The sequence below is a fragment of the Aeromonas sp. 130281 genome (assembly GCF_056642115.1).
In genome coordinates this window covers 338925-423170 of sequence record NZ_JBWVQS010000003.1, presented here as the reverse complement: position 1 = coordinate 423170, position 84246 = coordinate 338925, and the positions used below count along the sequence as shown (strand labels likewise).

85 protein-coding genes and 1 rRNA gene (1 of these 86 cut by a window edge) are annotated in these 84246 nt (G+C 60.6%); 22 read left to right on the top strand and 64 right to left on the bottom strand.

The genetic code is table 11. The features are described 5' to 3' along the window. Positions 1-96: ribosomal RNA gene (locus tag AC1IN8_RS11880) — 16S ribosomal RNA — on the bottom strand; the annotation flags it as partial. A 596-nt stretch (positions 97-692) separates the two neighbouring features. Here AC1IN8_RS11880 and rapA point away from each other — a divergent pair. Next, positions 693-3560, top strand: coding sequence for an RNA polymerase-associated protein RapA (rapA, locus tag AC1IN8_RS11875; RefSeq protein WP_479758922.1), 2868 nt, complete (start codon positions 693-695; stop codon positions 3558-3560). 194 nt (positions 3561-3754) lie between these two features. Further along, a complete protein-coding gene (rluA, locus tag AC1IN8_RS11870) occupies positions 3755-4411 on the top strand; it encodes a bifunctional tRNA pseudouridine(32) synthase/23S rRNA pseudouridine(746) synthase RluA (protein WP_139436753.1) in 657 nt (218 codons plus the stop codon). An 86-nt stretch (positions 4412-4497) separates the two neighbouring features. On the opposite strand, the gene AC1IN8_RS11865 is transcribed toward rluA, so the two are convergent. The 5 genes from AC1IN8_RS11865 to AC1IN8_RS11845 all read right to left on the bottom strand — a co-directional run bounded on the left by AC1IN8_RS11865 (position 4498) and on the right by AC1IN8_RS11845 (position 9269). Beyond that, entirely contained in the window at positions 4498-4686 is a 189-nt protein-coding gene (locus AC1IN8_RS11865) for a hypothetical protein (RefSeq protein ID WP_043757779.1), read from the bottom strand. Between the two features lie 58 nt (positions 4687-4744). Then, positions 4745-6676, bottom strand: a complete 1932-nt coding sequence (locus tag AC1IN8_RS11860; protein ID WP_247627229.1) for a putative bifunctional diguanylate cyclase/phosphodiesterase — start codon at positions 6674-6676, stop codon at positions 4745-4747. 25 nt (positions 6677-6701) lie between these two features. Continuing rightward, entirely contained in the window at positions 6702-7199 is a 498-nt protein-coding gene (locus AC1IN8_RS11855; protein WP_139436757.1) for a putative pterin-binding protein, read from the bottom strand. A gap of 95 nt (positions 7200-7294) precedes the next feature. After that, a complete protein-coding gene (groL, locus tag AC1IN8_RS11850; RefSeq protein ID WP_025325745.1) occupies positions 7295-8929 on the bottom strand; it encodes a chaperonin GroEL in 1635 nt (544 codons plus the stop codon). A 46-nt stretch (positions 8930-8975) separates the two neighbouring features. Continuing rightward, complete coding sequence (locus AC1IN8_RS11845) at positions 8976-9269, bottom strand: co-chaperone GroES (RefSeq protein ID WP_005309514.1); 294 nt, start codon at positions 9267-9269, stop codon at positions 8976-8978. Between the two features lie 242 nt (positions 9270-9511). On the opposite strand from AC1IN8_RS11845, the gene AC1IN8_RS11840 reads away from it, so the two are divergent. Beyond that, positions 9512-10846: an MATE family efflux transporter gene (locus tag AC1IN8_RS11840; RefSeq protein ID WP_247627433.1), complete on the top strand. Its 1335-nt coding sequence runs from the start codon at positions 9512-9514 to the stop codon at positions 10844-10846. A gap of 37 nt (positions 10847-10883) precedes the next feature. Here the strand turns inward: AC1IN8_RS11840 and AC1IN8_RS11835 are convergent, their stop codons facing one another. Next, a complete protein-coding gene (locus tag AC1IN8_RS11835) occupies positions 10884-11360 on the bottom strand; it encodes an FxsA family protein (RefSeq protein ID WP_205641007.1) in 477 nt (158 codons plus the stop codon). A gap of 448 nt (positions 11361-11808) precedes the next feature. Between AC1IN8_RS11835 and aspA the strand changes: the two genes are divergently transcribed. Both aspA and AC1IN8_RS11825 read left to right on the top strand, forming a co-directional pair. Then, positions 11809-13251, top strand: a complete 1443-nt coding sequence (gene aspA, locus AC1IN8_RS11830; protein WP_139436763.1) for an aspartate ammonia-lyase — start codon at positions 11809-11811, stop codon at positions 13249-13251. Between the two features lie 128 nt (positions 13252-13379). Next, positions 13380-14699, top strand: a complete 1320-nt coding sequence (locus AC1IN8_RS11825; protein WP_202047385.1) for an anaerobic C4-dicarboxylate transporter — start codon at positions 13380-13382, stop codon at positions 14697-14699. A gap of 127 nt (positions 14700-14826) precedes the next feature. On the opposite strand, the gene gshA is transcribed toward AC1IN8_RS11825, so the two are convergent. The 4 genes from gshA to AC1IN8_RS11805 are packed head-to-tail and all read right to left on the bottom strand — an operon-like array spanning position 14827 to position 20735. Next, entirely contained in the window at positions 14827-16422 is a 1596-nt protein-coding gene (gene gshA, locus AC1IN8_RS11820; protein ID WP_139436767.1) for a glutamate--cysteine ligase, read from the bottom strand. Between the two features lie 60 nt (positions 16423-16482). Then, the gene (locus tag AC1IN8_RS11815) at positions 16483-19296 is read right to left on the bottom strand and encodes a M16 family metallopeptidase (protein ID WP_479758921.1); all 2814 of its coding nucleotides are present in this window, start codon (positions 19294-19296) and stop codon (positions 16483-16485) included. A gap of 27 nt (positions 19297-19323) precedes the next feature. Continuing rightward, positions 19324-19761: a YqaA family protein gene (locus AC1IN8_RS11810; RefSeq protein ID WP_139436772.1), complete on the bottom strand. Its 438-nt coding sequence runs from the start codon at positions 19759-19761 to the stop codon at positions 19324-19326. After that, the gene (locus AC1IN8_RS11805; RefSeq protein WP_479758920.1) at positions 19758-20735 is read right to left on the bottom strand and encodes an NADP-dependent oxidoreductase; all 978 of its coding nucleotides are present in this window, start codon (positions 20733-20735) and stop codon (positions 19758-19760) included. Before AC1IN8_RS11805 ends, AC1IN8_RS11810 begins: the two co-directional genes overlap by 4 nt. Positions 20736-20791: 56 nt before the next feature. On the opposite strand from AC1IN8_RS11805, the gene AC1IN8_RS11800 reads away from it, so the two are divergent. Then, positions 20792-20959, top strand: coding sequence for a hypothetical protein (locus tag AC1IN8_RS11800; protein WP_162472074.1), 168 nt, complete (start codon positions 20792-20794; stop codon positions 20957-20959). A 45-nt stretch (positions 20960-21004) separates the two neighbouring features. On the opposite strand, the gene AC1IN8_RS11795 is transcribed toward AC1IN8_RS11800, so the two are convergent. Beyond that, a complete protein-coding gene (locus AC1IN8_RS11795) occupies positions 21005-22003 on the bottom strand; it encodes a Preprotein translocase subunit SecY (protein WP_479758919.1) in 999 nt (332 codons plus the stop codon). Positions 22004-22250: 247 nt separating this feature from the next. Here AC1IN8_RS11795 and AC1IN8_RS11790 point away from each other — a divergent pair, with 247 nt between their 5' ends. The 3 genes from AC1IN8_RS11790 to AC1IN8_RS11780 all read left to right on the top strand — a co-directional run bounded on the left by AC1IN8_RS11790 (position 22251) and on the right by AC1IN8_RS11780 (position 23423). Continuing rightward, entirely contained in the window at positions 22251-22541 is a 291-nt protein-coding gene (locus AC1IN8_RS11790; RefSeq protein WP_193558737.1) for a hypothetical protein, read from the top strand. 25 nt (positions 22542-22566) lie between these two features. Beyond that, positions 22567-22947 (top strand): hypothetical protein, encoded by a 381-nt coding sequence (locus AC1IN8_RS11785; RefSeq protein ID WP_479758918.1) that lies wholly within the window; start codon positions 22567-22569, stop codon positions 22945-22947. Positions 22948-23225: 278 nt separating this feature from the next. Next, positions 23226-23423, top strand: coding sequence for a hypothetical protein (locus AC1IN8_RS11780; protein WP_247627235.1), 198 nt, complete (start codon positions 23226-23228; stop codon positions 23421-23423). 17 nt (positions 23424-23440) lie between these two features. Here AC1IN8_RS11780 and AC1IN8_RS11775 read toward each other — a convergent pair whose 3' ends face one another. The 4 genes from AC1IN8_RS11775 to rpsF form a co-directional block, all read right to left on the bottom strand. Then, positions 23441-24184 carry a ferredoxin--NADP reductase gene (locus AC1IN8_RS11775; RefSeq protein WP_247627236.1) on the bottom strand — a complete coding sequence of 248 codons (744 nt, stop codon included), beginning with the start codon at positions 24182-24184 and terminating at the stop codon, positions 23441-23443. A gap of 112 nt (positions 24185-24296) precedes the next feature. Continuing rightward, on the bottom strand, positions 24297-24743 hold the full coding sequence (rplI, locus tag AC1IN8_RS11770) for a 50S ribosomal protein L9 (protein WP_005331773.1): 447 nt from the start codon (positions 24741-24743) through the stop codon (positions 24297-24299). Positions 24744-24792: 49 nt separating this feature from the next. Next, positions 24793-25023, bottom strand: a complete 231-nt coding sequence (gene rpsR, locus AC1IN8_RS11765) for a 30S ribosomal protein S18 (RefSeq protein ID WP_005313392.1) — start codon at positions 25021-25023, stop codon at positions 24793-24795. 32 nt (positions 25024-25055) lie between these two features. Then, positions 25056-25442, bottom strand: coding sequence for a 30S ribosomal protein S6 (gene rpsF / locus AC1IN8_RS11760; protein ID WP_005331771.1), 387 nt, complete (start codon positions 25440-25442; stop codon positions 25056-25058). Positions 25443-25678: 236 nt separating this feature from the next. Here rpsF and AC1IN8_RS11755 point away from each other — a divergent pair, with 236 nt between their 5' ends. Together AC1IN8_RS11755 and AC1IN8_RS11750 are read left to right on the top strand one after the other, a co-directional pair. Continuing rightward, positions 25679-26902 carry an Nramp family divalent metal transporter gene (locus AC1IN8_RS11755; protein ID WP_479758917.1) on the top strand — a complete coding sequence of 408 codons (1224 nt, stop codon included), beginning with the start codon at positions 25679-25681 and terminating at the stop codon, positions 26900-26902. A 113-nt stretch (positions 26903-27015) separates the two neighbouring features. After that, on the top strand, positions 27016-27864 hold the full coding sequence (locus tag AC1IN8_RS11750; RefSeq protein WP_479758916.1) for an alanyl-tRNA editing protein: 849 nt from the start codon (positions 27016-27018) through the stop codon (positions 27862-27864). Positions 27865-27891: 27 nt separating this feature from the next. On the opposite strand, the gene AC1IN8_RS11745 is transcribed toward AC1IN8_RS11750, so the two are convergent. From AC1IN8_RS11745 to rnr, 5 genes are all read right to left on the bottom strand, one after another. After that, complete coding sequence (locus AC1IN8_RS11745; protein WP_247627239.1) at positions 27892-28728, bottom strand: EamA family transporter; 837 nt, start codon at positions 28726-28728, stop codon at positions 27892-27894. Between the two features lie 97 nt (positions 28729-28825). Beyond that, a complete protein-coding gene (locus AC1IN8_RS11740) occupies positions 28826-29278 on the bottom strand; it encodes a GNAT family N-acetyltransferase (protein ID WP_319912180.1) in 453 nt (150 codons plus the stop codon). Between the two features lie 56 nt (positions 29279-29334). After that, entirely contained in the window at positions 29335-29901 is a 567-nt protein-coding gene (locus AC1IN8_RS11735; protein ID WP_479758933.1) for a Crp/Fnr family transcriptional regulator, read from the bottom strand. A 10-nt stretch (positions 29902-29911) separates the two neighbouring features. Further along, entirely contained in the window at positions 29912-30661 is a 750-nt protein-coding gene (gene rlmB / locus AC1IN8_RS11730; protein WP_429110110.1) for a 23S rRNA (guanosine(2251)-2'-O)-methyltransferase RlmB, read from the bottom strand. After that, positions 30658-33051, bottom strand: coding sequence for a ribonuclease R (rnr, locus tag AC1IN8_RS11725; protein ID WP_139436795.1), 2394 nt, complete (start codon positions 33049-33051; stop codon positions 30658-30660). Before rnr ends, rlmB begins: the two co-directional genes overlap by 4 nt. A gap of 133 nt (positions 33052-33184) precedes the next feature. On the opposite strand from rnr, the gene AC1IN8_RS11720 reads away from it, so the two are divergent. After that, positions 33185-34207 (top strand): GGDEF domain-containing protein, encoded by a 1023-nt coding sequence (locus AC1IN8_RS11720; RefSeq protein WP_162519217.1) that lies wholly within the window; start codon positions 33185-33187, stop codon positions 34205-34207. Positions 34208-34269: 62 nt separating this feature from the next. On the opposite strand, the gene luxS is transcribed toward AC1IN8_RS11720, so the two are convergent. The 4 genes from luxS to AC1IN8_RS11700 all read right to left on the bottom strand — a co-directional run bounded on the left by luxS (position 34270) and on the right by AC1IN8_RS11700 (position 37422). After that, complete coding sequence (gene luxS, locus AC1IN8_RS11715) at positions 34270-34779, bottom strand: S-ribosylhomocysteine lyase (protein WP_017782209.1); 510 nt, start codon at positions 34777-34779, stop codon at positions 34270-34272. Positions 34780-34796: 17 nt separating this feature from the next. Continuing rightward, a complete protein-coding gene (locus AC1IN8_RS11710; RefSeq protein WP_275066077.1) occupies positions 34797-35390 on the bottom strand; it encodes a transglycosylase SLT domain-containing protein in 594 nt (197 codons plus the stop codon). A 61-nt stretch (positions 35391-35451) separates the two neighbouring features. Beyond that, positions 35452-35790, bottom strand: coding sequence for a nitrogen regulatory protein P-II (gene glnB, locus AC1IN8_RS11705; protein WP_025325723.1), 339 nt, complete (start codon positions 35788-35790; stop codon positions 35452-35454). 9 nt (positions 35791-35799) lie between these two features. After that, the gene (locus AC1IN8_RS11700; RefSeq protein WP_479758915.1) at positions 35800-37422 is read right to left on the bottom strand and encodes an NAD+ synthase; all 1623 of its coding nucleotides are present in this window, start codon (positions 37420-37422) and stop codon (positions 35800-35802) included. A gap of 138 nt (positions 37423-37560) precedes the next feature. On the opposite strand from AC1IN8_RS11700, the gene AC1IN8_RS11695 reads away from it, so the two are divergent. After that, complete coding sequence (locus AC1IN8_RS11695) at positions 37561-38070, top strand: GspH/FimT family pseudopilin (RefSeq protein ID WP_247627244.1); 510 nt, start codon at positions 37561-37563, stop codon at positions 38068-38070. A 13-nt stretch (positions 38071-38083) separates the two neighbouring features. Here AC1IN8_RS11695 and AC1IN8_RS11690 read toward each other — a convergent pair whose 3' ends face one another. The 12 genes from AC1IN8_RS11690 to murJ all read right to left on the bottom strand — a co-directional run bounded on the left by AC1IN8_RS11690 (position 38084) and on the right by murJ (position 51880). Next, on the bottom strand, positions 38084-38368 hold the full coding sequence (locus AC1IN8_RS11690; protein WP_265435301.1) for a TapY2 family type IVa secretion system protein: 285 nt from the start codon (positions 38366-38368) through the stop codon (positions 38084-38086). After that, the gene (locus AC1IN8_RS11685; RefSeq protein ID WP_479758914.1) at positions 38365-41943 is read right to left on the bottom strand and encodes a pilus assembly protein; all 3579 of its coding nucleotides are present in this window, start codon (positions 41941-41943) and stop codon (positions 38365-38367) included. Before AC1IN8_RS11685 ends, AC1IN8_RS11690 begins: the two co-directional genes overlap by 4 nt. A gap of 11 nt (positions 41944-41954) precedes the next feature. Next, positions 41955-42398, bottom strand: coding sequence for a type IVa pilus pseudopilin TppD (gene tppD, locus AC1IN8_RS11680; protein WP_139436807.1), 444 nt, complete (start codon positions 42396-42398; stop codon positions 41955-41957). Next, complete coding sequence (locus tag AC1IN8_RS11675) at positions 42395-43390, bottom strand: PilW family protein (RefSeq protein ID WP_479758913.1); 996 nt, start codon at positions 43388-43390, stop codon at positions 42395-42397. Before AC1IN8_RS11675 ends, tppD begins: the two co-directional genes overlap by 4 nt. Next, positions 43387-43950, bottom strand: coding sequence for a type IV pilus modification protein PilV (gene pilV, locus AC1IN8_RS11670; protein ID WP_319912186.1), 564 nt, complete (start codon positions 43948-43950; stop codon positions 43387-43389). The genes AC1IN8_RS11675 and pilV overlap by 4 nt, the downstream gene beginning before the upstream one ends. 3 nt (positions 43951-43953) lie before the next feature. Next, complete coding sequence (gene tppA / locus AC1IN8_RS11665) at positions 43954-44361, bottom strand: type IVa pilus pseudopilin TppA (RefSeq protein ID WP_139436811.1); 408 nt, start codon at positions 44359-44361, stop codon at positions 43954-43956. A 110-nt stretch (positions 44362-44471) separates the two neighbouring features. Further along, entirely contained in the window at positions 44472-45407 is a 936-nt protein-coding gene (ispH, locus tag AC1IN8_RS11660) for a 4-hydroxy-3-methylbut-2-enyl diphosphate reductase (RefSeq protein ID WP_479758912.1), read from the bottom strand. Beyond that, positions 45407-45859 (bottom strand): FKBP-type peptidyl-prolyl cis-trans isomerase, encoded by a 453-nt coding sequence (gene fkpB, locus AC1IN8_RS11655; RefSeq protein ID WP_479758911.1) that lies wholly within the window; start codon positions 45857-45859, stop codon positions 45407-45409. Before fkpB ends, ispH begins: the two co-directional genes overlap by 1 nt. Continuing rightward, positions 45856-46362, bottom strand: a complete 507-nt coding sequence (lspA, locus tag AC1IN8_RS11650; protein WP_479758910.1) for a signal peptidase II — start codon at positions 46360-46362, stop codon at positions 45856-45858. Before lspA ends, fkpB begins: the two co-directional genes overlap by 4 nt. Continuing rightward, positions 46362-49223, bottom strand: coding sequence for an isoleucine--tRNA ligase (gene ileS, locus AC1IN8_RS11645; RefSeq protein ID WP_479758909.1), 2862 nt, complete (start codon positions 49221-49223; stop codon positions 46362-46364). Before ileS ends, lspA begins: the two co-directional genes overlap by 1 nt. Next, entirely contained in the window at positions 49223-50197 is a 975-nt protein-coding gene (ribF, locus tag AC1IN8_RS11640) for a bifunctional riboflavin kinase/FAD synthetase (protein ID WP_025325710.1), read from the bottom strand. The genes ileS and ribF overlap by 1 nt, the downstream gene beginning before the upstream one ends. Before the next feature lie 120 nt (positions 50198-50317). Then, positions 50318-51880, bottom strand: coding sequence for a murein biosynthesis integral membrane protein MurJ (gene murJ / locus AC1IN8_RS11635; RefSeq protein ID WP_479758908.1), 1563 nt, complete (start codon positions 51878-51880; stop codon positions 50318-50320). A 191-nt stretch (positions 51881-52071) separates the two neighbouring features. Here murJ and rpsT point away from each other — a divergent pair, with 191 nt between their 5' ends. Further along, the gene (gene rpsT / locus AC1IN8_RS11630) at positions 52072-52335 is read left to right on the top strand and encodes a 30S ribosomal protein S20 (RefSeq protein ID WP_139436823.1); all 264 of its coding nucleotides are present in this window, start codon (positions 52072-52074) and stop codon (positions 52333-52335) included. A 49-nt stretch (positions 52336-52384) separates the two neighbouring features. Here rpsT and AC1IN8_RS11625 read toward each other — a convergent pair whose 3' ends face one another. The 8 genes from AC1IN8_RS11625 to rppH form a co-directional block, all read right to left on the bottom strand. Then, a complete protein-coding gene (locus AC1IN8_RS11625) occupies positions 52385-52687 on the bottom strand; it encodes an ArsR/SmtB family transcription factor (protein WP_202047411.1) in 303 nt (100 codons plus the stop codon). Between the two features lie 49 nt (positions 52688-52736). After that, positions 52737-53669, bottom strand: coding sequence for a transcriptional activator NhaR (gene nhaR / locus AC1IN8_RS11620; protein ID WP_005332358.1), 933 nt, complete (start codon positions 53667-53669; stop codon positions 52737-52739). Then, positions 53656-54060, bottom strand: a complete 405-nt coding sequence (locus tag AC1IN8_RS11615) for a hypothetical protein (protein ID WP_479758907.1) — start codon at positions 54058-54060, stop codon at positions 53656-53658. The genes nhaR and AC1IN8_RS11615 overlap by 14 nt, the downstream gene beginning before the upstream one ends. Further along, a complete protein-coding gene (gene nhaA, locus AC1IN8_RS11610; protein WP_319917972.1) occupies positions 54057-55247 on the bottom strand; it encodes a Na+/H+ antiporter NhaA in 1191 nt (396 codons plus the stop codon). Before nhaA ends, AC1IN8_RS11615 begins: the two co-directional genes overlap by 4 nt. A gap of 285 nt (positions 55248-55532) precedes the next feature. Next, positions 55533-56327, bottom strand: a complete 795-nt coding sequence (gene thyA, locus AC1IN8_RS11605) for a thymidylate synthase (RefSeq protein ID WP_247627256.1) — start codon at positions 56325-56327, stop codon at positions 55533-55535. Next, on the bottom strand, positions 56324-57151 hold the full coding sequence (gene lgt / locus AC1IN8_RS11600) for a prolipoprotein diacylglyceryl transferase (protein WP_404837711.1): 828 nt from the start codon (positions 57149-57151) through the stop codon (positions 56324-56326). Before lgt ends, thyA begins: the two co-directional genes overlap by 4 nt. A gap of 67 nt (positions 57152-57218) precedes the next feature. Further along, positions 57219-59498: a phosphoenolpyruvate--protein phosphotransferase gene (gene ptsP / locus AC1IN8_RS11595; RefSeq protein WP_265435311.1), complete on the bottom strand. Its 2280-nt coding sequence runs from the start codon at positions 59496-59498 to the stop codon at positions 57219-57221. 13 nt (positions 59499-59511) lie between these two features. Then, positions 59512-60039 (bottom strand): RNA pyrophosphohydrolase, encoded by a 528-nt coding sequence (gene rppH, locus AC1IN8_RS11590; RefSeq protein ID WP_139436835.1) that lies wholly within the window; start codon positions 60037-60039, stop codon positions 59512-59514. A gap of 733 nt (positions 60040-60772) precedes the next feature. Here rppH and mutH point away from each other — a divergent pair. Together mutH and AC1IN8_RS11580 are read left to right on the top strand one after the other, a co-directional pair. Further along, entirely contained in the window at positions 60773-61447 is a 675-nt protein-coding gene (gene mutH, locus AC1IN8_RS11585) for a DNA mismatch repair endonuclease MutH (RefSeq protein WP_043131454.1), read from the top strand. An 83-nt stretch (positions 61448-61530) separates the two neighbouring features. Next, the gene (locus AC1IN8_RS11580; RefSeq protein WP_025325698.1) at positions 61531-61860 is read left to right on the top strand and encodes an isoamylase early set domain-containing protein; all 330 of its coding nucleotides are present in this window, start codon (positions 61531-61533) and stop codon (positions 61858-61860) included. 104 nt (positions 61861-61964) lie between these two features. Here AC1IN8_RS11580 and rplS read toward each other — a convergent pair whose 3' ends face one another. The 5 genes from rplS to ffh all read right to left on the bottom strand — a co-directional run bounded on the left by rplS (position 61965) and on the right by ffh (position 65482). Further along, the gene (gene rplS, locus AC1IN8_RS11575) at positions 61965-62312 is read right to left on the bottom strand and encodes a 50S ribosomal protein L19 (RefSeq protein ID WP_005313505.1); all 348 of its coding nucleotides are present in this window, start codon (positions 62310-62312) and stop codon (positions 61965-61967) included. Positions 62313-62344: 32 nt separating this feature from the next. Further along, positions 62345-63094 carry a tRNA (guanosine(37)-N1)-methyltransferase TrmD gene (trmD, locus tag AC1IN8_RS11570; RefSeq protein ID WP_479758906.1) on the bottom strand — a complete coding sequence of 250 codons (750 nt, stop codon included), beginning with the start codon at positions 63092-63094 and terminating at the stop codon, positions 62345-62347. Positions 63095-63128: 34 nt separating this feature from the next. Beyond that, a complete protein-coding gene (gene rimM / locus AC1IN8_RS11565) occupies positions 63129-63650 on the bottom strand; it encodes a ribosome maturation factor RimM (protein WP_005332346.1) in 522 nt (173 codons plus the stop codon). 24 nt (positions 63651-63674) lie between these two features. Beyond that, a complete protein-coding gene (gene rpsP / locus AC1IN8_RS11560) occupies positions 63675-63923 on the bottom strand; it encodes a 30S ribosomal protein S16 (RefSeq protein ID WP_042649810.1) in 249 nt (82 codons plus the stop codon). A 179-nt stretch (positions 63924-64102) separates the two neighbouring features. Then, positions 64103-65482 (bottom strand): signal recognition particle protein, encoded by a 1380-nt coding sequence (ffh, locus tag AC1IN8_RS11555; RefSeq protein WP_139436841.1) that lies wholly within the window; start codon positions 65480-65482, stop codon positions 64103-64105. Positions 65483-65768: 286 nt separating this feature from the next. On the opposite strand from ffh, the gene AC1IN8_RS11550 reads away from it, so the two are divergent. Continuing rightward, on the top strand, positions 65769-66560 hold the full coding sequence (locus AC1IN8_RS11550) for a cytochrome C assembly family protein (protein ID WP_041204421.1): 792 nt from the start codon (positions 65769-65771) through the stop codon (positions 66558-66560). A gap of 40 nt (positions 66561-66600) precedes the next feature. Beyond that, positions 66601-67881, top strand: a complete 1281-nt coding sequence (locus AC1IN8_RS11545; RefSeq protein ID WP_139436845.1) for an HlyC/CorC family transporter — start codon at positions 66601-66603, stop codon at positions 67879-67881. A 31-nt stretch (positions 67882-67912) separates the two neighbouring features. Here the strand turns inward: AC1IN8_RS11545 and AC1IN8_RS11540 are convergent, their stop codons facing one another. Next, entirely contained in the window at positions 67913-68380 is a 468-nt protein-coding gene (locus tag AC1IN8_RS11540; protein WP_025325692.1) for an Rrf2 family transcriptional regulator, read from the bottom strand. Positions 68381-68491: 111 nt separating this feature from the next. Between AC1IN8_RS11540 and hmpA the strand changes: the two genes are divergently transcribed. Next, complete coding sequence (gene hmpA, locus AC1IN8_RS11535) at positions 68492-69685, top strand: NO-inducible flavohemoprotein (protein WP_479758905.1); 1194 nt, start codon at positions 68492-68494, stop codon at positions 69683-69685. A gap of 86 nt (positions 69686-69771) precedes the next feature. On the opposite strand, the gene AC1IN8_RS11530 is transcribed toward hmpA, so the two are convergent. The 6 genes from AC1IN8_RS11530 to AC1IN8_RS11505 all read right to left on the bottom strand — a co-directional run bounded on the left by AC1IN8_RS11530 (position 69772) and on the right by AC1IN8_RS11505 (position 74820). Continuing rightward, positions 69772-70362, bottom strand: a complete 591-nt coding sequence (locus AC1IN8_RS11530; RefSeq protein WP_043131536.1) for a tetratricopeptide repeat protein — start codon at positions 70360-70362, stop codon at positions 69772-69774. Positions 70363-70820: 458 nt separating this feature from the next. Beyond that, positions 70821-71756, bottom strand: coding sequence for a malate dehydrogenase (gene mdh, locus AC1IN8_RS11525; protein ID WP_479758904.1), 936 nt, complete (start codon positions 71754-71756; stop codon positions 70821-70823). A 242-nt stretch (positions 71757-71998) separates the two neighbouring features. Further along, positions 71999-72661, bottom strand: a complete 663-nt coding sequence (gene artM / locus AC1IN8_RS11520) for an arginine ABC transporter permease ArtM (protein ID WP_265435316.1) — start codon at positions 72659-72661, stop codon at positions 71999-72001. Positions 72662-72663: 2 nt separating this feature from the next. Next, a complete protein-coding gene (gene artQ, locus AC1IN8_RS11515; protein WP_139436856.1) occupies positions 72664-73314 on the bottom strand; it encodes an arginine ABC transporter permease ArtQ in 651 nt (216 codons plus the stop codon). A 3-nt stretch (positions 73315-73317) separates the two neighbouring features. After that, positions 73318-74055 carry a transporter substrate-binding domain-containing protein gene (locus AC1IN8_RS11510; protein WP_005332335.1) on the bottom strand — a complete coding sequence of 246 codons (738 nt, stop codon included), beginning with the start codon at positions 74053-74055 and terminating at the stop codon, positions 73318-73320. Between the two features lie 24 nt (positions 74056-74079). Beyond that, entirely contained in the window at positions 74080-74820 is a 741-nt protein-coding gene (locus AC1IN8_RS11505; RefSeq protein WP_139436858.1) for an ATP-binding cassette domain-containing protein, read from the bottom strand. A 200-nt stretch (positions 74821-75020) separates the two neighbouring features. Between AC1IN8_RS11505 and argR the strand changes: the two genes are divergently transcribed. Next, on the top strand, positions 75021-75491 hold the full coding sequence (argR, locus tag AC1IN8_RS11500; protein ID WP_005308670.1) for a transcriptional regulator ArgR: 471 nt from the start codon (positions 75021-75023) through the stop codon (positions 75489-75491). A 79-nt stretch (positions 75492-75570) separates the two neighbouring features. Here the strand turns inward: argR and AC1IN8_RS11495 are convergent, their stop codons facing one another. The 5 genes from AC1IN8_RS11495 to glnK form a co-directional block, all read right to left on the bottom strand. Next, positions 75571-76476: a Dyp-type peroxidase gene (locus tag AC1IN8_RS11495; protein WP_139436860.1), complete on the bottom strand. Its 906-nt coding sequence runs from the start codon at positions 76474-76476 to the stop codon at positions 75571-75573. Positions 76477-76557: 81 nt separating this feature from the next. Further along, positions 76558-77592, bottom strand: coding sequence for an ABC transporter ATP-binding protein (locus tag AC1IN8_RS11490; protein ID WP_479758903.1), 1035 nt, complete (start codon positions 77590-77592; stop codon positions 76558-76560). Between the two features lie 82 nt (positions 77593-77674). Next, the gene (locus AC1IN8_RS11485; RefSeq protein WP_479758902.1) at positions 77675-79300 is read right to left on the bottom strand and encodes an ABC transporter permease; all 1626 of its coding nucleotides are present in this window, start codon (positions 79298-79300) and stop codon (positions 77675-77677) included. 39 nt (positions 79301-79339) lie between these two features. After that, a complete protein-coding gene (locus AC1IN8_RS11480) occupies positions 79340-80347 on the bottom strand; it encodes a Fe(3+) ABC transporter substrate-binding protein (RefSeq protein WP_139436866.1) in 1008 nt (335 codons plus the stop codon). Between the two features lie 242 nt (positions 80348-80589). Beyond that, on the bottom strand, positions 80590-80928 hold the full coding sequence (glnK, locus tag AC1IN8_RS11475; RefSeq protein WP_005332325.1) for a P-II family nitrogen regulator: 339 nt from the start codon (positions 80926-80928) through the stop codon (positions 80590-80592). 201 nt (positions 80929-81129) lie between these two features. Here glnK and arfB point away from each other — a divergent pair, with 201 nt between their 5' ends. After that, entirely contained in the window at positions 81130-81546 is a 417-nt protein-coding gene (gene arfB / locus AC1IN8_RS11470; protein ID WP_005332323.1) for an alternative ribosome rescue aminoacyl-tRNA hydrolase ArfB, read from the top strand. A 27-nt stretch (positions 81547-81573) separates the two neighbouring features. After that, positions 81574-82068, top strand: coding sequence for a methylated-DNA--[protein]-cysteine S-methyltransferase (locus AC1IN8_RS11465; RefSeq protein ID WP_479758901.1), 495 nt, complete (start codon positions 81574-81576; stop codon positions 82066-82068). A 507-nt stretch (positions 82069-82575) separates the two neighbouring features. On the opposite strand, the gene AC1IN8_RS11460 is transcribed toward AC1IN8_RS11465, so the two are convergent. Further along, entirely contained in the window at positions 82576-83772 is a 1197-nt protein-coding gene (locus AC1IN8_RS11460) for a NupC/NupG family nucleoside CNT transporter (RefSeq protein ID WP_139436870.1), read from the bottom strand. A gap of 182 nt (positions 83773-83954) precedes the next feature. Further along, positions 83955-84246 carry the 3' portion of a LysR family transcriptional regulator gene (locus tag AC1IN8_RS11455; RefSeq protein ID WP_042649797.1) on the bottom strand. The gene runs 644 nt beyond the window's last position, so only the last 292 of its 936 coding nucleotides appear in the window; its start codon lies off the right edge, out of view; the stop codon is at positions 83955-83957.

The following is an 84246-nucleotide window of genomic DNA, read 5'->3' as shown; positions in this document are numbered from 1 at the left end:
CAAAAGTAGCAAGCTACTTTCCCGCTGCCGCTCGACTTGCATGTGTTAGGCCTGCCGCCAGCGTTCAATCTGAGCCATGATCAAACTCTTCAATTTAAGTTTGGTTTGCGTCGCGCCATTACCGAAGTAACGACATTCAGCGGCTCAATGAATTGCTGAAATAAACTGTGACAACCGAAGTTGTCTTGGTCACTTCACCAGACATTGAAAATCAAAAATTGTTTTTGATGTTCGATGCTGTGAGTGCCCACACAGATTGCTTGATTCAAATTGTTAAAGAGCGACGCAACAGTGTGTTGCTGCGGGAGTGGAATTCTACTCAACCGCCTTCTCGAGTCAAGCCTTATTTTCAAAGGCTTTTCGAGGTTATCGACCGGGTTGTTTGCGTTGCCGCTTGCCCTGTCGATGGAGGCGCATTATAGGGAGCTGGCTCGGATTGGCAAGGGCGATTTCGTATAAAATTCGCATTTCCAGCTCAACCGCTCACCAATCAATCAAGGTGGTGTTTAAATGCTCAAGAAGGGTTCCGTATGCAGGCACTTTCTGCCCCTTGCCGGGTCAAGGGTGTCTGTAGATCAAGGTTGTATCGAATTGCCTTTCCCGAACGCCATAACCATGGTGATCGGGATCCGGCCTTCGGGTAACATAGCGCCCCTTTGCGATTCTCACACTCTTGGGCTTTGGAGAGTTTAATGCCTTTTGCACTTGGCCAGCGTTGGATTAGTGATACAGAGACGGATCTGGGGTTGGGGACTGTCGTTGCTGTTGAAGGACGCATGGTTACCCTGTTGTTTCCGGCTACCGGTGAAAACCGCATGTATGCCAAAGAAGAGGCGCCGGTCACCCGGGTCAGCTTCAATGTGGGCGATCAGATTGCCAGTCACGAAGACTGGACCATGACGGTCGAAGAAGTGCAGGAGAAAGACGGCCTGCTTATATATGTAGGTGTGCGCACCGACAATGATGAGCCCGTTGCCCTCAAGGAAGTGTTTCTCAACAACTTTATCAAGTTCAACAAGCCGCAGGATCGCCTGTTCGCCGGCCAGATCGACCGGATGTCCCGCTTCACCCTGCGCTACGAAGCGCTGATCAACCAGCACCAGCGCCGCCGCAACCCGACTCGCGGTCTGGCCGGTGGCCGGGTCAGCCTGATCCCGCACCAGCTCTATATCGCCCATGAAGTGGGTCATCGCTACGCCCCGCGCGTACTGCTGGCGGACGAAGTGGGTCTGGGCAAGACCATAGAAGCGGGCATGATCATCCATCAGCAGCTGCTCTCCGGCCGTGCCCATCGGGTGCTGATCCTGCTGCCCGAAACCCTGCAGCACCAGTGGCTGGTCGAAATGCTGCGTCGCTTCAACCTGCATTTCTCCCTGTTTGACGAGGAGCGCTGCATCGAGGCGTTCGCCGATGCAGAGAACCCATTCGAGACCGAGCAGCTGGTGATCTGCAGCCTCGACTTCCTTCGCAAGAAGCGTCGTCGCTTCGAGCAGGTGCTGGAAGCCGAGTGGGATCTGCTGGTTGTCGACGAGGCGCATCACCTAGAGTGGAGCGAAGAGGCGCCGAGCCGTGCCTATGAAATGGTGGAAGCGCTTGCCGAACAGGTGCCGGGCGTGCTGCTGCTGACTGCGACCCCGGATCAGCTGGGCCACCAGAGCCACTTTGCCCGTCTGCGCCTGCTCGATCCCGAACGTTTCTACGACTACGACGCCTTCCTCGCCGAGGAGCAGGCCTATGGTCAGGTCGCGAGCGCCGCGCAAGAGCTGCTGGATGGCGAGACCCTGAGCGATGAAGCCAGACAGATCCTTGCCAGTCAGCTGGAAGGGCTGGACTTGAGCGATGCAGCGGCCCGCCAGCACGCGGTCGCCAAGCTGCTGGATCAGCACGGCACCGGCCGGGTGCTGTTCCGTAACAGCCGCGCCAATATTCAGGGCTTCCCCGAGCGTCACCTCAACGTCTACCCCATGCCGCTGCCGGAGCAGTACAAGACCGCCATCAAGGTGATGGGCATGATGGGTGGCAATGGTGGCGATCTGCAGACCCGCGCCCTGCGCTACCTCTATCCGGAGAAGATCTTCCAGCAGTTCGAAGGCGACAACGCCACCTGGACCCAGTTCGACCCGCGCGTCGAATGGTTGCTGGAGCTGCTGCTCTCAGCCCGCCAGCAGAAAGTGCTGGTGATCTGCTCCGAAGCGGCCACCGCCATCGCGCTGGAAGAGGCGCTGCGTACCCGTGAAGGGATCCGTGGTGCCGTGTTCCACGAAGGGATGTCGATCCTCGAGCGGGACAAGGCCTCCGCCTATTTCGCCCAGCAAGAGGGGGGCGCCCAGGTGCTGCTCTGCTCCGAGATCGGCTCAGAAGGCCGCAACTTCCAGTTTGCCAGCCATCTGGTGCTGTTCGATCTGCCCCTCAACCCGGATCTGCTGGAACAGCGTATCGGCCGACTGGATCGTATCGGTCAGCAGAATACCGTCGAGATCCACGTTCCCTATCTGGATGGGACTGCCCAGCGCGCCCTGCAGCTCTGGTATCACGATGGCCTGGATGCGTTCGAGCAGACCTGCCCGACTGCCCGCCCGGTATTCGAAGCTGTGCGTGACGAGCTGTTCGAGCTGCTGGCCGCCAACAGCGGCGAGCAAGGCCCGCTGGACGCCCTGCTGGTCAAGACCCGCGAGCTGCACGAACCGCTCAAGGCCCGGCTTGAACAGGGCCGCGATCGCCTGCTGGAGATCCACTCCAGCGGTGGCGCCGCCGCCCAGCAGCTGGTCGACAAGCTGGCCGCCGAAGATGACGACACCGGCATGATCTCCTTCGCCCTCAAAATGTTCGACGAGATCGGCGTCAATCAGGATGACAGAGGCGAGAACGCGCTGGTGCTGACCCCGGGGGATCACATGCTGGTCTCCAGCTTCCCGGGCTTGCCGCAAGACGGCATGACCATCACCTTCGATCGCAACACCGCCCTGTCGCGGGATGACATGGCGCTGCTCTCCTGGGATCACCCCATGATGCGCGGCGGCATCGACCTGATCCTGGGCTCCGAGATCGGTGCCACCTCGGTCGCACTGCTCAAGAACAAGGCGCTGCCCATCGGCTCCATCCTGCTTGAGCTGATCTTCGTTGCCGAGTCTGCGGCCCATCCCCAGCTCTACCGCTTCATGCCGCCGACGCCGATCCGTCTGCTGATGGACAAGAACGGCCAGAATCTGGGCGAAAAAGTGGCGTTCGATGCCTTCAACCGCCAGCTGACCCCGGTCAACCGCCACCTTGGCAGCAAGCTGGTCACCGCGTCCCAACCGGTGATCCACGGTCTGATTGGCAAGGGCCAGGCCATTGCCGAAGAGCTGAAAGCGGGGATTGTCGACAAGGCCCGTGCCCTGATGGCGCAAACCCTGCAGCAGGATCTGGATCGTCTGGAGGCGCTCAAGGCGGTCAACCCGAACGTGCGCGACAGCGAACTGGATTATCTGCGCAATCTGCAGGCAGAATTGCACCACCTGATCGATCAGACCCAACTCAAGCTGGATGCAATCCGCTTTATTGTGGTCACCCATAACTGACAAGGTACCGATCGACAGCGGCCAGACCCAGCTCAAGCTGGGTACCCAGTGCCGCTTTATCGTGGTCACCCATAACTGACAAGGCAGTGAAGTGGCATGAACGGATCCGGCTCACGCGGGACCTCATGCCCTTTATGATTGTGGTTACCCATAACTGATGGGGGCTTGCCCCCACCTTCTGATGCGAGACATTTATGTTTGAATACTCACCGCCTCTGGAACCCTGGCTCGATATCCTGTTCAAGGACAAGGACATCATGGTGGTCAACAAGCCCACTGGCCTGCTAAGCGTCCCAGGGCGCGGCCCCGAGAATGAAGACAGCGTCCTGCATCGGGTGAAACAGCAGCACCCCAAGGCGGCGGCAGCCCATCGCCTCGATATGTCTACCACTGGCGTCATTGTCATACCCCTCAATCCCAATTCTCATCGGGAGCTGAGTCGGCAATTTCGCGAGCGGGAGACCGAGAAGCACTACCTCGCCTGGGTGTGGGGCGAGCCGGAGGCGGACTCGGGTCAGGTCGACCTGCCGCTCTGCGTCGACTGGCCCAACCGCCCGAAACAGAAGGTGGACTTTGAGGAGGGACGCCACGCCCTGACCCTGTGGGAAAAACTGAAGGTGGAGAACGGCAACAGCCTGATCAAGCTGACCCCCATCACAGGTCGCTCTCACCAGCTGCGCGTCCACATGCTGGAGCTGGGGCACCCGATCCTGGGTGACAACCTCTATGCCCATCCGGATGCGCTGGCGGCGGCTCCCCATCTCTACCTGCATGCGGCCATGCTGACCATCAGCCACCCCCGCAGCGGCGAGCGGATGACCTTCGAGGCCCCGGCCCCCTTCCCGGTCTGAGCATTGCACCGAGCAGTGAAGCCGTCAGATAAAACCCGATAAAAAAAGAAAGCCCCCATCGAAAGATGGGGGCTTTTTCGTTCAGGTCAGACGCGAATATCGATCCTACTTCCGAGGGAAGCGCTGGCCGATGTCGGCGCCGCCGGAGCGGACTGAGCTGCCGTTTCCAGCAGTTTCAGTGCGGATTCGCCCTCCTGGGTCTGCTGCTTCTTGGCCAGGCTGGCCACCATCAGAGCAGAACCAAACGACGCATTTGCAGAGCTAGAAATATCCATTGTGTACCTCCTGCCAAGAGACTATCGGCCGGGCCCCGCGAGACATGAGCCATATCGTTCAGAGCAGGTATGCCTTGTCAGGTGCACGCCGTGCCAGCCAGCGCTCCTCCATCTCCAGCAGGGTCTGATAGGCCTTGGACGCCTGCTCCGGGCGGCTGAACAGATAGCCTTGTCCGTAGAGATGGATGTCGGTCAATGAGCGCAGCACGTCGAGCTGCCCCTGGGTCTCGATGCCTTCACACACCAGCTTCTTGCCCAGCATGGAGCCCATGCGGCAGATGTTGGCCACCAGCTCGGCCGCCTCTATGGAGGTGTCTATGCCCTGGATGAAGGATCTGTCTATCTTCACCTTGCTCACCGGCAGCTTCTGCAGATAGCTGAGAGAGGAGTAACCGGTTCCGAAGTCATCCAGCGCCAGGTGAACCCCCTGTTGACTGAGATCCTGCATCAGCTGCAGCGAGTTCTTCACCTCGCGCATTGTGGTGTCTTCCGTCACCTCCAGTACCAGGCAGGATGCGGGAATATGGTGTTCCATCAACGCCTTGGCCACCAGCTTCAACAGGTTGCGCTGATACATGCCAGGGGAAATGTTGACGCACATCTGCAGATCGACCAAGCCCAGGTGCTGCCACTGGTGGAGCTGCTCGCACGCCGTGTTCAGCACCCAGCTCCCCAGCTTCTCGGCAAGCTGGAACTCTTCCGCCACCTGGATCACCTCGTTGGGCGGGATGAAGCCAAGCTCGGGATGACGCCACCTCAGCAGCGCCTCCACCGCCTCGCAGCGACCGCTCTCCAGGTTGACTATGGGTTGGTAATAGAGCTCCAGGGCATTGTGTTCAAGGGCCATCACCATGTCGGAGGCGAGGTGCTTGCGCCTGGCGGTTTCGTTGAGCAGGGAGCTGTCATAGATGACATAGGGCACATGGGTCTTGCGGCTGTGGAACAGCGCCTGCTCCGCCCGGCTCAGCAGCTCCTGGGTCTGGTTGCTGTCCGTGGGGAAGAAGGCGATGCCTATACCCACCTCCAGCCGGAAGGGGTAGCTGTCGATGATGATGTCTTGCTTGATGGCGTGGAGCACCCTCGCCACCAGCTCCCTGACCTGGCGCAGGTCGCTGCTGTCCCGTTGCAGCATGGCGAGCTGATCGCCCCCGAGACGCGCCACCCATTCGCCGTTTTCACACAGGGCACGCAGCCGCTTCGCCAGCTCCTGCAACAGGATGTCCCCTGTGCTGTAGCCGAACTTGCTGTTGATGTCCCGAAAGTCGTTGATGTCGATCAGCACCAAGCCAAAGGGAGTATCACGGCTGACATAGGACTCCATCTTCTCCAGCAAGGCCAGCCTGTTGGCCAGGCCGGTCAGCGGATCGACCCGGGCCGTTCTGAAATGGCGCCGGGCTTCACGCACCAGCAGGCCGCTGAGCAGAATGACTGATATCACCAGCCCCAACACCATGAACAGCAGCGCATCGCGCAACTGGCCGAAGCGCTTGTCATTGCCCGAATAGACGTTGATGTTCTTCTGCATCATGGAGGCGAGGGAGTAGGATAGCGGCTCCTGCAAGGGCGCAAGGGTCATCATGACCTGCTGGTAGTCCGACATCCCCGGCTTCAGCCTGGTCAGCTCCGGCTCCAGCTTGCGGATATTGTTCTCGGTCAGCTGGACCAGCCGCAGCGTCTTCGGATTGTCCGACAGGCTCTTGCGCAGCTGGCCGCTCAGCAGGATCGGCGTCCGGCTCCAGAGAATGTCGTAGCGCAGCAGCAGGGTTTCATGGTCTATGCCGCCGTAGTGGTAAATCTCGACGGCATTGAGAAAGCGCCCCAGCTCGAGCTGCAGCTGCATCAAGGCCCAGGAGACGTCATAGGTGTACTTCTCCATCACCCGGGTCGCATTCTGTATCTGCACCAGGCAATAGAGCGTGCTACCCGTGAATAACAGAATGGATAGATAAAGAACGCCGAGTAAGGGCCAGGCCCTGGTCTTCGCTTTCACCCAATGCTCCCGCAAGTCACCGTCTTTACTGCTGAATATCGATTGCGCTCAGTTGCCAGATCATCATGTCGGTGAACTCGGATCGCTTGAGTTCGGGATGCTGATCCAGCGGCAGAATAAACCAGAGCGGCCCCTTGTCACGTACCCGCATGGTCACCCCATCATCCTGCCAGGCCAGGATGGGATCGTATTGCCTGACCTTATCCCAGTTGATCCGGATCTGGAAACTATTCAAGGCGGTGAGCGTGATGCTCTTGCCGTTGGCCTTCACCGCCGTCAGCACGTCCGCCAGCCTGGGCCCCACGTATTTGTGCGGTTTATCCACCCAGGGATTGCTCGTCACTATCTCATGCTGTGGCAGGGCCTGGATCATGGCCATGTCGAAATCAACCTCACCATCAGCCGGATTTGCGGGATCCAGATTCCCCGTCACCTTGAGGATCACCGGCCCCTCGGGAGCGGCCAATGCCATGGTGGGAACGACAAGGGAAAACAGTAACGGGATCAAACCTAATGTTCGCATGCTCACCTCAGATCATTTCACTATCAACAACTTCAGCTTAGTAGCACTAAAAAAAACGGCCCGCAAAAGCGAGCCGTTTGATGACTATGACGGAATTACATCATACCCATACCGCCCATGCCACCCATATCAGGCATGGCAGGGGTATCTTTCTTCGGCAGCTCGGAGATCATGCACTCTGTGGTGATCATCAGGCCGGCGATGGAAGAGGCGAACTGCAGGGCAGAACGGGTCACCTTGGTCGGATCCAGGATGCCCATGGCCAGCATGTCACCGTACTGTTCGGTGTAGGCGTTGTAGCCGAAGTTACCCTCACCGTTCTTCACGGCGTTGGCAATGACGGAGGCTTCTTCGCCGGCGTTGATGACGATCTGACGCAGCGGAGCTTCCATGGCGCGCAGGGCAACCTTGATACCCACGTTCTGGTCTTCGTTGTCACCACGCAGGGAGGCCAGCTTGGCGGCCACGCGCACCAGCGCCACACCACCACCGGCAACCACGCCTTCTTCTACGGCAGCGCGAGTGGCGTGCAGGGCATCGTCAACACGGGCTTTCTTCTCTTTCATCTCGACTTCGGTGGCAGCGCCAACCTTGATGACGGCAACACCGCCGGCCAGCTTGGCCACGCGCTCTTGCAGCTTCTCACGGTCGTAATCGGAAGAGGTATCTTCGATCTGCTGACGGATCTGAGCCACGCGGCTCTCGATCAGGGCGGCATCACCCACGCCATCGATGATGGTGGTGTTCTCTTTGGTGATGACGATGCGCTTGGCACGGCCCAGATCTTCCAGGGTCGCTTTTTCCAGCTCCATACCCACTTCTTCGGAGATCACGGTACCGCCGGTCAGGATGGCGATATCCTGCAGCATGGCCTTGCGACGGTCACCGAAGCCCGGCGCCTTGACGGCGGCGACTTTCACGATGCCGCGCATGGTGTTGACCACCAGGGTCGCCAGCGCTTCACCTTCCACGTCTTCGGCCACGATGATCAGCGGTTTGCCCGCCTTGGCCACGCCTTCCAGCACCGGCAGCATTTCGCGGATGTTGGAGATCTTCTTGTCCACCAGCAGGATGAAGGGGTCATCCAGCTCGACGGAACCGGTTTCCGGCTTGTTGATGAAGTAGGGGGAGAGGTAGCCACGGTCGAACTGCATGCCTTCTACCACAGCCAGCTCGTCTTCCAGACCCTGACCGTCTTCCACCGTGATCACGCCGTCACGACCGACCTTGTCCATCGCCTCGGCGATCAGTGCACCCACTTTCTCGTCGGAGTTGGCGGAGATGGTGCCGACCTGGGCGATGGCGTTGTTGTCGGCGCACGGCTGGGACAGGGCCTGCAGCTCGGCGACAGCGGCCACGACGGCCTTGTCGATACCGCGCTTCAGATCCATGGGGTTCATGCCGGCGGCGACGGCCTTCAGGCCTTCGTTGACGATGGCTTGCGCCAGTACGGTCGCAGTGGTGGTACCGTCACCGGCGGCGTCGTTGGCCTTGGAAGCGACTTCCTTGACCATCTGGGCGCCCATGTTCTGGAACTTGTCTTCCAGCTCGATCTCGCGGGCAACGGAGACGCCATCCTTGGTGATGGTCGGGGCACCGAAGGACTTGTCCAGTACCACGTTGCGGCCTTTCGGGCCCAGGGTCACCTTGACGGCGTCGGCCAGGATGTTGACGCCTTCCAGCATCTTGATGCGGGCTTCGTTGCCAAACTTAACTTCTTTAGCTGCCATGTTCTTCAGTCCTTAAATCAATTCGGGAAAAAGGGGGGGGAGGTGATTACTCTTCGACAATCGCCAGGATGTCGGTCTCGGACAGGATCAGCACGTCCTGGCCATCCAGCTTCTCGGTCTTCACGCCGTAGCCTTCGTTGAAGATCACCTTGTCACCCACCTTGACGGCGAGGGCTTTGACATCGCCATTGTCCAGAATTCGGCCAGTCCCCACGGCAAGAACTTCACCACGGGTGGACTTCTGGGCCGCAGTGCCAGTCAAGACGATGCCGCCAGCGGATTTGGCTTCAGCTTCGATGCGCTTGATGATGACGCGGTCGTGCAGTGGACGAATTTTCATCGATAACTCTCCCAAAATGAGTCTCTGTGTTGCTTGAGGAATGGCCGCAGTCGGCCAAATTTGTTATGCCCCTGATCTGGGGCAATATGGGTAGCCCTTCAAGGGCAAATACAAAAAAAATATTTTCACGTACTATGAGTATCTTCGATGGATCACCCACCCCCAATCAGGAAGGCGGATGGACGCGGCCAGCATTTCGGCCCAGAGCACATAGAGACCCTGCCTTGAGCCGACCCAACCCCATGCTGACCGCCCCCATGACGCCAGTGCTGCTGCGCATGACGGGGCCCATGATCCTCGGCATCGTTGCCATCCTCGCCTTCAACCTGGTCGATACCTTCTTTATCGGCATGCTGGGCACGGAGGCGCTCGCCGCCATCAGTTTCACCTTCCCGGTCACCTTCGTGGTCACCTCCCTCACCATGGGGCTGGGAGCGGGACTGTGCGCCCTGCTCGGCCATGCCCTGGGCCAGGGCCGTCACGACGAGGCCGCCCGCATCACCACCGACTGCCTGTTCCTCGCCGTCATCCTGGTGACCCTGCTCGCCGTGCTGGGGGCGCTGACCATAGAGCCTCTCTTTACCCTGCTGGGGGCCAGTGCCGAGCTCATTTCGCTGATCCACGACTACATGCTCATCTGGTATCTGACCGTGCCCATGCTGGTCATCCCCATGGTCGGCAATGCCGCCATCCGGACCACGGGGGATACCAAGACCCCCAGCCTGGTGATGGGGGTAGCCGGCCTGGTCAACGGGGTGCTGGATCCCCTGCTCATCTTCGGGCCCGGTCCTTTCCCCGAGTGGGGCATCCGCGGCGCCGCCATCGCCACTTCCCTCTCCTGGCTGATGGCCATGCTGGTCAGCCTGCACATACTGCGCCAGCGGGAGCAACTGCTGTCATGGCGCCTCTCCCCTCGCCCGCGGCTGCTGGCCCACTGGCGCGCCCTGCTGCAGGTGGCCGTGCCTGCATCGTTTACCAACATGCTCAACCCGCTGGCCAATGCCGTGCTGATGGTCATCTTCGCCGGCCTGGGTACCGAGGTGGTCGCCGCCTACGGCGCCGCCTCCAGGGTAGAGGCGCTGCTGCTGATCGTGATGATGGCACTCTCTTCCGTGCTGGCCCCCTTCGTCTCGCAGAACTGCGGGGCGGGCAATCCGGCGAGGGCCAGGGCCGCTCTGCTGCTCTGCATGCGGTTCGCCCTGCTGTTCCAGCTCGCCATCTACGGCCTCGTCTGGCTGCTGGCCCCCCTTATCGCCAACCTGTTCAGCGATCACCCGCAAGTCGTGCGCCTCATCGTGCTCTATCTGCATCTGGTGCCCATCGGCTACGGTTTTCAGGGCATGGTGATGTTGCTGGCCTCGGCCCTCAATGGCGTCAGAGCCTCGACGGTATCATTCGTCTTCAACGGCATGCGGCTGTTCGTCTTCTTGCTGCCAGGGGCCTGGCTGGGGGCAAAACTGGGGGGAGAGCAGGGGATCTATCTGGGAATATTGCTGGCAAACCTGGCAGCGGGACTGCTGGCCTGGGGCTATGCCCACCGCAGGTTTGAGGGGCTCTGCCATCAGGTCCACCCCTGACGGCGAGGCCCCCGATATGGCGGCCGATTCCGTTCACTCACTCTTTGCGTTCAAATTCCCCTTCAATCGTGGTTCCGCCACCCTTGGCCTGATCCGGCTGCCCCTCGCCTGGGCGCGCCCCGAACGGCGGTTGCTGTGCCTGAAAGCCCCCCATCTGCATCCTGAACTGGCTGCTGCCCACCAGCTTGTCGGCCAGCCTGTTGCGCAGCCAGGGCTGCAGCAGCAGGATGCCGAAGAAGTCGGTCACGAATCCCGGAATGATCAGCAGCAGACCGGCCAGCGCCAGCATCATGCCGCCCATCACCTCGCGGCCCGGCATCTCGCCCTGCTGCATCTTCTGCTGGGCGCTGAACAGGGTCTTGATCCCTTCGCTGCGCACCAGGGAAGAGCCCAGCACCGCGGTCAGTACCAGCAGGCCCACGGTCGGCAAGGCGCCTATCACCGAGCCCACCTCTATCATCACGGTGAGCTCCAGCAATACCAGGCCAACCAACAACAGTAACAACTTGCCCATAGCAACCTCAGTGCGGTGAATAAATGAACCTGCCATCACGCAGTGAGCGGAGTATGGCCCATGCCAACTCGCCATCGCGCAGGTCTCTTGTCACTAAAATGGGGAGCCATGCCGGTTTTTCAAGTCCGCGGCGTCAGACAACCCGGATTCGGGAGAAATATTTGGTCGCCCAACTGTGATTGAAGTGATTGTTCTGTCAAAGTTAATCGCTCAATTGCAATATCTGTTTAATGACCACAAGATATTTGGGGTTGCCTCAAATTTAGTGATCCAAGTCTAATATCAGATACCTCAATTGAGGTAAGATCTATCCCAGTCATTGCACAGGGCGCCATCGGCTCCCCACTGCCCCACCCGATGTGTGGTGCTTCAGGATGAAATGTGCGTAAGGAAGTCGCGACCACTCGGTGAGGATCGTTTCCATTTATCTGATTTCTGAGGCATTACAATGAGCGACATCAAGAACGTCCGCATTGAAGAAGACCTGCTGGGCACCAAAGAAGTTTCCAACGATCTCTATTACGGTGTGCACACCCTGCGCGCCGTCGAGAACTTCAAGATCAGCACTCAGAAGATTTCTGACGTTCCCGAATTTGTCCGTGGCATGGTGCTGACCAAGAAGGCCGCCGCACTGGCCAACGGTGAGCTGGGCACCATACGTCCCGAGATCGCTGACAAGATCATCGAAGCCTGTGACCTGATGCTGAACACCGGCAAGTGCTTCGACCAGTTCCCGGTCGACGTTTATCAAGGCGGCGCCGGTACCTCCGTCAACATGAACACCAACGAAGTGCTGGCCAACATCGCCCTCGAGTTGATGGGTCTGGAGAAGGGCCGTTACGACGTCATCAACCCCAACGATCACGTCAACAAGTGCCAGTCCACCAACGACGCCTACCCCACAGGCTTCCGCGTGGCCGTGGTCAACAGCACCGACACCACCCTGCATGCCCTGGAAGCGCTGATCGCTGCCTTCGATGCCAAGGCTGCCGAGTTCAAGAGCATTCTGAAGATGGGTCGTACCCAGCTGCAGGATGCCGTCCCCATGACCCTGGGTCAGGAGTTCCATGCCTTCGCTGTCACCCTGCGCGAAGAGATCAAGTCCATCAAGCGTTGCCAGGAGCTGCTGCTGGAAGTGAACCTGGGCGCCACCGCCATAGGTACCGGCCTGAACACCCCGCCCGAGTACTCCGCCCTGGCAATCAAGCGTCTGGCCGAGATCACCGGTCGTGCCTATGTGCCGGCAGAGGATCTCATCGAAGCGACCTCCGACTGCGGCGCCTATGTGATGCTGCACGGCGCCATCAAGCGTCTGGCCATGAAAATGTCCAAGATCTGCAACGACCTGCGTCTGCTCTCCTCGGGCCCCCGTACCGCGCTCAAAGAGATCAACCTGCCGGAAATGCAGGCGGGCTCTTCCATCATGCCGGCCAAGGTCAACCCGGTCATCCCGGAAGTGGTCAACCAGTCCTGCTTCAAGGTATTCGGCAACGACGTCACCATCACCTTCGCCGCCGAAGCCGGTCAGCTGCAGCTGAACGTCATGGAGCCGGTGATTGGTCAGGCCATGTTCGAATCCCTTAGCCTGATGGAAAAAGCCTGCATCTCCCTGCGCGAGAAGTGCGTGGAAGGCATCACCGCCAACCCGGACATCTGCATGAACCACGTGCTGAACTCCATCGGCATTGTGACCTACCTGAACCCCTTCATCGGTCACCACGAAGGTGACATCGTCGGCAAGATCTGTGCCCAGACCGGCAAGAACGTCCGCGAAGTCGTGCTTGAGCGCGGCCTGCTGACCGCCGAGCAGCTGGACGAGATCCTCTCCATCGAGAACCTGATGAATCCGCAATACAAGGCCAAGCGTTACACCCGCGAAGCCACCGTATAAACGGAATCCTGGGCCGGGTATATCCCGGCCCCATAGAGTCAGTTCCCGAGCGGCCTCCTGCTAGTCCCGTCGGGAATTGGCTTTCTGCCTAATAAAACCTAAAAAAACTGGAAAATGGAGTGTTCGCTATGATTGGAATCGAGTTACTTGTGGTGCTCGCCGCTATCTATCTGGGGGCCCGGATAGGCAGCATCGGCATCGGCTTTGCCGGTGGTCTGGGGGTGCTGGTGCTGACCTGGGGTCTGGGCATGCCCATCCCGAGCGATCAGCTGGTGACCTACCTGCCCTGGGACGTGATCATGATCATCGCGTCCGTCATCTGCGCCATCGCCTGCATGCAGCTCGCCGGCGGGATGGACTACCTGGTGCACCTGGCCGAGAAGGCACTGCGCAAGAATCCCAAGCACATCACCTTCGCCGCCCCTGTCGTCACCTACCTGATGACCATGCTGGCCGGGACAGGTCACACCGCCTTCTCCACCCTGCCGGTGATCGCCGAGGTGGCCAAGGAGCAGGGCATTCGCCCGTCCCGTCCGCTCTCCATCGCGGTCGTTGCCTCCCAGATCGCCATCACCGCCTCCCCCATCTCGGCGGCCGTGGTTGCCTTCTCCGGCATGCTGGAGCCCCTCGGTGTCGACTACCTGACCCTGCTGGCCATCTGCATCCCGTCCAGCTTCATCGCCTGTCTGCTGGGGGCCTTCGTGGCCAACATGCTGGGCAAGCCGCTGGAGCAGGATGAAGTCTATCTGGAGCGCAAAGCCAAGGGCCTGATCAAGCTGCGCGGCACCAGCAAGGTGGAACTCAAGCCTTACGCCAAGCTCTCCGTCGGCATCTTCATTGTCGCCATCGTCGCCGTCATGGCCTATGCCACCGCCATCTCCGGCAACGTGGGTCTGATCAGCAGCCCGCCCATCCCCCGCGATGGCGCCATCATGGGCATCATGCTCTCCGCCGCCACCCTGATGGTGCTGTTCTGCAAGCTGGACGCCGCCCAGATCACCAACATGCCCACCTTCAAGTCCGGTATGTCCGCCTGTATCTGCGTGCTGGGTGTGGCCTGGCTCGGCAACGTCTTCGTGAAGGGCAACATGGTCGAGATCCAGGCGTTCGCCGGCGATCTGCTGAGCCAGTACAGCTGGCTGCTGGCCGTGGTGCTGTTCTTCTCCTCCATGCTGCTCTACTCCCAGGGTGCCACCACCAAGGCACTGATGCCGGCCGCGCTGGCCCTGGGCGTCAGCCCGCTGGCGGCCATCGCCTCCTTCGCCGCCGTGAGCGCCCTGTTCGTGCTGCCGACCTACCCGACCCTGCTGGCGGCGGTCGAGATGGACGACACCGGCTCCACCCGGATTGGCAAGGCGGTATTCAACCACCCCTTCTTCATCCCGGGCGTGGCCACCATCGCCATGGCAGTGGCGCTGGGCTTCTTCTTCGGCGGTCTCATCCTCTGATGACGCGTCACTCCTTGCAGACGGCCCCTCGGGGCCGTTTTTTTATGCCCGCTGCGGGCCAGATCCCACCTCTACGCCCATAAAAAAGCCGCTCAAGGGAGCGGCTCTCGTCATCAGGGGCAGGTCTTCAGCTGGTCTGCCGGGTGCCGAAATAGTCGGCGAGGAAGTCATCGAAGGAGAGGCTGTCACTGCGCTCCCGCTCCCGCTGCTTGGCCAGGGAGTCCCGCGCCTCGCCGGCGAAGTAGGCCTCATCCCAGTACTGCAGCTCACCGCTCAGCATCTCTTCCCGGTAACGGCTCGCCAGGGCGTCGCCGAAGCAGCCGTTGTCCTGGCCGCTTTCCAGCAACTGCTTGAGCAGGCGGGCGGAGTAGGTCAGCTCGGGGTTGAGCAGCTTCTCGCGGTGCATGGCCAGGGTCTCGCGGTAGCGGTTGCGACCACAGCAGCGATCCAGCAGCTCGGCGACCTGGGCCAGCTCGTCGAACAGCTTGAGCCCGTACTCCTTGAGGCCGATGGCATTGCCCTGCTCGTCTTCAAGCTCGAGACCGGGGCGGCGCCCTTCCAGCACCACCTTGTTCTGGTTGCGACGGTTGCGGGCAATCTCCTCGTCACCCAGCACGGGAGACGGGCGCAGCAGGCACCAGACCAGGAACAGATCGAAGAAGCGGATCTGATCCACCTCGATGCCGAACGGCGTGAAGGGATTGACGTCCACGGTGCGCAGCTCGATGTACTCGATGCCGCGCTGCTCCAGCGCATCCGAGGGCTTCTCGCCGCTGCGGGGGGTGCGCTTGGGCCGGATAGGGGCATACAGCTCGTTCTCCAGCTGCAGCACGTTGTCGTTGAGCTGGCGGTACTCGCCGTTCACCTTGACCCCTATCTTGGCAAACTCGGGATCATGGGTGTTGATGGCGCGGCGCAGGCTGCTGACATAGGCCGGCAGGTTGTCGTGGCTGATCTTGAGCCCCGCCTGGGCGCTGTTGGTATAACCGAGATCGGACAGGCGCAGGGCGGTGGCATAGGGCAGATAGAGGGTCCCCTTGCCAATCTTCTGGAACGGCAGGCTGCTCTTGCGCCCCTTGAGGAAGGAGTCGCAGATGGCCGGGGAGGCGCCGAACAGGTAGGGCACCAGCCAGCCGAAGCGGTAGACGTTGCGAATAAGCCCCATGTACTTGTCGGAGATGAAGCGCTGGCTGCAGCACCCCTCGCCCACCAGGTCCTGCCACTCGCACCAGAAGCTGTCCGGCATGGAGAAGTTGAAGTGCACCCCGGCGATCACCTGCATCAGGCTGCCGTAGCGGTTCTTCAAGCCCTGGCGATAGAGGGTCTTCATCCGGCCTATGTTGGAGCTGCCGTACTGGGCCAGGCGGATGCTCTCCTCGTCACCGACGAAGCAGGGCATGGAAAGCGGCCAGATCCGCTCATCCCCCAGGTGATGAATGGCGTGGCGATGGATGTCGCCAAGCTGCTCGATCAGGCTCTCGATGGAGTCGGTCGCCGGGGTGATGAACTCCAGCAGGCTCTCGGAGTAGTCGGTGGTGATGTTGGCATGGGTCAGGGCCGACCCCAGGCCTCTGGGGTGATCGGTCTGGGCCAGGGTCCCTTCTGGGGTGATGCGCAGACATTCACGTTCGATCCCGCGCCGAATCCCCTTGAGGGCGGTCACCCGATCCGGGGTACCCAGCGCAGCCAGCAACTCGGTGAGCGACAAGCTAGTAGTAGTCATATTCACGGCTCATGTATGGCCGCCCCACCTGGGGCGGCGCTCATTTTTTTGCAACGCCCCTCAGGGCAGTTGCAGCGGATAGATGGGAAGATGAAGCTCGCTCAAGGGTTTTTCAAGCTTTTGCTTGTCCCCCACCACCACAATCACCATGTCGGCCGGGTCCAGCCAGCGTGCCGCACTGGCTTTTAGCGTCTCGGGCGACACCGTTTTGATCAGCTGGCTCTGGGCCTGCACATAGTCCGGCTTCAGGTCGTACATGATCATCTGCAGCAGGAAGCCCGCCTTCTGGCCAAGCGTCTCGTAGGAGAGGGCATCCTGCTGGGAGACGGCGCTGCGCATGTAGGCCAGCTCCACCGGGGTGGGTCCGCTCCCGCGGTAGCCATCCATCTCCTTGAGGAACTGACGGATGGCATCCGCGGTGGCATCGGTGCGCACGTTGGCGCCGGTGGCGAACACGCCGGCCTCGCGGTTCGCCTGGAAGCCCGAGCTGGCACCATAGGTGTAGCCCTTGTCTTCCCGCAGGTTGAGGTTGATGCGGCTGTTGAAGTTGCCCCCCAGGTTGAAGTTCATCAGGTTGGCGACGAAGTAATCCCCCGTGGTGTCAAACGGCATGGCACGCCGGCCGATGCGGATCACCGACTGGGGTGCCCCCGGCTTGTCCACCAGGTAGATGCCCGGCTTGGCCTGCTCCCCCTTGAGCTTGAGATCCCCCAGGGTCGGCGCCGCCCCCTGCCACTGGGTGAGGAAGCCGAGCTGCCGTTCGACCTGCTGCTGGGTCACATCCCCGGTCACCACCACCTTGGCGTTGGTCGGGTTGTAGTAGGCGTGATAGAAGCGCTTCACGTCTGCCAGGGTCAGCTTCTCGACGTCGGTCAGCACCCCGTCGGTCGGCTGGCCGAGGCGGTTCTGCTTGCCGTACACCAGCTCACGGAACGCCTGCCCCGCCAGCCACTCGGGCTGCTGCTCGCTCTGCTTCATGCCTTGCAGCATCTGCGCCTTGAGCCGCTCGAAGTCCGCCTCCCGCAGGCCGGGTTGCAGCAGCACCTCGCGCACCAGCGCCAGCGTCTGGGGCAGCTTGTCGGTCAGGCTGCTGATGGTGATGAGGTTGTTGTACTGGGCGGTCGAGACGCTGATGCTGGCGCCGAGCTTTTGCAGCTCGTCGCTGAGCTCGGCCTCGGAGAGGCGCGCCGTCCCCTGCCCCAGCATGGCGGCGGTGAGGCTGGCCAGCCCCAGCTCGCCCTTGCCCTCGGCCCGGATGCCGCCAGGCAGGGCGATCATGATGGAGACGGCCGGGATCTCGTCACTCCGGGTGCCGATGATCTCGATACCCTTGTCCAGCTTGCCGTGCCAGATGGCCGGCACCTTGACGCTGACCGCCTCCGCCGTCCTGGGCTGCACGCTGCGATCGAAGCTGTCCTTGATCGTTTGCTGGGCCAGCGGCTCCCCATGCTGGCTGTAATCCGGCAGCTCGCGCTTGGCCGGGGTGAAGTTGGGCGTGCCCGCCTGCCACTGGGTCTTGCCCTTGGGCACCACGCTCAGCACCACGGCCGGCTTGTTCGCGATGAACTTGTCGTAGGCCGCCTTGACCTGCTGGGCGTTCACCTGACCTATGGCATCCAGGTTCTTGAACACATAGTTGGGATCCTGGGCCAGCACCTGCCCCATGGCGAGCTGGCTCACCTTGCCGGACACGCTGTCCAGCCCCCAGATGGCCGAGGCGCGATAGCTGCTGATGGCCTTCTCCAGATCCTCGGGCTTGATGCCGCGACCGGCAAACTCGCCGATCACCTTGTCCACTTCCCCCTTGAGGGTCTTGAGGCTGCCATCCACCGCCGGGTTCGGATAGGCGTAGACCGCCAGGGTACAGGCCAGCTCTTCGCAGGAGTGGGAGGCCCCCACCTCGATGGCCTTGCCGGTCTTGACCAGGGACTGATAGAGCATGGAGCTGGCGGAGCCGCCGAGCACGTCGGCAAAGATGTCCAGCGCCGGCTCCTGCGGATCGCCAAGGGACACGGTCGGGTAGCTGATATAGAGCAGCGGCAGGTGCACCTTGTCTTCCAGCGTCACATAGCGGGTCTCGGGCAGGGTCGCAGGCTGGGGCGTCGGCTCGGCCACCTCGGGGCCACGGGGGATGGGGCCGAAGTACTGCTCAATCCAGGCCAGCGCCTGCTGGGTGTCGAAGTCGCCCCCCAGGGTGAGGGTGGCGTTGTTCGGGCCATACCAGCGCAGGAAGAACTGCTTGAGGTCGTTCACATCGACCCTGTCCAGATCCTCCACATAGCCGATGGGCTGCCAGGAGTAGGGATGGGTGCGCGGATAGAGCGCCTCCCCCACCCTCTCGCTCAGCAGGCCGTAGGGCTGGTTGTCGATGCGCTGGGCCCGCTCGTTCTTGACGGTGGCGCGCTGGATCTCGAACTTCTTCTGGCTCACCGCATCGAGCAGGAAGCCCATGCGATCCGCCTCCAGCCAGAGCACCTTCTCCAGCTGATTGGCCGGTACCGTCTCGAAATAGTTGGTCCTGTCCTTGTTGGTGGTGCCGTTCATCTCGCCACCGGCCTCGTTGATGATCCGCATGTGCTCCTGATCACCAACGTGCTTGGAGCCCTGGAACATCATGTGCTCGAAGAAGTGGGCAAACCCCGACTTGCCGACCGTCTCGCGCGACGACCCCACGTGATAGGTGACATCCAGGTGCACCAGGGGATCAGACTTGTCCGGCGCCAGGATCACGGTCAGGCCGTTGTCCAGCCTGTACATCTGATAGGGAATGCCGAGCTTGCCTTCCTGCTTGACCTGCTCGGACACCAGGGTGGGCGCTGCCAGCACGGGCAGGGAAAATCCCAGGAGAATGCTTAATGGAATGAGTTTGTTCACGGTTACCTCGTGAGTGACAAGAATGGGCTAGAAGATCTGGCTGGCCAGCAGAAACACCAGGGCATAACGAAACAATTTGCCGAGCCCGATCAGGATGAGAGAGCGCCAGAAGGAGAAGCGAAGCCAACCGGCCAGCAGGCAGAGGCCATCGCCGATCACCGGCGTCCAGGCGAGCAGCAGGCACCAGTGACCATGTTGTTTGAGCCAGGCGAGCGCCTTTTGTTCCCCACGGCCTTGAAAATCTTCCGGTTTTTTCTTCAATGTGGCGAGCCGGCCCAGCCACCAGGTGGTCATGGAGCCCAGGGTGTTGCCCAGCGTCGCCCACAGCAGCAGGCTGGCCATGCTCCACTCTCCCCGGGTGGTCATTGCCCCCAGCAGCACTTCCGAGCTGCCGGGCAGCAGGGTGGCCGAGGTGAAGGCGCTCAGAAACAGCCAGCCCAGCCCCATCTCGGCAATGTCGTTCATCCGGGCTGGCCGTCGGCGGCAGGCATGCGCAGCAGCAGCTTGCCCCGCACATGGCCGCCCTCGATGGCGCCATGGGCCAGCGCCCCTTCCGCCAACGCATATTCACCGGAGATGGTGATATGCACATCCCCCTGACGCAGCAGCATCAGCACCTGGGTCAGCTGTTTTTGATCGGGGTGAACCAGCATGCCGAGCACCTCTATGCCCGCCTCGGCCCCCGCCTCCTTGATCTGCTGGGCCGTGATGGTGGGCACAGTCACCATGCGGCCACCCGGTTTGACGCAGGCCAGTGCCGCCTTGCCGCTCTCGCCCCCCACCAGATCCAGCACCAGATCCACCGGGCCGCCGGCCGCCACCACCTGTGAAGGCCAGTCGGCGTCGTGGTAATCCACCATCTGGCTGGCCCCCAGCCCGTGCAGGAAGCTGTGGTTGTCAGGCCCGGCCGTGACCACGACCTGGGTCCCGTAGGCGGCGGCAAACTGCACCGCCAGATGGCCCACGCCACCGGCACCCGCCAGGATCAGCACCCGCTGTCCGCCCTTGAGGGCACCGTGTTCGAACAGTCCCTGCCAGGCGGTGAGACCCGCCAGGGGCAGCGCGGCCCCCTGTTTGAGGCTGACCCCGTCGAGCCTGACCAGCTCGTCTTCGCGTACCACCACAGATTCCGCATAGCCACCGGCCGTCAGGGGAAAGCCGACCATGCCGCACACCGCATCCCCTTCCACCAGGGTGGTGACATGGGGGCCGACCTTCTCCACCACGCCGGAGACGTCATAGCCCGGGGTCCAGGGCAGCTTGTCCTTGTTCTGGGCCGCCGCCCAGCCGAGGCCGGCCCGGGTCTTGGCATCGATGGGGTTGACCCCCGCAAAGCAGATGCGCACCCGGACTTCCCCCTCGGCGGGCACCTTGTCGAGGGAGGGGTTGAGCTTAAGTACCGAGGGGTCGCCGAATGCGGTAATCTGTAGCTGCGTCATTGCACAATCCATCCTGTTGATTGATCAAGGATCAACAGAATAACAGCGAGGACACCATGGCTCGAATGTTTCTTATTCCTCTGTTGCTGGCCCTGGGGTGGTGGGCATTTCTGCTCTACTTCCGCATTCCGCTCAAGCAGGGTGCCAAGGGGTTTTACTGGATCATCGGCATAGGTGGGGGACTGGCCGCCTTCTTCAGCCTGATGATGGTGCTCACCCACTGACGCCCCCTGCGGCAACAAAAAGGCCACCCTGAGGTGGCCCGGATCTCAACCCACCTGCGCACTGAGGTGGTAGTGGCGGTTGCTGCCCTGCCCCAGCACGCCCTCGGCCATCAGATGCTGGAACACCCTGTCCACCTCTTCCAGCGAGAGGGAGAGAGCCTCTGCCACCTTGCGCTTGCTGCACTTGAGCTCGCCGCTCTCCAGCGCGCTGCGCACCTGGGCCACCACGGCAGGTGCGGGCTCGGGTCTGCTCACCACCATGGGCGCGGCGACAGCTGACTCGCTCGCGCGAGCCTCGGCCCGCTCTCGCGCCCGCAACCACTGCCACTGGCGGCGGAAGCGGTTCTCCTCGCCGATCAGGCTGACGAAAAAGGCACCGAACGCATCCAGCAACACGGAGAGGAAGCAGACCAGCAGGAACTGCACCTGGCTGATGCTCATGCCCACCCCGTCCGCCAGGCTGCTCATCAGCCCCAGCATGGAGGACTGCTCATTGACAGGCTTGGCGTCACGCTCCTGGCGCAACTCATCCTGCTTCAGCCTGAGCCGGGTGTTGGCCTGCTGCAGCCCGCTCACGCCGCTGGAGATCCGCGCCATCTCTATGTACTTGCGCGCCGCCTCCTCGTTGAGCTGGATCTGCCGCTCTATGCTGGCGATCTGCTCGTCGAAACGGGCGATCTCCCGCTCGTGGCGCGCCTGCTGGCTCAGGATGGTATTGGTGGCGCTGTTGATGCCGCCTATGCTGCCACCTATGGAGATGGCGGCCAGCACGCTGTAAAACAGCAGCGACCAGAAGGCTCCGCCGAGATCCCGCCTCGCCTTGCACTCGCCGTATTCATACCAGACATAGAACTTGCCCAGCTCGAAGATGATGGCCAGGCCGCCAAACAGCCACTTCATCAGCGGGTTGTCGTCGATGGAGAGAAACAGCAGCAGGGAGAAGACGATGGAGGCCAGAATGGCCAACCCGGTAAAACTGTATACCGTGGTCAGTGCGAACCAGCCCTTGGGATAGCGCAATGCGGCAGGAGCCTGTGTGGTCATGATGAAGAGGGAGTGCCGTGCAGGAAAAGTTGGCTGCCGATTATAGTCACCGGGCGGTCGGAGAGAAGGGCAAATACCTGAATTCCTTCATATGGATAACCAGCTGTCCATAGTGCGACCAAAACGGACAAATCGGCAGCAGAAAACCGCTACAATCGACCTCAGACTTGCAGGGCATGTTTTCGTTGTGCCCGGGTTCAGCCCGGCGCGCTACACTGACTCCCTATTGCCATTATCCGAGGCCATCATGAACAGAACGACTACGCTGCTGCTCTCCCTACTTCTGGTTGCCGGCACCTCCACCTCATCGGCCCAGGCTCAGGAGCAGGGGGATCAAACTTTCTCCGTTGACGCGCTCACCTTCAAACTGGACTGGAATGACACGCAATTTGACTGGTCGCAGACCGGCTGTCTCGATCTGGGGGTCGGTGAGGAGACCTCGCCCGATTGCAAGGGCACGAAGCTCAACCTGGATGATGAGACGCCTCGCAACCAGCCCCCCAGCAGCAACCAGGTCCCGACCAGCCAGGAAGAGTGACCCGTCACCCAGGAGTATCTCTGATATGACCCGCTTCAAGCGCAGTGCCATCATGCACAGGTGCGCCCTGTTGTGCGCCCTGCTGATGGCTCAGGGTGTCGCCTTTGCGGCCCCTCCCTCCAAGAGCAACGACGACGTCAGGATCTCCACCGATCGGGGCCAGGTCAGCCTGGACTGGGACGACAAGGAGTACGGCTGGTGGCAGGACAACTGCCTGGATGTCAGTACCCGCAGCAGCCGCATCAAGCTCAACTGCGACGACATGGATGGCAAGTATCGCGACCACTACAACCGCAGCATCCACAGCGGCAACAACCCGGGCAAGGGCCACGACAAGAGCGGCTGGGACGGCAACGATAACGGGAAGCACAAAGAAAAAGGCAACGGGAAAGGCAACAAAAAGTGATGGTTCGGGGGCTCCGGCCCCTGAATGCGGTCGCAGCTGCAGGCAGTGGCCGCCATATTCTACGCTCGGCTCACGAGTACCGGCGACTGCCATCCTGCCAGCCAAGGCTCAATGGAACACCTTGATACCCTTGGCAAAAAAGCATGAACCAGGCCATTTCACAAACGTTAGCAGCTCATTTCTCACCAGATCCACGCAATGATGCCAAGGTGCCGTTCCGCCCCGGTTAAGGCTGGCGACGATAGACTGCCTCTCCTCCAGCCGTCATCGAGGCCATCATGCGCAACACCGTCTCCCATCTGCTTGCCCGGCTATTGAACAGCGGCGCAGCATTTGAAGCCCCTCTTGCCCGACGCGGCGCCGCCCAGGATCCCGGTGCCCATCAGGAAGCACAGGGCATCAGACGGTCGCCACCGGGCGACAGCGCCTTCGCCGAGGGCTCCGGCAAGCACGACGGTGACAAGATAGGTCGCTGACCGTCCCCTGCTGGCGTCTACCAGTAGTTTTCCATGCTGATGTTGCCGGGGGCCCGGCGCAGGTTCTTGGCAAGACCGAGATCCAGCAGGGTTAGCTGCGTCTCCTTCACCATGGCGGGATTGCCGCAGATCATGACCTGGCTGTGCTCGGCCGAGAAGGGGAGCCCGACCCTGGCCTGCAGCTCGCCGCTGGCGATGGCCGCCGGGATCCGGCCTGGCAGCGCACCGGGCCAGGGCTCGCGGCTGACGAAGGGCACGTAGTGAAAACGGGGCCCATACTGCTCGACCAGGCTGGTGATCAGGCCCTGATAGGTGAGCTCCTCCCCCTTGCGCACCCCGTGCACCAGCACCAGATTCTCGAAACGCTCGAAGGCCTCCCCCTCCGCCAGCATGGCGAGGAAGGGGCCTATGGCCGTGCCGGTGGAGAGCAGCCAGAGATCCCGTCCCGGCGGGAGTTCGTCCAGGGTCAGGAACCCCGTGGCCTGAGACTGAACCAGCAAGGTATCCCCCGGTTGCAAGGCACCAAGAGAGGGAGTCAGTTCGCCATCCGGGATCTCCACCAGATAGAATTCGTGATAGGGGGCAGAGGGGGGATTGACGAAGGAGTAGGCGCGCTGGATCCGCTGCTCGCCCCGTTGCAGGGCCAGCTTGGTAAATTGCCCCGCCTTGTAGGGGGCGAGCTCCGCCGCTATGCGCAGGGAAAACAGGGTGGGCGTCCACTCGATGCGCTCGAGTACCCGACCTTCGACCCAGGCTGCCATACAGGTTCTCCTACAGAGGAACAGAACCTCACTTTACCCCTGGATCCCCTTTGATTCAAAAAGAAAAAAACCCGCGCATGTGCGCGGGTTTTTTCTGCAAAGCGAATCGCTATTACAGAGCAACAACCTGGATCTGTACGGTTGCCTTGACGTCAGCGTGCAGCTGAACAACAACTTCGTACTCGCCGGTGTTACGCAGAACGTTGCCCATACGGACTTCGCTCTTGGCAACGGCGACGCCGGCAGCAGTGATGGCTTCAGCCACGTCACGGGTACCGATGGAACCGAACAGCTTGCCTTCGTCGCCAGACTTGGAAGCGATGACAACGGCAGCCAGTTCACCCAGCTTGGCAGCGCGCTCTTCAGCGGCAGCTTTACCGGCAGCCAGCTTGGCTTCCAGTTCAGCACGGCGAGCATCGAAGGTCTCGATGTTGGCCTTGGTAGCCATAACGGCTTTGCCTTGCGGGATCAGATAGTTACGGGCGTAGCCAGCTTTAACAGCGACTTGATCACCCAGACCGCCCAGTTTGGCGATTTTGTCGAGCAGGATAACTTGCATTACCTTTCCTCTATAAAAGTTGAGTTAGGCTTAAGTGCCGGACCGATTCTTACTTGTTGTGCAGATCGGTGTACGGCAGCAGAGCCAGGTAACGAGCACGCTTGATGGCGCGTGCCAGCTGACGCTGATACTTGGCGCGGGTACCGGTGATACGGCTCGGTACGATCTTGCCAGATTCAGTGACGTAGTTTTTCAGAGTAACGATATCTTTGTAGTCGATCTCGGTAACGTTCTCGGCGGTGAAGCGGCAGAACTTACGACGACGGAAATAACGTGCCATGGCCTTTATCCTCTAATGCGGTGATCTAAGAATTACTCTTCGGAAGACGCTTCAACAGCATCTTCGCGGCGCTCGTCGTCACGACGGGTGAAGCGCTCTTCCTTGGCCTTGGCCATCGGAGAAACTTCAGTCACGGCGTGCTTGGTGCGCATGATCATGTTGCGGATAACGGCATCGTTGAAGCGGAAGTTGGTTTCCAGTTCGTCGATAACGGCCTGCTCAGCTTCTACGTTCATCAGAACATAGTGAGCCTTGTGCAGCTTGTCGATCGGGTAAGCCAGCTGACGACGGCCCCAATCTTCCAGGCGATGAATGGTGCCACCAGCGGTGGTGATAGCGCCGGTGTAACGCTCGATCATGCCAGGTACTTGCTCGCTCTGGTCCGGATGAACCATGAAGACGATTTCGTAATGACGCATTTTAGCTCCTTACGGATTAATTCAGCCTCCGCCCAGGTGCAGCCAGACCTCGGAGGCAAGGAACATAGTGGTGTTTAGACGCTGCTTTCTAGGGCGGCGTATTGTACGAAATCGCCTCTCCCACTGCAACTGGCGTCGGCAGATGTTTTTGTCGATGAACCTGATGCAAAACTTCAATTGATAACAATTATCATTTAGATCTATTCTATCTCCATGCTCTTATGGAGGGTGACACCATGCAACCCGCATTGACCACGGCCATCCCGGCCCGCAAATTCAAGCTGAGCCTGCTTGGCCCCGCCTTCATCGCCGCCATCGGCTACATAGATCCGGGCAACTTCGCCACCAACATCCAGGCCGGTTCCACCTTTGGTTATCAACTGCTGTGGGTGGTGGTCTGGGCCAACCTGATGGCCATGGTGGTGCAGACCCTCTCCGCCAAGCTCGGCATAGTCACCGGCAAGAATCTGGCGGAGCACATTCGCGATCGCCTGCCGAAACCGGCAGTCTGGGCCTACTGGGTGCAGGCGGAGATCATCGCCATGGCTACGGATCTCGCCGAGTTCATCGGTGCGGCCGTGGGCTTCAAGCTGCTGTTCGGGGTGACCCTGCTGGAAGGGGCCTGCATCACGGCCGTGGTCACCTGGGGCATTCTCATGCTGCAATCCCGCGGCCAGAAGCCGCTGGAGTTCGTGGTGGGCGGTCTGCTGCTGTTCGTGGCCGCCGCCTACATAGTCGAGCTGGTATTCTCCCGTCCCCATCTGCCCAGCCTGCTGGAAGGCGCCCTCTTTCCCGGCCTGCCCAACGGCGATGCCGTCTATCTCGCCGCCGGCGTGCTGGGGGCGACAGTCATGCCCCACGTCATCTACCTCCACTCGGCGCTGACCCAGCACACCCAGGATCAGGGAACCCTTTCCCAGCGGCTGCACAGCACCCGGGTCGATGTGGCCATCGCCATGACCATAGCCGGCTTCGTCAACCTGGCCATGATGGCCATGGCCGCCGCGGCCTTCCACGACGCTGGTCACCAGCAGGTGGCGGAGCTTGAAACGGCCTACCAGACGCTCACCCCCTTGCTGGGTCAGGCTGCCGCCACCCTGTTCGGACTGTCTCTGGTCGCGTCCGGCATCTCCTCCACCGTGGTCGGAACCCTGGCAGGCCAGGTGGTGATGCAGGGCTTCGTGCGCTTCACCATACCGCTCTGGCTGCGCCGGGCCATCACCATGGCCCCCGCCTTCGTGGTGATCGCCATGGGACTCAACACCACGGAGATCCTGGTGCTGAGCCAGGTCATTCTGAGTTTTGGCATAGCCCTCGCACTCATTCCGCTGCTGATCCTGACCGGCGATCGCGCCCTGATGGGGGAGCATCGCAACCATCCGCTGACCCAGGCAGTCGGTCGCCTCATCGTCGCGCTGGTGATCGGCCTCAACGCCTATCTGCTGGTCACCATGATCTAGTGCTCACTCCGCCATCTTCGGGCCGGCTCGTTAACAGAGGTTAATGAGCCGGCCCCCGCTTTGGCGTATGCTGCCGCTTTCTCTTCTCCATTTCGCGTTGCGGAAGCCTTGCCATGGAACATACCCGAGTCAGCTTCGTGCTGGGCCATCATCAGGAACAGGCCAGCGTCGTCTATTGCGAGCAGGGGCAACCCAGCCTGCTGGTCACCGACCTCACCCCCTTCCACCCCCAGAGCCACCTCTGGCCCGATCAACCGGGGGATGTGGGCACTGTGCGCTGGGATGGCGGCGAGGCGGCCGTGGGCCCCTGCCGGATGGGGGCCATCAGCCCGGAAGGCAGGCTGTTCGTGGGTCAGGATATTCCGGTCAAGCGGGGCGCCGAGGGCTGGACCTTCGTGGTGGTGCATCCCCTCGCCGGCTCCCATCAGCATGCCATCGGCACCCAGGTGGAACTGATTGTGGACGCCGAGGCCCGCCACGCCCTGAGTCTGGGCCACAGCGGCTGCCATCTGGTGGCGCTGGCCCTCAACCGGGCACTCGTCCCTTACTGGCGCAAGGAGGTGAGCGAGCGCGATGCACTGGATCAGCCCGACTTCGACCGCCTCGCCATCCAGAGCTCGCGGGTCGAGCCCCTGGGCTCCCGGGAGCACTACCGCATCGGCAAGAGCCTGCGCAAGAAGGGGGTCAACGGCGAGGCGCTGCTGGCGGATCTGACGCTGATAGAAGAAACGGTCAACCGGCAACTCGCCGGCTGGCTGGCTGCGGGGGGCGAGATCCGCCGCTCGCGCGCAGGCGAGGCCATCATCGACTCCCGCTACTGGCACTGCACGCTTGAGGGAAAAGAGCTGACCATCCCCTGCGGCGGCACCCATGCCGGCACTCTGGCGGAGCTGGGTCAGGTCAGGGTGCGGCTCTCCCCTGCAGAGGAGGGGTTCAGCCTGCTCTCCGAAGTCACCCCCTGAGTCGACGACAGATCCGGCTTCTCCCCATCAGCCAAGCCGGATCAACAATATGCCGCAGAGGATCACCAGGGCCGCCATCAGCCTGACCCGCCCCAGCCGCTCCCCCAGCCAGAGCCAGGAGAGCAGCACGGCAAACAGCACGCTGCTCTCGCGCAGCGCCGCCACCAGCCCGATGGGAGCCAGGGTCATGGCCCAGATGACGATCCCATAGGCAAGCAGCGAGAGGGCGCCGCCCAGGGCGCCCGAATACCACTCGGCCCGGGTCAGGCTGCGCAAGGCGGTGCGGCTCTGCCATCTCATCAGCAGCGGCATCATCAGGGCCGTCAGGGTAAAGAGCCAGAGGGTATAGCGTATCGGCTCCCCCGCCGAGCGGGCCCCGACCCCGTCAGACAGGGTATAGGCGGCGGTAAACAGCGCCGTGATCAGCACGGCGCACAGGGCCGCAGGCGCCAGCCGGATGCCGCCGCGCCAGGCCATCAGCAAGACTCCGCCCACCAGCACCATGGCCCCCGCCACAGCCACGACACCGGGCACCTCCCCCAGCAGCAGGGCGCCGAGCAGCAGAGTCACCAGGGGCGCGCTGCCACGGGCCAGCGGATAGATCTGGCCAAACTCCCCCAAACGGTAGGCCCGGCCGAGAAAGAGGCAATATCCGCAGTGCAACAGGATGGAGAGTGCCAACCAGGGATACTCGACCGGGGCAGGCCACCCCACCAGCGGCAGGAAAGGCAGGGAGAAGAGGCCGGAGCAGAGGGAGACCAGCAACACGCTGACACGCCCCTCGGCCTGGCGCTTGGCCAGCGCATTCCACAGGGCGTGCAGCAAGGCGGCCAGCAAGATGGCCGCGAAGATGGGGAGGGTCACGACGGGGTTCCAATCAACAAGGGGACGAAATCATACCCGTTTGCGTCGCAGCAATGTGGGAGCCAGCTCATGAAGGCTCCCTGGACTTGCCATCGACTCAGGGGGCTTTGCGCATCCCCATGTGAGGGATGTCGTCTTCGATATAACCCTCCCCTTCCGGCGTGAAGCCGTGCTGGCCGTAGAAGCCCTGCAGGTGAGCCTGGGCACCGAGCCAGATGCTGTGCGCCGGCCAGCGGGCCGTGCAGGCGGTCACCGCCTCATCGAGCAAGCTGTGGCCCAGACCGCCCCCTCTCGACTGGGGAGAGGTGACCACCCGGCCTATGGCGGCGCCACTGTCGTCGCCGATGCCGGGGGCCATGATGCGGGCATAGGCGGCCAGATGATCGCCTTCATAACCGAGCAGGTGCAGCACACCGTCCCGGCGATCCACCCCATCCAGATCCTGGAAGGGGCAGCTCTGCTCCACCACGAACACCTCGGCCCGCAGTGCCAGCAACTCGTACAATTCGTCCGTGGTCAGTGCAGACCAGGGTTTCAGGATCCAGTTCATCGGCAACTCCTTATCAATTCGGCCTGCCAGCATAGGCGAGCGCAGCCAGGGCGGCATTAACCTTTGTTAAGACTTTTAAGCCGTTTGCGAATGCGGCTCAGGCTGATGGGGCTGATGCCGAGATAGGCGGCGATCTGGTGATCCGGCACCCTGGCATCCAGCGCGGGGAAGCACTCCAGGAAGTGCTGGTAGCGGGCCTGGGGGCTCTCGGTCAAGAGCAGCAGCTCTTTTTCTTCCTTGATGCGCAGTTGCACTTCCAGCAGGTGCTGATACCAGGCGGACCAGCAGGAGAGCTGGCGCAGGTCGGCCAGCTGGAACAGTTGCAACCGGCAGGGCTCCAGCGCCTCCACGCTGTAGCGGGCGGGTTCGCCACTGAGCAGATGATGGAAGTCGAGGAACTCGTCCCCCTCCCAGTAGAACTCCTTGATGTACTCCCGCCCATCCGCCAGCACCACCCTGGCACGCAGCAACCCCTGCTCCACCCTGATCAGCAGATCCGGACTGTCACCGGCGTGCCAGAGGCAAGATTTAGGGGCCAGGGTCAGCGGCCGGGCAAAAGAGAGGAGGCGCCTGGCCTCCTGCTCATCTGTGACCCTGTCCCGGAAAAAGGGAGGTCTGTCCATCATCACGGTGTCAGCTGCGGCGCTGACGCACGGCTTCGAACAGGCAGACGCCGCTCGCCACCGAGACGTTGAGGCTGGATACCGCCCCCGCCATCGGTATGCTCACCAGCTCGTCGCAATGTTCGCGGGTCAGGCGACGCATCCCCTTGCCCTCGGCGCCCATCACCAGCGCCATGGGGCCGGTCAGCTTGGCCTGATAGAGGTCGTGGTCCGCCTCGCCGGCGGTGCCGACTATCCAGACGCCGCGCTCCTGCAGCTCGCGCAGGGTGCGCGCCAGGTTGGTGACCTGAATGAGCGGCACCACTTCGGCGGCGCCACAGGCGACCTTGCGCACTATGGAGGTCAGGCCGGTGGCCTTGTCCCGCGGCACTATCACCGCATGGACCCCGGCCGCATCGGCGCTGCGCAGGCAGGCACCGAGGTTGTGCGGATCGGTTACCCCGTCCAGCACCAGCAGGAAGGGGGCAGTCTCTTGCACCGCCAGGCCGTCCAGCAGGCTGGCCAGGTCGTGCTCGGCCAGCCTGGGCGCCTCTATCACCTTGGCCATGATGCCCTGGTGATTGTTGCCCTCCGCCTTGTCATCGAGCGTCTTGCGGTTCACGCTCTGCACCTTGATGCCGAGGGATTCCAGTTCGGTCAGCAAGGGTTGCAGCCGGTCGTCATCGCGGCCCTTGAGGGCCCATACCTCGATGAAACGCTCCGGGGTGCGCTCAAGCAGCGCGGATACAGCGTGAATGCCGTAGATCAGTTCTGTACTCATTTAGTGCTCTTGGCCTTGTCGCGAGCGTTTTTGCTCGGTCGTCTGTTGCTGGGCTTGGCGCGGCCACCCTTGTCGGATTTGCCGTGATCCTTGCCCTCTTTGCGTTTTTCGTGGCGCTGGGCGCTCTTGGCCTTCTCTTTCTTGATCTCGGCCTGCTTGCGCGCCATCTCCTTGGCGTTCTTGCCGGTGGCCTGGAGCGGCTCTTCCACCATCACGAAGTCGATCTTGCGATCGTCCAGGTTCACCCCCATCACCTTGACCCGCACCTTGTCACCCAGACGGTAGCGACGGCGGAAGTTCTCGCCGATCAGCTGCATGTGCAGGGGATCAAACTGGTAGTAGTCGTTGGTGAGGGTGCTGACGTGCACCAGACCGTCGATGTGGATATCCGCCAGGCGCACGAAGAAGCCAAAACCGGTGACGCTGGCGATGACGCCGTCGAAGTCATCACCCACGTGATCCAGCATGTACTCGCACTTGAGCCAGTCGGCCACGTCGCGGGTCGCATCGTCGGCACGGCGCTCTGTCATGGAGCAGTGCTCGCCCATGGGATCCACTTCTTCCAGCTGGTAGTGGTAACCACCGCTCGGCGTCCACTTGTGGCGCAGGTTGCCCTGCTGCTCCTTGGCCGTCTGGTACTTGATGGCACGGTGCAGGATCAGGTCGGGATAGCGACGGATCGGCGAGGTGAAGTGGGCGTAGGACTTCAGCGCCAGACCGAAGTGACCTATGTTGTCGGCCTGATAGATGGCCTGACGCATGGAGCGCAGCAGCATGGTGGAGAGCAGCTCTGCATCCGGGCGCCCTTCAAACTTGGCGGCCAGCTCGGCGAAGTCCTTCGGCTCGGGCTCGAGGCCCCCCTTGAGCTCCAGGCCCAGTTCGGCCAGGAAGTCGCGGAACCCGGTCAGACGCTCTTCGCCCGGACGGTCGTGCACCCGGAACAGGGCTGAGGCTTCGTTCTTCTCGATGTAGCGGGCGGCCGCCACGTTCGCCTGGATCATGCACTCTTCGATGATCTTGTGGGCGTCGTTGCGCACCAGCGGCACTATCTGGTCGATCTTGCGCTGGGCGTTGAAGATGAAGCGGGTCTCCTCGCTCTCGAACTCCACCGCGCCACGCTGGTGACGGGCGTGCTTGAGCGCCTTGTAGAGGTTGTTGAGCTCCTCGATGTGACCCACCAGCGGCTCGTACTGCTGACGCAGCTTGGGCTCGCCATCCAGGATCGCCGCCACCTTGCTGTAGGTCATGCGGGCGTGGGAGTTCATCACCGCTTCGTAGAACTTGTAACCTGACATGCGGCCGGCGGCGGAGATGGTCATCTCGCACACCATGCAGAGGCGGTCAACCTGCGGGTTCAGGGAGCACAAACCGTTGGAGAGCACCTCCGGCAGCATGGGCACCACAAACTCGGGGAAGTAGACGGAGTTGCCGCGCTGATAGGCTTCGGCATCCAGCGCCGTCCCCGGCTTCACATAGGCGGAGACGTCCGCGATGGCCACCCACAGGCGCCAGCCGCCGCCGCGTTTGGCTTCGCAGAAGACGGCGTCATCGAAGTCGCGGGCATCTTCCCCGTCTATGGTGACCAGCGGCAGGGCGCGCAGATCGATGCGACCCTCTTTGGCCTTCTCCGGCACCTGCTCGCCCAGACCGGCGACCTCCTTGGTCACCTCTTCCGGCCAGGTATGGGGGATGCCGTGGGTACGCAGGGCAATTTCAATCTCCATGCCCGGCGCCATGTTCTCGCCCAGCACCTCCAGCACGGTACCGACCGCATTGATACGGGCGGTGGCGCGCTGGGTGATGCGAACGACCACCACCTGGCTCTGGCGGGCCCCCTTGTTCTCACCGTCCGGGATGATGATGTCCTGGCCGATGCGGCTGTCATCCGGCACCACGAAGCCAACGCCGTTCTCGACGAAGTAGCGGCCGACGATGTCCGCCTCGCGGGCCTTGAGCAGGCGCACCAGACGCGCTTCCTGACGACCCTTGCGGTCAATCTCGGTCGGCTGCACCAGCACGTAGTCACCGTGCATCAGCCGCTGCATCTCGCGGTTGTTCAGGAAGAGATCCGATCCACCACCCTCGGGGCGCAGAAAACCGAATCCATCTTTGTGGCCGAGCACATAGCCTTTCACCAGATTCAGGCGATCCGGCAGGGCGTAACATTGGTTCCTGGTGAACACGAGCTGTCCATCACGCTCCATGGCGCGCAGACGGCGGCGCAAGGCTTCCAGCGGCTCTTCGTCGGTCAGCTTGAGGACCTTGGCCAACTCTTCCCGGGACATGGGTTTTTCATGGCCCTTGATGAGTTCCAGCAGCATCTCGCGGCTGGCGATGGGGTTATCGTATTTTTCGGCCTCGCGTTGGAGGAAAGGATCTTTTTGAGACATAAGCAGGCCTTAGGGTAGGTAGTAACGCAGACATTATATCGAAGGGGGGAGCTAATGGCATCCATCGACTGCCTTTTGCCCAATCTCTCTGTCATACTGGGCACAGTTTGCAGGTATGTGAGACTCGGAACTCATGAGCAAGGACTCGTTCGCCCAATCGGCCGCCTATTTGAAGCAGGCGGTCCCCCTGATGATCAAGTATCAAATCCCCACCACCCCGAACAATTACCATCTTTGGTACAACTATGTCTCCGGCGCCATGCCCGAGCTGAACCATGCCGTCGATCACGCCATAAAACTGCAGGGCACCTTTTCCCTCACCACCTGCGAGCGTCTCTATCACCAGCATCTGGCCAGCCAGGACGAACAGCAGATGGAGACGATGAAGCTTAATCTGGTCGCCATGGCCAACGAGCTCGGCCACTCCATGCAGGATGCGCTGGTCGACACCGGCCAGTTCCAGGCGATGCTCGACAAGAGCTTCGACAAGTTGAGCCTCATCGATGACGAGGGGCTGAGCCTGGATGACACCATGGCTATCTTGCGGGAGCTGGTGCGCGAGTCCCGGGATGTACGCATGTCCACCCTGCACTTTCGCAACCAGCTCAGCAGCGCCGAGAAGGAGATCAAGGAGCTCAAGGCGGCGCTGAACGAGACGCGCAAGATGGCGACCGAGGACGCTCTCACCGCCCTGCTCAACCGTCGCGCCTTCGATCTGGAGCTGGACAGCCTGATCCGCAACAAGCAACCCTTCTCGTTGATCATGACCGACATCGATCGTTTCAAGAACTTCAACGACGAATATGGCCACCTGCTGGGGGATCAGGTGCTGCGCATCGTCGGCAAGCGGCTGCGGGAAGTCAGCAAGGAAGGGATCACCGCCTATCGGCTCGGGGGGGAGGAGTTTGCCCTGCTGGTGCCGGGCCGGGCTCTGGCGCTAACCCGCCAGATGGCGGAGAGCCTGCGCCGGGTCATAGAGCGGATGTCGCTGCTGGATCGCAAATCGGGCCGACGCATCGATCACATCACCGCCTCCTTCGGTGTGGGGGAATACAATGGCCAGGAGACGGCGGACGCCCTGATAGAGCGCACCGACAAGCTGCTCTACAAGGCCAAGGAGCTGGGTCGCAACCGGGTGATGCCGCTCCCCTCCTGAGCCCGTCAGACACAAAAAAAGGCCGGTCACTGACCGGCCTTCTTCATTTTTCCGCTGTTGGCTCAGAGGCTTTTCAACTTCTCTTCCGGCAGCGCCAGCTCATCGTTGTGGTTGACGCCGATGCCGCGCTCCAGCACGTGGCGAGCGATGGCATGGGCCTCTTCCAGGGAGTGCATGCTGTAGGTACCGCACTGGTATTCGTTCAGCTCGGGGATCTTGCCCTGTTCCTGCACGGTCAGCACATCGCTCATGGCCGCCTGCCAGGCCGCGCCCACGCGGGCCTCGTCCGGGGCGCCGATCAGGCTCATGTAGAAGCCGGTACGGCAGCCCATGGGGGAGATGTCGATGATTTCGACCCCATTGCCGTTCAGGTGATCACGCATGAAACCGGCAAAGAGGTGCTCCAGCGTGTGGATGCCGCGCTCGGAGAGGATCTCCTGGTTCGGCACGCAGAAGCGCAGATCGAACACGGTAATGGTGTCCTTGTTCGGGGTCTGCATGGTCTTCGCCACCCGGACTGCCGGGGCTGCCATGCGGGTATGGTCGACGGTAAAACTGTCCAATAACGGCATTTCTGACTCCTGATTGGTTACGAGAACCAGCCCCCGCTGGGGAGCCGATCCTTGCATTGTCGATACTGGGCGCCGTAGCGTTGGGCACGGGCCTCCACCTTGCGGGAGACCTTCATCAGCCACCCCTTGCTGCGGTAGCTGCCACGCCGGTAGCCACCCCAGCCTTCGTGATAGTTGAGATACTGACCATAGGCATCCCACTTGGAGGTGCCATTGAGCCGCTGCGCCTTGTTAGTGTACCAGCCCATGAAATCGATGGCGTCGGCGAAGTCGTCGCGATCGCTCCAGCCGTTGCCGGTTTCACGCTGGTAATCGTCCCAGGTCTCATCCTTGACCTGGGCGTAGCCATAGGCAGAGCTGGCGCGCCCGGTCGGGATGAAGAGGAAGTATTGCATCGGCGGCTGGGCATCGTGCACGAAGGAGGACTCCTGATACATCATGGCCATCACCACATGCACCGGGGTCCCCCACTTCTCGTTCATCTCGAGTGCCGCCTTGTGCCACTCCGGCTTTTCCCGAAAGATCTGGCACAGGTTTTCCGGCTGGGCCGGTGGCCGGCTACTGCAAGCAGTCAGCGCCATCAGCAGGCCTGCCGCCACCACGAGACGCATCCCTGACATCAAGGGGGCGGCATCTTCGTACGCTTGGTCGTGTCGAGGCACATCCATCACATCAAATCGCGTCTTCGTTCTCTTCGCCGGTACGGATGCGGATCACGCGCTCCACCTCGCAGACGAAGATCTTGCCGTCACCTATCTTGCCGGTGCGGGCGGTGTTCTGGATCGCTTCCAGACAGGCGTCCAGCTCTTCGTCCTGCACCACCAGCTCTACTTTCACCTTGGGCAGGAAGTCGACCATGTACTCGGCACCGCGGTAGAGCTCGGTGTGGCCCTTCTGGCGTCCGAAGCCTTTGACTTCGGATACAGTCATGCCGTTGATGCCGATCTCGGCCAGGGCTTCGCGCACATCGTCCAGCTTGAACGGTTTGATGATGGCTTCAATCTTCTTCATGGTGACTCCTTACCAGTTCTGTTTGCCGAACCCGGACGTGATGGGGTAGCGGCGATCCTTACCAAAGTTTCGAGCCGTGATGCGGGGCCCGACGGCAGCCTGACGGCGCTTGTACTCGTTGAGATCCACCAGACGGATCACCTTGCGCACCACGGCTTCTTCGAAGCCCTCCGCCACCATGTCGGCGACCGAGGCGTCTTCTTCCACATAGCGTTTGAGGATGGCGTCCAGGATGTCGTAGGGAGGCAGGCTGTCCTGATCCACCTGATCCGGTGCCAGCTCTGCCGAAGGGGGACGATCAATGACCCGCTGCGGGATCACGTAGTCGACCGAGTTGCGATATTCGCACAGCTTGAAGACCAGGGTCTTGGGCACATCTTTCAGCACGTCGAAACCGCCCGCCATGTCACCGTACAGAGTGGCATAGCCGACCGCCATCTCGCTCTTGTTGCCGGTGGTCAATACGATACGGCGACGCTTGTTGGAGAGCGCCATCAAGAGCACGCCACGGCAGCGAGCCTGCAGGTTCTCTTCGGTGGTATCCCGGGTTGTCCCCTCAAACAGCGGCGCCAGCTGGGTCATGAAGCCTTCAAACATGGGCTCGATGGAGATGATGTTGAACTCGACCCCCATCCGCTCGGCCTGCTCCTTGGCATCTTCCACACTCATCTGGGCGGTGTAGCGGAACGGCATCATCACCGCCTGCACCTTGTCCGCACCTATGGCATCGGCCGCGATGGCGAGCGTCAGGGCGGAGTCGATGCCGCCGGAGAGGCCCAGCACGGCTCCCTGGAAGCCGTTCTTGGTGACATAGTCATGCACCGCCAGCACCAGCGCCTGATAGGTCTCGGCCAGGGGCTCCAGCGACGCAGACGGTTCCCGCTCTTTCAACGGCTGGCCGTCGACAAAGCGCACCAGCGCCAGCTCTTCGGCAAACGGAGCGAGCTTGTGGGTCAGCTCGCTCTGGCCGTTGAACACCTTGGAGCAACCATCGAAGATCAGTTCGTCCTGACCACAGACCTGATTGAGGTAAACCAGCGGCAAGCCGGTCTGCTCGCAACGCTCGGCCATCAGCTCGCGGCGGATCCAGGGTTTCTCCTGATCGTATGGAGAGGCATTGATGGTGAGCAGCAGCTCGGCACCGGCCGCCTTGGCCGCGAGTGCCGGGCCCGGTTGCCACAGATCTTCGCAGATGAGCAAGCCCAGCTGGTGACCACGGAACGACACCACGCAGGTATCGCTCGCCGCGGTGAAGTAACGCTTCTCGTCGAACACCCCGTAGTTAGGCAGATCCTGCTTGAAGTAACGGGCGATGAGCTTGCCCTGCTCATAGAGAGAGGCTGCATTGTAGAGCGCTTCTCCTTCGCGCCAGGGGTGTCCCACCAGAATGGCGCAACGGCCCTGCCAGGCCGCGACACGCGCCAGGGCCGCCTCCACCCGTATCATCAGATCGCTGCGCAGCAGCAGATCTTCAGGCGGATAACCGGTCAGCGCCAGCTCGGAGCAGACCAGCAGATCGGCGCCTTGCTGGTCGGCCTCTGCGGCGGCAGCCAGCACCTTGTCACAGTTATCTTCGATGGCGCCTACCGTCAGATTTAACTGGGCAAGCATCAGAGAGAGGGCTTTTGCCATGGCGATGCATCTTGAATTCGAAAATGATGGGGAATGATAAAGAAAAGGGGCTGGCTGTGCCAGCTCAACACTTGGCCTTTGCACTGGTGTTCTGGCTGTCTGGAGATAAGATGTAACTAATCGAGGGAGATATTTGCCATGATCAAGGATGTGAAAGGATTCACTCTGCTGGAACTGATGATAGCCGTCAGTCTCGGGGTCATCTTGCTCGGGATTGGCGCTCCGGCCATGTCGAGCCTGCTCAGTGAGAACAGCTTGCGATTTGAATCACGCACTCTCCTGAAATACCTGCGCTTTGCCCGCAGCCAAGCCATCGACAACCAGCAATCAGTCACCGCCTGCCTGGCCAATGCCAGCGACAACTGCGTCACTGCCAACCCGACCCAGTTGCTGGTCTTCGTCGATAATGATGCTCCGGCAGACAACATTCTGAACAATAGTGATCAATTTCTGGCTAGAACCGCTGCATTTGCCGGAACACTGACAATTTCCAATAACCGGATTTCCACCACCTTCAGCCCGGATGGCACCAGCCTCGGCAGCAATGCCACTATCAGCCTCTGCAGCTCAGGCAATGCCCAAGTCAACTTGGTCATTGCCCAATCGGGGCGCTCCAGTCAATCAACCCAGGCCAACGTCTGCCCCTGAAAACCCCGGCTCACTAGCGTAACTGGCTGACGTCCTGCTGCTGCCCCTCTTTTGACTGAAACTTCTCCCCCAGCTGGCGGCACTCCAACAGTGTCTTCACCGGCTGCACCGCCCCGTCGACCTCATATCCTCTCAGCTTGAATTTCTCGTGCACGGCCTGGGGAGAACTGTCCGTAACAGAACCATGCAACACGACTCGCTGCCCATTCGCCAGCTCGGCGTAACACTTCATGTCCTCCGCCAGCGCCGCCCCCGATAACAACAGGCTCAGGCCCAACACCGTACTCAGTGGTTTCATTGCGCCTCTCCTTCATACAGGTAAATTTTCTTGGGCGACATGTCCATTTCCGCCTCTTCCGCGCCCTGGTTGCACTCCCCGGCACCAGTACAGCGCTCAGGCTCACCATCCCCCTCATCCTTGAGAATCACCTCCTCCCCAACACCACCTCCGATGATACGGACCTTGGCATCATCCCCGGCATGCACCACCAGATCATCCGCCACCTTGTTTTGCACTTCCACGTAGCGTTCCGGCGTTTCATTGCCGTCGAGATCGACCACATAACGGAAGGAGCTGCCATAGTGCATGTCCACCATATACTGACGCGCCGCACCGATGGACTGGATGGTGCACTGCTGGAAGGACTGCACCTGAGGCAGGAAGGAGGTGAAGTAAAGCTTGCCCTGCAGCACCACGCCCGCCCCCATGGACTTCTCGCCGGGTTCGTTCAACCAGTTGACCCACCCCTTGGCGGTGGTGATCCCCGCTTTGGTCGCCAATATCCCATCTGGACTTGTCTGGGCAGACAAAGGATCAGAGGTCACATCATAAAGATCGGAGATCAAGATGGGGTTTCTCGCCTGCGCAGTAGCTGAACGGGGCATGACGTCATAGTCACGCAACATGAAATAACCATTGCGTACAGTCGCTTCCGAGGAAGGGCGATTGCGATCACCACTGCCGATCAGCACAGCATCAAAGGGGCGATCCTGATAGGAATAGACCGTATTTCCCCCCACCACCGTACTCGTCACTTCCTTGTTGATGGTGCGTACCACTATGGGTTGCGTAAAGAAGCGGCGATCAGCGGCCTGAGTGCTGTCGGATCCCAGACTGGCAAATTTGAATACCCGCCAATCTGATTTGGTGGCATTAGGGAGATCCATGCGCCAGATATTGCCTCCGGTATCCCCCGCATAGATGCGGTCAACCTTGTTATCCCCATCACTGTCCAGGGTGGCCACTGAGCCAGGCATACTGTCGGCCATCCCTGTTACCTGGAGATTGGTGGTTGAGGTGGCTGCCGGGGTCGCACTGAACAGCAGCGCCCCTGTCTCGGCGTTGACGATATAGATCCCCCTCCCCATGCTGTCATTCGCGCCCAGCCCCTGGGCACTCTTGTTCACGTCATAACCGCCAGTAAAGATCAGGACTGGCGTGGTGACACCAGGCACAAAAGCGACCTCAGGCACCGACCAGGTCAGCCCCAGCTCGCCGAAGCCCGTCGTCTGGGAGTTCAGGTGCCATTTCAGCGTCGGCGTATTGGGGCTGGAGATATCGAAGGCGTAATAGGCTTTGCCACCGCTCCTCAATCCGGTGAACACCCAAACGAAGTCATTCTCGGAAGATTTCAACACCCCATTGCGATTGGCATCTTTGACAAGGGCGACAGGAGAGGAGTCGACACCATAAATATGGTCCGCAGATTCGGCGTTGATACGCAATGCCCTCTGATTGGGTAAAAACTCATAGGGAATGGCGGCCCAACTCTCGTCTATGGTGCTGCCCATATCCTTGAACATATGAAGGAAGCCCGCATTGGTACCAAACAAGATCCGCAAATCAGGCGCATCGGCCGGGTTGCCGGATTGAGGGCCATAGTTCAACACCAGGGGTCGGGAGTGCAGAGGGTCTCCCATGATGTGGCTACGGATCAGGGTCGACGTATCAAAATCTTCGTCGTCGACATCCAGCCCCTTGGTCCAGTTGATCAGTGCATCCAAATCTGTCGTGCTGCTGGCCTGCATCCAGGTCGTGAGCGCCGCCTCACTGCCCGCCTGCGTCACCAGATTTGCCTTGGTGAGCGCATCGAGCCGATTCTGGGCATTATTGATCACATAGAGGCTACGATTGCTTTTTGCCGCCAGCATCTCTTGGGCCCCCCCTTCAGCCACCTTGTTGCCATCACGGCCGGATGACCAGAAGGTCTGGGCGCTGTCGATGATGGTGCCATCAAACTTGATAGCGGGCAGGCCTCGGCTGTCAGCAACATAGCCGTCCGGGGAAAATACCAGTTTTTTCAGATTGCCCCGCCACCTAGGACCATCATCCGGTTCAAACATGGCGTAATAGATGTTATTGAGGCTACGGGTTCGGTCAAAGTTGTTGCTGGCAATCGCAGGGGACACCAGTGAAGTATTGATACGCAGGATCGCCAGCAAAGAGGCCTTTAGCGCGTCGGTCAAGGCTGAGGCATCGGTCGCTGGGTAGTACTCACCACCTCCCCGTCTGGCCGTCTCCGCCAGCAGATTACCCGCCCCCGAGATGGCTTCATCACCGAATCCGACGGTAAAGGTGGTCACAGTCTGGGTCCCTGGTGAAACAGCATTGACATCCTTGTGCTTCATATAACCGGCCAAGGCAGCCAGATAGCTGTTTTCTCTGTTTCTTCCAGAACCATAAGAAACCACAGTCCCATAGGCCGCTTTTTCATCGCTGGACAATGTAGTTATCAGTCCCTGGACAAGGGTATTCGCATCACCGTCCTGGGTCGGCTCGCCATCGGTGATATAGATGACATAACCGTTATTTGAGCAGTTATCATAGGGGGCTTGATAGGTGCCTGTCGGGCTTTCGGCGGTAGTATCTCTCGGGCTACCTTGCAGTCCATACACAACGCTCTTGCCCCCAAAGAATTGATATGCCTCACTCAACGTCTCGCATAGCGGTGTATTGGTACTGGCGGTCAAACCTTCAACCCGGTCCAGCAGGTCCTGCTCCCCCGTCTTGCCATTTGCCAGGGTAATCTCACTGCCTAATATATCCCTGACAATGCGTCCACCATTATTATCACTATCATCATTTCTATTAAAGATAGCCAGACCAAAGTCCACCCCTGGCGTGGATGAAATCAAGCCTTTCACTGCATCTTTGGCAATACGGAGTCGAGATTCCACTGAGTATCCGGTTGGGCCATGATACCAGCGGATATAATTGGCAGAATAAATGGTCACAGCGGTATTGCTGGCATTGACGGCATTATTTTTATTGGTCGTGTAAAACCACTCACCACTTCTGCTACTGTCCTTGTCTACTGGATAACCAGCCCCAACCGTCCAGCTACCGCTATAGGGATTAGCCGGGTTGCTTGCCGTAATATCCTGCTTGCAATCTACCAGATTGATATCGTCCTCTTGATCACCACTGAGCGAATTCCATTCACCTCGCCCACGTCCTGGTGGGTTACCACTCGTAACCTCATAACTCCACATTTGCGACTGAAAATAACCAATATTCGACAATGGCGTTTTTGAAGTCGCACAGGCATTCAGCTTGTCGGAGAATCGCCTACTGGTGGTGATCGCAGGAACACTCCCATCCGTTGAAAAATAGATATATTTTTTGCTATTACTGGAATCTGGGTCATTACTCAGAGCGGGATATACCGTAGCCGGATTATAGGCCTCTTTGATCTGCTCCATGGTGTCTCTCATGCTGCCCGAGTTATCGAATATCAGCAGCACCTTGGGGCGAAAGTCCCCCGCCTTGTTGAAGTCATAAATAAACAGCTCGGTGTCATCGGCTCTCGTCGATGTAATGCCCAAAACAAGGCTACACCAGCATAAAATCACTCCAAGTCGTCGTAACCACATATCCTTCGCTCCTATTCGGTGAGCAGTGGTTGTTCTACACCCGCAATCCAAGTCAACGGGCGAACATATTTGCCATAGTTCACATTGGCCTGCAGCTCGACATACTTGCACGCAGGAATCACATTGTTGCTGCTAGCGTCAACCTTGCGCTTGCAGACGGTTTCGGTGCGATTGGTAAGAGCGACAGCCGCCGAAGCATTGCTGCTATTGACGCTGATCGCCGCACTGGCCCCCAGAGTGGAGCCCATGCCGGCAATCACAGTCGATATGTTGTTGCTCTGCATCGCGGCTTCGATGATGCCTTCGAGACGGTGTTCCGCCTGGCGGAAGCTGGCAGACGAGCCTGCCATCTTGAGGTCTTGCCCCGAAGATTGCATCACCACCACGGCAATCAGGGTCAGGGGCACCAGGATGATCAGGGCGACGATCAGAGCCACACCGCGCTGGGATCTCATGCTCCACCTCCCGCCATTACCGTTGGATTACGCAGCGATACGCTGGATTCCAGCAACAGACGACGGAAACCATCTCCATTGCCTGATACGCTGGTGCTGCCAACCTGATAAACATTGTTATTCACATAACTGCTGGATGCTTGCAGTGAGCGCACCAGAATAAAGATGCGTGCCGCCACGACCCGACCTTCACTCCATTCCTGTTCAGTGACATTTGCGGTCGCGACATAACGGTCAATGACACCATCCGGCACCGGGCTGTCGTCGACACCAAACAGCACCGTCATCCGTTCAATTCCTTCGGCCATGGGGCCGGAGATCAATACAGAGCCGCCATTTGCGGTCAGGTAACGCTTTCTCAATTCAGGGTTGCCTGCTGCATTGGGAGAAAGGTAATAGATAAAGTGCTGGTACTCCCAGAGCTGACGCTCCGGCGTCATAGCGGGGACCGTTTCTCCCCCCTTGAACATCTCGGCGGCCTGGGTCGTTGTGGCGAGATAAAAGCGATTGCCAGTCGCGGCGGCATCCACCAGCGGAAGACCGATCAGCCGTTTGATACTTATGACATCCGTATTGGCGATACGCGAAGCCACGGGGATGCAGGCAAAAGCCCCTCCCGTAATCGCCCTGCTGTTGTTAACCTCAGCGACCCAGATCCCCCGATTGGTTCCCACATTGGGTGGCAGGCTGCCTCGTCCCAGATTGTCCAGACAATCATTTGCGGCAAGCACAGCTGAACCACTACTCAATGTCACACCCTGCCCAGTGGCCATGGGCGAACCTGTATAGTCCCCCCAGAAGCCGGCCCATTTCAGGTCCTGGGTGAGCAGACGCATGGCGATACGGCCATTCTCCTGCAGCTCGCTCTGATCGAAGGCATCTTCGGTGGTGGCGCGGGAGGCGACGAAGATGCTCAGGCCGCCACCGACCAGAAATACGCCGATCAGCATGGCGATCAGCCACTCGACCAGGGTAAAGCCACGGGCATTCATAACGTGGTCGTCAGCACGAACTGACGCCTCTGCCGATCTGCGGCATTCCCCAGCCCACAGCTGTTGCGCACGGCGGTGACCGCATCGGCGCCATCAGACAGAGACTCCCGGCCGCGCCAGAAGATCCCCACCGTCAGGCTGTTGTTGGCCCCGCGGATCACGCAGCCGACCGGAGCCTGCAGAGATGAGGCTGCACCGGACACGGCGGAGCCAAGCAGGGACTGTTGCCAATAGAAGAGATCCAGCGCCTGCCGCTCGGTCCTGCTGCAATCCGACATGGTGCCATTGCTGTTGGCACAACTGGGCATGTTCAGGAGAGTGTTGCCGGACACGACTGTCGTGCCCTGGCCAGTCCAGCTGTCCTGGTTGATCCTTGCTCGCTCAACGAGGTCATTTGCCAGCCAGTTGGCAATGGTGCGCTGACGGGCCTCATAGCCGGAAAACTTGGCCGTGGCCTGCATGCCAACCAAGCCCAACAGACCAAAGGAGAGCACCACTGCGGCTATCATCACTTCCAGCAGGCTGAATCCGGTCATCTGGTGACGGTGTTGTCGTTTCATCGGCTAGTCCCAGCAGGCGTCGTTGACGGTATCGCCGAGTCGGGTGGCGCTTCTGGTGCCATCCTGATCGATGGAGAAGATGATGCAGTCGCTATCGGAGCCTTGTGCGCCGGAAGCCGTGGCAAAGAGAATGAACGTATTGGTGCCGGCAGAGATGACCAGATGGTAGAAGCCGGACTCGGAGTCGTCGGAGATATTCAGGTCGGCAGCGGAGGAGGTGTACCGATTGAAGTCCATAAAATAGGTTTCTTGTCTGTTGGCGGCATCCAACAGCATCTTTTTTGCATCAATACGGTGGCTGGCCAGCAGATAGCGCTGATATGAGGGATAGGCAATGGTGCCAAGAATCGCCACTATGGCGACGACAATCATCAATTCAATGAGGGAAAAGCCTCGATAGAACCCAATCATATCCCATCCTTGGTGACTGGCGGTCTTGTTAGTCTAATGCCGGATAGGTCGCAGCGACAAATCCGGCATCAGGAACATCACTCTTTATTCTTAGGCCATCCTGGCCACATTCAAATGATTCTAAGCTCGGGCGGCACCTCGAAGACCACGTTCTCTTCGCGACCCGGGTGTTCTGTCACTATCTTGCCACCCAGCTCACGCAGACGGGCGATGACATTCTGAACCAGCACATCGGGAGCAGAGGCCCCCGCCGTCACTCCGATACGCTCGACCCCTTCCAGCCAGGGGGATTCAATCATGGAGGCATCGTCGATGAGGTAGGCTCGCGCCCCCACCTTCTCGGCCAGCTCCCGCAGACGGTTGGAGTTGGAGGAGTTGCGAGATCCCACGACCAGCATGGCATCCACCAGCCCGGCCATCTCCCTGACCGCATCCTGACGGTTCTGGGTGGCATAACAGATGTCATCCTTGCGCGGCCCCTGGATCTTGGGGAAGTGCTTGCGCAGCGCATCGATGACGTCCGAGGTCTCGTCCACGCTGAGGGTGGTCTGGGTGACGAAGCAGAGATCATCCGGATTCTTCACCTGGAGCCTGGCCACATCGTCCGGCGTTTCCACCAGATACATGCCCCCTTCCGGATTCTCGTACTGCCCCATGGTGCCGATCACCTCGGGGTGACCGGCGTGACCGATGAGCACGGCCTCGGAACCCTTGCGGCTGGCGCGATGAACCTCCATGTGCACCTTGGTTACCAGCGGACAGGTGGCATCGAACACCTTGAGGGCACGGGACTTGGCCATCTCGCGCACCGTCTTGGCAACGCCGTGGGCGGAGAAGATGACGATGCTGTCGTCCGGCACCTCGTCGAGCTCCTCGACAAAGACAGCACCCGCCTCTTTCAGCTTGTTCACCACATAGCGGTTGTGTACCACCTCGTGACGGACATAGATGGGGGCCCCGAACTTCTCCAAAGCGCTCTCGACTATGCTGATGGCACGGTCGACACCGGCACAGAAACCACGCGGGTTAGCAAGCAAAATATCCATCAGCTCACCTTTTCCTCGTCATCCACACCCAGGATCTGCACCTCGAAGGTGACGGTGTGGCCCGCCAGCGGGTGGTTGAAATCGACCGTGACCGACATCCCTTCCACCGCCCGTATGATGCCCGGCAGCTCGCTGCCATTGGGCTGATCGAACAGTATGATGGTGCCGACTTTTGGCTCCACATCGGTACCAAACTTGGCTCTGTCCAGATGGTAGATGTTGTCGGGATTGGAGAGGCCGAACGCCTGCTCGGGCGCCAGCGTGAAGCTCTTGGCCTCTCCCTGTTGCAACCCCAGCAGGCACTGCTCGAAGCTCGATGTCAGGCTGCCGTCGCCCATCCGCAGGCGGGCCGGTTTGCCGTGCAACGCAGTGCTGTCGGCCACCGAGCCGTCTTCCAGCTTGATGGAGAAGTGGAACAGCACGCTGCTGTCAGCGCCTATGGCCTGGCTCATGCCGCCTCCTTCTGCTTTTCGGAGCGGAAGCCTTCCAGCACTATCATGGCGGCGCCGATGAAGATGAAGCTGTCCGCCAGGTTGAACGCGGGCCAATGGGAACGCTGCCAGTAGAAGTCGAGGAAATCGACCACGTGACCCAGCACCAGGCGATCAAAGACGTTGCCAAGGGCGCCGCCGATGATGAGGGAATAGGCGATGCCGCTCCAGCGCTGGGTGACCGACAGCTTGCGCAGCCAGTGGATCAGCAGGCCACAGATGGCAAACGCCAGGACCGCGAAGAACCAGCGCTGCCAGCCCCCCTGATCGGCCAGGAAGCTGAACGCGGCGCCCTTGTTGTAGACATGCACCAAGTTGAAGAAGGGGGTGATCTCCACCCCCGGATAGCCAAACGGCAGCAGCTTGACCACGGCGAGCTTGCTCGCCTGGTCCAGTACGAAGGCCAGCACAGCCAGCCACAGCCAACGCAGGCCGGTTTTTTGAGTGTCTTGAGTCATGTTCATCAGACAAATTGACGCGTTTCGCCGTCACCCTCGACGTTGGTGACGCAGCGGCCACAGATCTCTTCGTGACCGGCTATGGTGCCCACGTCTTCCACATGGTGCCAGCAGCGGTCGCACTTGGCGGCAGCAGACTGGGTCACGTTCAGCCACAGATCATCGCGCTCGGTCGCAACGGCACCTTCAGGTGCTGTGTCAGCCACCACCACCTTGGCCTTGGAGGTGAGCAGCACGAAGCGCAGCTCATCGGCCAGGGCATTCAGGCGCTTGGCCAGCTCGGGCTTGGCGAACAGGGTCAGCTCGGCCTGCAGGGAGCCACCGATGCGCTTCTCGCCACGGGCGGCTTCCAGTGCCTTGTTCACTTCACCGCGCACGGTGAGGATCTCGGCCCAGAAATCGTCGTTCAGCACTTCGCCCGCTTCCAGCCCGAACAGGCCGTCGTACCACTCTTCGGTGAACACGAACTCACCGCGCTCACCCGGCAGCAGAGCCCAGATCTCGTCGGCGGTGAAGCTCATGATGGGCGCCATCCAGCGCACCATGGCCTCGGCGATGTGATAGAGGGCGGTCTGGCAGGAGCGACGGGCCAGACTGTCCGCCTTGGCGGTGTACTGGCGGTCCTTGATGACGTCCAGGTAGAAGGAGCCCATCTCGATGGAGCAGAACTGCATCAGCTTCTGGGTCACTCCGTGGAAGTTGTACTCGTCGAACGCGGTCATGATCTCGGCCTGTACCGCCTTGGCACGACCCACGGCCCAGCGATCCACCACCACCATGTCGGCAGGCGCAACCATGTCGGTCGCCGGATTGAAGCCGTTCAGGTTGGCCAGCAGGAAGCGGGCAGTGTTGCGGATGCGGCGATAGGCATCGGCGGAGCGCTTGAGGATCTCGTCGGAGACCGTCATCTCGCCGGTGTAGTCGGTGCTCGCTACCCACAGACGCAGGATGTCGGCGCCCAGCTTGTTCATCACGTCCTGCGGACTGACCACGTTGCCGATGGACTTGGACATCTTGCGGCCCTGGCCATCCACGGTGAAGCCGTGGGTCAGAACCTGGTTGTAGGGAGCCTTGTCTTTCATGGCCACGCCGATCATCAGGGAGGACATGAACCAGCCGCGGTGCTGGTCAGAGCCTTCCAGATACATGTCGGCCGGGTTGCCGTTGAACTCGGGACGGGCATCGACCACGGAGGAGTGGGTCGAACCTGAGTCGAACCAGACGTCCAGGGTGTCTGGCACCTTGTCATACAGGTCGGCGTCGCTGCCCAGCAGTTCGGCCTTGTCCAGATCCCACCAGGCCTGGATACCGGACTGCTCGACCCGCTTGGCCACCTCTTCCATCAGGCGCACGGATTCAGGGTGCAGCTCCTGAGTCTCCTTGTGTACGAACAGGGAGATAGGCACGCCCCAGGTACGCTGACGGGAGATACACCAGTCAGGACGGTTCTCGACCATGGCCTGGATGCGGTTTTTGCCCCATGCCGGCACCCAGCCGCTCTGGCCGTGTTGCTTGATACCATCTTTCTCGATGCGTTCGATCTCTTCCAGCGCGCGCTTGCGCAACCCCTTCTGCTCCATGCTGATGAACCACTGGGGGGTGGCACGGAAGATGATAGGGGTCTTGTGACGCCAGCAGTGCGGGTAGGAGTGGTTGAATACCTTGTGGTGCAGCAGGGCGCCACGCTCGGTCAGCACCTCGACCACGGCCGCATTGGCCTTGAACACGTGCTGGCCGGCAAACAGCTCGGTATCCGGCAGGTAGACGCCGTTGCTGCCCACCGGGTTGGCCACTTCCAGACCGTACTTCTGACCGACCACGAAGTCTTCCTGACCGTGGCCAGGGGCGGTGTGCACGGCGCCGGTACCGGCATCCAGGGTGACGTGATCACCCAGCACCACAGGCACGTCGAAGCGGTAGAAGGGGTGGTTGAAGCGCAGCAGCTCGAGCGCCGCACCCTTGGCATAACCCAGGTTGTGGAATTTCTCGATACCGGCGCGGTCCATCACGTCCTTGACCAGCTCGGCGGCCAGGATCAGGCGCTCGGGGTTGTCACCCTCCACCTGTACCAGGGCGTAGTCCAGATCGGCGTGCATGGCGATGGCGCGGTTGGCAGGCAGGGTCCAGGGGGTGGTGGTCCAGATCACGGCAGAGAGCGGGCCACGACCGAAGTGACCTTCAGGGCAGTCGAACTTGGCGGCAACGCCCGCCTCGTCGACGGCCTTGAAGCGCACGTCGATGGAGGGGGAATTCTTGTCGTAGTACTCCACTTCGGCTTCCGCCAGCGCGGAGCCACAGTCGGTACACCAGTGCACCGGCTTGGAACCCTTGTGCAGGTGGCCATTGGCGACAATCTTGGCCATGGAGCGGATGATGTTGGCTTCGGTGCCAAAATCCATGGTCAGGTAGGGGTGTTCCCAGTCACCCAGCACGCCTAAGCGGATGAAATCGGTCTTCTGCGCCTCGATCTGGGTCTTGGCGTATTTGCGGCACTCGGCGCGGAACTCGGCGGCGGAAACCTTCTCCCCCGGCTTGCCGACCATGCCTTCCACCTTCAGCTCGATGGGCAGACCGTGGCAATCCCAGCCCGGCACATAGGGGGAGTCGAAGCCGGAGAGGCCCTTGGACTTGATGATGATGTCTTTGAGGATCTTGTTGACCGAGTGACCGATGTGAATGCTGCCGTTAGCGTAGGGAGGGCCATCATGCAGAATGAAAGAAGGCTTGCCCGCTTTGGCGCGGCGAATGGCGCCGTAAAGATCCTGATCGTACCAACGCTTGAGCATGTTGGGTTCGCGCTTGGCCAGATCGCCACGCATCGGAAACTCGGTTTCCGGCAGATTCAGGGTGTGTTTATAGTCGCTCATCAGTCCTGGGTTCCCTTCTTTTCTAAAAGAGTGCTGGGTAAATTGAATGGTGGCAGCCCGAACCAGGCTCGGGCCGCCAGGGCATCTCGTTCGATCTGCTCTTTCAAGGCGGTGAAAGAGGCAAACTTCTGCTCTTCGCGCAGCTTGTGGCGAAGCAGCACCTTGACCTGCTGACCGTATAGATCACCAGAAAAATCAAATAGATGTACTTCCAATCTGGCTTGTGTACCGCTCAAGGTCGGCCGTACACCCACATTGGCGACACCGGGGAAGGTCTTGCCGGAACATAACACTTCCACCGCGAACACGCCACCGACCGGGATCACCTGCCGTTTGAGCGCGAGATTGGCGGTAGGAAAACCTATGGTGCGCCCCAGCTTGTCGCCGTGGGCCACCCGGCCGCTGATGGCATAAGGGCGGCCGAGCATCAGCTCCACCTCCGCCATCCGCCCGGCCTTCAAGGCCTCGCGCACCAGGGTGCTGCTGACCCGCTGGCGTTCGACCTGGAAGCTCTGGGTGCTGATCACCTCGAAGCCGAAGCGATGGCCCGCCTCCTCCAGCAGGTGGAAGTCCCCTTCCCGCCCCTTGCCGAAGCGAAAATCATCGCCCACCACCAGGTAGTGCACGCCGAGTTTCTCCACCAGCAGCTGCTCGATGAAGGTGCTGGCGGCCTGCTCGGCGAAGCGGTGCGTGAACCGCACGCAGAGCATGCGATCTATCTGCATCCCCTTGAGGGCTTCGTACTTCTCCCGCCAACGGCTGAGACGGGCAGGGGCGGCGTCCCCCGCAAAGAGCTCAAGGGGCTGCGGCTCGAACAGCATGACGCAGGCGGGCAGGCCAAGCTGGGCGGCTTTCTCCTGCAAGCGGGCCAACACCGCATGGTGTCCCTGATGAACCCCATCGAAGTTGCCTATGGTCAATACACAGCCCCGGTGACGGGGCTTGATATTGTGAATGCCGCGAATGAGCTCCATCAGTGCCTTGTGCGTTGCTGCCATGGAAATCGGCGGATTATATATCAGGCAGCAATCAGGGTCAGCCCTGCTGTTGAGCCGATTTCAGGTATCTGGCCCGGAACTCGGGCCTCATCAGCCTCATTGCTGACCCGATTTCAGGTGTCTTGGCCTGACCCCCAGCACCAGCAGGACTACTCCATACAACGCGCCCCCAAGGCAGAGCAGCAAGGTCAGCTCCAGAGTGGCCTTGCCCATGCTCCAGGCCCCCCACTGGGCAAGATCCGGTGACAGATAGCCAAGCGCGCCCCCCATCAGCACGGTCGCTGCCAGCAGCTTGAGGCAGAACACACCCGTGTTGCGGGAAGGGCGATAGACCGCCTGCTGATAGAGCCCCTTGAACAGCAGGGCCGCATTCAGGGTGCCGGAGCAGGCGGTGGCGAGCGCCAACCCCACATAGCCAAGCGGATAGATGAAGATGAGGTTGCACACCATGTTGGCCACCATGGCCATGATGCCGATCCGCACCGGGGTCCTGGTGTCCTGGCGGGCGTAGTAGCCAGGGGCCAACACCTTGATCAGCATCAGCGACAGCAAGCCCGTAGTGGATGCCAGCAGGCTGGCGCTCGACATCGCCACCTCATGCATGCCGAACTCGCCGCGCATGAACAGCACCCGCAGTATGGGCTCACGCAATACCGCAATCCCTACCATGGCGGGCAGGCCAAGCAGCATCACCATGCGCACCCCCCAATCCATGGTGCGGGAGAAGTCGGCCGGATCCGCATCCACATGCTTCCTGGCCAGCGCCGGCAGGATCACAGTGCTGATGGCGACAGCGAACAGACCGAGCGGGAACTCCAGCAGGCGATCCGAATAATAGAGATAGCTGATGGCGCCAGTCGCCAGGAAGGAGGCCAGCATGGTGTTGATCAGCAAATTGATCTGGCTGACCGAGACGCCGAACAGCGCCGGTATCATCAGGGTGCGGATCTTCACCACACCGGGATGGTGCCAACCCCACTTGGGCCACACCAGCATGTTGATCTGACGCAGGAAGGGGTACTGGAACAGAAACTGCACCAGGCCGCCGAGGAAGACGCCGATCGCCAGCGCGATCTCGGGCCGCTCCAGCAACGGGGCTATCCACCAGGCCGCCGCAATCATGGTGAGGTTGAGAAACACCGGCGTGAAGGAGGAGACGGCGAAGCGACCGAAGGTGTTGAGGATGGCCCCGGCCATGGCGGTGAAGGTGATGAACCAGAGATAGGGGAAGGTAATCTTGAGCATCAGGCTGGCAAGCTCGAACTTCTCGGCCGCCGGCCCGCCGTGCAGCCAGTCCCAGAACCAGCCCCAGCCAAAGATGGCAGTCAGTACACCCGAGCCCAGCACCCCGAGCAGGGTGACTATGGTGACTATACCCCCAAGGGTGCCCGCCACCGCCGCCAGCAGCTCGCGCACGGCCTGCTCGTCACCGTTTTTCTTGTACTCCGTCATCACCGGCACGAAGGCCTGGTTGAAAGCCCCTTCGGCGAACAGCCTGCGCAAGAAGTTGGGAATGCGGTTGGCGAAGAAGAAGACGTCTGCGGCCACCCCGGCACCGAGCAGATTGGCGATGACCACATCGCGCACCAAGCCCATCACGCGGGACGCCAGCGTCATTCCGGACACTATCATGCCGGATTTGATCAATTTCTTACTCAAGACGAGGCCTCTGGAACTGTCAGAAAGAAAAGAATGCTGTTAGAATCGGCCGACAGTTTAACCGTCTCCCAACTGACACACCACCGGGGGGCGGTGTTTATTTGCACAAATCATTTGACAATATGTGGTTGGGAAGGCATATTTCCGGGCCTTTTCAATACACTCGCTAAGACAGTTTTAGGAGTTTTACCTTGGCTAACATCAAATCTGCTAAGAAGCGTGCTCTTCAGTCAGAGAAACGTCGTCAGCACAACGCCAGCCGTCGTTCCATGACCCGTACCTACCTGAAGAAAGTGATCGCTGCCATCGCCTCTGGCGACAAGGCTGCAGCCACTGCCGCTTTCGCTGTTGCTCAGCCGATCATGGATCGTATGGCGACCAAAGGCCTGATCCACAAGAACAAAGCTGCTCGTCACAAGAGCCGCCTGTCTTCCCAGATCAAAGCCATGGCTTAATCAGCTTCGGCTGAACAAAGCTAAAAAAACCGGCCTTAGTGCCGGTTTTTTATTTGGGTTCGCTGCAATACAACCTGTGCAACAATCCAATCATCTCGCGTACCTCATGGCTGCGCAGCGAATAGTAGACCGTCTGGGCCTCTTTTCGCGTCGCCACCAGCTCATCGCGCCGCAACACCGCCAGATGCTGTGACAGGGCCGATTGACTCAGTCCAAGCACCCCGTTGAGCTCCCCCACCGACAACTCTCTGTCCAATAACTGGCACAGAATGAACAAGCGCCGTTCATTGGCCAGCGCCTTGAGCAGGGTGACCGCACGTCCGGCATTCGCCTCCATCTCTTCCAACTGCATCGCATTCCCTCCCCTGCAAGACAGGAATCATACCCCCTGCCCCGTCGATTTAAAATGACAGGGTCGCCGGCTGAATGGTGGTGAAGTCCTCCTGACCGGCAAAGAGGAAGGAGAAATCACTCTCGCACACCCGCTTCACTGCCGGATGCTGGATCATCCGCTCGGCGAAGATGACGTAGTACTCCTCCATCAGATCCTGGGTCTCCCCGATCAGCATCACCTCCTCCCCCTCCAGGATCTCCTCCCGATAGATGGTCGGCGCCATGAAGATACCCTGATTGAAGAAGCCAAATGCCTTCATCAGGGCCGCATCGTCGAATTCCCCCAGGATGCTGGGAGAAATGCCCTGCTGCTCGAACCACTGGGTCAGCTGACGCCCCATGGCGGTTCGACGGCCAGGGATGAGCAGCTTGCGCTCCTCCAGACAGGCGGGAAACGGCTTTTCGGGCAGCGGCGCCTTGCAGAAGAAGCTGACGCCGCAGCCCCCCAGCCGCTTGGAGAGCAGACCGGCATGCTGGCTGGAGTCCACCGGACAATCGGAGAGGATCATGTCGAGCTTGTGCTCGCTCAGCTGCTCCAGCAGCAGCTCGTGGGTCGATTCGAAACAGCGCAGGTGGATGGAGCCGTCGTTGGGGATGACGGAGAGCAGCACCCGGCTGGCGAGGCGCTTGGAGAGAGCATCGGCGATGCCGACGTCGAACAGGATCTGGCTCTCCTTGCGGTAGTTGACGATATCCAGCATCTCGTAGGAGAGGCTGAACATCTTGTCGGCATAACGAAACACCAGCTGGCCCAGCTCGGTGGCCTCCAGGGATCGCCCCTTGCGGATCAACAGCTTGCCGCCGAGACGCTGCTCCAGCAACTTGATCTGACCGGTGACGGTCTGGGGAGTGAGGAAGAGGGCTTCCGCCGCCTGGGTGACGGAGCCCTTCTTCTGAGTCATCCAAAAATAGTAGAGGTGGTTGTAATTAAGGTGTGACATCCGATGGGGTTCCCGCGCTGCGCGGGCTCCGGTAGCAGCTGAGTTCAACCGCCAGAATGTCATACATGTCGCTGATCGAGTCAACTTTGTTTGCGCCGAACTGCTCTTGCAGGGTCAGCTTGAGGCGGGCCGGATCCGGCATCCGCTCTCCGCAGTAGCGCTTGTTCGACTGCTTGACTCGCTCGCCGGCCCGGCTGCTCAGGGCCCGCTCGGTGAAGGTTTCACCGAATCGGGCCTTGGCCTGCTGGTCTCCCAGCATGAGGGCGCTGTCCACCACCCCGTTGAGATAGGCCGAACAACTGGCCGACACCGCATCCTGCTGGCAATCCGCTAGGCTATTCGCCCAGACTGCCGGGCTCACCAGCAAGACTAACCATCCGAGTCTTCTCATAACCCCTCCGTGCTTTGATTCGCCTCCCGATTGGGCAGCGATATCCGCAGGGCGATAAAACCGATCACGGCCGCCAGGGTGGATCCCACCAGGATCCCGAGGCGCGAGTAGCTGCCGTAGTCCAGTCCGCCATGCTCGAATGCCAGCGATGCGATGAACATCGACATGGTGAAGCCGATGCCACACAGGATGCTGACGGCAAAGATCTGTCTGAAGTTGACGCCACTCGGCAGCTGGGCGATGCCGAGTTTCACCGACAGCCAGCTGATGGTAAAGATGCCGAGGGGCTTGCCGATGAAGAGCCCCAGAATGATCCCCATGGGCACCGGGCTGAGCAGATCCGACAGCTGGATGCCGTCGAGGGAGACCCCGGCGTTGGCAAAGGCAAACAACGGCAGTATCAGGTACGCGCTCCAGGGATGCAGCACATGCTCCAGGTGCTTGAGCGGCGAGGCATAACGCTTGCCGTTGAGCGGGATCATGAAGCCAACGATGACGCCGGCCAGGGTCGCATGGACGCCCGACTTGAGCACGGCCACCCAGAGCACCAGACCCACCAGCATGTAGAGGCCGATCCTGTCCTCACCACGACGATTCATCCAGAGCAGAGCGAGGGTCGCCACTATGCCGACCGCCAGTGCAGTCAGCGACAGCTGCTGGGTATAGAAGAGGGCGATGATGATGATGACCCCAAGGTCATCCATGATGGCCAGGGCCAGCAGGAATACCTTGAGGCTGGTCGGCACCCGCTTGCCGAGCAGCGCCATCACCCCGAGGGCGAAGGCGATGTCGGTTGCGGCTGGAATGGCCCAGCCGGCCCGGGTGATTTCATCTTCGTAGTTGAAGAAGGCATAGATGAGCGCAGGGGCCAGCATGCCGCCCACGGCGGCGATGGCCGGGAAGGTGGCCTGCACCCGTGATGAGAGCGCCCCCTCCAGCATCTCACGCTTTACTTCCAGCCCGACCAGCAGGAAGAAGATCGCCATGAAGCCGTCGTTGATCCAGAGCAGCAGCGGCTTGTTGATGTCGAGGGCGGCAATGCGCACCTGCACCTGGGTATTGAGGAAGCTCTGATAGTGCTCCGCCAGGGCAGAGTTGGCCAGACCGATGGCCAACAGGGCGGCCAGGATCAGAATTATTCCGGAGGCTGACTCCAGTTTGAGAAATCGCTTGAACACATCGCTCATGGTCTAACTATCCATAAAATTGTACTTTTTCAGTCTAGGGGGCGAGTTAACTAATGAAAAATCGTTTCTAACTGCCGATAACAACGGAAAAACCGAAGGCAAAACAAATCATGTCTGCTATAAGCACGTTTACCCCTGCCTTCCCTCGCCTGTGGAGCATTCACTTGTCTGCATATTAATTCTTGTCAGGCATGAAAAAGGCGCCCGCAGGCGCCTTTCGAACAGATGGAATAGCATAGCGGGAGATCCCGCCGAGCACCGCTCGCCGTCACGGCGGATGCAGGATCAGATGGCGACAGGGGCCTTGATACCCGGATGGGGATCATAGCCCTGGATCTCGAAGTCCTCGAACCGGTAGTCGAAGATAGAGTCCGGCTTGCGCTTGATCACCAGCTGCGGCAAGGAACGCGGCTCGCGGGAGAGCTGCAGCGCCGTCTGCTCCATGTGGTTAGAGTAGAGGTGCACGTCGCCACCGGTCCAGACGAAGTCGCCCACGGCCAGATCGCACTGCTGGGCCATCATGTGGGTCAGCAGGGCGTAGCTCGCGATGTTGAACGGCAGACCGAGGAAGACGTCGCAGCTGCGCTGATAGAGCTGGCAGGAGAGCTTGCCGTCCGCCACATAGAACTGGAAGAAGGCGTGACAAGGGGCGAGCGCCATCTTGTCCAGCTCACCCACGTTCCAGGCGGAGACTATGATGCGGCGCGAATCCGGGTTGTGCTTGATGTCATCCACCGCCTTCTGGATCTGGTCGATGACGGTGCCATCGGCCGCCGGCCAGGAACGCCATTGGGCGCCATAGACAGGGCCCAGATCGCCGTGCTCGTCAGCCCACTCGTCCCAGATGCTGACGCCGTGCTCTTTCAGGTAGGCAGTGTTGGTGTCGCCATTGAGGAACCAGAGCAGCTCGTGAATGATGGAACGCAGGTGGCACTTCTTGGTGGTGACCAGCGGGAAGCCTTCCGCCAGATTGAAGCGCATCTGATGACCGAACAGGGAGACTGTCCCCGTGCCGGTGCGATCGGATTTGACGGTGCCTTCATCCAGGATCTTTTGCATCAGATCGAGATATACCCTCATTGCTTTGCCTCCTTCGCCGCGTTGCCGAACAGCTTAGGACGCTTGTAGGCAACCCAGATCATCAGGGCGCCGATGATGATCATCGGGGTAGAGAGGATCTGGCCCATGCTGATCTCCTGGAAGTAGAGGCCCAGCTGGCTGTCAGGCTGGCGTACGAACTCCACCAGGAAGCGGAACAGGCCGTAGAACAGCAGGAACATGCCTGAGATAGCGCCCCGTGGCGGGTTCTTGCGCCAGAACAGGTTCAGGATGATGAACAGCACCACACCTTCCAGGGCGAACTGGTAGAGCTGGGAGGGGTGACGCGGCTCTGGGCCGGCCTCCGGGAAGATGATGGCCCAGGGCACGTCCGTGACCCGGCCCCACAGCTCGCCATTCATGAAGTTGCCGATGCGGCCGACGCCGAGGCCGAACGGAATGAGCGGCGCCACAAAGTCTGCCACGGTGAAGAAGTGACGCTTGGTCTTGTGGGCAAACCAGATCATGGCGGTGATGACCCCGATCAGGCCGCCGTGGAACGACATGCCCCCGGTCCAGATCTTGAACAGGTAGGTGGGATCGGCCAGGAAGAGATCGAAGTTGTAGAACAGCACGTAGCCGATACGACCGCCCAGGATCACCCCGAGGAAGCCATAGAACAGCAGGTCAGAGACCTCGTTGCGGGTCCAGCCACTGTTGGGCGCGTCGGCGCGGCGGCCCGCAAGCCACATGGCAAAGGCGAAACCAAACAAATACATGAGACCATACCAGCGTACCGATAGTGGTCCCAAACTGAATGCTACGGGATCAATCTGCGAGAAAACCCAATATCCGTCGTGCTGCATGGCGCGGCCCCAGTCATAAGAAAAGCCGCATTCTCCGATCATTCGTCAGCAGGAACAAGACTGAATATCAATCGGGCAGCTTGGTCTTGTGGCCTGCGCGCAGCAAACCGCCCAGACCGTGCTCTTCCAGGTAGCGGGCAAACAGGCCACGGAGCACGTGGGGATTGTCGTGCTTGAGGCCATCCGCCATCAGCGCCTTCAGCTCGCCGAGATCGGATTGACGCAGCACGTACTTGATGCGGGAGATGTTGTGGGTGTTCATGCTGAAACGGCGATAGCCCATGGCCAGCAGCAGCAGCACGCCGACCGGATCCCCGGCCAGTTCGCCACAGACCGAGACCGGCTTCTGGTAGCGATGGGAGGCATCGACCAGCAGTTGCAGGGCGCGGATCACCGCGGGATGGAAGGCGTCATAGATACTGGCGACCCGGGCGTTGTTGCGATCCACCGCCAGCAGATACTGGGTCAGGTCATTGCTGCCCACCGACCAGAAGTCGATGAGAGGGGCCATCTCCGGCAGGATGTAGAGGGCGGAGGGCACCTCTATCATCACCCCCAGGCTGGGGTAGCGGATCACCGCATCGCGGCTCGCCGCCTCTTCCGACACTTCACGCCAGGCCTGATCCAGCAGCCGGCGGGAAGCCTTGATTTCACTGACGCTGCTGATCATCGGCAGCATGATGGCCAGATTGTCCAGCCCTTCGCTGGCGCGCAGCATGGCCTTGAGCTGCACCAGGAACAACTCGGGGTGATCCAGGGTGAGCCGGATCCCCCGCCAGCCAAGGAAGGGATTTTCCTCCACTATGGGGAAATAGGGCAATTGCTTGTCCCCCCCCACGTCCAGGGTGCGCATGCAGACCGGGCGATCCCGATAGGTCTCCAGAATCCCCCGATAGCGCGCCGTCTGCTCCCATTCGGAGGGGAAGCTGTCCTGCAGCATGAAGGGGATCTCGGTGCGATAGAGCCCGACCCCGTCCGCCAGATGGTTGAGGGAGATCTCGGTGTCGGCGCTGAGGCCGGCGTTGAGCAGCAAGGAGACAGAGGTGCCGTCAGCCGTCTCCGAGGGTTGGTTGTCGACGCTGCGCACCAGGGTATCGAGCGCCCGCTCCTCGTTGAGCAGTTGCCGGTACTCGGTCAGGATCACCTGATTGGGTTCGATGAAGAGATCGCCGCTGTAACCGTCGATGACCAGGGTGCGCCCGCCTATGTCACCCAGGGGCAGATCCACTCCCATGATGGCTGCCACCCCCATGGCGCGGGCCAGGATGGCGGCATGGGAGTTGGTCCCCCCCTTGAGGGAGACCACGCCGCTCAGAAACTCCCGCGGGATCTCGGCGAGTATGGTGGCGGTCACCTCGTCGGCGACCAGCACCACCGGCTCCCCTATGGTGAGCTGCTCGGGTTCGTCCTGTACCAGCCGGCTGATGAGCCGCTGGGCGATGTCTTTCACATCGGTGGAGCGCTCCCGCAGGTAGGGATCCTTCATCCCCTTGAACTGCTCGATCAGCCGATCGCTGATGATCTTGACCGCGGAGATGGCGGTCCAGTGCTCCTTGCTGACCTTGTTGCGGATGGGCTTGATGTAGCCGGGATCGTTCAGCAGGTGCAGATAGATGTCGAAGATGGCGACCGAATCCTGGCTGTAGCTCTCGCGAAAGCGCAGCGCCAGACTCTCCAGATCGTGGCGCACCTCTTCCACCGCAAGCTCCAGCCGGGCCAGCTGCTTGCCGTGCTCCTCGTCCTTGCGCGGGGTGATGCTGTTGAGCGCCTTGCGCGGACGCCACACCCAGGCCTTGGCGATGGCGATGCCGCTGGCACCGGCGATGCCGCGCAGCGGCTTGCTCCAGTCGGTCTTCTGCAACCAGCCCTTGGCCTGGGCCTGGGCGATGCGGGCCGCCAGCTGTGCCGCCAGGGTGACCATGAAGGACTCTTCCCCTTCATCGAACAGCCGGCTCTCTTTCTGCTGCACCACCAGAATGCCGACCACCTGGCGCTGGTGCATGATGGGGGCGCCGAGGAAGGAGCGAAACGCCTCTTCCGCGACATCGGGCAGGAACTTGAAACTGGGGTGAGAAGGCGCATCGGCCAGGTTGATCAGCTCTTCCCGCTGACCCACCAGACCGACTATGCCCTGCTCGAACGGCAAGGTGGCCTTGCCCACTGCAGACTCGGCCAGACCATCGGTCGCCGCCAGTCGATAGCGGCGCATGTCCGGTTCGGCGACATAAACGGAGCAGCAGTCCACCGTCATGGCGAGCCGGGTCTGGCTCACCAATGCTTGCAAGGCCTGTTCGAGGGTGTTGGCCTCGGCCATGCTCTCGACGATGCGTCTGAGTTCCGTCAGCAACTAATTGTGCTCCTTAGCGCGAGCGGTTGCGCCGCCCATCCTTTCGATTAACCTGCACCACCGGCACCGGCATGGCCAGCGGGGCAAACTCCTTCATCACCCGGCGGTAAACTTCCCGCTTGAAGGAGACGACCTGACGAACCGGGTACCAGAAGCTGACCCAACGCCAATCATCAAATTCCGGGTGACCATGACAACCGAACTGGATCCTGGACTCTTTGCCAGGATCGAGCTGCAGCAAAAACCATTTCTGCTTCTGGCCAATACAGACCGGTGAACTGTCCCAGCGAACGAGTCGTTTGGGTAAGCGATACTTCAGCCAGTTGCGACTGGTCGCCAGTATGGTCACATCGTCGGGCTTGAGGCCTATCTCCTCATACAGCTCACGATACATGGCCTGCTCCGGCGATTCACCATCATCAACTCCCCCCTGCGGAAACTGCCAGGAGTGCTGCCCATAGCGCTTAGCCCACAATACTTGCCCGTCACGGTTACAGATCACGATGCCGACATTGGGACGAAATCCGTCGCCATCTATCACGTGATCACCTTATAAAGGCTGAATCTATAAAGAGATTGTTCCACATTCACCCCGTGGCGGCAAACAGGGACTGTCATCTTCCACTCATGAATAACTTGGCATTTCAAGCAAAGTTATAAACAAACCTGAAGGACAAGCTCCGCAAGTTGCCCACCCAGACTGTGCATAAGCCTGTGATCAAGCGGGTATATACAGTAGTTTTATACTACGACTTCAAATCATGCCGTATCATACCCGATTCATATAAAAACAAAATATTCATTTAAATACATATAGTTAATATTTAAAGACTGGATCAAGATCCATGTCTTTTGCGCCCGAGGATCCTGACTGTCAATTGTGAACAAGTTCGACTGTTCAAAGATCCACCAAGGCTAGTTTATCCACAAGGATGGCGCATTATCTGCACCGATATGGCGAGAAAAATCGGCGTGCTCTCACATTTATTTCTGATGCCGGGCCCTGTATCACCACTTTATGTCAGTTATCCAAGATTTCTGTGGATAACTATGTGCAACAGCCAGGCCAAACCCTTGGACAACTCGTTGCAACCGGGATCCTCCCGTTCTCCAGGCTGGAGAAAAAAGTCAAATTCCTTTAAAATCATTGCCATAGATGATAATTCACAATCTTGCCCCCCCTGTGAATAGCCGGGCAAGGATCGGTTACAAAAACAGCGATCCTCTGTCAGGATCACACTTGTCCACCCCCTTCTCGCCAACAGGAGCCCCTCATGCCCGCCAATCCACAGTCAGAGCAGGAATTGATGGCGCGCGCCTACGCCATGGCGGGCTTCACCCTGGCCCAGCTCGCCGCGACGGCCGGCATCCCGGTGCCACGGGATCTCAGGCGAGACAAGGGCTGGATCGGCCAGTTGATCGAGTGGCAGTTGGGCGCCAGCGCGGGCAGCCGGCCGGAGCAGGACTTCCCCGACCTCGGCATCGAGCTCAAGACGATCCCGATCGATCCTCAGGGCAAACCGCTGGAAACCACCTTCGTCTGCGTCGCTCCCCTCATCGGGATCAGTGGCCAGCGCTGGGAGGAGTCCAATGTGCGCAACAAGCTGTCGCGGGTACTCTGGATCCCGGTGGAGGGCAGCCGCACCATCCCCGTCGGTGAACGCCGGGTCGGCATGCCGTTGCTGTGGAGCCCGAGCGAAGAAGAAGACAGGTTGCTGCGTCAGGATTGGGAGGAGCTGATGGACATGATAGTGCTGGGGGAGGTGGAGCAGATTAGCGCCCGCCACGGTCAGGTCATGCAGCTGCGCCCCAAGGCGGCCAACAGCAAGGCGCTGACTCGCGCCATCGGCCGCAATGGCCAGCCAATCCAGACACTGCCAAGGGGCTTTTACCTCAAGATTGAGTTCACTCACCAGCTGCTTCGGCGTCATTTCGCCCTGCCTGCCTGACGATTGCTATCAACATTCTTGTCATAAGGTGATATAAAAATGAACAGCGCTACTTTCTTCGCAGTCAGTGACAAGGAGTCGATATGCCGATCAACAAGCAATTTCTCAAGTCCCGCCCCGAGGTCAAGGTGACCTTCGCAGTGGAAAAAGAGGCCGCAGGCGAGGCCGAACAGGTCTTGCTGCTGGGGGAGTTCAGCCAGTGGCAACCCATTGAATTGAAAAGAATGAAGAGCGGGGAGTTCAAGGCGACCCTCAACCTTCCCACCGATGGCCCCAGTCATTTCGAGTATTGCTATCAACTGGTGCAGCCAGACGGGGAGACCCGTTATGACAACGACTGGGAAGCGGACGACTATGTGCCCGGCCCCTTCGGGCGCGACAACTCTGTGGTGCGGGTCAGCCAGCCAGGTTGAACCCACCGCCTCAAATGACAGATACAAAAAAGGCTCGCCATTGGCGAGCCTTTTCACTACCTGTCGAGCTATTCGTCGACATACCGACACCAATTCGAATCGAATTAGTTGAGCTTCTCTTTGATACGAGCAGCTTTGCCGGACAGGTTGCGCAGGTAGTACAGCTTGGCGCGGCGAACATCACCACGACGCTTCAGTTCTACACTGTGGATCAGCGGAGAGTGAGTCTGGAATACACGCTCAACACCTTCGCCGTTGGAGATCTTGCGAACGGTGAAAGCAGAGTGCAGACCGCGGTTACGCTTGGCAATGACGATGCCTTCGAAAGCCTGCAGACGCTCTTTACCACCTTCTTTAACACGAACTTGAACACGTACGGTGTCGCCCTGGGCAAAAGCCGGGATGTCGGTACGCAGTTGCTCTTGTTCAAGCTGCTGAATAATCTTGCTCATTGTCTTTCCTTACCTAGGATAAACTGAAAACTCTACTTAACGCTGTCACGCACTTCGCGGACATACTCGGCAAGAAGTGATTCTTGCTCGTCAGTCAGAGCTAGGTTGTTAATAAGTTCCGGCCTTCTCTGCCAGGTTCGTCCGAGCGACTGCTTGAGACGCCAGCGCCGAATCACTTCGTGATTGCCGCTTGTCAGCGCCTCGGGCACCGCCAATCCATCCAACAACTCCGGCCGAGTGTAGTGGGGATGATCCAGCAGGCCATCCGTGAAGGAGTCCTGCTCGGCACTGGCCTGATCACCCAAGACCCCGGGGACCAGACGCGAAACCGCATCGATCAGGGTCATGGCAGGCAACTCGCCACCACTTAACACGTAATCCCCGATAGACCACTCTTCGTCGACTTCGGTTTGTATCACGCGTTCATCGATACCTTCGTATCGACCGGCGACCAGAATCAGTTTCTGATTCGTCGCCAACTCGGTTACGCCCGCTTGAGTCAGCTTGCGCCCCTGAGGAGAGAGATAGATGACTTTCGCCCCGTCTCCCGCCGCTTGCTTGACTGCATGAATCGCATCACGCAGCGGCTGAACCATCATCAGCATTCCAGGCCCACCACCATAAGGACGATCATCGACAGTACGGTGTTTGTCGTGGGTGAAATCCCGAGGGTTCCAGCACTCAATCTGCAGCAGGCCACTCTTGACGGCCCGACCCGTTACCCCGTGCTCGGTAATGGCTCGGAACATTTCCGGGAAGAGGCTAATCACCCCAATCCACATAAGAAACCTCCGGCACCCGTGTTAGCGCGGGAAACTAGAAACCAGGATCCCAATCAACTTCGATTGTTCGAGCAGTCAGATCAATGTTCTTGATCACCTGCTCTTCCAGGAACGGGATCAGCCGCTCCTTTGCACCAAAGGCATCTTTTACATTGGCCTCAACCACCAACACATCGTTGGAGCCGGTTTCCATCAATTCGGTCACCTTGCCCAGGTCGTATCCCTTGGTGGTCATCACGGAGCAACCAATCAGGTCACGCCAGTAGAACTCACCTTCAGGCAACGCAGGCAACAGATCGGCGGCTACGCCAATCTCGACATTGGTCAATGCCAGGGCATCCTCGCGCACATCGATACCATCGAGCTTGCAGATCAGACCCTTGTTGTGACGCTTCCAGGCCGAAACCTGAATCTCACGCCACACCCCGTTCTGATTGATCAGCCAGGGGTTGTAATCGAAAATCGCTTCGGCAACATCGGTGAAGGAGTTCACTTTAAGCCAGCCCTTGATGCCGTAGACGGTACCCAGGGTGCCCAGAACTATAGGTTTTTCCACCTTAACTCCTTACCGCTTGGCTGATTAAGCAGCTTTTTTAGCGTCTTTGATCAGCTTGGCAACACGGTCAGAAACAGTGGCACCAGTAGCAACCCAATGCTCGATACGAGCCAGGTCCAGGTTCAGCTTTTCAGCGTTACCAGCAGCAACCGGGTTGAAGAAACCAACGCGCTCGATGAAGCGACCGTCACGGGCGCAACGGCTGTCAGAAACTACTACCTGGTAGAACGGACGCTTTTTCGCGCCACCACGTTGTAAACGAATGGTTACCATATCGTCCTCATGAACATCTAATGAACAAGGCCTGCAAATACGCAGACCCTAGCTTAAAATAAGCCGCGTAATTCTACTTGGATTCGTAATAATTGCAACCAAGCCTGCTATTTTTTGCGCAGGAGTTGGCATGAAAAAGGCTCACCGCGGTGAGCCTTTTTGCCTGACAAGCAGGAAAATCAGAACGGACCGCGTCCGCCACCACCGAATCCGGGGGGCAGCATGTTCTTCATCTGGCCCATCATCTTGCGCATGCCACCCTTGCCGGACATCTTCTTCATCATGCGCTGCATCTCGGTGAACTGCTTGAGCAGCTTGTTCACGTCCTGCACCTGCATGCCGGAACCCGCGGCGATGCGACGCTTGCGGGAGCCCTTGATGAGATCGGGATGAGCACGCTCCTTGGGCGTCATGGAGCTGATGATGGCCTCCATCCGCACTGTGATCTTGTCATCCATCTGATCTTTCACGTTATCCGGCAGACCGGACATGCCGGGCAGCTTGTCGAGCATGCCCATCATGCCGCCCATGTTGCGCATCTGGGCCAGCTGCTCGCGGAAATCTTCCAGATCGAAGCCCTTGCCGCTCTTGACCTTGCTGGCCAGCTTGGCGGCTTTCTCCTTGTCGACCGTGCGTTCCACTTCCTCGATGAGCGACAGCACGTCCCCCATGCCGAGGATGCGGGATGCGAGTCGGTCCGGGTGGAAGGGCTCGAGGGCATCGGTCTTCTCGCCCATACCGATGAACTTGACCGGCTTGCCGGTGATGTGGCGCACCGACAGGGCGGCACCGCCGCGGGCGTCGCCGTCCGCCTTGGTGAGGATGACGCCGGTGAGCGGCAGCGCTTCGTTGAACGCCTTGGCGGTATTGGCCGCATCCTGACCTGTCATGGCATCCACCACGAACAGGGTCTCGACCGGCTTGATGGTGGCGTGAAGATCCTGGATCTCCGCCATCATCTCGGTGTCCACGTGCAGACGACCGGCGGTATCGACGATCACCACGTCATAGAATTTCTTGCGCGCCTGATCGATGGCGGCGGTGGCGATCGCCACCGGCTTCTGGGTCACATCGCTCGGGAAGAAATCGACCGAGATGTCATTGGCCAGGGTCTCGAGCTGCTTGATCGCCGCCGGGCGGTAGACGTCGGCACTGACCACCAGCACCTTCTTCTTGTGGCGCTCCTTGAGCAGCTTGGCGAGCTTGCCCACAGTCGTGGTCTTACCGGCACCCTGCAGGCCCGCCATCAGGATGATGGCCGGCGGCTGGGCGGCCAGATTGAGCTGCTCGTTCGCCTCTCCCATGACGGAGACCAGCTCGCCATGCACTATCTTGATGAAGGCCTGGCCCGGGCTCAGGGACTTGGCCACTTCCTGGCCGACGGCACGCTCTTTCACGCGGGCAACGAAGTCACGCACCACCGGCAGGGCCACGTCCGCCTCGAGCAGCGCCATGCGCACTTCACGCAAGGTATCCTTGATGTTCTCTTCGGTCAGCCGGCCACGGCCACTGACATTGCGCAGGGTGCGCGAGAGTCGTTCAGTCAAATTCTCAAACATGACGCATTCCGATTCTTGGCGTAACTAGTGGGGCATTATACCCCAGTCAGCACTGTGAGGACGATTACTCACCGCTTGCGGCGGTGACCCGCCATCGAATGAGCGGGTGTAACAAATGGAGGGCATTATACCCCAGTCAACGCCGGAGGACGATTATTCGCCGCACGGGGCTGTCAGCTGCTACTTATATATGGGCAGTTAGCCCCTGGCACAACTGGCGAGCATATCTTGTGCAAGGTATACTGCCCCTCTTATCCATAAAAGCTTGTTCGACAACGACCTGGTTATGATCGTGATCTCTGTTCTGGCCCTGGCGTTTTACCTGCTGGCCATCATCGCCTCTCTGCACCTGCTGCTCAGCGCCAAGCCCGTCGGGCAGGTGTCTCTGTTTGCCTGTGTCGGCCTGGCCCTGACCGCCCATGGCGTGGCGGTGGGCAGCGAGGTGCTGGCTACCCATTCCGGCCAGAATCTCAGCATGTTGAACGTCGCCTCCCTGGTCAGCCTCATCATCAGCTGCTTCATGACCTGCGTTACCCGCCGTTTCAACGGCTGGATCCTGCTGCCCGTGGTCTACAGTTTCTCGGCCTTGCTGCTCGCCGCCAGCGCCCTGATACCGGGTCGCTACATCACCCATCTGGAAGCGCATCCCCAACTGCTGCTGCACATCGGGCTCGCCTTGATGGCCTATTCGGTACTGATGATCGCCTGCCTGTTTGCGCTCCAGCTTGCCTGTCTGGATCGGCAGCTGAAGTCCAGAAAGATAAGCCATCTGCCGGCCATGCCGCCCCTGATGACGGTGGAGAAGCGCCTGTTCCAGCTCATCTCCGCGGGCCTCTTGCTGCTGACGCTCTCCATCGCCTCGGGTCTGTTCTTCCTCGAAGACATGTTCGCCCAGGGCAAGTCCCACAAGGCCATCCTCTCGATCCTGGCCTGGTGCGTCTATGCCTTGCTGCTGTGGGGTCACCACACCCGTGGCTGGCGTGGTCGCAAGGTCATCATGCTGAGCCTCATCGGCAGCGTCATCCTGACCCTGGCCTACTTTGGCAGCCGCTTCGTCAAGGAAGTCTTGCTGAGCTGACGGTTCAGCCACCCAAACACCACCCCAACAGGAGCCCTTCTTGGACAGTATCTCAACGAGCACATTACTGATTGTTCTCGTTATCTTGATTGTGTTGTCAGCCTTCTTCTCCAGTTCCGAAACCGGTCTGATGTCCCTCAACCGCTACAAGTTGCGGCATCTGGCCCAAACCAAGCACAAGGCAGCCCGTCGGGTCGAAAAGCTGCTGGCTCGACCGGATCGCCTGCTTGGCCTCATCCTCATCGGCAACAACCTGGTCAACATCCTGGCCTCCGCCATCGCCACCATAGTCTGCATCCGGCTGTTCGGGGATCTCGGCGTCGCCATCGCCACCTTCGGCCTCACCCTGGTGGTGCTGGTGTTCGGGGAAGTCACCCCCAAGACACTGGCGGCCATGTTTCCCGAGCGCATCGCCTACCCCGCCTCCTGGGTTCTCAAGGGACTGATGGTGCCCTTCGCCCCCCTGGTCTGGCTCATCAACAGCATCACCAACCTCTTGCTCAAGCTGCTGCGACTGGAACATCGCAAGGATGACTCCCTCAACACCGAAGAGCTGCGCACCATAGTCAACGAGGCGGGCAGCCTCATTCCCCAGCGCCATCAGGAGATGCTGATCAGCATTCTGGATCTGGACAAGATGACGGTGGAAAACATCATGGTGCCGCGCAGCGAGATCTCTGCCATCGACATCAACGACGACTGGAAGAGCATATTGCGCCAGCTGGCTCACTGCGCTCACACCAAGATCCTGCTCTATCGCGACAATATCGACGACGTTGTCGGATTTTTACACTCTCGTGATGCCCTCAGACTGGTCGCCAAGGACCAGTTCAGCAAGTCCAGCCTGCTGCGGGAAGTCGATCCCATCTACTTCATTCCACAGGGCACCCCCCTCAACGTGCAGCTGGCCAAGTTCCAGCGCAACAAGGAGAGGATCGGGCTGATTGTCGACGAGTATGGGGATATCCAGGGGCTGATCACCCTGGATGACATCCTGGAAGAGATAGTGGGCGACTTCACCACCTCCATGGCCCCGGCGCCGAGCGACGAGATCCACCCCCAGCCGGATGGCTCCTTCCTGGTGGAAGGCTCCGCCAGTATCCGCGAGCTGAACAAGGAGATGCACTGGCACCTGCCCATCGACGGCCCGCGCACCCTCAACGGGGTGATCCTGGAGTACCTGGAAGAGATCCCCCAGCCCAACATCAGCGTCAGACTGGCGGGTTATCCCATCGAGATCCTCGAAGTGGAGAACAACATGGTGAAGATGGCGAGGATCATGCCACACCTCTACCGTAACGAGTCAGGTTACGAGGATTGAAAAAAGGCTGCCGATGGCAGCCTTTTTCGTCTCACTCGCTCTCGTCATCCGGCTCCAGCACCAGGGTCGGGATCAACTCGCCGAACACCTGCTGCAGCTCGTCGCGGTTGGCCAGCAGATCTTGCAGCGTATAGCCGTCCATCACCGCAAGGAAGGCGTTCATCGCCTCCTTCAGGGCACTCTTGAGCAGACAGACGGAGACGATGTGACACACCGGCGAGTTGCAGTCGATGCCGTCCAGATTGCCCTCCAGCGCCCGGATCACCTGGCCTATGTTCACGCTCTCAGGGGAACAGGCCATGCGGATCCCGCCATTCTTGCCACGCTGGGACTGCAGATAACCCAGCTTCACCAGCTGATTCACCACCTTCACCATGTGATTGCGAGAGACGTCATACAAGGCAGACACCTTGGCCACGCTCGACAATTCCCCCTCCGGCAACGTGGCCAGATAGAGCAGGGCTCTCAATCCAAAATCGGTATAGCTTGTTAGTCTCATAGTGCCTGTGGCGCATAGCGCAAAGAATTGATGATTGATCCAGATCAATTAAACATTTAGGATGCAACTTATTAAGTGACATTCCAGATGTTCAATTAGAAAGGACCTCCTATGTTAGACCAAGCCACCATCGCCGTCATCAAGAGCACCATTCCTTTGCTCGAATCGGCGGGGCCAGCCCTCACCCAGCACTTCTACCAGCGCATGTTCAACCACAACCCCGAGTTGAAGGATGTGTTCAACCTGGCCCATCAGCACAGTGGCGGTCAGCCCCTGGCCCTGTTCAGTGCCGTGGCGGCCTACGCCAGGAACATCGACAACCTGGGGGCCCTGGCCGGAGCCGTGGAACGCATCGCCCACAAGCACACGGGTTTCCTGATCCAGCCGGAACAATATCACATTGTGGGTAGTCATCTCTTGGCCACGCTCAAAGAAATGGGTGGCAACGCGGTGACGGACGAGGTACTGGAAGCCTGGGGCAAGGCCTATGGCGTGCTGGCCGGCATCTTCATCGGTCGGGAGGGTGAGCTCTACCGGGAGAAGGCGAGCGAGCTCGGTGGCTGGCAGGGGGCCCGCCCCTTCCTCATCAAGGAGAAGCGCCAGGAGAGCGAGCTTGTCACCTCCTTCGTGCTGGCCCCCGTCGACGGCAAGCCCGTGCTGCGCTTCAAGCCGGGGCAATATATCAGCATCCGGCTCAATCACCCGTCGCTGGCGCATCAGGAGATCCGTCAATACTCCCTCTCCGATGCTCCCAATGGCCGCGACTACCGCATCAGCGTCAAGCGCGAGCCCCAGGGCCAGGCCTCCAACCTGCTGCATGACCAGCTTCACGTCGGTGACGAGGTGGCGCTGATGCCACCGGCGGGGGACTTCTTCCTGCAGACCGAGCCGACCACCCCAGTGGTGCTGATCTCCGCCGGGGTGGGCCTGACCCCCATGCTGAGCATGCTCAACCAGTTGCTGGCCGAGCAACCAGAAACTGAAATCCGCTGGCTCCATGCCTGCGAACATGGCGCCCTGCATGCCTTCAAGGAAGAGATCCAGGCCAAGAGCCGCCAGCATGCCAGCTTGCAGAGCCGGGTCTGGTACAGGGTACCTGCCGAGCAGGACGTGCAGGGGAAGGACTACGACTTCAGCGGCACCCTGGCGCTGGAACAGGTCACGGACCTCATCCCGGCCAACGCCCGCTACTACTTCTGCGGCCCCCTGGGCTTCATGAAGGCGGTGAAAGATCAGCTGAGCAGTTTGGACGTGCCTGCCGACCGGATGCACTACGAGGTATTTGGCCCCCATCAGGATCTCTGATCCCACCTCCAGCCCGGGGAAATGCACAAGGCCCACGAACTCAGGTTCGCGGGCCTTGTTGTATCGAGTGGCCTGGCCTGCCGGGCTTAGTGCATCGCCTTGGCGCGGGCGATGGCATTGGCGGGCATGCGATTGCCGAGCCGGCTCAGCAGGCTAGCCGCCTTCTGGTGGGTCGCCTTGTCGCCGATGACGGCGCCGTGCAGCCAGTGGTAGGCCTCCTCGTAATCCAGCGGACTGCCCATGCCCTGCAGCAGCATCTCGACCCACTCTATCTGGGCCCGCTGGAAGCCCAGGCTGGCGGCCTCCCGCATCAGGGTCTCGGCCCGCACCAGATCCTTCTGGACCAGGATGCCTTTCCAGTAATAGCGCCCCAGCTGCTCCAGTGCGGGAGCCAGGCCCTGATTGGCCGCCTCCCACATGTATTGCACCCCGATCTGTGCGTCCGGCTTGATGCAGACGCCCCAGGCCAGCATGTCCCCCCACAGGAACTGATAGGCCGGGATCTTCATCACGGAGGCGCGCGCCTCTATGTCCTGGGTCAGCTGGCACCTGTCCTGCTTCACCCGGGCCAGATGACGTCCCTGCTCTATCCAGTTGAGCAGCTCGTCCTGCCGATAGAGCGGCACCGCCTGCAGCTCTCCGGTGGCCAGGGAGCCAGGGTTCACCGCCCTGGGCAGCGGCGCTGCCGCCGGGGCTGATGCCACTGGGGCGGGTGCATCAACACTCGACAGCACAGGGGCCGGATCAGCGACAGCCGTAGGCAACGCAGCCGACGCCACCGGCGCTGGGGCAACGGCAGCCGCCGGCACTGCGGCTGATGGTACAGGTGCGGTGGCCGGCTGGGTCGCTGATGCAGCCTGTGCTGGTGCCGGGGCGATCGATGGCAAGGCCGCCGAGGGCGTCGGGACTGTGGCGGCCGCCACCGACTGGGTTTGCGCGGCCGCCGAGATCGGCTCGGCCCCCTGCAAGGGGAGGCTGCACAGACCGACGAGGCCGATGAGGGTACTGGGTTTCATCATAGGGATCTCCTGCTGCCCTCTTTATCGGCAGCCGGGTCCATCTCCTTAGCTCGCCATGGCAAACCCCGGAAATGACAAAGGGGAGCCTGGGCTCCCCTCATGATCGACACTGCGGCTTACTTGACGAAGTCGACACCCAGCTGGATATCGGCCTTCAGGGTAGCCAGCATGCTGTCCATGGACTCTTGCTCGAAGGCGCTCAGCTTGCCGTAGTCCAGCACGCTCTCGACGCCATTCTTGCCCAGCAGCACCGGCTGCGCGAAGAAGGTGGCGTGCTCGCCGTTGCCTTCCACATAGGCGCACTCGATGACATTGGCTTCGCCCTGCAGACCCTTGATGAGGGACAGACCGAAACGGCAGGCTGCCTGACCCATGGAGAGGGTGGCAGAACCGCCACCGGCCTTGGCTTCCACCACTTCGGTACCGGCATTCTGGATGCGCTTGGTCATGACAGCCGCTTCTTCCGCGGTGAAACTGGCCCCTTCGATCTGGGAGAGCAGCGGCAGTATGGTCACGCCACTGTGGCCACCGATCACGTTGATGCGGATCTTGTCGATGTTCAGGCCCTTGGCCTCGGCCACGAAGGTCTCGCCACGGATGACGTCCAGGGTGGTCACGCCGAACAGGCGGCGCTTGTCATAGACACCGGCCTTCTTCAGCACTTCGGCGGCGATGGCGACCGTGGTGTTGACCGGGTTGGTGATGATGCCGATCAGTGCTTTCGGGCAGGAGGCGGCACACTTCTCCACCAGGTTCTTGACGATACCGGCGTTGATGTTGAACAGATCGGAACGATCCATGCCGGGCTTGCGCGCCACGCCGGCAGAGATCAGCACGACATCGGCGCCGACCAGAGCCGGGCTCGGATCTTCACCGCAGAAACCTTTTACTTTCACGTCAGTCGGGATATGGCTCAGGTCCGCCGCCACGCCCGGGGTGACCGGGGCAATGTCATACAGGCTCAACTCGGAACCGGCAGGCAGGCGATTTTTCAACAGCAGAGCAAGGGCTTGGCCGATGCCACCGGCGGCACCCAGAACGGCAACTTTCATGATCAACTCCATGTCTAAGCGTAGGTTTAAGGTTGTTTCTAGTTGGGTTAACGCTGTTTCTTATTGTGCGCCTCACCTTAAAGGATCCCCTGCTAAAAAACAATCTGATAACAGTTGTAATCACGGGTTCTGTGAGCCAGGGAGCAAGCGGCGACGAAAGCGGAGAGGAATATGCGATAAATGGGAGGAAAGACACAGATTTCCTGTGTCTCCCTCACCATTAAGAGGTAAATACGACTGCTTCAGGACTGGAATGCCAGTGCCCGCTTCTCGCACCAGCGGAAACCAATTGTTAACAATCCATTCATGGTCAGGTAGAGGCCCCCGGCCACGGTGAACACCGCCAGGGTGTCATAGGTCTGGGCGTTGAGACGCTGGGCCAGACCCATGATGTCCATGATGGTGATGGTGCTGGCCAGCGAGCTGCCCTTGAGCACCAGGATCACTTCGTTGGAGTAGGCGGGTACCAGCCGACGGGCCGCGTGGCGGGTCTTCATCCACAGAGTCTGGCCGGCGGAGAAGCCGAGCGCCCGGCAGGCCTCTACCTCGCCTGCAGGGATGGCGTCGAGCGCCCCCTTGAATAGCCGGGTGGAGTAGGCCGCGGTGTTGAACCCGAGCGCCAGCACGGCGCAGAACCAGGGTTGCTTGAGCAACGGCCAGAGCGGCCCCGCCTTGAGCCATTCAAACTGGCCAGGCCCGTAGTAGATGAGGAAGATCTGGATGAGCAGGGGCGTGCCGGTGAAGACCAGCACCCACAGCTGCACCAGCTGGGTCGCCACCGGAATGCGGCGCTCCAGCACCCAGGTCATGCCAGCCGCCATCAACACGCCAAGCAGCAAGCTGAACACGGTGAGCTGCAGGGTAATCGCCAGCCCCCCCAGCAGGGTCATCAGGTAATCCTGCATGGTCAGCCTCCGTAACGGCGGGTGTAGCGGGCAGCCTGCTTGAGGCCAAACTCACTCACCAGGCTGATGGCCAGATAGATGAGGGCGGCCGCGGCGTACCAGGTGAAGGGTTCATAGGTGCTGGCCGACGCCATCTGGGCCTGGCGCATCATCTCGTTCACCCCGATAAGCGACACCAGGGCCGTGTCTTTGAGCAGCACCAGCCACTGGTTGCCCAGCCCCGGCAAGGCATGGCGCCAGGCCTGGGGCAGCACGATGCGAAAGAAGATGTGGCCCTTGCCAAGGCCCAGTGCCAGCGCCGCCAGCCGCTGCCCGGCGGGCACCGCATTGAGCGCCGCCCGCAGGGTCTGGGTGGCGTAGCTCGCGAACAGCAGGGAGAGCGCCAGCACGCCGCAGGCGAAGGGGCTGAACTCCACGTACTCGCCGGTGATGAGGAACAACACCTGGGTCGAGCCGAAGTAGATGAACAGCACCACCAGCAGCTCGGGCAAACCACGAATGAGCGTGGTCAGCGTGGCCACAGGCCACACCAGCCAACTGCGCTTGCTGAGCTCGGCGGCGCTGAACGCCAGCGCCAGCACCATGCCCCCGACCAGTGATGCCAAGGCCAGCCCCAGGGTCATCCAGGCTGCATCCAACAACAGGCTCAGCATGGCTTACTGCGCGAAGTACTTGTCGAAGATCTTCTGATAGGTGCCGTTGGCCTTGATCTCGGCCAGCCCCTTGTTCAGCTGGGTCAGCAGCTCCTGGTTGCCCTTGGCCACCGCGATGCCAAAGCCGGTACCGAAGTACTTGGCGTCGGTCACCGGCGTGCCGATGACACCGTACTCCTTGTGCTGCTTGAGCCAGTCGGCGGCAACGGCGGTGTCGGCGAAGACGCCGTCGGTGCGACCGTTCATCATGTCGAGGAAGGCGCTCTGGTAGCTGGCGTAGGGCACGGTCAGCAGACCCTTGCTCACCCAGTTGTCCACCAGGTAGGACTGGTGGGAGGTGCCGTTCTGCACGCCGACTGTCTTGTCCACCAGCTCTTCAGGCCCCTTGAAGGCACCCTTCTTGGCCACGAAGACCGCCGAGTTCTCGTAATAGATGTCGGAGAAGTCGACCTGGGCGGCCCGCTCCGGGGTCACGTCCATGGCGGCGATGACGGCGTCATAGCGACGGAACTTGAGGCTGGGGATCAGGCTGTCGAAGGCCTGGTTGTGGAAGCTGCACTCCAGCTTGGCCTGCTCGCAGACGGCGCGGGCCAGATCGATGTCAAAGCCCTGGAACTCGTTCTTGTCATCCAGGTATTCGAACGGCGCATAGGTGGCCTCGGTGGCGAACTTGATCTCCTTGGCCAGCACCGAGGTGCTCAGCAGACCCATGGCAGCAACCAGCAACAGACTCTTTTTCATGACAGCTTCCTTATCGATTCAGTATCAATGCATCAAGAATTCGGCAAACCGGCTGGTTTGCGGGGATTGGAAGATGGCGGCGGTGCCGGATTCGATGATCCGCCCCTTCTCCAGATAAATCACCTGACTGGCCACCTTGCGGGCGAACTCCACCTCGTGGGTCACCACTACCTGGGTGATGCCGGTCTGGCTCAGGGTGCGGATGATCTCCGCCACCTCTTTGGTTATCTCAGGATCGAGCGCCGCGGTGGGCTCGTCAAACAGCAGCACCTGGGGATCCATCATCAGGGTTCTGGCGATGGCGACCCGCTGCTGCTGGCCGCCGGAGAGGCGCGCCGGCCAGGCATCCCGCTTGTCGGCCAGCTGCAACTGGGCCAGCAGGTAGGCGCCCTTCTCGATGGCAGCCTCGCGGCTCATGCCCAGCACCTTGATGGGGGCTTCGATGAGATTCTCCATCACGGTGAGATGGGGCCACAGATTGTACTGCTGGAATACCATGCCCACCTTGCGGCGCAAGGCCTGGGCCTGGCGGTTGAATTCCGCGGGAGAGAGGCTGGACGGGAAAGAAAATTCACTGTCGGCGATGCGCAGCACACCCGCATCCGGGGTGTCCAGCAGGTTCATCATCCGCAGCAGCGAGCTCTTGCCCGCACCGCTCGGGCCCAGCAATACCAAGGTCTCGCCGGGTGCAGTCCGGAAGCTGACCTGTTGCAGTACCGGCACCTTGTGCCAGGATTTTTCGATGCCGATTAATTCGATACCCATACAGCCCAATTGAATAAGTTTTCAAAATTTCGTCCTGATTCTAGCGCCAGCATAAGTTGATGCAAGCTATATTTGAATCAATATGCAGAACAAGCGCCGCTTCCTTGCCAAAACAGGCATATGAATGCAAAATAGCAGCGCTGTTCGTATCTGCCGCCTGAGCGTGACAGGCGGTCACCTCCCTCATTCGTGAGTCCAAGATGAAACATAACGACAAGCAAGAAAAACTGGCCAAGGCCTTTAAAGCCTTGCTGAAAGAGGAGCGTTTCGGCTCCCAGGCAGAGATAGTCACTGCCCTGCAAGAGATGGGCTTTGAGAACATCAACCAGTCCAAGGTTTCGCGCATGCTGAGCCGCTTCGGCGCCGTCCGCACCCGCAATGCCAAGATGGAGATGGTCTACTGCCTGCCGGTGGAGCTGGGTGTGCCCACCACCTCCAGCCCGCTCAAGAACCTGGTACTGGATGTCGACCACAACGGAGCCCTGGTGGTGATCCACACCAGCCCGGGTGCGGCCCAGCTCATCGCCCGCCTGCTCGACTCCCTCGGCAAGGCCGAAGGTATCCTCGGCACCATAGCCGGTGATGACACCATCTTCATCACCCCGACCAGCGACACCGACATCGAAGAGCTCTACCTCTCCGCCCTCGAGCTGTTCGAACAGACCCCCTGATCCGGTCGCGCTCGCGCCACCTGAACAAAAAATCCCGGCCAAGGCCGGGATTTTTTGTTTCCGCGCGATCGGCAAGCAGTTACTTGCCCTGAGCGACCAGAAAATCGATGGAAGGGGCGAAGAAGGCTGCCCCTGTCACCGCCCTGGTGAAGCGCAGCAGGTGATCGAAGTGGCTCCCCTCCCCCTTGTACATGCTGGCCAGCATGGCATTGAAGTGCTGCGGGGTGCGGCAGCAGGAGATGAAGTAGAGCCCCTGCTCGCGCATGGTGCCCCAGGGCATGCTCTGGCGCAGTATCTCCATGGACTCTCCCTTCGGGGTCTTGAGGTTGACCCGCTTGATGTGGGAGGTCAGCGGCTTGTCGGCCGACTCGTACTCGATGTTGTCCACCTTGGTACGGCCAATGATGTCCTCCTGCTCCTTCAGCGCCAGCTTCTCCCAGTCGCTCATGGCGTGCACCCAGCGCTGGACATGAACGTAGGAACCGCCGGCAAACTCACCCCCGTCGATCAGCGCCACTTCGGCCCTGTGCTCACCCTGGGGGTTCTCGGTGCCGTCGACGAAACCGGTCAGATCCCGGCAATCCTGGTTGCGAAAACCGCGGACTTCCTCGGCCAGCTCCACCAGTCCGGCCAGCAGCGCCATGACACGATGGCCGGCGTGATGGAGCACGTCCACCCGATCGGCGCGCAGCTGCACGAAGAGATCGAACGGAGTATTCGGCGCCTTGTTGCCATTGGCCTCCTGCGCCATAAAGCCACGGAACTGGGGCGGACGGGCGGCCGGGTAGATGGCATCCCAGCCCTCGGCGCCGACGGCGACCAGACCGCTGAAACCGGCGTCGGGGAAATCGGCGCTCACCGCATCCCACAGAACCGGCAGCCTGGCCAGACGGGCGGCCAGCTCCACACCGTCACCGGTGCGATTGAACATCAGATAGAGGGCATGCAGATTCGGCTCTGCGCAGATCCCGGCTTGGGCTTTCATTTCTCTCTCCAAAGACATTGGCTATGGGCGTGGCGCGATTATAAACCGGAACGGGGTCAATTCCTTGATTTCACATCACTATCAAGGCATCTGTTCGAACAGCACCAGGGCATGGGGGGCCACGGTCACCCGCGCCCTCTCCCCTTCGAGAGGCTCCCCTATGCTGGCCTCCAGCACCTGGCCGGCGCACTCCACCAGCACCCGGCAGTGATGGCCGAGGAACTGCTGCTCCCGCACCAGCAAGTCGCCGTCGGCGGCGGTCGCCAATGCCAGCTGCTGGGGCCTGAGCATCAGCTGCAGCCGCTCTCCCGGGGCGCGACCGTGCGGCTCATGGCCACAGATGACCCCGAGCGCTGTCTGCACACAGTGGCTGTCCACCACCTCGGCCGCCAGATAGTTGACCCCGCCGAGAAACTCCGCCACGAAGCGGTTCTCGGGGCGGCGATAGAGTTGCTCCGGCTGGCCCACCTGCTCGATGCGACCGGCCCGGAACAACGCCAGCCGATCGGCGAAGGCAAACGCCTCCTCCTTGCTGTGACTGACGAAGATGGCGCCTATCCCCTGACGCTTGAGCAGGGTGCGGATCTCCAGGATCAGCTTCATCCTCACCTGGGTATCGATGTTGGAGAAGGGCTCGTCCAGCAGCATCAATCTGGGCTTGCAGACCAGGGCGCGGGCGATAGCGACCCGCTGCTGCTGACCACCGGAGAGCTGATGGGGATAGCGATCCCCCAGCCCCTGCAGGTTGACCAGGGTCAGCGCCTCGTCGATCTGCTGCTGGCGGGTGTCGCGAGGCGCCCGGGTCAGCCCGAAGCCGATGTTCTCGGCCACCGTCAGGTGGGGGAAGAGGGCGTAATCCTGAAAGATCATGCCGATGTGGCGACGCTCGGGCGACACCGTCACGCCGGGCCCGTCCAGCAGGGTCTCACCGAGATGAATACGGCCTTCCGCCAGCGGCAGCAGGCCGGCGACCGCCTTGAGCAGCGTGGTCTTGCCACAGCCACTCGCTCCCAGCAGGCAGACGATCTCGTTGTCGGCCACCGTCAGGGAGAGCTGCTCCAGCACGTTCTGGCCGTTGTAACGGCAGCTAACCTTCTCTACTTGCAAGCAAGACACGACTGACTTCCTCTCGTTTCTGGCGGTGCGCTGCCTTTCGGTCAAGCACACCGTATGCAATTTCATTGGCCGGCGTGGCGACTCAGTGCCCCGGACTGTCCAGGCTGCGGTTGACCCAGATAAGCGGCACCAGCCCCACCAGCACGATGACGATGGCGCCGAGCGCGCCGCGCTCCAGCATCTCGTCCGAGACGAACTGGTAGACATGGGTCGCCAGGGTCTCGAAGTTGAACGGCCGCAGCAGCAGGGCCGCAGGCAACTCCTTCATGGATTCGATGAACACCAGCATGGCACCGGCAAAGAGGCCCCGTCGCACCAGGGGCAGATGCACCCGCCGCAGCATGCCCCCCGTCCCCTGCCCAAGGGAGCGGGCCGCCATGTCGAGGCTGGGGGAGATCTTGCCCATGCTGCTCTCCACCGAGCCAATGGCGATGGCCACGAAGCGCACCAGGTAGCCGAATACGATGGCGGTGAGGGTGCCGGTCAGCAGCAGACCTGGCCCCTGCATCCCGAGCCACTCGGCCAGATCGTTGAGACCAAAATCCAGCGCCGTCAGCGGCACCAGCACCCCGATGGCGAGCACAGTGCCCGGCATGGCATAGCCGGTGGCGGCGATGCGTAGGGGCAGCAGGCTGCGGGTGCCGCCATCGAGGCGGCGGAAGAAACCGAGCAGCAGGGCGATGGCCATGGCGAGCAGGGCGGTCAGGGCCGAGATGAGCAGACTGTTGCCGGCGAAGCGCACGAACTCCGGCGTCCATGACAGTGCGAAATAGCGCACCCCGTAGTCCAGCAGGATCACGAACGGCAGGCCGAAACCGGCCAGCACCAGTCCCCAGCACCAGAGCCCGGCCAGCAGACGGCTCGCCCCCTTGAGGGGGTAGCGCAGGGGCTGCTCATGGCCCATGGATTTCTGGAATACCTGCTGGCGCTGGCGGGAGCGGCGCTCCAGGGCGATGAGCAACACCACCGCCAGCAGCATCAGGCAGGAGAGCCGAGCTGCGGTGGCCAGGCTGCCGTAACCGAGCCAGGTGTCGTAAATGGCCGTCGTCAGGGTGTTGATGGCAAAGAAATGGACGGTGGCGAAGTCCGCCAGTGTCTCCATCGCCACCAGCGACGCCCCCACCATGATGGCGGGGCGGGCCAGGGGCAGGCTGAGGCGACGAAAGCTCTGCCAGGGGGTGCAGCCGAGCAACCGGCTGGAGTGGATCAAGCTGACCGACTGCTCCAGGAAGGAGGCGCGCGCCAGCAGATAGACATAGGGGAAGAGCACCAGCGCCAGCACCCAGGCGGCACCGCCGAGGGAGCGGATGGCCGGGAACCAGTAATCGGCAGGACTTTGCCAGTCAAACAGGGATCTCAGCCCCGCCTGCAGCGGGCCCGAGTAGTCGAGCAGGTCGGTATAGACGTAAGCCACTATGTAGGAGGGCATGGCCATGGGCAGCATCAGCGCCCACTGCAGGGCGCGGCGCCCCGGCACCTGGCACATGGCGACCAGCCAGGCGGTGGGCACACCAAACAGCAGGCTGAGCAGCACTACCCCCAGCACCAGCCCTGAGGTGTTGCCAAGGTAGTCGATCAGTACCGTATCGGCGAGGTGGCGAAACAGCTCTCCGTCTGCCGAGAAGGCAGAGAAGATGAGGGCAAGCACCGGCAAACCCAGCAGCAGGGCGGTGGCCCAGCTGCCGGCAATCCATCCACAATTTTTCATGAGTCCACAGCGATTGATGGGGCCTTAGGCCCCATCTGATTACAAGTCGAATTTCACTTCATCCAGCAGCTGCAAGGCGTCCTTGCGGTGCTTGGCATAGTCGCTGACCGGCATGGGGTCAGACTTGAAACTGCCCCAGGACTTGACCATGGCGGAAGGCTCGACCCCGGCCTTGACCGGATACTCGGCATTCACGTCCGCGTACATGTGCTGGGCGGTGTCGCCAGAGAGGAACTCCATCAGCTTCTGGGCGGCTTCCTTGTTCTTGGCATACTTGGTCATGGCCACGCCGCTCACGTTGACGTGGGCACCGCGATCAGCCTGGTTCGGGAAGTTGATCTCGACCGCGTCGGCCCAGGACTTCTGCGCCGGGTCTTTCAGCATGGCGCCCAGGTAGTAGCTGTTGCCGAGGGAGACGTCACAGATACCGTCCTTGATCGCCTTGACCTGATCCCGGTCGTTGCCTTGCGGCTTGCGCGCCAGGTTGGCCTTGACCCCTTCCAGCCAGGTCTTGGTGTCCGCCATGCCGTGATGGGCAATCATGGACGAAACCAGCGCCACATTGTACTCGTGCTTGCCGCTGCGGGTACAAATTTTTCCTTTGAATTCAGGCTTGACCAGATCTTCGTAGCGGATGGTGTCGAGCTTGCCGAGCCGATCCTTGCTGGAGTAGATGGCGCGCACCCGGGTAGTCAGGGCGAACCAGCGGTTGTCCGGATCACGATAGATGGAGGGGATGTTCTCCTGCAGCGTCTTGCTGTCCACCGGCTGCACCAGATCCTTGTCCACCAGGTCGGTCAGACGGCTGATGTCGACGGTCAGCATCAGATCCGCGGGGGAGAGCTTGCCTTCGCGCTCCAGGCGCTCGTTCAGCCCCTCTTTGGCAAACACCACGTTGACCTTGATCCCGGTCTCTTTCTCGAACTGCTGGATGATGGGCTTGATCAGCTCATCCTGCCGATTGGAGTAGACATTCACTTCTGCGGCGGCAAAGGCCGACTGGGCGATCAGCGAGGAGAACACCAGCGCCAGCATCTTCATTTTCATCATCCATTCCTTGTCTGTGCATAAAGTGATAACTATTTTCGTTTGCATTCTGCATGAATCAGGATGAGAGGATCAAGGCGGTTTGCAGAGGTAAGGCCACATATTTAATCACTGCTAAAACAAAAAGACCGGATGGAATCCCACCCAGTCTCTTCATGACCATGTATTCTCTTTTTCTGTCGACCCGGCAGGGCCAGAGCGCTCAACCCGACCGGCTCAGCGGCCGCGGCCCTGGCGCGGCATCACAGCGCCTCGTCGTCGCTCTCGCCGGTACGGATGCGCACTGCCTGCAGCAGGTCATAGACGAAGATCTTGCCGTCCCCTATCTTGCCGGTATAAGCCGCCTTGCAGATGGCCTCGATCACCCCTTCCACGTTCTCGTCGGCGGTGGCGATCTCCAGCTTTACCTTCGGCAGGAAGTCGACCTGGTACTCTGCCCCCCGGTATAATTCGGTGTGCCCCTTCTGGCGACCGAAGCCCTTGACCTCGGACACGGTCAGACCCTCGACCCCCAGGTTGGCGATGGCCTCGCGCACGTCGTCCAACTTGAAAGGTTTGATAATCGCAGTAATCAGCTTCATCTGGTTGCTCCCAATCCATGGTATGTCATGAAGAGGTCATCAATTCTTGTGCCAAGTATTTTTATTGTTTATTTTCATAAAGATAGCCATTAACCCTTGAGCCGTTTCGGCTCAGGATCACCAAGGAAGCGCATCTCGCCCCATAATGAGGCACCAAGCTGCACCAGACTCCCTTGATGCACCAAATGAGAGCATCACCCCATGTTAGTCATCTCCAACAGCGTGATCATTCCCTGGCATGAGCTGCAGTTTCAGACCATGCGTGCCCAGGGGGCCGGGGGTCAGCACGTCAACAAGACGGACTCCGCCGTCTGGCTGCGCTTCGATTACCGCGACTCCCCCAGCCTGCCGGATCTCTACAAGGAGGGGCTGGAGAAGCTCAGCGACAGCCGGGTCCACGATGGCTTCATCCAGATCAGGGTCGAGACCCACCGCAGCCAGGACATGAACCGCAAGGAGGCCATGAGCCGCCTGACCGAGTTGCTGAAAAAGGCCGCCTGGCGCCCCAAGGCCCGCCACGCCACCAAACCGACCCGCAGCTCCCAGCGCAAGCGGGTTGACGCCAAGAAGCGCAAGGGCGAGATCAAGTCGGCCCGTGGCAAGCCCGGAATGGAGTGAGCCGTTCAGGCCGAGGAAGAGAGACCCATGAGATACAGTTTTTGTGACAGCGCCCAGGGCCCCCTGCTGGTCGCCATCGACCAGAATGGCCTGCGCTTCGTGGAGTTCCTGCGGGGGGAGCAGCCGGTCACCCCGACAGCGGAATGGCAGCGGGACGATGTGGCCCTGGCCCCCTACCTCGAGCAGTTCGAAGCCTATTTTGCCGGCCGGCTGCGGCACTTCACGCTGCCGCTCGCCGCCCGGGGCACCCCCTTCCAGCAGTCGGTATGGCGCGCCCTGTGCGACATCCCCTACGGCGAGACCGTCAGCTACCTCGAGATAGCCCAGGCCATCGGCAGCCCCAAGGCGGTGCGGGCCGTCGGGGCGGCCAACGGCCGCAATCCGCTCAGCATCATAGTGCCCTGCCACAGAGTGATAGGCAGCAGCGGTGCACTGACGGGGTACGCCGGCGGCATTCCCATCAAGCGCTGGTTGCTGGCACTGGAGCAGCAGACTGTCGACAACTTCGCGCTGACTCCCTGAGCCCCTGACTAGCCAGCGGCATCCCCTTCATACGCTGGTTGCCGGCACAGGAGCTGCAGGCTGTCGACAACTTCGCGCTGACCCCCTGACTCCCTGATTAGCCGGCGGCATCCCGTTCACAACGCTGGCTGCCGGCACTGGAGCAGCAGGCTGTCGACAACTTCACGCTGACCCCCTGACTCCCTGATTAGCCGGCAGCATCCCGTTCACAACGCGGGTTGCTGGCATTGGCGCTGGGGAAAAGAGGCTTCGAACCGACGCCACCGGGCGTTTAGCAAAATGAACACAGTATGAAGAATCGCCTCAGAAGGGCTTCAGACTGGGAAAGGCATGATGCACTCACACTTGGATGGCACGGCTCATCCCTCATTCAAGTGGCACCCATGTGACGCTTCCAATCTGTCTTTTTCCCCGCGCCTCCTCTGAGGCGCTTTTTTTTTGCCCGAGTAGCCACAACAAAGCCCGCCGAAGCGGGCTTTGATCTGAAGGCGCTAGCGCCGAGGCCACTCAGAGGGCGAGGAACAGGCCAGCGAGCGAGGCGCTCATCAGGTTTGCCAGCACCCCGGCCAGGATGGCCCGCAGGCCGTAGCGGGCGATGAAGGATTTGCGCTCCGGCACCATGGCCCCCAGGCCGCCGATCAGGATCGCCATGGAGGAGATGTTGGCGAAACCGCACAGGGCGAAGGTGACTATGGCCTTGCTCGACTCGTTCAGGGTCTGATCCTGCACCAGGGCGATGAAGGCGACGAACTCGTTGATGACGATCTTGGTACCGATCAGGGCGCCGGCCGCCTGGGCCTGATCCCAGGGCACGCCGATGAGCCAGGAGACGGGAGCGAACAGCCAGCCCAGGATGATCTGGAAGCTCAGATCCAGCCCCACCAGGTCACCGGCCCAACCCAGCAGGCCGTTGAGCATGGCAATCACCCCGACGAAGGCCAGCAGGGTCGCGCCCACCGCCACAGCGATATTGAGACCGGACATGGCGCCATCGGCCGCCGCTTCAATGACGTTGGTGGCGCGGGGGATCTCCACATCTTCATGATGATCTTCCTCATCGGCACCGGGCGGCACCAGGATCTTGGCCATGGCCAGACCGGCAGGCGCCGACATGAAGGCGGCGGCGATCAGGTATTTCAGCTCGACCCCGATGCTGGCATAGCCCACCAGGGTGCCACCGGCCACCGAGGCGAGACCGCAGCTCATCACCGCGAAGAACTGGGAGTCAGACATCCTGGAGAGATAGGGCTTGACCACCAGGGGGGCCTCCACCATGCCGACGAAGATGTTGGCGGTAGCGGAGAGGCTTTCGGCACGGCCGGTGCCCAGCAGCTTCTGCAGGCCGCCGCCCAGCAGGGCGATGACCCGCGGCATCAGGCCGATGTGGTAGAGGATGGCGATCACCGCGGAGAAGAAGATGATGACCGGCAGCACGTTGAACGCAAAGATGAAGCCCAGCTTGAACTTGGCCAGATCCCCGAACAGGAAAGCGATCCCCTCCTGGCCGTAGCCGATCACGCTGCTGACGCTCTCGCTGACGCCGTTGAGCACCTGCTGACCCGCAGGCAGCCAGAGCACCAGGGCGGCGAAGAGGACTTGCAGGCAGAGGGCGAAGCCCACTGTTCTCAACGGGATTCGACGACGATTATCAGAGCAGAGTGCGGCTAGCGCCAGGATACTCAAGATGCCGAGCAGGGCGATCATAGGGATTCCATCTAGTGGGACTGAAGATGGGCGCGGATTCTGCTCCCCTCCCCCCATCACTGCAAGTCCACCTGGTTACAACCCTGTTAGCAAAAACGTTTGCACGATATCGGTTGCGCCAACTGGCTGATTTGGCTCGTGTTTGGTATCAGGCGAAAGTCAGTGTTCCTGTATGGAAACGATTATTCCTCCACACCGGACAATCTGCCCCCCAGCCAGGGAGCCAGCCGCTGCGCCCAGTAGGGTTCGGGGCCGAAGCTCTCCTTGAGGAAGTCGATGAACAGCCGGATCTTGGGATCCAGGTGCTCCCGCCTGGCGTAGACGGCGTGCACCGCCATCTTCTGGTTCGGGCGCCACTGGGGCAGCAGGGGGATGAGCTGGCCGGATTGCAGCTCCTTGTCCAGCAGGTAGTTGGCTACATAGGCGATGCCGAGCCCGGCCAGGGCGGCATCCCGCACCGCCTCCGCCAGATCC

Excerpts from the sequence above, each read along its gene's own strand:
- rapA (WP_479758922.1), top strand. The coding sequence starts at position 693 with ATGCCTTTTGCACTTGGCCAGCGTTGGATTAGTGATACAGAGACGGAT.
- rluA (WP_139436753.1), top strand. The coding sequence starts at position 3,755 with ATGTTTGAATACTCACCGCCTCTGGAACCCTGGCTCGATATCCTGTTC.
- AC1IN8_RS11865 (WP_043757779.1), bottom strand. The coding sequence starts at position 4,686 with ATGGATATTTCTAGCTCTGCAAATGCGTCGTTTGGTTCTGCTCTGATG.
- AC1IN8_RS11855 (WP_139436757.1), bottom strand. The coding sequence starts at position 7,199 with ATGCGAACATTAGGTTTGATCCCGTTACTGTTTTCCCTTGTCGTTCCC.
- groL (WP_025325745.1), bottom strand. The coding sequence starts at position 8,929 with ATGGCAGCTAAAGAAGTTAAGTTTGGCAACGAAGCCCGCATCAAGATG.
- AC1IN8_RS11845 (WP_005309514.1), bottom strand. The coding sequence starts at position 9,269 with ATGAAAATTCGTCCACTGCACGACCGCGTCATCATCAAGCGCATCGAA.
- AC1IN8_RS11840 (WP_247627433.1), top strand. The coding sequence starts at position 9,512 with ATGCTGACCGCCCCCATGACGCCAGTGCTGCTGCGCATGACGGGGCCC.
- AC1IN8_RS11835 (WP_205641007.1), bottom strand. The coding sequence starts at position 11,360 with ATGGGCAAGTTGTTACTGTTGTTGGTTGGCCTGGTATTGCTGGAGCTC.
- aspA (WP_139436763.1), top strand. The coding sequence starts at position 11,809 with ATGAGCGACATCAAGAACGTCCGCATTGAAGAAGACCTGCTGGGCACC.
- AC1IN8_RS11825 (WP_202047385.1), top strand. The coding sequence starts at position 13,380 with ATGATTGGAATCGAGTTACTTGTGGTGCTCGCCGCTATCTATCTGGGG.
- gshA (WP_139436767.1), bottom strand. The coding sequence starts at position 16,422 with ATGACTACTACTAGCTTGTCGCTCACCGAGTTGCTGGCTGCGCTGGGT.
- AC1IN8_RS11810 (WP_139436772.1), bottom strand. The coding sequence starts at position 19,761 with ATGAACGACATTGCCGAGATGGGGCTGGGCTGGCTGTTTCTGAGCGCC.
- AC1IN8_RS11805 (WP_479758920.1), bottom strand. The coding sequence starts at position 20,735 with ATGACGCAGCTACAGATTACCGCATTCGGCGACCCCTCGGTACTTAAG.
- AC1IN8_RS11800 (WP_162472074.1), top strand. The coding sequence starts at position 20,792 with ATGGCTCGAATGTTTCTTATTCCTCTGTTGCTGGCCCTGGGGTGGTGG.
- AC1IN8_RS11795 (WP_479758919.1), bottom strand. The coding sequence starts at position 22,003 with ATGACCACACAGGCTCCTGCCGCATTGCGCTATCCCAAGGGCTGGTTC.
- AC1IN8_RS11790 (WP_193558737.1), top strand. The coding sequence starts at position 22,251 with ATGAACAGAACGACTACGCTGCTGCTCTCCCTACTTCTGGTTGCCGGC.
- AC1IN8_RS11785 (WP_479758918.1), top strand. The coding sequence starts at position 22,567 with ATGACCCGCTTCAAGCGCAGTGCCATCATGCACAGGTGCGCCCTGTTG.
- AC1IN8_RS11780 (WP_247627235.1), top strand. The coding sequence starts at position 23,226 with ATGCGCAACACCGTCTCCCATCTGCTTGCCCGGCTATTGAACAGCGGC.
- AC1IN8_RS11775 (WP_247627236.1), bottom strand. The coding sequence starts at position 24,184 with ATGGCAGCCTGGGTCGAAGGTCGGGTACTCGAGCGCATCGAGTGGACG.
- rplI (WP_005331773.1), bottom strand. The coding sequence starts at position 24,743 with ATGCAAGTTATCCTGCTCGACAAAATCGCCAAACTGGGCGGTCTGGGT.
- rpsR (WP_005313392.1), bottom strand. The coding sequence starts at position 25,023 with ATGGCACGTTATTTCCGTCGTCGTAAGTTCTGCCGCTTCACCGCCGAG.
- rpsF (WP_005331771.1), bottom strand. The coding sequence starts at position 25,442 with ATGCGTCATTACGAAATCGTCTTCATGGTTCATCCGGACCAGAGCGAG.
- AC1IN8_RS11755 (WP_479758917.1), top strand. The coding sequence starts at position 25,679 with ATGCAACCCGCATTGACCACGGCCATCCCGGCCCGCAAATTCAAGCTG.
- AC1IN8_RS11750 (WP_479758916.1), top strand. The coding sequence starts at position 27,016 with ATGGAACATACCCGAGTCAGCTTCGTGCTGGGCCATCATCAGGAACAG.
- AC1IN8_RS11740 (WP_319912180.1), bottom strand. The coding sequence starts at position 29,278 with ATGAACTGGATCCTGAAACCCTGGTCTGCACTGACCACGGACGAATTG.
- AC1IN8_RS11735 (WP_479758933.1), bottom strand. The coding sequence starts at position 29,901 with ATGGACAGACCTCCCTTTTTCCGGGACAGGGTCACAGATGAGCAGGAG.
- rlmB (WP_429110110.1), bottom strand. The coding sequence starts at position 30,661 with ATGAGTACAGAACTGATCTACGGCATTCACGCTGTATCCGCGCTGCTT.
- rnr (WP_139436795.1), bottom strand. The coding sequence starts at position 33,051 with ATGTCTCAAAAAGATCCTTTCCTCCAACGCGAGGCCGAAAAATACGAT.
- AC1IN8_RS11720 (WP_162519217.1), top strand. The coding sequence starts at position 33,185 with ATGAGCAAGGACTCGTTCGCCCAATCGGCCGCCTATTTGAAGCAGGCG.
- luxS (WP_017782209.1), bottom strand. The coding sequence starts at position 34,779 with ATGCCGTTATTGGACAGTTTTACCGTCGACCATACCCGCATGGCAGCC.
- AC1IN8_RS11710 (WP_275066077.1), bottom strand. The coding sequence starts at position 35,390 with ATGCGTCTCGTGGTGGCGGCAGGCCTGCTGATGGCGCTGACTGCTTGC.
- glnB (WP_025325723.1), bottom strand. The coding sequence starts at position 35,790 with ATGAAGAAGATTGAAGCCATCATCAAACCGTTCAAGCTGGACGATGTG.
- AC1IN8_RS11700 (WP_479758915.1), bottom strand. The coding sequence starts at position 37,422 with ATGGCAAAAGCCCTCTCTCTGATGCTTGCCCAGTTAAATCTGACGGTA.
- AC1IN8_RS11695 (WP_247627244.1), top strand. The coding sequence starts at position 37,561 with ATGATCAAGGATGTGAAAGGATTCACTCTGCTGGAACTGATGATAGCC.
- AC1IN8_RS11690 (WP_265435301.1), bottom strand. The coding sequence starts at position 38,368 with ATGAAACCACTGAGTACGGTGTTGGGCCTGAGCCTGTTGTTATCGGGG.
- AC1IN8_RS11685 (WP_479758914.1), bottom strand. The coding sequence starts at position 41,943 with ATGTGGTTACGACGACTTGGAGTGATTTTATGCTGGTGTAGCCTTGTT.
- tppD (WP_139436807.1), bottom strand. The coding sequence starts at position 42,398 with ATGAGATCCCAGCGCGGTGTGGCTCTGATCGTCGCCCTGATCATCCTG.
- AC1IN8_RS11675 (WP_479758913.1), bottom strand. The coding sequence starts at position 43,390 with ATGAATGCCCGTGGCTTTACCCTGGTCGAGTGGCTGATCGCCATGCTG.
- pilV (WP_319912186.1), bottom strand. The coding sequence starts at position 43,950 with ATGAAACGACAACACCGTCACCAGATGACCGGATTCAGCCTGCTGGAA.
- tppA (WP_139436811.1), bottom strand. The coding sequence starts at position 44,361 with ATGATTGGGTTCTATCGAGGCTTTTCCCTCATTGAATTGATGATTGTC.
- ispH (WP_479758912.1), bottom strand. The coding sequence starts at position 45,407 with ATGGATATTTTGCTTGCTAACCCGCGTGGTTTCTGTGCCGGTGTCGAC.
- fkpB (WP_479758911.1), bottom strand. The coding sequence starts at position 45,859 with ATGAGCCAGGCCATAGGCGCTGACAGCAGCGTGCTGTTCCACTTCTCC.
- lspA (WP_479758910.1), bottom strand. The coding sequence starts at position 46,362 with ATGAACATGACTCAAGACACTCAAAAAACCGGCCTGCGTTGGCTGTGG.
- ileS (WP_479758909.1), bottom strand. The coding sequence starts at position 49,223 with ATGAGCGACTATAAACACACCCTGAATCTGCCGGAAACCGAGTTTCCG.
- ribF (WP_025325710.1), bottom strand. The coding sequence starts at position 50,197 with ATGGAGCTCATTCGCGGCATTCACAATATCAAGCCCCGTCACCGGGGC.
- AC1IN8_RS11625 (WP_202047411.1), bottom strand. The coding sequence starts at position 52,687 with ATGCAGTTGGAAGAGATGGAGGCGAATGCCGGACGTGCGGTCACCCTG.
- nhaR (WP_005332358.1), bottom strand. The coding sequence starts at position 53,669 with ATGTCACACCTTAATTACAACCACCTCTACTATTTTTGGATGACTCAG.
- AC1IN8_RS11615 (WP_479758907.1), bottom strand. The coding sequence starts at position 54,060 with ATGAGAAGACTCGGATGGTTAGTCTTGCTGGTGAGCCCGGCAGTCTGG.
- nhaA (WP_319917972.1), bottom strand. The coding sequence starts at position 55,247 with ATGAGCGATGTGTTCAAGCGATTTCTCAAACTGGAGTCAGCCTCCGGA.
- thyA (WP_247627256.1), bottom strand. The coding sequence starts at position 56,327 with ATGAGGGTATATCTCGATCTGATGCAAAAGATCCTGGATGAAGGCACC.
- lgt (WP_404837711.1), bottom strand. The coding sequence starts at position 57,151 with ATGCAGCACGACGGATATTGGGTTTTCTCGCAGATTGATCCCGTAGCA.
- mutH (WP_043131454.1), top strand. The coding sequence starts at position 60,773 with ATGCCCGCCAATCCACAGTCAGAGCAGGAATTGATGGCGCGCGCCTAC.
- AC1IN8_RS11580 (WP_025325698.1), top strand. The coding sequence starts at position 61,531 with ATGCCGATCAACAAGCAATTTCTCAAGTCCCGCCCCGAGGTCAAGGTG.
- rplS (WP_005313505.1), bottom strand. The coding sequence starts at position 62,312 with ATGAGCAAGATTATTCAGCAGCTTGAACAAGAGCAACTGCGTACCGAC.
- trmD (WP_479758906.1), bottom strand. The coding sequence starts at position 63,094 with ATGTGGATTGGGGTGATTAGCCTCTTCCCGGAAATGTTCCGAGCCATT.
- rpsP (WP_042649810.1), bottom strand. The coding sequence starts at position 63,923 with ATGGTAACCATTCGTTTACAACGTGGTGGCGCGAAAAAGCGTCCGTTC.
- ffh (WP_139436841.1), bottom strand. The coding sequence starts at position 65,482 with ATGTTTGAGAATTTGACTGAACGACTCTCGCGCACCCTGCGCAATGTC.
- AC1IN8_RS11550 (WP_041204421.1), top strand. The coding sequence starts at position 65,769 with ATGATCGTGATCTCTGTTCTGGCCCTGGCGTTTTACCTGCTGGCCATC.
- AC1IN8_RS11540 (WP_025325692.1), bottom strand. The coding sequence starts at position 68,380 with ATGAGACTAACAAGCTATACCGATTTTGGATTGAGAGCCCTGCTCTAT.
- hmpA (WP_479758905.1), top strand. The coding sequence starts at position 68,492 with ATGTTAGACCAAGCCACCATCGCCGTCATCAAGAGCACCATTCCTTTG.
- mdh (WP_479758904.1), bottom strand. The coding sequence starts at position 71,756 with ATGAAAGTTGCCGTTCTGGGTGCCGCCGGTGGCATCGGCCAAGCCCTT.
- artM (WP_265435316.1), bottom strand. The coding sequence starts at position 72,661 with ATGCAGGATTACCTGATGACCCTGCTGGGGGGGCTGGCGATTACCCTG.
- artQ (WP_139436856.1), bottom strand. The coding sequence starts at position 73,314 with ATGCTGAGCCTGTTGTTGGATGCAGCCTGGATGACCCTGGGGCTGGCC.
- AC1IN8_RS11510 (WP_005332335.1), bottom strand. The coding sequence starts at position 74,055 with ATGAAAAAGAGTCTGTTGCTGGTTGCTGCCATGGGTCTGCTGAGCACC.
- AC1IN8_RS11505 (WP_139436858.1), bottom strand. The coding sequence starts at position 74,820 with ATGGGTATCGAATTAATCGGCATCGAAAAATCCTGGCACAAGGTGCCG.
- argR (WP_005308670.1), top strand. The coding sequence starts at position 75,021 with ATGAAACATAACGACAAGCAAGAAAAACTGGCCAAGGCCTTTAAAGCC.
- AC1IN8_RS11495 (WP_139436860.1), bottom strand. The coding sequence starts at position 76,476 with ATGAAAGCCCAAGCCGGGATCTGCGCAGAGCCGAATCTGCATGCCCTC.
- AC1IN8_RS11485 (WP_479758902.1), bottom strand. The coding sequence starts at position 79,300 with ATGAAAAATTGTGGATGGATTGCCGGCAGCTGGGCCACCGCCCTGCTG.
- AC1IN8_RS11480 (WP_139436866.1), bottom strand. The coding sequence starts at position 80,347 with ATGAAAATGAAGATGCTGGCGCTGGTGTTCTCCTCGCTGATCGCCCAG.
- glnK (WP_005332325.1), bottom strand. The coding sequence starts at position 80,928 with ATGAAGCTGATTACTGCGATTATCAAACCTTTCAAGTTGGACGACGTG.
- arfB (WP_005332323.1), top strand. The coding sequence starts at position 81,130 with ATGTTAGTCATCTCCAACAGCGTGATCATTCCCTGGCATGAGCTGCAG.
- AC1IN8_RS11465 (WP_479758901.1), top strand. The coding sequence starts at position 81,574 with ATGAGATACAGTTTTTGTGACAGCGCCCAGGGCCCCCTGCTGGTCGCC.
- AC1IN8_RS11460 (WP_139436870.1), bottom strand. The coding sequence starts at position 83,772 with ATGATCGCCCTGCTCGGCATCTTGAGTATCCTGGCGCTAGCCGCACTC.